General features: G+C 41.8%; 101 protein-coding genes, 2 tRNA genes, 3 rRNA genes and 1 pseudogene (2 of these 107 cut by a window edge). 67 read left to right on the plus strand and 40 right to left on the minus strand.

The genetic code is table 11. The features are described from left to right. From K8B83_RS10775 to suhB, 6 genes are all read right to left on the minus strand, one after another. Positions 1–786, minus strand: the start of a protein-coding gene (locus K8B83_RS10775) for a sensor histidine kinase (protein WP_188737553.1). 891 nt of this gene lie to the left of the window's left edge; only the first 786 of its 1,677 coding nucleotides appear in the window; it begins with the start codon at positions 784–786; its stop codon lies off the left edge, out of view. Positions 787–888: 102 nt separating this feature from the next. Further along, entirely contained in the window at positions 889–1,233 is a 345-nt protein-coding gene (locus tag K8B83_RS10780; RefSeq protein WP_188737555.1) for an SPFH domain-containing protein, read from the minus strand. After that, positions 1,220–1,888, minus strand: a complete 669-nt coding sequence (locus tag K8B83_RS10785; protein ID WP_188737557.1) for an AAA family ATPase — start codon at positions 1,886–1,888, stop codon at positions 1,220–1,222. The genes K8B83_RS10780 and K8B83_RS10785 overlap by 14 nt, the downstream gene beginning before the upstream one ends. A 104-nt stretch (positions 1,889–1,992) precedes the next feature. Further along, positions 1,993–2,295 carry a PilZ domain-containing protein gene (locus K8B83_RS10790; protein ID WP_188737560.1) on the minus strand — a complete coding sequence of 101 codons (303 nt, stop codon included), beginning with the start codon at positions 2,293–2,295 and terminating at the stop codon, positions 1,993–1,995. A gap of 237 nt (positions 2,296–2,532) precedes the next feature. Further along, positions 2,533–2,943, minus strand: a complete 411-nt coding sequence (locus K8B83_RS10795; protein WP_188737563.1) for a phosphate-starvation-inducible protein PsiE — start codon at positions 2,941–2,943, stop codon at positions 2,533–2,535. Between the two features lie 159 nt (positions 2,944–3,102). Beyond that, positions 3,103–3,906, minus strand: a complete 804-nt coding sequence (suhB, locus tag K8B83_RS10800) for an inositol-1-monophosphatase (RefSeq protein WP_188737565.1) — start codon at positions 3,904–3,906, stop codon at positions 3,103–3,105. 150 nt (positions 3,907–4,056) lie between these two features. On the opposite strand from suhB, the gene trmJ reads away from it, so the two are divergent. From trmJ to K8B83_RS10860, 12 genes are all read left to right on the plus strand, one after another. Further along, positions 4,057–4,779, plus strand: a complete 723-nt coding sequence (gene trmJ, locus K8B83_RS10805; RefSeq protein WP_188737567.1) for a tRNA (cytosine(32)/uridine(32)-2'-O)-methyltransferase TrmJ — start codon at positions 4,057–4,059, stop codon at positions 4,777–4,779. A gap of 17 nt (positions 4,780–4,796) precedes the next feature. Continuing rightward, entirely contained in the window at positions 4,797–5,618 is an 822-nt protein-coding gene (gene cysE / locus K8B83_RS10810; RefSeq protein ID WP_188737569.1) for a serine O-acetyltransferase, read from the plus strand. Between the two features lie 230 nt (positions 5,619–5,848). Next, positions 5,849–6,310: a Fe-S cluster assembly transcriptional regulator IscR gene (gene iscR / locus K8B83_RS10815; RefSeq protein WP_160054303.1), complete on the plus strand. Its 462-nt coding sequence runs from the start codon at positions 5,849–5,851 to the stop codon at positions 6,308–6,310. Between the two features lie 82 nt (positions 6,311–6,392). Further along, the gene (locus K8B83_RS10820; RefSeq protein WP_188737571.1) at positions 6,393–7,607 is read left to right on the plus strand and encodes an IscS subfamily cysteine desulfurase; all 1,215 of its coding nucleotides are present in this window, start codon (positions 6,393–6,395) and stop codon (positions 7,605–7,607) included. A gap of 32 nt (positions 7,608–7,639) precedes the next feature. Next, a complete protein-coding gene (gene iscU / locus K8B83_RS10825) occupies positions 7,640–8,023 on the plus strand; it encodes a Fe-S cluster assembly scaffold IscU (RefSeq protein ID WP_188737573.1) in 384 nt (127 codons plus the stop codon). Positions 8,024–8,037: 14 nt separating this feature from the next. Next, the gene (gene iscA / locus K8B83_RS10830; RefSeq protein WP_188737575.1) at positions 8,038–8,361 is read left to right on the plus strand and encodes an iron-sulfur cluster assembly protein IscA; all 324 of its coding nucleotides are present in this window, start codon (positions 8,038–8,040) and stop codon (positions 8,359–8,361) included. 48 nt (positions 8,362–8,409) lie between these two features. After that, positions 8,410–8,934: a co-chaperone HscB gene (gene hscB, locus K8B83_RS10835; RefSeq protein WP_188737578.1), complete on the plus strand. Its 525-nt coding sequence runs from the start codon at positions 8,410–8,412 to the stop codon at positions 8,932–8,934. Between the two features lie 68 nt (positions 8,935–9,002). Further along, complete coding sequence (gene hscA, locus K8B83_RS10840; protein WP_188737580.1) at positions 9,003–10,862, plus strand: Fe-S protein assembly chaperone HscA; 1,860 nt, start codon at positions 9,003–9,005, stop codon at positions 10,860–10,862. Between the two features lie 8 nt (positions 10,863–10,870). Beyond that, the gene (gene fdx, locus K8B83_RS10845) at positions 10,871–11,206 is read left to right on the plus strand and encodes an ISC system 2Fe-2S type ferredoxin (RefSeq protein WP_188737582.1); all 336 of its coding nucleotides are present in this window, start codon (positions 10,871–10,873) and stop codon (positions 11,204–11,206) included. A gap of 146 nt (positions 11,207–11,352) precedes the next feature. Beyond that, a complete protein-coding gene (gene rimK / locus K8B83_RS10850) occupies positions 11,353–12,264 on the plus strand; it encodes a 30S ribosomal protein S6--L-glutamate ligase (RefSeq protein WP_188737584.1) in 912 nt (303 codons plus the stop codon). Between the two features lie 123 nt (positions 12,265–12,387). Beyond that, complete coding sequence (ndk, locus tag K8B83_RS10855; protein WP_188737586.1) at positions 12,388–12,819, plus strand: nucleoside-diphosphate kinase; 432 nt, start codon at positions 12,388–12,390, stop codon at positions 12,817–12,819. A gap of 1,198 nt (positions 12,820–14,017) precedes the next feature. After that, a complete protein-coding gene (locus K8B83_RS10860) occupies positions 14,018–16,537 on the plus strand; it encodes a TonB-dependent receptor plug domain-containing protein (protein ID WP_188737589.1) in 2,520 nt (839 codons plus the stop codon). Positions 16,538–16,653: 116 nt separating this feature from the next. On the opposite strand, the gene K8B83_RS10865 is transcribed toward K8B83_RS10860, so the two are convergent. After that, positions 16,654–17,019 (minus strand): TraR/DksA C4-type zinc finger protein, encoded by a 366-nt coding sequence (locus K8B83_RS10865; protein WP_223417168.1) that lies wholly within the window; start codon positions 17,017–17,019, stop codon positions 16,654–16,656. A 153-nt stretch (positions 17,020–17,172) separates the two neighbouring features. Beyond that, entirely contained in the window at positions 17,173–18,117 is a 945-nt protein-coding gene (dusC, locus tag K8B83_RS10870) for a tRNA dihydrouridine(16) synthase DusC (RefSeq protein WP_188737591.1), read from the minus strand. Positions 18,118–18,467: 350 nt separating this feature from the next. On the opposite strand from dusC, the gene K8B83_RS10875 reads away from it, so the two are divergent. The 7 genes from K8B83_RS10875 (at position 18,468) to K8B83_RS10905 (ending at position 25,441) form a co-directional block, all read left to right on the plus strand. After that, positions 18,468–18,896 (plus strand): HvfA family oxazolone/thioamide-modified RiPP metallophore, encoded by a 429-nt coding sequence (locus K8B83_RS10875; RefSeq protein ID WP_188737594.1) that lies wholly within the window; start codon positions 18,468–18,470, stop codon positions 18,894–18,896. 93 nt (positions 18,897–18,989) lie between these two features. Continuing rightward, positions 18,990–19,853: an HvfB family MNIO-type RiPP peptide maturase gene (locus K8B83_RS10880; protein WP_188737596.1), complete on the plus strand. Its 864-nt coding sequence runs from the start codon at positions 18,990–18,992 to the stop codon at positions 19,851–19,853. After that, positions 19,853–20,614, plus strand: coding sequence for an HvfC family RiPP maturation protein (locus tag K8B83_RS10885; RefSeq protein ID WP_188737657.1), 762 nt, complete (start codon positions 19,853–19,855; stop codon positions 20,612–20,614). Before K8B83_RS10880 ends, K8B83_RS10885 begins: the two co-directional genes overlap by 1 nt. A 376-nt stretch (positions 20,615–20,990) precedes the next feature. Continuing rightward, entirely contained in the window at positions 20,991–21,356 is a 366-nt protein-coding gene (locus tag K8B83_RS10890) for a YbaN family protein (RefSeq protein WP_188737598.1), read from the plus strand. A 131-nt stretch (positions 21,357–21,487) separates the two neighbouring features. Beyond that, positions 21,488–22,039 carry an adenine phosphoribosyltransferase gene (gene apt, locus K8B83_RS10895; protein ID WP_188737660.1) on the plus strand — a complete coding sequence of 184 codons (552 nt, stop codon included), beginning with the start codon at positions 21,488–21,490 and terminating at the stop codon, positions 22,037–22,039. Positions 22,040–22,185: 146 nt separating this feature from the next. Continuing rightward, the gene (gene dnaX / locus K8B83_RS10900) at positions 22,186–24,966 is read left to right on the plus strand and encodes a DNA polymerase III subunit gamma/tau (protein ID WP_188737600.1); all 2,781 of its coding nucleotides are present in this window, start codon (positions 22,186–22,188) and stop codon (positions 24,964–24,966) included. 142 nt (positions 24,967–25,108) lie between these two features. Then, complete coding sequence (locus K8B83_RS10905) at positions 25,109–25,441, plus strand: YbaB/EbfC family nucleoid-associated protein (RefSeq protein ID WP_188737603.1); 333 nt, start codon at positions 25,109–25,111, stop codon at positions 25,439–25,441. A gap of 56 nt (positions 25,442–25,497) precedes the next feature. Here K8B83_RS10905 and K8B83_RS10910 read toward each other — a convergent pair whose 3' ends face one another. Beyond that, positions 25,498–25,668 carry a hypothetical protein gene (locus tag K8B83_RS10910; RefSeq protein WP_188737606.1) on the minus strand — a complete coding sequence of 57 codons (171 nt, stop codon included), beginning with the start codon at positions 25,666–25,668 and terminating at the stop codon, positions 25,498–25,500. A 474-nt stretch (positions 25,669–26,142) separates the two neighbouring features. Here K8B83_RS10910 and K8B83_RS10915 point away from each other — a divergent pair, with 474 nt between their 5' ends. The 8 genes from K8B83_RS10915 (at position 26,143) to nadE (ending at position 34,031) form a co-directional block, all read left to right on the plus strand. Beyond that, positions 26,143–26,640: a hypothetical protein gene (locus K8B83_RS10915; RefSeq protein WP_188737608.1), complete on the plus strand. Its 498-nt coding sequence runs from the start codon at positions 26,143–26,145 to the stop codon at positions 26,638–26,640. Further along, on the plus strand, positions 26,633–26,866 hold the full coding sequence (locus tag K8B83_RS10920) for a helix-turn-helix transcriptional regulator (protein ID WP_188737610.1): 234 nt from the start codon (positions 26,633–26,635) through the stop codon (positions 26,864–26,866). The genes K8B83_RS10915 and K8B83_RS10920 overlap by 8 nt, the downstream gene beginning before the upstream one ends. 174 nt (positions 26,867–27,040) lie before the next feature. Further along, positions 27,041–27,640: a recombination mediator RecR gene (gene recR, locus K8B83_RS10925; protein ID WP_188737612.1), complete on the plus strand. Its 600-nt coding sequence runs from the start codon at positions 27,041–27,043 to the stop codon at positions 27,638–27,640. A 270-nt stretch (positions 27,641–27,910) separates the two neighbouring features. Then, positions 27,911–29,824, plus strand: coding sequence for a molecular chaperone HtpG (gene htpG / locus K8B83_RS10930; RefSeq protein WP_188737614.1), 1,914 nt, complete (start codon positions 27,911–27,913; stop codon positions 29,822–29,824). A gap of 67 nt (positions 29,825–29,891) precedes the next feature. After that, positions 29,892–30,755, plus strand: coding sequence for a co-chaperone YbbN (locus tag K8B83_RS10935; RefSeq protein WP_188737616.1), 864 nt, complete (start codon positions 29,892–29,894; stop codon positions 30,753–30,755). A 135-nt stretch (positions 30,756–30,890) separates the two neighbouring features. Continuing rightward, complete coding sequence (gene adk / locus K8B83_RS10940) at positions 30,891–31,535, plus strand: adenylate kinase (RefSeq protein ID WP_188737618.1); 645 nt, start codon at positions 30,891–30,893, stop codon at positions 31,533–31,535. Between the two features lie 216 nt (positions 31,536–31,751). Beyond that, positions 31,752–33,056, plus strand: a complete 1,305-nt coding sequence (locus K8B83_RS10945) for an inosine/guanosine kinase (RefSeq protein WP_188737620.1) — start codon at positions 31,752–31,754, stop codon at positions 33,054–33,056. A 144-nt stretch (positions 33,057–33,200) separates the two neighbouring features. Then, complete coding sequence (nadE, locus tag K8B83_RS10950; protein ID WP_188737622.1) at positions 33,201–34,031, plus strand: ammonia-dependent NAD(+) synthetase; 831 nt, start codon at positions 33,201–33,203, stop codon at positions 34,029–34,031. Here nadE and K8B83_RS10955 read toward each other — a convergent pair. Further along, positions 34,028–34,573 carry a DUF6942 family protein gene (locus K8B83_RS10955; protein WP_188737624.1) on the minus strand — a complete coding sequence of 182 codons (546 nt, stop codon included), beginning with the start codon at positions 34,571–34,573 and terminating at the stop codon, positions 34,028–34,030. The genes nadE and K8B83_RS10955 overlap by 4 nt on opposite strands. A gap of 105 nt (positions 34,574–34,678) precedes the next feature. On the opposite strand from K8B83_RS10955, the gene K8B83_RS10960 reads away from it, so the two are divergent. Next, positions 34,679–36,142 (plus strand): alpha/beta hydrolase, encoded by a 1,464-nt coding sequence (locus K8B83_RS10960; RefSeq protein WP_223417169.1) that lies wholly within the window; start codon positions 34,679–34,681, stop codon positions 36,140–36,142. A 5-nt stretch (positions 36,143–36,147) separates the two neighbouring features. Here K8B83_RS10960 and K8B83_RS10965 read toward each other — a convergent pair whose 3' ends face one another. Then, positions 36,148–38,313, minus strand: a complete 2,166-nt coding sequence (locus K8B83_RS10965; protein WP_223417170.1) for a diguanylate cyclase — start codon at positions 38,311–38,313, stop codon at positions 36,148–36,150. 350 nt (positions 38,314–38,663) lie between these two features. Here K8B83_RS10965 and K8B83_RS10970 point away from each other — a divergent pair, with 350 nt between their 5' ends. The 4 genes from K8B83_RS10970 (at position 38,664) to K8B83_RS10985 (ending at position 43,323) form a co-directional block, all read left to right on the plus strand. Beyond that, complete coding sequence (locus tag K8B83_RS10970; protein ID WP_188737629.1) at positions 38,664–38,930, plus strand: DUF4212 domain-containing protein; 267 nt, start codon at positions 38,664–38,666, stop codon at positions 38,928–38,930. Positions 38,931–38,941: 11 nt separating this feature from the next. After that, positions 38,942–40,660 carry a sodium:solute symporter family protein gene (locus K8B83_RS10975; RefSeq protein WP_223417171.1) on the plus strand — a complete coding sequence of 573 codons (1,719 nt, stop codon included), beginning with the start codon at positions 38,942–38,944 and terminating at the stop codon, positions 40,658–40,660. A gap of 129 nt (positions 40,661–40,789) precedes the next feature. Beyond that, positions 40,790–42,637 carry a DUF294 nucleotidyltransferase-like domain-containing protein gene (locus tag K8B83_RS10980; RefSeq protein ID WP_223417172.1) on the plus strand — a complete coding sequence of 616 codons (1,848 nt, stop codon included), beginning with the start codon at positions 40,790–40,792 and terminating at the stop codon, positions 42,635–42,637. A gap of 8 nt (positions 42,638–42,645) precedes the next feature. Beyond that, positions 42,646–43,323, plus strand: coding sequence for a 3'-5' exonuclease (locus tag K8B83_RS10985; RefSeq protein WP_283104481.1), 678 nt, complete (start codon positions 42,646–42,648; stop codon positions 43,321–43,323). Between the two features lie 52 nt (positions 43,324–43,375). Here K8B83_RS10985 and K8B83_RS10990 read toward each other — a convergent pair whose 3' ends face one another. Together K8B83_RS10990 and K8B83_RS10995 are read right to left on the minus strand one after the other, a co-directional pair. Next, positions 43,376–44,461 carry a ketoacyl-ACP synthase III gene (locus K8B83_RS10990; RefSeq protein WP_188737636.1) on the minus strand — a complete coding sequence of 362 codons (1,086 nt, stop codon included), beginning with the start codon at positions 44,459–44,461 and terminating at the stop codon, positions 43,376–43,378. A gap of 93 nt (positions 44,462–44,554) precedes the next feature. Further along, positions 44,555–45,229: a GntR family transcriptional regulator gene (locus tag K8B83_RS10995; RefSeq protein WP_188737667.1), complete on the minus strand. Its 675-nt coding sequence runs from the start codon at positions 45,227–45,229 to the stop codon at positions 44,555–44,557. A 404-nt stretch (positions 45,230–45,633) separates the two neighbouring features. Between K8B83_RS10995 and gmhB the strand changes: the two genes are divergently transcribed. From gmhB to rrf, 6 genes are all read left to right on the plus strand, one after another. After that, the gene (gene gmhB / locus K8B83_RS11000) at positions 45,634–46,182 is read left to right on the plus strand and encodes a D-glycero-beta-D-manno-heptose 1,7-bisphosphate 7-phosphatase (protein WP_223417174.1); all 549 of its coding nucleotides are present in this window, start codon (positions 45,634–45,636) and stop codon (positions 46,180–46,182) included. A 602-nt stretch (positions 46,183–46,784) separates the two neighbouring features. Then, positions 46,785–48,327, plus strand: a 16S ribosomal RNA gene (locus K8B83_RS11005). 216 nt (positions 48,328–48,543) lie between these two features. Then, positions 48,544–48,620: transfer RNA gene (locus K8B83_RS11010), tRNA-Ile, on the plus strand. 137 nt (positions 48,621–48,757) lie between these two features. Then, positions 48,758–48,833, plus strand: a tRNA-Ala gene (locus tag K8B83_RS11015). A 331-nt stretch (positions 48,834–49,164) separates the two neighbouring features. Next, positions 49,165–52,070 (plus strand): 23S ribosomal RNA (locus K8B83_RS11020). Positions 52,071–52,199: 129 nt separating this feature from the next. After that, positions 52,200–52,315, plus strand: a 5S ribosomal RNA gene (gene rrf, locus K8B83_RS11025). The 16S, 23S and 5S rRNA genes sit together here with 2 tRNA genes alongside, the layout of an rRNA operon. 190 nt (positions 52,316–52,505) lie before the next feature. Here the strand turns inward: rrf and istB are convergent. Both istB and istA read right to left on the minus strand, forming a co-directional pair. Beyond that, positions 52,506–53,264: an IS21-like element ISShfr5 family helper ATPase IstB gene (gene istB / locus K8B83_RS11030; RefSeq protein ID WP_011637026.1), complete on the minus strand. Its 759-nt coding sequence runs from the start codon at positions 53,262–53,264 to the stop codon at positions 52,506–52,508. 28 nt (positions 53,265–53,292) lie between these two features. Further along, complete coding sequence (gene istA / locus K8B83_RS11035) at positions 53,293–54,837, minus strand: IS21-like element ISShfr5 family transposase (protein WP_160056813.1); 1,545 nt, start codon at positions 54,835–54,837, stop codon at positions 53,293–53,295. 251 nt (positions 54,838–55,088) lie between these two features. Between istA and K8B83_RS11040 the strand changes: the two genes are divergently transcribed. Beyond that, positions 55,089–56,127, plus strand: a protein-coding gene (locus tag K8B83_RS11040) for an IS630 family transposase (protein WP_223417175.1) whose coding sequence is annotated in 2 segments (ribosomal slippage) — positions 55,089–55,555 and positions 55,554–56,127 — 1,041 coding nt in all. Because the reading frame shifts where the segments join, the coding sequence is not laid out codon by codon here. Positions 56,128–56,228: 101 nt separating this feature from the next. On the opposite strand, the gene K8B83_RS11045 is transcribed toward K8B83_RS11040, so the two are convergent. Further along, positions 56,229–56,459 (minus strand): hypothetical protein, encoded by a 231-nt coding sequence (locus tag K8B83_RS11045; protein WP_223417176.1) that lies wholly within the window; start codon positions 56,457–56,459, stop codon positions 56,229–56,231. Positions 56,460–56,837: 378 nt separating this feature from the next. Between K8B83_RS11045 and K8B83_RS11050 the strand changes: the two genes are divergently transcribed. Beyond that, positions 56,838–57,284, plus strand: a complete 447-nt coding sequence (locus K8B83_RS11050) for an Hsp20 family protein (protein WP_188740785.1) — start codon at positions 56,838–56,840, stop codon at positions 57,282–57,284. 134 nt (positions 57,285–57,418) lie between these two features. Here the strand turns inward: K8B83_RS11050 and soxR are convergent, their stop codons facing one another. Beyond that, positions 57,419–57,865 (minus strand): redox-sensitive transcriptional activator SoxR, encoded by a 447-nt coding sequence (gene soxR / locus K8B83_RS11055; RefSeq protein ID WP_223417177.1) that lies wholly within the window; start codon positions 57,863–57,865, stop codon positions 57,419–57,421. Positions 57,866–57,964: 99 nt separating this feature from the next. Here soxR and K8B83_RS11060 point away from each other — a divergent pair, with 99 nt between their 5' ends. Beyond that, positions 57,965–58,384, plus strand: a complete 420-nt coding sequence (locus K8B83_RS11060; RefSeq protein ID WP_223417178.1) for a VOC family protein — start codon at positions 57,965–57,967, stop codon at positions 58,382–58,384. 61 nt (positions 58,385–58,445) lie between these two features. Here K8B83_RS11060 and pepE read toward each other — a convergent pair whose 3' ends face one another. Then, positions 58,446–59,156: a dipeptidase PepE gene (pepE, locus tag K8B83_RS11065; RefSeq protein ID WP_223417179.1), complete on the minus strand. Its 711-nt coding sequence runs from the start codon at positions 59,154–59,156 to the stop codon at positions 58,446–58,448. A gap of 263 nt (positions 59,157–59,419) precedes the next feature. On the opposite strand from pepE, the gene htpX reads away from it, so the two are divergent. Next, positions 59,420–60,283: a protease HtpX gene (gene htpX, locus K8B83_RS11070; protein ID WP_188740789.1), complete on the plus strand. Its 864-nt coding sequence runs from the start codon at positions 59,420–59,422 to the stop codon at positions 60,281–60,283. Between the two features lie 533 nt (positions 60,284–60,816). Further along, positions 60,817–63,318 carry a sensor domain-containing protein gene (locus K8B83_RS11075; RefSeq protein WP_223417180.1) on the plus strand — a complete coding sequence of 834 codons (2,502 nt, stop codon included), beginning with the start codon at positions 60,817–60,819 and terminating at the stop codon, positions 63,316–63,318. A gap of 127 nt (positions 63,319–63,445) precedes the next feature. On the opposite strand, the gene K8B83_RS11080 is transcribed toward K8B83_RS11075, so the two are convergent. The 3 genes and pseudogenes from K8B83_RS11080 to K8B83_RS11090 form a co-directional block, all read right to left on the minus strand. Continuing rightward, entirely contained in the window at positions 63,446–63,808 is a 363-nt protein-coding gene (locus tag K8B83_RS11080) for a hypothetical protein (protein ID WP_223417181.1), read from the minus strand. A gap of 20 nt (positions 63,809–63,828) precedes the next feature. Next, positions 63,829–64,038, minus strand: a pseudogene (locus K8B83_RS21735) (hypothetical protein). 81 nt (positions 64,039–64,119) lie between these two features. After that, positions 64,120–64,383 (minus strand): hypothetical protein, encoded by a 264-nt coding sequence (locus tag K8B83_RS11090; RefSeq protein WP_188740792.1) that lies wholly within the window; start codon positions 64,381–64,383, stop codon positions 64,120–64,122. A 135-nt stretch (positions 64,384–64,518) separates the two neighbouring features. Here K8B83_RS11090 and K8B83_RS11095 point away from each other — a divergent pair, with 135 nt between their 5' ends. The 5 genes from K8B83_RS11095 (at position 64,519) to K8B83_RS11115 (ending at position 69,786) form a co-directional block, all read left to right on the plus strand. Beyond that, positions 64,519–66,036: an ATP-binding protein gene (locus tag K8B83_RS11095; RefSeq protein WP_223417182.1), complete on the plus strand. Its 1,518-nt coding sequence runs from the start codon at positions 64,519–64,521 to the stop codon at positions 66,034–66,036. Then, complete coding sequence (locus K8B83_RS11100) at positions 66,033–66,737, plus strand: response regulator (RefSeq protein WP_188740794.1); 705 nt, start codon at positions 66,033–66,035, stop codon at positions 66,735–66,737. Before K8B83_RS11095 ends, K8B83_RS11100 begins: the two co-directional genes overlap by 4 nt. A 729-nt stretch (positions 66,738–67,466) precedes the next feature. Beyond that, a complete protein-coding gene (locus tag K8B83_RS11105; RefSeq protein WP_188740795.1) occupies positions 67,467–68,339 on the plus strand; it encodes a 6-carboxytetrahydropterin synthase in 873 nt (290 codons plus the stop codon). A 118-nt stretch (positions 68,340–68,457) separates the two neighbouring features. Then, a complete protein-coding gene (locus K8B83_RS11110) occupies positions 68,458–69,273 on the plus strand; it encodes a M23 family metallopeptidase (RefSeq protein WP_223420053.1) in 816 nt (271 codons plus the stop codon). 54 nt (positions 69,274–69,327) lie between these two features. Continuing rightward, the gene (locus K8B83_RS11115; protein ID WP_223417183.1) at positions 69,328–69,786 is read left to right on the plus strand and encodes a GNAT family N-acetyltransferase; all 459 of its coding nucleotides are present in this window, start codon (positions 69,328–69,330) and stop codon (positions 69,784–69,786) included. Between the two features lie 45 nt (positions 69,787–69,831). Here K8B83_RS11115 and K8B83_RS11120 read toward each other — a convergent pair whose 3' ends face one another. Next, on the minus strand, positions 69,832–70,401 hold the full coding sequence (locus K8B83_RS11120; RefSeq protein ID WP_188740797.1) for a VOC family protein: 570 nt from the start codon (positions 70,399–70,401) through the stop codon (positions 69,832–69,834). A gap of 44 nt (positions 70,402–70,445) precedes the next feature. Next, a complete protein-coding gene (locus K8B83_RS11125; RefSeq protein WP_373284947.1) occupies positions 70,446–70,928 on the minus strand; it encodes a L,D-transpeptidase family protein in 483 nt (160 codons plus the stop codon). Positions 70,929–71,128: 200 nt separating this feature from the next. On the opposite strand from K8B83_RS11125, the gene K8B83_RS11130 reads away from it, so the two are divergent. Next, the gene (locus K8B83_RS11130) at positions 71,129–71,959 is read left to right on the plus strand and encodes an ion transporter (RefSeq protein ID WP_188740799.1); all 831 of its coding nucleotides are present in this window, start codon (positions 71,129–71,131) and stop codon (positions 71,957–71,959) included. Between the two features lie 96 nt (positions 71,960–72,055). Further along, the gene (locus K8B83_RS11135; protein WP_223417184.1) at positions 72,056–73,570 is read left to right on the plus strand and encodes an MATE family efflux transporter; all 1,515 of its coding nucleotides are present in this window, start codon (positions 72,056–72,058) and stop codon (positions 73,568–73,570) included. A 157-nt stretch (positions 73,571–73,727) separates the two neighbouring features. Here K8B83_RS11135 and K8B83_RS11140 read toward each other — a convergent pair whose 3' ends face one another. The 4 genes from K8B83_RS11140 to K8B83_RS11155 form a co-directional block, all read right to left on the minus strand. Continuing rightward, a complete protein-coding gene (locus tag K8B83_RS11140) occupies positions 73,728–73,955 on the minus strand; it encodes a DUF2986 domain-containing protein (protein ID WP_188740801.1) in 228 nt (75 codons plus the stop codon). Between the two features lie 216 nt (positions 73,956–74,171). Next, positions 74,172–74,621 (minus strand): hypothetical protein, encoded by a 450-nt coding sequence (locus K8B83_RS11145; protein WP_223417185.1) that lies wholly within the window; start codon positions 74,619–74,621, stop codon positions 74,172–74,174. Positions 74,622–74,773: 152 nt separating this feature from the next. Continuing rightward, positions 74,774–75,130 (minus strand): glutaredoxin family protein, encoded by a 357-nt coding sequence (locus tag K8B83_RS11150; RefSeq protein ID WP_188740803.1) that lies wholly within the window; start codon positions 75,128–75,130, stop codon positions 74,774–74,776. Between the two features lie 106 nt (positions 75,131–75,236). After that, positions 75,237–78,374 carry a DUF748 domain-containing protein gene (locus K8B83_RS11155; RefSeq protein WP_223417186.1) on the minus strand — a complete coding sequence of 1,046 codons (3,138 nt, stop codon included), beginning with the start codon at positions 78,372–78,374 and terminating at the stop codon, positions 75,237–75,239. Between the two features lie 285 nt (positions 78,375–78,659). On the opposite strand from K8B83_RS11155, the gene K8B83_RS11160 reads away from it, so the two are divergent. The 4 genes from K8B83_RS11160 to K8B83_RS11175 all read left to right on the plus strand — a co-directional run bounded on the left by K8B83_RS11160 (position 78,660) and on the right by K8B83_RS11175 (position 80,482). Next, on the plus strand, positions 78,660–79,058 hold the full coding sequence (locus K8B83_RS11160) for a GNAT family N-acetyltransferase (RefSeq protein WP_188740805.1): 399 nt from the start codon (positions 78,660–78,662) through the stop codon (positions 79,056–79,058). A gap of 115 nt (positions 79,059–79,173) precedes the next feature. Further along, positions 79,174–79,872, plus strand: a complete 699-nt coding sequence (locus K8B83_RS11165) for a DUF445 domain-containing protein (RefSeq protein ID WP_188740806.1) — start codon at positions 79,174–79,176, stop codon at positions 79,870–79,872. An 81-nt stretch (positions 79,873–79,953) separates the two neighbouring features. After that, complete coding sequence (locus K8B83_RS11170; protein WP_223417187.1) at positions 79,954–80,304, plus strand: VOC family protein; 351 nt, start codon at positions 79,954–79,956, stop codon at positions 80,302–80,304. Beyond that, positions 80,285–80,482, plus strand: a complete 198-nt coding sequence (locus tag K8B83_RS11175) for a DUF1289 domain-containing protein (protein ID WP_188740808.1) — start codon at positions 80,285–80,287, stop codon at positions 80,480–80,482. Before K8B83_RS11170 ends, K8B83_RS11175 begins: the two co-directional genes overlap by 20 nt. A gap of 14 nt (positions 80,483–80,496) precedes the next feature. On the opposite strand, the gene K8B83_RS11180 is transcribed toward K8B83_RS11175, so the two are convergent. Then, positions 80,497–81,009, minus strand: coding sequence for a GNAT family N-acetyltransferase (locus K8B83_RS11180; protein WP_188740809.1), 513 nt, complete (start codon positions 81,007–81,009; stop codon positions 80,497–80,499). A 224-nt stretch (positions 81,010–81,233) separates the two neighbouring features. Here K8B83_RS11180 and K8B83_RS11185 point away from each other — a divergent pair, with 224 nt between their 5' ends. After that, positions 81,234–81,992: a TerC family protein gene (locus tag K8B83_RS11185; protein ID WP_188740810.1), complete on the plus strand. Its 759-nt coding sequence runs from the start codon at positions 81,234–81,236 to the stop codon at positions 81,990–81,992. 155 nt (positions 81,993–82,147) lie between these two features. Here K8B83_RS11185 and asnB read toward each other — a convergent pair whose 3' ends face one another. The 3 genes from asnB to K8B83_RS11200 all read right to left on the minus strand — a co-directional run bounded on the left by asnB (position 82,148) and on the right by K8B83_RS11200 (position 87,037). Continuing rightward, positions 82,148–83,812, minus strand: coding sequence for an asparagine synthase B (gene asnB, locus K8B83_RS11190; RefSeq protein ID WP_188740811.1), 1,665 nt, complete (start codon positions 83,810–83,812; stop codon positions 82,148–82,150). A 705-nt stretch (positions 83,813–84,517) separates the two neighbouring features. Further along, positions 84,518–86,167, minus strand: coding sequence for a M28 family metallopeptidase (locus K8B83_RS11195; protein ID WP_223417188.1), 1,650 nt, complete (start codon positions 86,165–86,167; stop codon positions 84,518–84,520). Between the two features lie 123 nt (positions 86,168–86,290). Beyond that, positions 86,291–87,037, minus strand: a complete 747-nt coding sequence (locus tag K8B83_RS11200) for an HAD-IIA family hydrolase (RefSeq protein ID WP_188740813.1) — start codon at positions 87,035–87,037, stop codon at positions 86,291–86,293. Positions 87,038–87,745: 708 nt separating this feature from the next. Between K8B83_RS11200 and K8B83_RS11205 the strand changes: the two genes are divergently transcribed. Both K8B83_RS11205 and K8B83_RS11210 read left to right on the plus strand, forming a co-directional pair. Beyond that, complete coding sequence (locus K8B83_RS11205) at positions 87,746–88,867, plus strand: ISAs1 family transposase (protein WP_223417189.1); 1,122 nt, start codon at positions 87,746–87,748, stop codon at positions 88,865–88,867. Between the two features lie 430 nt (positions 88,868–89,297). Next, the gene (locus K8B83_RS11210) at positions 89,298–90,887 is read left to right on the plus strand and encodes a methyl-accepting chemotaxis protein (RefSeq protein ID WP_223417190.1); all 1,590 of its coding nucleotides are present in this window, start codon (positions 89,298–89,300) and stop codon (positions 90,885–90,887) included. Between the two features lie 75 nt (positions 90,888–90,962). On the opposite strand, the gene K8B83_RS11215 is transcribed toward K8B83_RS11210, so the two are convergent. Then, a complete protein-coding gene (locus K8B83_RS11215) occupies positions 90,963–92,339 on the minus strand; it encodes an L-serine ammonia-lyase (RefSeq protein WP_223417191.1) in 1,377 nt (458 codons plus the stop codon). Positions 92,340–92,560: 221 nt separating this feature from the next. Here K8B83_RS11215 and nagZ point away from each other — a divergent pair, with 221 nt between their 5' ends. Further along, complete coding sequence (gene nagZ, locus K8B83_RS11220; protein ID WP_223417192.1) at positions 92,561–93,571, plus strand: beta-N-acetylhexosaminidase; 1,011 nt, start codon at positions 92,561–92,563, stop codon at positions 93,569–93,571. 168 nt (positions 93,572–93,739) lie between these two features. Here nagZ and K8B83_RS11225 read toward each other — a convergent pair whose 3' ends face one another. From K8B83_RS11225 to K8B83_RS11235, 3 genes are read right to left on the minus strand one after another with little or no spacing between them, the layout of a single operon-like run. Further along, positions 93,740–94,732, minus strand: coding sequence for a peptidoglycan binding protein CsiV (locus tag K8B83_RS11225; protein WP_223417193.1), 993 nt, complete (start codon positions 94,730–94,732; stop codon positions 93,740–93,742). Next, positions 94,732–98,256: a transcription-repair coupling factor gene (gene mfd / locus K8B83_RS11230; protein WP_223417194.1), complete on the minus strand. Its 3,525-nt coding sequence runs from the start codon at positions 98,254–98,256 to the stop codon at positions 94,732–94,734. Before mfd ends, K8B83_RS11225 begins: the two co-directional genes overlap by 1 nt. Before the next feature lie 52 nt (positions 98,257–98,308). Continuing rightward, entirely contained in the window at positions 98,309–98,905 is a 597-nt protein-coding gene (locus K8B83_RS11235) for a hypothetical protein (RefSeq protein ID WP_188739267.1), read from the minus strand. Between the two features lie 157 nt (positions 98,906–99,062). Here K8B83_RS11235 and K8B83_RS11240 point away from each other — a divergent pair, with 157 nt between their 5' ends. Genes K8B83_RS11240 through K8B83_RS11255 form a run of 4 tightly spaced genes read left to right on the plus strand, consistent with a single transcriptional unit; the run spans position 99,063 to position 102,525 of the window. After that, positions 99,063–100,307: a lipoprotein-releasing ABC transporter permease subunit gene (locus K8B83_RS11240; RefSeq protein WP_188739266.1), complete on the plus strand. Its 1,245-nt coding sequence runs from the start codon at positions 99,063–99,065 to the stop codon at positions 100,305–100,307. Next, positions 100,307–101,023, plus strand: coding sequence for a lipoprotein-releasing ABC transporter ATP-binding protein LolD (gene lolD, locus K8B83_RS11245; RefSeq protein WP_188739280.1), 717 nt, complete (start codon positions 100,307–100,309; stop codon positions 101,021–101,023). The genes K8B83_RS11240 and lolD overlap by 1 nt, the downstream gene beginning before the upstream one ends. Continuing rightward, on the plus strand, positions 101,016–102,257 hold the full coding sequence (gene lolE, locus K8B83_RS11250; RefSeq protein ID WP_188739265.1) for a lipoprotein-releasing ABC transporter permease subunit LolE: 1,242 nt from the start codon (positions 101,016–101,018) through the stop codon (positions 102,255–102,257). The genes lolD and lolE overlap by 8 nt, the downstream gene beginning before the upstream one ends. 16 nt (positions 102,258–102,273) lie before the next feature. After that, the gene (locus K8B83_RS11255; RefSeq protein ID WP_188739264.1) at positions 102,274–102,525 is read left to right on the plus strand and encodes a DUF3624 domain-containing protein; all 252 of its coding nucleotides are present in this window, start codon (positions 102,274–102,276) and stop codon (positions 102,523–102,525) included. Here K8B83_RS11255 and K8B83_RS11260 read toward each other — a convergent pair. After that, entirely contained in the window at positions 102,520–103,314 is a 795-nt protein-coding gene (locus K8B83_RS11260) for a siderophore-interacting protein (protein ID WP_188739263.1), read from the minus strand. The two genes, K8B83_RS11255 and K8B83_RS11260, sit on opposite strands and share 6 nt — an antisense overlap. Positions 103,315–103,450: 136 nt before the next feature. Between K8B83_RS11260 and K8B83_RS11265 the strand changes: the two genes are divergently transcribed. After that, the gene (locus K8B83_RS11265; protein WP_188739262.1) at positions 103,451–103,885 is read left to right on the plus strand and encodes a MarR family winged helix-turn-helix transcriptional regulator; all 435 of its coding nucleotides are present in this window, start codon (positions 103,451–103,453) and stop codon (positions 103,883–103,885) included. Positions 103,886–103,953: 68 nt separating this feature from the next. Here the strand turns inward: K8B83_RS11265 and K8B83_RS11270 are convergent, their stop codons facing one another. Beyond that, positions 103,954–104,463: a DUF2062 domain-containing protein gene (locus K8B83_RS11270; RefSeq protein WP_188739261.1), complete on the minus strand. Its 510-nt coding sequence runs from the start codon at positions 104,461–104,463 to the stop codon at positions 103,954–103,956. Positions 104,464–104,494: 31 nt separating this feature from the next. Between K8B83_RS11270 and K8B83_RS11275 the strand changes: the two genes are divergently transcribed. From K8B83_RS11275 to K8B83_RS11290, 4 genes are read left to right on the plus strand one after another with little or no spacing between them, the layout of a single operon-like run. After that, the gene (locus K8B83_RS11275) at positions 104,495–106,954 is read left to right on the plus strand and encodes a DNA internalization-related competence protein ComEC/Rec2 (protein WP_223417195.1); all 2,460 of its coding nucleotides are present in this window, start codon (positions 104,495–104,497) and stop codon (positions 106,952–106,954) included. A 37-nt stretch (positions 106,955–106,991) separates the two neighbouring features. Further along, positions 106,992–108,803, plus strand: a complete 1,812-nt coding sequence (msbA, locus tag K8B83_RS11280; RefSeq protein ID WP_188739259.1) for a lipid A export permease/ATP-binding protein MsbA — start codon at positions 106,992–106,994, stop codon at positions 108,801–108,803. Positions 108,804–108,813: 10 nt separating this feature from the next. Further along, the gene (lpxK, locus tag K8B83_RS11285) at positions 108,814–109,821 is read left to right on the plus strand and encodes a tetraacyldisaccharide 4'-kinase (protein WP_188739258.1); all 1,008 of its coding nucleotides are present in this window, start codon (positions 108,814–108,816) and stop codon (positions 109,819–109,821) included. After that, positions 109,811–109,987: a Trm112 family protein gene (locus K8B83_RS11290; protein ID WP_188739257.1), complete on the plus strand. Its 177-nt coding sequence runs from the start codon at positions 109,811–109,813 to the stop codon at positions 109,985–109,987. The genes lpxK and K8B83_RS11290 overlap by 11 nt, the downstream gene beginning before the upstream one ends. Positions 109,988–110,225: 238 nt before the next feature. Here K8B83_RS11290 and K8B83_RS11295 read toward each other — a convergent pair whose 3' ends face one another. The 3 genes from K8B83_RS11295 to K8B83_RS11305 form a co-directional block, all read right to left on the minus strand. After that, the gene (locus K8B83_RS11295) at positions 110,226–111,098 is read right to left on the minus strand and encodes an MBL fold metallo-hydrolase (RefSeq protein ID WP_188739256.1); all 873 of its coding nucleotides are present in this window, start codon (positions 111,096–111,098) and stop codon (positions 110,226–110,228) included. A 109-nt stretch (positions 111,099–111,207) separates the two neighbouring features. Next, on the minus strand, positions 111,208–114,270 hold the full coding sequence (locus tag K8B83_RS11300) for an efflux RND transporter permease subunit (protein ID WP_188739255.1): 3,063 nt from the start codon (positions 114,268–114,270) through the stop codon (positions 111,208–111,210). After that, positions 114,267–115,343, minus strand: partial view of an efflux RND transporter permease subunit gene (locus K8B83_RS11305; protein WP_223417196.1) — the 3' portion only. The gene runs 2,172 nt beyond the window's last position; 1,077 of the gene's 3,249 nt are visible here — the last part of the coding sequence; its start codon lies off the right edge, out of view — the gene reads right to left on this strand; it ends in the stop codon at positions 114,267–114,269. The genes K8B83_RS11300 and K8B83_RS11305 overlap by 4 nt, the downstream gene beginning before the upstream one ends.

Raw genomic sequence — 115,343 nt, forward strand, 5'->3', positions numbered from 1 at the left:
GTCTGCGCCAGTACCGATAAAGGCTAATAGTTTGTGTCGGTCTGTAATCGCGACAGCGCCTACGCGGGTTTCTTCTATGATTATTTTTGCCACTTTTTGGCTCGATTCTTCATTAAACCCTTTCGATAAAATGCCAACACTGCGCTCGGCAATTTTTAAGGCATTGGTTGAAAAGCTCGAGGACAGCTTATCGAACATGGTTTTTTGATCGCGCACTATGCTCATAAACATGGCCGCGCCTAATGAGTTAATTAACAGCATGGGAGGGGCAATAACATAAACCAATGCCCATGCTTGCTCAAATGGCTTTGCAATCAATAAAATAAGGCTCATTTGCAGCAGTTCGGCCACAAATGTCACCATAAAAACCCAGGCAGGGTTGTATAAGGACTCTTCTTTTCCTGCCTTTTTTAAATAATAACTGTATAACCCGGCTAGCAGCCCTTCTAAGGTGGTTGAAATAGCACACGCGATATCGGTAAATCCGCCCATAGAATAACGGTGCAACCCACCGGTGAGGCCGACAAAAAAACCTGTCACTGGGCCACCAAGTAGCCCGCCTAGTACCGCACCCATTGCCCGTGTGTTGGCGATAGCGCCAGTGGTTTGTTCGCCAAAATAGGTGGCCATAATACAAAAAAGTGAAAACACCACGTAAATAAAAAATTTGTGGGGTAAGCGTTTTGAACTTTCAGCAAATAGCTTAAAGAGCGGTGTTTTACTGACTAAATAAACAATAACCAAATACACGCACATTTGTTGCGTGAGTAATAAAATCAACGACATGAGTTCTCTCAAGGTAGCCATATCGGTTAGGTATCCTAACCGTGGTTTTGTAATGCTGCTAATTTAGCAGGCGTGAATAATATTAAGGGATATGGCGTGTGGTTAACGTGACGACTTACTCAATATGGTTAATTGGGCTGTGTCTTGTTGCTGATAAAATTCATCTATCAGTAATCGGAGGATTTTTGATTTGGCAACTTTAGTGGTTTTTGCGATTTCGTCGAGTTGAGCAATGCTTTTTTCGGTGAGTGTAAATGTGGCATGGCGATAAATTTTGGTGCTCTTTTTATCGAGCCCCTTTAGAAATTGTGCTGTAGTTTGGCTGGGCGCAGTTTGTCCAGATGATTTACCTAATGCATAGTTGTTAGCATCTTCAATAAAATCATCTACAGACACCTTTTTACGAGGGTCATTTGGTTTTTTGCGTTTAAGATCAGTTAAACTCATAGCGATTTTCTGGTGGTATAGCAAAAAGCTCATCAGCAATTGAGCGGATTTCCTCAGCGGCTTTGCCATCGGGTTCGATTTCAAGCACTGATGAACCGCTTTCTTCACTGTCATCATAAATATTACGGCTAAAGGTGACTGAATCTAGTGCTCGCAAACCAAATGATTGCACGACTTCTTTGGCTTCTAAAATACGTTTAACTTGTGAGGGCAGTGCAGGGCATTGAGTGATGACAATTGTGGCCACCATCTTGGGGTTAACCATTTTACAGGTGCTGAGCATGTCTTCCATGTGTGGTAAGGTTTTTAAATCTCGACGTTTTGGCCTTAATGGAATCACAACATACGTTGCAACAGACATTGCTGCCCGCATCGCTAGGTTGTCTTGGCCACCACAATCAACAATGACATAGTCGAAACGCTCGTCAAGACTTAATAAATCATTACGAATTTTACCGTACAGTTGAATGCAGTTAATGGCTTTGAGGCTAGGGTCATTGTTGCGAGCTTGGATCCAGTCAGAGGTTGTACGCTGTGGATCACAATCTACCATGAGTACATTAGCATCAAACTTTTGAGTGATATAAACCGCAAGATTTTGGGCTAAACAGCTTTTACCACTGCCGCCTTTTTCTCCACCAACAAGCAATATCATGTCTGGGTCCTCTCAGGTTTAAGCTTAAGTAACATAGCCAATCAGTGATGTACTTTTTATGAGTATAGAGCAGCCCCGTAAGACTGCATAACATATTCAATAAATTAAATTAATTGAAGTGCTACATGGTAACTATGGGGCGAGCATTCTGTACACCGACATACTTGCCCTTTAATAGTGTTTTGCTTTGGTGTGTTTTCGTTGAAGGTAATTGCGATTAAGTCACCTACTTTAAAGGCAGATTTATAATCCAATAAAACCCCTTTTCGGGCTAAGTCGATACAAATACCATAATCCTGGCAAGACTCACCTTGAGCGCTTATCCAATCTAAACGTATGCGCTCAGCTTCCATATCGACTCGAAGTGAACCACGTTTTTCGTCAAATCCTGTTGGCTCTTGGCCCATGTTGTCGCTCCTTGAAAATCAAAACACTAATAATGGCTATTTTTGCAGCTTGCTACTACTCATTCTATTGTTTGCTTCAGTCTATTACTTGCTACTGTTGCTACTAATTGCTTGCTACTGTTGCTACTAAGAGTCTATTGCTTGCTACTATTAATCTTATTGTTAGCACAATTACTTGGTTAAGCAAGGGCTAAGGTGAAGTTAATATGGTTTCGACTCGGTGGTAATCACGTGATGTTAATTGTCGTAATCTTGATTTTTCGGGTAAGGCATTTTTAACTGACCCCATCGAATCACAATAACGGTACACGCTAATAAGATAGTAGATAACGATATGGCCAAAATACGCCAATCTTCCATGCCTTTCATGTCTAAAATTAGGTATCGCGCTAATGCCACAATGGCAATGTACAGTGGCATGCGGATTGGCAGTTTGCCTGACTCAATGTAGTTAACTACCATGGCGAGCACTTCAAGATAAATAAACAGCAAGAGTAAGTCGGCTAATTCAACGGTGCGAATATGGATCATATGAAGGATTTCTTCGCCGATGGCAAATAAGGTAGCTAGAGCAATAATAAAGAGGACTAAATGTTCAATGCTCTTTAAGGATTTAATGCTTAAGTCTTTAGCTTTATATAATGGCATAGTTGATATCTGTCAGTTGATGAAGCAACATTATCGGTGACTTAAGCTCATTTGCACAGTGATCAAGTTCAACTTTAGTTTATTTCAGAGATAAAAAAAACGCGAAGGGCATAAAGCCATTCGCGGTTTTTAATTCTGTTTTGTCCAGGAGATATAAGCTTAGCGCTTTAACCCTTCGTTTAGTAACGGACGCATGGTTTTAACAAGCTGCGTGGTCACTTTTGGACTACCTGCAACAATATTACCCGATGCCATGTAGTTATGTGCACCCATAAAATCGGTTACAGTACCGCCAGCTTCACGACAAATTAAGTCGCCTGCTGCGATGTCCCATGGCTTAAGGCCAATTTCAAAGAAGCCATCTAAACGGCCAGCAGCAACGTAAGCAAGGTCTAACGCGGCAGAACCTGTACGACGTAAATCTGAACACATTGGGAAAACTTCAGCCAAAATAGCCATGTAGCTTTCGGTATGTTGACGCGCCTTGAAAGGGAATCCAGTACCAATAATGGTATTGCTAAGGTCGTTAACGTTAGTCACACGGATCCGGAAGTCATTGAGTTTTGCGCCTTTACCGCGCACAGCAGAAAACAACTCTTCACGAACCGGGTCGTAAACTACAGCAACTTCAATTTTGCCTTTATATTGAACTGCGATAGAAACCGCAAAGTGAGGGATACCACGAACGAAGTTGTTGGTGCCATCCAAAGGATCTACTATCCAAATGTAATCTTTATTGTCGCCACGGTTTTCACCGCTTTCTTCGCCCACAATCGTATGATCGGGGTAAGATTTACGAATTTGATAAGTAATAGTTGCTTCTGCTTCCTTGTCTACACTAGTCACAAAATCATTAATACCTTTACTACTAACCTCAACACGGTCAAGTTCAGTATAGGCGCGCATAATAGTTTGGCCCGCAGCGCGTGCAGCGCGCGTGGCAATAGTCAGCATCGGATGCATTGCAATCCCCTGGATGTTAAAGAACGAGTAAAATAGCGCCAGCATTATACTTAATTTAACGATTATATCAAATGCAGATTTTCATATAACGTAATAAACAACGACTGTGTTAAGATACGAGCAATATTTTTTGTTAAAAGAAAGTCGTAAATGCTCAGTAATATTCGTGTTGTTTTAGTTGGAACATCTCATCCTGGTAATATTGGCTCTACTGCCAGAGCAATGAAAACCATGGGCTTATCAAATTTATACCTTGCGGAGCCGCGCGTTGAGCCTGATGGTCAATCAATTGCGCTTGCTGCAGGTGCCTCAGAGATATTAAAAAACCTTACCACAGTTGACTCATTGCAAGATGCTATCGCAGATTGCAGCTTAGTGATTGCCACTAGTGCACGTAGCCGTACTTTAGATTGGCCAATGCTTGACCCAAGAGAGGCTGGTCAAAAGCTCACTCAAGAGTGTTTAAATGGTCCTGTTGCCATTGTGTTTGGTCGTGAGAATCATGGTTTAAGCAATGAAGAGCTACAGCAGTGTACTTATCATGTCGCGATACCTGCTAATCCAGAATACAGCTCGTTAAACCTAGCGCAAGCAGTACAGATTATTTGTTATGAAACCCGTGTGGCGCATTTAGCTCAAACTGAAGCGCCAGTCGTGACCGAGGAATACCCGTTAACCGTTGAACTCGAACGATTTTTTGTGCATCTAGAGTCAACCTTGTCTAAAACCGGGTTTGTGATAAAAAATCATCCAGGTCAAGTGATGACCAAGCTTCGCCGTTTATTTACTCGTGCGCGTATTGAATCGCAAGAAATGAATATATTGCGAGGCATTTTGAGTTCTGTTGATAAAAAAATGGACCAACAAGATTAATCCCTAAGGAATACACCATGGGCGTTATTGCTAGAATTAAAGAAGATATCGAATCGATTTATCATCGCGATCCTGCTGCAAACAGTACCCTTGAGATTTTATTTAACTACCCGGGTATGCATGCCATTTGGATCCATCGTGTGAGTCATAAATTGTGGTTGGCTAAATGGCATTTTACTGCACGTTGTTTATCGACGTTTTCGCGTTGGTTAACCGGTGTTGAAATTCATCCTGGAGCCACGATAGGACGACGCTTTTTTATTGACCATGGTATGGGGGTCGTTATTGGTGAAACCGCCGAAATTGGCGATGATTGCACGCTGTATCACAGTGTGACTTTAGGTGGTACCACCTGGCAAGCGGGTAAACGCCATCCAACATTGGGCAATAATGTGGTGATTGGTGCTGGCGCTAAAGTATTGGGCCCTATAACAATGCATGATGGTGCGCGAGTAGGTTCGAACTCAGTGGTAGTAAAAGATGTGGCAAGCGATCACACTGTAGTGGGGATCCCCGGTAGAGTGGTTGCATCACCCACTAACCAGTCAAAAGAAAAAAACGAGCGCCGCACCGAAATGGCCAAAAAGTATGGCTTTGATGCTTATGCTGTGTCGCCTGATAACCCAGACCCTGTAGCAAATGCCATTGGCCAAATGCTTGATCACATGCATTTAATGGACTCTAAAGTTCAGGAGTTATGCCAGGCGATTCAGCAAATGGGCGGTGATGTGTGTACTAAAAAGTTGCCAGAATTGAATGTAGATGCCTTTGATGAAGCTGAACGAAATGCTGCAAGTCATCGTAAACAAGAGATAGACCAATTTGACCCGAGCATTTGACGATTTCTAAGTCATTGTAGATTCAGGTCAAAAAAATGGCCGATATTGCGATTAATTACCTTATCGGCATTGAATCTTAGCGGATAAAAAGGTTAAATACCCCCGCGAAAAATGAAACCTTTTGTTATAAGAAATACCATAATACCTGAGTATTTTAGTAGGACTTATACTTGACTAATTTAGTCGGGTATGGTCAAATTACTGCATACTTTTTGGGAGCAGTACAAGTTATGAAACTTACATCAAAAGGTCGCTATGCAGTGACAGCTATGTTAGATGTTGCTATTCACTCAGCTGCAGGCCCAGTGCCGTTAGCCGATATTTCTGAAAGACAGGGTATTTCTTTGTCTTATCTTGAACAACTCTTCGCAAAGTTGCGTAAACATGGCCTAGTGTCGAGTGTTCGCGGACCGGGTGGTGGTTATCGTTTAGGCTTAGAAGCCGTCGATATTTCAGTGGGTATGGTCGTGCATGCCGTTGATGAATCTGTAGACGCCACTCGCTGTCAAGGACAAGGTAACTGCCAAAGTGGTACACGTTGCCTGACCCATTCTTTATGGGGCGACTTAAGTAAACAAATTTCTGAGTTTTTAGATGGTATTTCGCTTGCTGGCTTAATGCAAAAACGAGATGTTCAATTTATCTCGCTTAAGCAAGACGAAATGCAAAAGGAACATAGAGTGAGTTTGTAACTCTACTGTGTTGATTGATAAATAATTATTATTTGTACGTTGTATGTAGCCTCATCTGAGACTGCTAAGTACGGAGTGTGTTATGAAGCTTCCTATCTATTTAGATTATGCCGCAACAACCCCTGTAGATCCGCGTGTCGCAGAAAAAATGGTGCAACACATGACAATGGACGGTGTGTTTGGTAATCCAGCATCTCGTTCACATCGTTATGGTTGGCAAGCTGAAGAGGCGGTTGATGTTGCGCGTAATCAAGTTGCCGATTTAATTAATGCAGATCATCGTGAAATTGTATTTACCTCTGGCGCGACTGAATCAAGTAACCTTGCGATTAAAGGCATTGCTCATTTTTATCATAAAAAGGGCAAGCACATCATCACTAGCAAAACTGAGCATAAAGCGACATTAGATACTTGTCGTCAGTTAGAGCGTGAAGGTTATGAAGTCACCTACCTTGAGCCAGAAGCTAACGGCATTATTCCGATGGAACGTTTAGAAGCGGCCATGCGTGATGACACCATTTTAGTTAGCATTATGCATGTTAACAATGAAATTGGTGTGGTTCATGACATTAATGCCATCGGTGAGTTATGCCGTTCAAAAGGCATTTTCTTTCACATGGATGCTGCGCAAAGTGCCGGTAAATTACCTATCGATGTGCAAACCACAAAGGTTGATTTAATTTCGATTTCTGGCCATAAAATGTATGGTCCTAAAGGTATCGGTGCACTTTATGTTCGTCGTAAGCCTCGTATTCGTCTTGAATCGCAAATGCACGGTGGTGGACACGAGCGTGGTATGCGCAGTGGTACTTTAGCAACGCATCAAATTGTTGGTTTAGGTGAGGCTGCGGCTATCGCTAAACAAGACATGGCTGAAGACAGCGCACGTATCACCCGTTTACGCGACAAGTTATGGAACGGCATCAAGCACATTGAAGAAACCTATATCAATGGTGATATGGACCAACGCTACAGCGGTATCTTTAACGTAAGCTTCAACTTTGTTGAAGGTGAATCACTAATGATGGCGTTAAAAGACCTGGCCGTTTCTTCAGGTTCAGCTTGTACTTCAGCCAGTTTAGAACCGAGCTACGTTTTACGTGCTTTAGGGTTAAATGATGAAATGGCACACAGCTCAATTCGTTTCTCAATTGGTCGTTTTACTACCGATGAAGAAATTGAACATGCTATCAAAACGATAACTGAATCAATCGATAAGTTACGTGAAATGTCTCCTCTTTGGGAGATGTTCAAAGATGGTATTGATTTGAACCAAGTTCAATGGGCACATCATTAATCGTTTAACGACAAAGATTTAGGAGCAATATCATGGCTTATAGCGAAAAAGTAATCGATCATTATGAAAACCCACGTAACGTTGGTTCATTTGACAAAAACGATCCATCTGTAGTGACCGGCATGGTGGGAGCACCTGCGTGTGGCGATGTAATGAAACTGCAATTGAAAATCAGTGCAGATGGCATTATTGAAGATGCAAAATTTAAAACCTACGGTTGTGGTAGTGCGATTGCATCAAGTTCACTGGTAACCGAGTGGGTTAAAGGCAAAAGCGTTGACGAAGCAGCAACCATCAAAAATGCTGATATTGCTGAAGAGTTAGCATTGCCACCGGTTAAAATTCATTGTTCAATTTTGGCAGAAGATGCCATTAAAGCGGCAATTGAAGAGTATAAAACCAAACAAGCTAAGTAATGCCTGGAGTATAGATGGCTATTTCAATGACACCTGCGGCGGCAGACCGAGTAAAATCGTTTCTTGCTAACCGTGGAAAAGGCTTAGGTTTACGCCTTGGATTGAGAACATCGGGTTGTTCAGGTATGGCATATGTCATTGAGTTTGTTGATGAACTCAATGACGATGATGAAGTTTATACTATCGATGGTGTCAATATCATCATCGATGCTAAAAGCTTTATTTATCTGCAAGGTATTGAACTGGATTTTGTTAAAGAAGGCCTAAATGAAGGTTTCCAGTTCAATAACCCGAATGCAAAAGGTGAATGTGGTTGCGGTGAGAGTTTTACCGTTTAACCCTTAACTTTTGCCGTTTTATCGAAACAGTAAGCATGATATCTGCCAATGAATTATTTCGATCTGTTCAATTTAGAACCTGCCTTTGATATCGACACCGCCTTACTTGCAGAGCGTTACCGCGAACTGCAAAGGGCGGTTCATCCTGATAAGTTTGCTAATGATTCTGAGCAACAGAAATTGTTGTCGGTTCAGCGGACCTCGCAAGTCAATGACGGTTATCAAACCTTAAAAAATCCTTTGCGCCGTGCAGAGCACATGTTGAGCTTACGGGGCATAGAATTAAGCCATGAAACCACAACACTTAAAGATGGTGCATTTTTAATGCAGCAAATGGAGTGGCGTGAAGCATTAGAAGATATTCAACATAGCCAAGAGCCCCAAGAGCTAGTTGATGAATTATATGACTCTTTTGCTGAATTCGAAGCGACGTTATCCAAAAAATTAACTTCATTGCTCGCATCAAGCGATGAGGCTGATGCATTATTAGCTGCAGATCAAATTCGAAAGTTAAAGTTTATGGCAAAATTGCAAGACGAGTTAGCCCGTATTGAAGATGACTTACTGGACTAGTTCGTTAGACTTACATTCAAATTTAATGATTAGCGCTGCTAGTCAATAACACAACAAGTTGGAACACTATGGCACTGTTGCAAATTGCAGAACCTGGCCAAAGCGCCGCACCACACCAGCATCGTTTGGCTGTGGGGATCGATCTTGGCACCACTAATTCATTAGTGGCAACAGTCAGAAGCGGACTGGCATCAACCTTAGCTGATGATAGCGGTCGTCACTCATTACCGTCAGTTGTGCATTACTCAGATGAGTTAGTTCAAGTTGGCTACGATGCTCAAGCTAAATCAGCGTTAGATCCGCAAAATACCATCGTTTCAGTGAAGCGTTTTATGGGTCGCAGCCTTGCTGATGTGCAATCAGGCGTGCATAAACTGCCTTACGATCTCCAGGCGAGTGAGAACGGTTTGCCTGTATTTAATACTCCAATGGGCCAAGTTAACCCTGTACAAGTGTCGGCAGAAATTTTAAAGCCATTAATCGCACGTGCAGAGTCAACCTTAGGCGGTGAGCTTCAAGGGATTGTGATTACCGTGCCGGCCTATTTTGATGACGCTCAACGTCAAGGCACAAAAGATGCCGCTGAATTACTTGGCGTTAAGGTGCTGCGCTTACTCAATGAGCCAACTGCCGCAGCGATTGCTTATGGATTAGATTCTAAGCAAGAGGGCGTGATTGCGATTTATGATCTCGGTGGTGGCACGTTTGATATTTCTGTACTTCGTTTAAATCGTGGCGTTTTTGAAGTGCTTGCAACCGGTGGTGATTCTGCGCTTGGCGGTGATGATTTTGACCATCTGTTGGTGAGTCATTTACAACAAGCATGGAATATTACCGAGCCTAATAATCAGTTAGCGCGTCAGTTACTCATCGAAGCACGCAGAGTAAAAGAAGCATTAACAGAAAATGACGTCGTTGATGCAAGTGTTGTGATGGATAATCAAACATTAACGACCTCAGTTGATAAGTCATTATTTAACGAACTGATTGGCGCGTTAGTGAAAAAGACCATTAGCAGTTGCCGCCGTACTTTGCGTGATGCTGGTGTGAGTGTTGACGAAGTGATTGAAACCGTCATGGTAGGCGGTTCAACTCGTGTGCCATTAGTACGCGAGCAAGTAGAAGCCTTCTTCAAAAAAGCACCACTGACCTCAATTGACCCAGATCGTGTTGTGGCCATTGGCGCGGCAATTCAAGCTGATATTTTGGTGGGTAACAAACCAGAATCTGACTTGTTATTGTTAGATGTTATTCCATTATCGCTTGGTATTGAAACCATGGGCGGATTGGTTGAAAAAGTCGTGACCCGTAATACCACAATCCCGGTTGCCCGTGCGCAAGAGTTTACCACGTTTAAAGACGGCCAAACGGCAATGGCATTTCATGTGGTACAGGGTGAGCGAGAGTTGGTTGAAGATTGCCGTTCACTCGCGCGGTTTACCCTACATGGTATTCCTGCGATGGCTGCTGGCGCTGCACATATTCGTGTAACCTTCCAGGTAGACGCCGATGGATTGCTCAGTGTCACAGCGATGGAAAAATCAACCGAAGTAAAAACCACTATTCAGGTTAAACCTTCTTTTGGTTTGTCTGACACTGAAATTGCCACCATGCTAAAAGATTCGATGAAGCATGCTAAAGATGACATTACTCGACGAATGCTTGCAGAGCAAAAAGTTGAAGCGGCGCGTGTGATTGAGTCATTAAATGCCGCATTAGGTAAAGATGGTGATTTACTTGATGAACAAGAGCGTAAACAGTTAACTGATGCGATTGCGTTACTTGACGCTACCGCACAACAAGACGATGTTGATGCCATTGAGAAAGCAATTGCTAGTCTTGATGAACAAACTCAAGATTTTGCGTCACGACGCATGGATAATTCTATTAGAGCGGCGCTAAAAGGGCAGTCGGTCGATAACATATAGGTGAAATAATGCCACAGTTAGTATTTTTACCCCATCAAGAGCTTTGTCCAGATGGCGCAGTACTTGAAGCAGAAGTTGGTGAGACCATTTTAAACGTTGCACTACGTAACGGTATTCACATAGAACACGCTTGTGAAAAGTCATGCGCTTGTACCACATGCCATGTAATTGTACGTGAAGGCTTTGACCAACTAGAAGAAAGCGATGAGCTTGAAGATGACATGCTAGATAAAGCATGGGGTTTAGAGCCTGAAAGCCGCTTGTCTTGCCAAGCTAAAGTGGTTGATTGTGACATGGTGATAGATATTCCTAAATACACCATTAACATGGTGAGCGAAGGCTAAACCATCGCCAGTTATTGTACAGTTTTAGTATAAAAATGAGAGTCAATCATCAAGATTGACTCTTTTTTTATTTCTGGTCATTCCTGTCATTGATTTTAAATAAACTCAGCGTATGATGCGCGAAAATTCCTTTTCTGGAGCACTCTGTGCGCATCGCAATACTGTCTCAAGGCCCGCAATTATATTCAACCCGTCGCTTAGTCGAGGCAGCTGTCGCCCGCGGACATGAAGTTAAAGTAATTAACCCATTAAAGTGTTACATGAACATCAACATGACTAAGCCTAGCATTCATATGGCGGGTAAAGATCTTGGCCATTTTGATGCCGTGATCCCACGTATTGGTGCATCTGTCACTTTTTATGGCTCTGCTGTGCTGCGTCAATTAGAGATGATGGGCGTTTATGCGGTAAATAGCTCAATTGGCATTGCGCGATCGCGTGATAAATTACGTTCTATGCAATTATTGTCTCGCAGAGGCATTGGTCTGCCTATTACTGGTTTTGCTAATAAACCAAGTGACATTCCTGATTTAATTGACATGGTTGGTGGTGCGCCGTTAGTGGTTAAATTACTTGAAGGCACACAGGGTATTGGCGTAGTGCTAGCTGAAACACGTAAAGCCGCAGAAAGCGTACTAGAAGCCTTTATGGGCCTTAAAGCTAACATTATGGTGCAAGAATATATTGCAGAAGCTCAAGGCGCGGATATTCGCTGTTTTGTATTAGGCGATAAGGTCATAGCCGCAATGAAACGTCAGGCTAAACCGGGGGAATTTCGCTCTAATTTACACCGTGGAGGTAGTGCGACCTTAGTTAAATTATCGCCTCAGGAGCGCTCAGTTGCATTACGTGCGGCTCGTACAATGGGCTTAAATGTTGCTGGCGTTGATTTATTACGCTCTAACCACGGGCCTGTCGTGATGGAAGTGAATTCATCGCCAGGGCTTGAGGGTATTGAAGCTGCGACACAAAAAGATGTTGCAGACGCCATTATTTGTTTTATTGAAAAAAATGCAGTTAAAACCAACAAACAAACTAACGAAATGGCAGTTTGTTAATATAAATGACCTAAATAAATGCTGAAATGTTATTGCCTATGCTGATAAGGCTAGGCATTTTCAGTTTAATTACGTATAATCCGCGCGAATTTTTTAAACTTGCTCACATTAAGGAAGCTAGTTATGGCGATCGAACGCACATTCTCAATTATTAAGCCAGATGCAGTTGCTAAAAACCACATCGGTGCAATCTACAACCGTTTTGAATCAGCTGGTCTAAAGATCATTGCTTCTAAAATGGTTCACCTTTCTAAAGAACAAGCTGAAGGTTTCTACGCTGAACACAGCGCACGTCCTTTCTTTGGTGCTTTAGTGTCTTTTATGACTTCTGGTCCAGTAATGGTTCAAGTGTTAGAAGGCGAAAATGCAGTACTAGCTAACCGCGAAATCATGGGTGCAACTAACCCAGCTGAAGCTGCTCGTGGTACTTTACGTGCTGACTACGCAGCAAGCATCGACGAAAACGCAGTTCACGGTTCTGATGCTGTTGAATCAGCAGCTCGTGAAATTGCTTACTTCTTCAGCGCTGAAGAAGTGTGCCCACGCACTCGTTAATCTTTGCTAGCAAGAACATCGAAAAGGAGCCCTAGGCTCCTTTTTTGTTTTTAATCTCTGCTCAGGTTTATCTACAGCGGTATAGGCACAAAATGCCTTCATTAGAACTGTTTAGGCTTCTGTTACACAAACTGAATTACAGTCTCCCAGTCAGTAACATCCTGCAAGCACTATGTAAATGCAATATTCAAATCTAATATCAACATGTTTATTCATGCTTATCTTTCAATATCTAATATCTAATATCTAGCCTTGAGCATCTAACATTCCACATCTAGTATTCTATAGCCAGTAGCATCTAACACTGAGCATTTGATACATTTTAGCCAGCATTCAATCGTCACCCCTAATACCAGTATCTCGATTTTCTTGGCAACGACGTTGTTTTTTCCATTTATAATTGTGTTACTCACTCATAAGGCTATTGGACAGGTTAACTGACTAGTTTGCTTTATTGAGGGCTTTAGCAACTGCAACGTTCGATCGTTCAATTAACCACTTTACTTCCCCGGAGTTATTGAGCCTAGAAGAGATGTTTTCTACCCGCAAAAATGTTATCAACTTGTTTTTTTACTTGTCATTTTTGAGTGATAAATGAACTCTTAGCCGCATAGTGTGTGAAAATTGATGTATTAATACACGTTTTTTTGGCGTTGATTACCTCTTAAGTAAACTGTTTTCAGTATTTATTGACATGTTTTGAATAAAAATAAGCGTATAGAATACGTTATAGTCTATTTGTGAATAAATAATCATTCACTATTTATGTTAAATTTTCTGCTATTTTAGTTCAAAACAAAATATTTAACTTAATTTACAAAAATAATGATAGATACAGGTTATGAACTTTTGTTTTTATATTGTTAACTATGTTTTCTCTTTGTTTCTTTGCTGGTTTTTTATTGTGCTTTATTGGTTTTTTATTTGCGTTTGTTTTTTGATTTTAATATTACACAAAAATAACATAATGCGCCAAGCTCTTTATAAGTTGCTGTTTATGTTCATTTTCTTTAATTCGTTTTTAAAGTCAAATTAAAAGTTTGATTTACACAACTTTGCAAAGTTGCTTGTATCCCTCCCTTGTTGACGAAAGGTTTTTTATTTCTTAATAATGTTTTTAGTAATTGGCAAGGCCGATTGCTGCTCATTAAAAATATAACAATTTGATTTATTTATTTTAAGAATAGGGAGTTTTTTCATGAGTTCAGTCACATTAACTGCTAAAGCTATTCGTCGCAGTTTATTAAATGTAGCAGCAACAAGTGTCGCGACCACTGGGTTATTTTCTTCAGCGGTCATGGCGGCCGATAAGCAAAAAGTGGAGCGTATAGAAGTCACGGGTTCACGTATTCAACGTCAAGATATGGAAACAGCTTCTCCAGTAACCGTTATTTCTGCTGAAGCGATCCGTGCTGAAGGTTTCACTTCTGTTGATGAATTGCTTCAAGCTCAAACATCTATGGCTGGTGCAGCTTTAGGTTCAAGCTCAAATAATGGTTCAGATGGTGTCGCACAAGTTGATTTACGCGGCATGGGTTCGCAACGTACGTTAGTGTTATTAAACGGCCGTCGTATGGTTAACTCTGGTTCTGGTGCTGATAGTTCTGTGGATTTAAACTCTATTCCTGTGGCAATGATTGCACGCGTTGAGATTTTAAAAGATGGTGCTTCAGCGGTATATGGCTCAGATGCGATTGCAGGTGTAGTTAATATTATCACCAAAAAAGATTTCGATGGTTTCCAATTAGATTTTAACGGTAGTACCTCAAGCGAAAGTGATGGTGAAACTGGAGAATTGAGCGGTTTATATGGTTTTAACACCGATGGCGGCAACTATACCTTTGGCGTGGCCTATTCAAAGCGTGAAAGCGTGATCCAATCAGACCGTGATTGGACTGAACCAGGTTACAGTTCATATATTCCGACAGGTTCGCTTGATGGTATGGTGCAAAATGAAGCGGGTGAATGGGAAGCTCGTTCAACAGGTTATGACTATACAACGAGCAGTTATTATCAAACACCAAATGAGCGATACAGTTTATTCGCCAACATGGTACAAGAGCTAGATAACAACATGGTATTAACTGCTGATGCGCTTTATACCAAGCGTAAATCTAATCAGCAAATGGCGCCGCAACCGGCTTCTGTCATGCTAGATGTGTGTGAAACAGATTCTGACAGCTCATGTGTCACGTTAACCGATGCAATGACTGATGCGGGTATTGCTGCTGATGATACTGGCCGTGTTGAATATCGTCGTCGTATTGCTGATGCCGGCCCACGTATTTACGAGCAAGATACGGATACTTTCCGTATTTCAGCAGGGCTTGCAGGTGAGTTGGATATCAATAACGGTATGAATTGGGATCTCGCTTATACCTATGGTAAAAATAAAGCGGATTCAACCGTTAAAAACTCCATCAATGCCACCAATCTTTCTGAATCAATTTATGCAAACCAAGATGCATGGTTTAGTGGTGATGCATTAACAGACAGTATTGTTGATGACATAAGTTATACAGATAATGCCGATGGCGGTAACGAACAAAATGTCTTTTCTGCTGGTTTAAATGGCGATTTATTTGACGTAAGTGCGGGTGCCGTTGCCTTTGCAATAGGTGCTGAATACCGTTACGAAAGCGGATATTACAATCCAGATTCTGTTACAGTAGCCGGTGAAGGTACTGCGGCTCAACAAGATCCAACAAGTGGTAATTACAATGTTTTCTCTGTTTTTGAAGAGGTAAGTGTTCCTTTTACAGATAAATTAACCGGTGAGTTTGCTCTTCGTTATGACGATTACTCAACATTCGGTAAAGCGTCAACATGGAAAGTTGGCTTAACCTATGAAGCAACAGATGATTTAATGCTTCGTGGTGTAGCGGCCACAGGGTTCCGTGCTCCTAGTATTAGTGAGCTTTACGGTGGTGATACAGGATCTTACGATTACCTAGAAGATCCATGGGGTAATGAGCAAGACTCGCAAATATTAGTTCGTTATACATCAGACGACGACTTAGAGGCTGAAGAGTCGGACTCTTACACCGCCGGTGTTGTTTACTCGCCAAGTTATGTCGAGGGTTTGTCGTTAACGGTTGATTACTGGCGCTTTAAGGTAAAAAATGCAATTACTCGCTTGGATGTTCAAGCCGGTCTAGATGCTTGTTATGCTGACGCCGCATCAGATTCTTGTGAAATATTTAACATAGGAACTAACGGTGACTTAACAAACTTGACTAGCTCTCTAACCAACGTAGGTAGTCAAGACACCAGCGGTATAGACTTGAATCTTGCATACAGTTTCAGTGCGTTATCGTTGGATTGGAAAATCAATAATGATACCACCTACTTACTGAATTTTGAGCAAGAAGGTATAGACTACACCAATATCATTGATGGTAACTTTGGTGCATATGCTGAAGTGCGTAACAACTTTAATATTCAAGCGGGTATTGATGATTGGAGTGTTATTTACTCGAACCGCTACATTGGTGAAATGGAAGACTTAGGCACGGGTGATGATGTAGATGCAGTGCTTTATCACAATATTGCGGGAACTTATCATGTCTCTGACATGGTAACGCTTAGCGCTGGAATTAAAAACATCACAGATGAAGAACCATCAGACGTATCAAATGGTAGCGATGGTGGTACGGTGCCTGAAGTGTACGACACCATTGGTCGCCAATACTACGGCGGTGTGAGCGTTAAGTTTTAATAGTTGCAACAATAATCAATGCTAATAGGTACTATTGGCATATTAAAAAGCCTACTGAAATGTAGGCTTTTTTGTATCTGTATTAAGTCGAACGATAGATTTTTAATGATAGATTTTTAATGATTCAACCTAAGTTCTAACCTATGTTCATTTAAATATTTTTGCTGGCAGGAACTGCATCGTTGTTCGGTTGGATCGGTATTTAACCTAGTTGATTCAATATCCATTTCGCAATCAGAACATAGTCCATATAGGCCTAAATCGAGTTGGCATAATGCGGCATCTAGCTTCATCAGTTGTGTAAATAAATCGGTATCGGCTAATTTCACTTGTGATAAAAAATCGATAACATCCCCCAATGACGCGTTATTTGCCAGCTGGCTCGCATCGGGAGATATATCTTTAATAATCAGAAATAACTCGTGCCTCAACTTGAGTTCAAGTTGCTGTAATTTTTGCTGTATGTCCTGATAATTGTGCAACTGGATTAACCTTAACTGATAATGCCACTAGAAATTCTATTCTAAGCACAAAAAAAGAGTAGGTTATGACGAAGATCAATTCTGAGGTAGATTTTTGTACTCAGGCCCAAATGATTCAGCCTGAGTCAATGTTGTGATTATCGCAATGGCTTGCTAGCTTAACGATTGATGTGTTTGCTGCAGCACTTTGACTATCTCTTCAGTGGTTTTATAGATCCTTAACTCTCGGAACAATGCATCCGCTTCGGGATATTGACGATTTAGGTAACTAAACCACTGTTTTATCCGTGAAGGATAATAATCGGATTTACGGCCATTGAGCTCTTTTTCTGTGTACGCCATTAATAATGTGAGTGTTTGCAGCCAGGTATAAGGTGCAGCCCCCGTTTTTATTGTGTCACCTAGATTAGGTAATGATATGGCGCCGCGGCCAATCATCACACTGTCGCATCCCGTGACATCCATACATCGTTTTGCATCCGCGGCATTCCAGATTTCACCATTTGCGATAACAGGTATAGGCAAGCGCTTACGTACTTCAGTGATGTATTCCCAGTATGCTGGCGGTTTATAGCCGTCGGTTTTACTGCGGGCATGAATGGCGAGCTCAGATGCGCCGGCTTCATAAACCGCCAGAGCATTTTCCATGAACAATGATTTGTCTTCGTAGCCTAGTCGGATTTTGGCTGTAACAGGTTGATGGCTGGGCACCGCCTCACGCATGGCTTTGACAATGTTGTAAATATTGTCGGGGTATTGAAGTAAAACCGCACCGCCTTTACTTTTATTAACCGTTTTAGCAGGGCAGCCAAAATTAGCATCTACACCATTTGAGCCTAATTCAATCGCCCGGATTGCATTTTGTGCCATCCACTCAGGTTCTTGGCCAAGTAATTGGACACGCACAGGCGTACCGGAAGGGGTTAATCCATTATTGAGCAGTTCTGGACACAATTTGTAAAAGACTTTTTCCGGTAATAACTGGTTTACGACTCGTACAAATTCAGTAACAACTAAATCAAACGGATTGATGGCTGATAAAATATCACGCATATGGTCATCAACCACACCTTCCATTGGAGCTAAAATAACGCGCACGGTACACCTTACTGAAGAAAAAAGTGCGTCATTTTACCGTGTTTATTGGTTGATAACAGCATTAACCTTAATTATCTCAATGTGTATGCGGAACTTAATAGTTAACTTTATATTAATCATAGGCATAAAAAATATCTATTCGTTTAGTCCTATTATTATCCCGCTTCAAGTGGTGTAACCTTTGTGCTATTTTGTGTGTTCCTAGCAAGTTTATTTATTACCAAAAGTGAGTTTTTTCACAAATTGTCAATTTTTTTGCAATAAAGTTCATCTACTACAGGTCTCTTTAAGCAAGCCGGCAATGATGTTGGTCAACAATACATAATCAAAACACGAGGAAGACAATAATTATGAACTCTATCAAACAAACTACTGTAGCTGTTGCGTTAGGTGCTGTTGTAATGACTGCTGGTTTTACTGCTGATGTACAAGCTAACCCATTTGGATTCGAACAATTAACCGCTGGCTATCAATTAGAGGGTGGTGAAGGTAAATGCGGTGAAGGTAAATGTGGCGGCGACATGAAAAAGTCTGCTGAAAAAGCTGCTGAAGGTAAATGCGGTGAAGGCAAATGTGGCGGCGACATGAAAAAGTCTGCTGAGAAAGCCGCTGAAGGTAAATGCGGTGAAGGCAAATGCGGCGGCGACATGATGAAGTCTGCTGAGAAAGCCGCTGAAGGTAAATGCGGTGAAGGCAAATGCGGCGGCGACATGAAAAAGTCAGCTGAAAAAGCCAAAGAAGGTAAATGTGGTGAAGGTAAGTGTGGCGGTCAGAAGTAATAAGCATTGGATAATGTTCATGCTTTTTTGACACAATTAAGGCCTGGGTTTCAGGCCTTATTTTTACCTTGTTTTTATGGTTAAGGATGCACTATGTCTAGTTTTCAATATTCTCCATCAACTCAAGCGAGTGTAGGCTTAGGTTTACGTCGCGAAATGCTGGATGAATTTTGCCAACAGGTGCCATCTGCCATCGATTTTTTTGAAGTGGCACCAGAAAACTGGATGACCTTAGGCGGTAAATTTGCGCGTCAATTTTCGCAGCTAACCCAAGAGCACCGGTTTTTTTGTCATGGATTATCTTTATCCATAGGCAGTCCTGAAGCATTAGATACTCAGTTTGTCAAAAATATTAAAGGGTTTCTTGATGCGCATAAGATTGATATTTATTCAGAGCATCTAAGCTACTGTTCCGGTAAAGGGCATATGTACGATTTAATGCCAATCCCCTTTACCGACGATGCGGTGATCCACACTGCAAAACGCATTAAGCAAGTTGAAGACATACTTGAACGCCCATTTATTTTAGAGAATGTGTCCTTTTATGCGGCGCCCGGTGCACAAATGAGCGAGCAAGAGTTTGTTAATGCTGTGCTGCAAGAGGCTGATTGCAAATTGCTGCTCGATGTGAATAACATCTACGTTAATGCTATTAACCATCAGTATGATGCAAATGATTTTTTAGCAGCCATGCCAACCGATCGCATTGCTTATTTACATATTGCAGGGCATTACCAAGAAGATGTCGATTTGATGGTTGATACCCACGGTGCAGATGTTATTGACCCTGTATGGTCTTTATTACAGCAATGTTATCAATTGCATGGGGTTCACCCAACGTTACTTGAGCGTGATTTTAATATTCCTAAAACAGAAGTTCTCCTAAATGAAATCAATCAAATTCATCAATATCAACAACTTGCCTTAGAGCATTCGTCTGCATTGAGAAAAACATGATGAACTTTATTAAGTTGCAACAACAATTTATGGATTATATTCGCGATCCCAGTTTACCCCTTCCTGAAGGGATTGAACCGAGGCGGATGAAGGTGTATCGGGAGTTATTTTTTAATAATATTTCAGGGTTTGTATCCAGTGCATTTCCGGTTTTAAAAACCCTATATAGTGAAGAACAATGGCAAGCATTGATCCAGCAGTTTTTTGTTACCCATGACTGCAAAACGCCCATTTTTGTTGAAATTGCTGGGGAATTCTTGGCTTTTTTACAACATGAGTACACTCAATCAGAGCATGATCCTGTTTTTATGCTGCAATTGGCTCATTATGAGTGGTTAGAACTGTGCGCTGCTGTGGCACCAGATACACCAAAATCTCGACTTATTACCACTGATGAATTCAGTGACGTTCGTTTGGGTTTGGCTACTCATGCAAAAATTGCTCAATACTCGTTTGATGTTCAACATATCAGTGTTGACTACCAACCCATAGAACCGACCCAAGAAGCCCATTTCTTTTGCGTGTACCGCAACGTTGACGACGAAGTTGCATTTTTAAAGCTCACGCCATTAAGTGCCCAAGTACTTGCTTATATTGAGCAAATGGCTCATTTGAAACAAGGTGTGTTGCTCGAAGATATTATCGTCTGGTTAGGTGAGCTTTATCCGCAAATGGCTGCACAAACATTACAGTCTGGCTGTGTTCCATTAATACAACAGCTCAGCCAAAAGGGGATTATCATTTCATTGGCAGACAAATAATAGTCTTAATAAAATTAAGGTTTTTATTTTAGTAATATATGTCTAGAATGAGCCACTTTTTGTGATCTGCTTCACGCAAAATGACCGTATTAATGACCAGTGTTAAGCTGATTATCACATGTAAATTTTGTTAGCAGTGACACCCACGACAAATTTCAATCTAGGAAATATCATGAGTCAGCCGTTTAAAGACCCGTTTAACATTGTTTATTTTATTGGTTTTATTTTGGTTTTATTAATTCCTACATTACCCGCAAGCCTTTCGTGGTTAAAAGTGACTGGATTAATTTAACGATTAATTCAGATTAATTTGTCAAAATATTGCCTTACTAAACCACTCTGATAGAGTGGTTTTTTGTTTTCGGCAAGGGTGGTTATGGCGTTAAAACGTGGTTTTTTCCTTATTATTGGCTTGTGCAGTTTGGTATTAGGTTTAATTGGCATAGCCTTGCCATTATTGCCTACCGTGCCATTTATCTTACTGTCTGCTTTTTGCTTTGCTCGTTCAAATGACCGCTTGCACAATTGGTTGGTCACACACCCCTGGTTTGCAGAGGGGATTGACCAGTGGCAATCTAAACGCGCATTAAGCCGACCTTTAAAACGAAAAGCCATGATAATGAGCACGTTGAGTTTTGGCATTAGCATTATTATAGTGCCGCTGATGTGGGTTAAGATCATGTTGATATGCATGATGTTAGTTTTGCTCTTTTTTCTGTGGCGGATCCCAGAGTTAGAATAATAAATCGCCATTTTATGTATGACGGTTGCAACTGAACCTAAACGGGCATAAGATCGCAGCAGAATTTTTATTAGAGTCCACCAATGACGTGGACTTTTTTATTGCGTAATCACTTTAAACAGAGTTAATTCATTATGATGAACCAAGACAGTTTAGCGCTTATCAAAAACAGCATTAAAACCATTCCTGATTATCCAAAGCCAGGCATTATGTTTCGTGATGTCACGAGTTTGTTGGAAAGTGCTGAAGCCTATAAAGCGACAATCGCAATTTTAGTCGCCCATTACCAATCAAAAGGGTTTACTAAAGTGGTTGGTACTGAAGCCCGTGGCTTTTTATTTGGTGCACCATTAGCACTTGAACTTGGTGTGGGATTTGTTCCTGTGCGTAAGCCTGGCAAATTACCGCGTGAAACCATTAGCCAAACCTATGAGTTGGAATACGGTAAAGATACGCTAGAAATACATACAGATGCCATTAACGCGAACGATAAAGTGTTGGTTATTGATGATCTGCTTGCCACTGGTGGCACCATTGAAGCAACCGTTAAGCTGATCCGCCAATTAGGTGGTGAAGTAGCACATGCCGCATTTGTGATTTCATTACCTGAAATTGGTGGTGAAAAGCGTTTACAAGATTTAGGCATTGAAGTATTAAGTTTGTGTGAGTTTGAAGGCGAATAGCTTTTTTAATAACTGCTAATTAATTAGGCAGTTAACTCAATGCACATACATCAAAAGCCAGTGCAACAATAGCATGCCAGCCTCTGGCATGTTATTGTTATCCCTCAAATGGGATTGACTCCCGATAGCTCTGTGTGGGGAATTTCATGTCTTATCAAGTGCTCGCCCGCAAATGGCGACCTGCAAAATTTGAACAAATGGTTGGTCAGTCCCATGTATTAATGGCACTGACAAATGCATTAAGCCAACAACGTCTTCATCATGCGTATTTATTTACCGGCACCCGTGGGGTAGGCAAAACCAGTTTGGCGCGGCTATTTGCCAAAGGCCTTAACTGCGAGACGGGCGTTACTGCCAATCCCTGTGGTGAATGTTCAAGTTGTGTTGAGATTGCCCAAGGGCGTTTTGTCGATTTAATCGAAGTTGATGCAGCGTCGCGTACCAAAGTTGACGATACCCGTGAGTTACTTGATAACGTGCAATATCGTCCTTCTCGTGGTCGTTTTAAGGTATACCTCATTGACGAAGTTCACATGCTGTCACGCAGCAGTTTTAATGCATTATTAAAAACCTTAGAAGAGCCTCCTGAGCACGTAAAGTTTTTATTGGCGACAACAGACCCACATAAGCTACCGGTAACGGTATTGTCTCGCTGTTTGCAATTTAATTTAAAAAGTTTAACGCAACAACAAATTAGCCAGCAACTTGAGTATGTTATTACTCAGGAGCAATTGCCATTTGAGCCGCAAGCGTTAAATGTGTTGGCTAAAGCTGCTAATGGCAGTATGCGTGATGCGTTAAGTTTAACCGATCAAGCTATTGCTTTTGGTAGTGGTCAGGTAATGCTTGAACAAGTGCAAACCATGCTCGGTAGCATAGATGAGCAGCACGTTATCGCGTTATTAAAAACACTTTGTGATGCAGATGTGGGCCCCTTAATGCAAATGGTGGCAAAAGTACTCGCTTTTGGTGCTGATGCTGAAGAAGTGCTTCGCAGTTTATTAGAATTATTACATCAAATTACCCTAACTCAATTTGCGCCTGCCGCTGCTCAACAGTCTCTGTTTAGCGAGCAAATTACAGCCTTTGCACAGCAATTATCTCCCGAGCAAGTGCAGCTGTATTATCAAATGTTATTAAATGGCCGTAAAGATTTAGCCTATGCACCAGATCCTAAATCAGGGCTTGAGATGGCATTATTGCGCGCAGTGGCCTTTACTCCTGAAAAACAAGTAAAAAGATGGGTCAGTAATACAGCCGCAACTATAGACTTAACGCCATCAAAAGAGGTCACAGATACAAGCCCAAAGCCTAATACTGCAGAGCCTGCAACTGATGAGCCCTCACAGACAGACTCTACAGTGTTAACGGTTAATCCTACAGATAAAACCTCTGACGCTCTCAGCGATACCAGCAAAGATGACGCTGATGTGAACAATGATAGCTCCCATGGGCTCAGTTCATTACCAGATCCCAGCCCCATAGTTGCTGACTCAGTGGATGATGAGCTTGATGATTGTGATGAGGCATTGGTCGCTGAGCAGCAGGTGGTATTGAGCCAAGCGGCGAGCTTTGGTTTTAATCGTTTTGCGCAGGGGCAAGCACAACAACATAAAACTGATACGCCAACAGTCGTTGTAAATCATGATAGCAGTGAAGCTAACCCCACTGACTCACCAATGAGTGCGAGTAGCGACACTGATTATCAACAAGATGGTTTTTCAGCTGATGTGGATGGCTACTCTTTCAGTGATTATCAACAAGATGATGATTATCAACCTTCTGATCATGATGACTACGTGGCATTCTCAGCTCAGCATGAGTCTTATCAGGCGGACTCACCGGTAGATTATTCAACAAGCCATTCACAAAATCAGGCGTTATTAGACACACAGCCTCATACTGAGTCAAAGGCTGCACAAGCCAAAATGACATCAGAGTCAGGGGATGCGTTAGACTTTTTAAATGTGGTTTTAGCCACACGCGATTCATTAATTAAAGATCTTGGCGCGCTACAGCAAAAAGAGGCAGAGGCTGCAAAAGCGCCTGTTACAATAAAATCAACGAAAATACCTAATGCAGCTAAACCAACTGCAACAGTAGATACGCCTAACATGGGTAACTCAAGTGCAAAAGCGCCTGATGCAGTTGTTGATGAATGTGAGACATTGCAAGATACAAACTCACATCGCCCCGAGTTAGCCGACACATTGGCCGATGACGACGCAGAAGTTAGTCATAGCCTTGGCAGTGATCATTACGACAGGCCGCCTTGGGTTAAGCCTGGGGCAGGTGAGCAAGTCACGCCTTTTACAGATGCCGTTTTGCCTGCTGAGATCCTATCTCAGGAGCTAAACTCAACATCAAATACCACTATCACCTCTCAGATCATCGATGTAGACAGTGCAAAAGCCGCTGAATTACCGAGTAATCAAAAGGCAGTTGTTACATCAGCAACGCCTTCGGTTTTTAAGCCTCATCGTATCGAAGGTCATGAACTGGATTTACATTGGTATAAAGTGATGACGAATGTATCAGTTGGTGGGCGTGTCAGGCAGTTAGGGGTGAACGCAGTGTGTCAGGGGCAAAGTAATTCCTTAATACTCGTGTTAAAGCCTGATCAAAAACATCTATCTGCGCCACAGGCAATTGATCAATTACAAGTAGCCTTGACCGATTACCTACAGCAACCCATTGAAGTTAAGATTGAAATTGGCGTTGTTGCTCAGCGTGAAACCCCTTTAGAATTGCGCAAAAGGTTTCATCGTGAATTGATCGCTCAAGCTGAGCAATCCATTTTACAAGATGATAATACTCAGTGGATGATCCAACGATTATCTGCACAGTTAGACAGTGATAGTATTGAATATCCCCCAGAGCAATTGGCACAAATTGCCGAGGATATTGCTCAAATCAGTGTTCAATAGTTATTTGAATCGGTAATTTAGCTTGAAATGAACATATCTTCATCTCAAAAATGCATAGCTTAGATTGCCAATCGATTTTATTTCAGTAAGATTAGCGCCACTATGGCGACTTGCTAGCAACCTTAATTAGAGAGAGACGACTATGTTTGGTGGAAAAGGCGGTATGGGCAATTTAATGAAACAAGCCCAAATGATGCAAGACAAAATGGCAAAAATGCAAGAAGAGATTGCACGCACAGAAATGACGGGTGAAGCGGGTGCTGGCTTGGTTAAAGTAACCATGACAGGTAACCACAGTGTGCGTAAAGTTGAAATCGATCCAAGCTTAATGGATGACGACAAAGAAATGCTAGAAGATTTAATTGCAGCAGCATGTAATGATGCTGCCCGTCGTTTAGAAGAAAATCAAAAAGCGAAAATGGCTGAAGTGACTGGCGGTATGCAATTACCACCAGGAATGAAAATGCCGTTTTAATCGTTGTTTTGAACAATACCTAAAAAAGCTCAAGCATAAATGCTTGAGCTTTTTTGTTATGCGTCTGAGTCAGCCGTGTCCAATAGGGCATAACCTTGGGCTTGGTAATCATTAATGCATTGTTGAAATTTGTTTTCGAGTTTGATTTCATCAAAAAAGCCTAAGGCATACGAGTCGCATTTCACTTTCATTTTTTGATCGTTTATCAAAATGGCTTCTTTTTTCAATTCTGCAAATCCATTGCATAAGCTATGTCCACAAACTTGAGGTTAATAAAATAACCCAGCGCCACAGCGACAATGATAATAATCAGTTTTTTCATAATTCGTCCTTAATATTGTTAATGATCCTATTAGTCATTCAGTGAGCGCTTACTGTTCAATGTAGTATGTTGCACTATCACTGGATATAAAATGAGCAAGCCCTGTTCCAAATATAAAACCACATTAAATCATTAGTTTAATGGTGTTTGTTACAACGTCGGTGGTTTAGTTAAGCGAGTATATGGTTAATCTGACCAATTATTATGCTAAATGTGTCACATGTCTTAGCCTTTGTTGCCGCTATTTGTGATCAAGCTTCACTAGTCAATTTAAAGTATCTAATCCTTAACTATAAGTTAAAAATATTTGACATCTCGTGATGATGACTTATGATAAGAAAAGTTAAAAATTTTATACATAAAGTAATCTGAGGTTAACATGAGTAATAAACAGAAATGGATCCAATGGTTACAGGAAACCAGCTTTAGAGAATTGACGTTATCGGTCGATTTTTTAGTGACAGGCTACATTGGTTACTTGTATGTAAACGCATTGGTCAATGCTAGCCCTGAGCAATTAGCTTCTATAGAGTGGCTTTCAAGCTTATTGCTGCAAATTGTTATCTATTCCATCGTGTTGATGGTCATCAGTTACATTGTACTGGCATTTATTAGCGACGATGAGCTATCTCGACCGATGGACGTGCGAGAAAAGCAAATTAATTTGGTCGGTTATAAATACAGTGCCATCATTTTACAAGTTGGGGTGATTTTAGCGTTAGTTCAATATAATATCGCCGCCCAAGGTGTTGAGTTTATGCAATCGAATGTGCCGCATTTACCACTACATATTTTAGTGGGTGCATTCTTATTGGCCGAGTTGGCGCATTACGGTGTGCAGTTGTATAAGGGGCGAACAGGAGACATTTATGGGTGATCTTGCTGACGATAAACTGGGAATTTCAAACTCCATCCGTACCTTACGTTTTTTACATAATGAAATGACCCAAAAGCAATTGGCCGACAAAATCGGAGTGACTAGGCAAACTGTGATGGCGATTGAGTCGAACAAATATTCTCCCACACTTGAGGTGGCATTTAAAATTGCTGAAGTGTTTGATTTACCACTCGATCAAGTCTTTACATATCGTTCTGGTAAATAAGGTTACACGGTAAAGTGTGTCATAATAATCTCTTTGGTGTTTTTAGTCTTTGCATTAGCGTGCGGTAGAGACAATAATCGCACCTATTTAGATAGGTTAATGAATGTAAGCAATGTTTGTAGTTCAGCAACGATCTGCAAAATGAGTGAGTTATTATAAGGTGTTCGTGATTTTATGAAATTTAGTCCTTTGGTCGATGAGTTAATTCAGTCTTTGCGTGGTTTACCTGGTGTCGGTCCAAAATCTGCACAGCGCATGGCGTTCCAATTGCTTGAACGAGAGCGAAAAGTGGGATTAAAATTGGCCGATTCATTACAAAAAGCCATGTCTGAAGTGGGTCATTGTCAAAGTTGTCGTACGTTTACTGAACAAGAGCTTTGCCCGATCTGCAGTAGTCATCGACGAGTTAATGCCGGTATTATTTGTGTTGTTGAAACCCCAGCAGATGTGCTCGCCATTGAGGCTGGTGGACATTTTAATGGTCGGTATTTTGTGCTGCTAGGGCATTTATCGCCACTTGATGGTGTAGGACCTGAAGAGTTAGGGCTTGCACTATTAGAGCGCCATTTAGCATCTGATGAGGTCAGCGAGCTTATTTTGGCCACAAATCCAACCGTTGAAGGCGACGCCACTGCACACTTTATTGCTGACATGGCAAGACGTCATAAGGTGGTTATTAGCCGTATAGCACATGGCGTACCGGTTGGCGGAGAGCTTGAATACGTTGATAGCACCACATTGGCGCTATCATTTAACGGACGAATTCCCCTTTAACCTCCCATCATCATGAGCACGACCTGCCAATATGGTATTGGCAGGCCAGTGTATATTGTCGATATAGATACACTATTTTTAAGAATTTTCGGGCTTAATTGATCGTTTGTATCGAAAAACGTACTCTTGTTGGTGATTTATTCGACATTAAAATGATTCTCCCCTTGAAAACAATTTAAAGCCCCCCATTTCTTGGTTAACGAAGTTTTTTATACGGGTCGATAGTATTCAATCCGTGTTGTATTAACGTAACACCAAGGGAAATTATTCATGTCTCAACAAGAAACTCATGGTTTTCAAACCGAAGTAAAACAACTATTGCATTTGATGATCCACTCTTTATATTCAAATAAAGAGATTTTCTTACGTGAATTAGTCTCAAATGCGGCCGACGCTGCTGATAAATTGCGTTACCTTGCGCTAACCGATGACGCGTTATATGAAGGTGATGGTGAGCTTAGAGTACGTGTTAGTGCCGATAAAGAAAAAGGCACAGTAACAATTTCTGATAATGGTATCGGGATGACCCGTGATGGTGTTATTGAACACTTAGGCACGATTGCCAAGTCAGGCACTAAAGAGTTTTTTAATAACTTATCTGGCGAAGCTTCAAAAGACTCGCAACTTATTGGCCAGTTTGGTGTGGGTTTCTACTCAGCTTTTATCGTGGCTAAAAAAGTAGTTGTACGCACGCGAGCTGCCGGCCATGCTGTCAATGAAGCGGTATTGTGGGAGTCAGAAGGTGAAGGCTCATTTAATGTTGAGACCATTACTAAAAACACTCGTGGTACTGAAATTACACTGCATCTTCGTGATGAAGAAACAGAGTTTGCCGATGAATGGCGTCTACGTTCAATTATTTCAAAATATTCAGATCATATCTCCATTCCAGTAGAGATGTTTGAACCCGGCCAACCCGAATCAGAAGGTGAAGACGGCGAAAAGATTGCCGCGACTGAAGGTACTTGGAAGCCAATGAACAAGGCGACAGCGCTTTGGACACGCAATAAATCTGATATTACTGATGAAGAATACCAAGAGTTTTATAAGCACATTTCTCACGATTATACCGACGCATTAAAGTGGTCGCATAACCGCGTAGAAGGCAAGCAAGAATACACGAGCTTGTTGTATATTCCAGCTAAAGCGCCTTGGGATTTATTTAACCGTGAACATAAACACGGCTTAAAACTGTTTGTGCAGCGTGTGTTTGTTATGGACGATGCAGAGCAATTTATGCCGACATATTTGCGTTTTGTTAAAGGCTTAATTGACTCTAAAGATTTACCATTAAACGTATCGCGTGAAATTTTACAAGATAACCAAATTACCAAAAACCTACGTCAAGCGCTTACTAAGCGCGTGTTAGGTATGCTAGAGAAACTGGCTGAAAATGATGCTGAAAAGTATCAATCATTTTGGGCTGAATTTGGCCAAGTGTTAAAAGAAGGCCCAGCGGAAGACTTTGCCAATAAAGAACGCATTGCAGGTTTATTGCGCTTTGCCTCAACAAACGACAATTCAGCGGCAACCACTGTGTCGCTTGACGCCTACATTGAGCGCATGAAAGAAGGCCAAGATAAGATTTACTATATCGTGGCAGACAGCCATGACGCTGCCGTAAATAGCCCTCACTTAGAATTACTTCGTAAAAAAGGCATTGAGGTTCTCTTAATGTCGGAGCGTATCGACGAGTGGCTAATTAATCACTTAACTGAATTTAAAGGCAAAAAACTTCACTCTGTCACAAAAGGTGATCTTGAATTAGGTTCACTTGAAGATGAAGCAGATAAAGAAGCGCAAGAAAAAGTGGCTGAAGAAGCTAAACCTTTAGTTGAGCGTATTAAATCGGCATTAGGTAACAAGGTGTCGGATGTTAAAGTAACCAGCCGTTTAACTGATACGCCTGCCTGTGTGGTTACTGGTGAGGGGGAAATGTCGACTCAAATGATCAAGTTGATGCAAGCTGCAGGTCAACCTGTACCTGAATCAAAACCGACATTTGAAATTAACCCGACTCACCCATTAGTTGAGCGTTTAAATAACGAAGCAGACGAGCAACTATTTGCAGATTGGTCTAACTTGTTGTTACAGCAAGCCTTGCTTTCAGAGAAGGGCAGCTTAACGGATCCTTCGGCATTTATTAAGCTCACCAACCAAATGTTAATGGCCAGCTTTAAATAAGCTAACCTAATATAAGTAAAAGCGGACAGTCAGTCCGCTTTTGTTTTTGCAAGATAGCGGGGGCACTATGGACTATCTGATTAATTTAACCAAAGAAAACATTCAGCAAGTTGTCGATAGCTCAATGCAAAAAATGGTGGTGTTGGCATTTTGGGCACAGCAACAACCACAAAGCGTGCAAATGCTGCAAACACTAGAGCAATTGGCTCAAGCTCAAGCGGGTCGATTTATTTTGGCAAAAGTCGATTGTGAAACCGAAATTGAAATTGCCAATTATTTTCAAATTCAAAATTTACCCACCACATTAGTGCTAGATAAAGGCCGTCCTATTGACGGTTTTGCCGGGCTGCAAACCAAAGAGCAAGTCGAGACGTTACTTAACAAACATTTACCGCCGATGTGGATGCAAGAGTTTGAGGCAATTAAACAATTGTTAGCAGAGGGCGCATTAACTGACGATGAGTTAGTGCAATTATCTGTGCAGCTCAAAACGGTCTACACCGACTCACAGCAGTCTGCAGAGGTTGCGTTAGTCATGGTTGACGTGGCTTTACAACAAGGTTTATTAGCCGATGCCAAAAGCCTGCTTTTAACTATTGGCCTTGCGGATCAAGACAGCTACTATCACAATTTGATGGCAAAATTGGCACTCGCAGAAGATGCAGCCGATACTCCTGAGATCCGTCAATTACAACAAAGTCTTGCTGAGCAACCCGATAATCTGGATGTGGCAGTGTCGTTAGCTAAAGCGCTCAATATCTCGCATCGTAATGAAGAAGCGCTCGAGTTATTGTTTGCTATTTTGCAAAAAGACTTAGGCGCATTAGATGGCAAGGTTAAACAAGTCTTTATGGAAATACTAACGGCTATAGGGCAGGGCAACACGTTAGCCAATCAATATCGCCGTAAATTGTATACCTTGCTGTATTAAACAAACTGACGCCTTTTTGTTACAAACCTTATTAGATATAGGTCTAATCTCATAACAAAAGCGCTATTAAAAGTGCGGCATATGTGCGAAAATCGCCGCCCTAAAAAGAACATAAACTTAAAGAGGACTTTTGAGATGCGCATTATTTTATTGGGTGCCCCAGGTGCCGGTAAAGGTACCCAAGCTCAGTTCATTATGGAACAGTATGGTATCCCACAAATCTCAACCGGTGACATGTTGCGTGCAGCCGTTAAAGCGGGTACTCCATTGGGCTTAGAAGCCAAGAAAGTAATGGATGCAGGTCAATTAGTGTCTGACGACCTTATTATTGGTTTAGTGAAAGAGCGTATTGCGCAAGATGATTGTGTAAAAGGTTTCCTACTTGACGGTTTCCCTCGCACAATTCCTCAAGCTGATGCAATGGCTGACAATGGTATTGAAATTGATCACGTGATCGAAATTGATGTACCAGATGAAGAAATCGTTAAGCGCATGAGCGGTCGCCGTGTGCATCCTGGCTCAGGTCGTGTTTATCATGTTGTGTTTAATCCTCCTAAAGTGGAAGGTAAAGATGATGTGACTGGCGAAGAGTTAGCAATTCGTCCAGACGACGAAGAAACCACAGTGCGTAAACGTTTAGGCATTTACCACGAGCAAACTAAGCCATTAGTTGATTACTATGGCAAAGTGGCTGAGCAGGGACGTACTCAATACAATAAATTTGATGGTACTCAATCTGTTGCTAAAGTCAGTGAGCAATTAGCAAGCGTATTAAAATAATCGCGGTCTAATACTGAATAAAAACCTGCTTCGGCAGGTTTTTTTATCGTATTTTTTTGAGTATCTAATCCTTTATACAGAAAAACAAAAATAACTATGATAAAATCTGCCGCCATTTTCGCAGAGGGTGACTTTTCAACGTTGAATGTCGCCAAAGGCAATTAATTTCACACTTAATTTCACACTGGCAAGGATGCTAAGCTATGAGAGCCCAATATGAAGTTTCCTGGTCAACGTAAGTCAAAGCACTATTTTCCTGTAAACAGTCGTGATCCATTATTGGCTCAACTTACTCAGCAGCCGCAACCATTTTCGACCTACATTTGTGGAATCGATCAAACGCTTGTTGATATCGAAGCAAAGGTAGAAGACGAATTACTCGAACGTTATGGTTTGCCTAAAGGTAATTCAACACTCATTAACGATGAACAAGCTCATAACCTTTATCATGAATTGAAATCAAATGAGATGATTAGTGATGAGTTTGCTGGTGGTACTATTGGCAATACGGTTCATAACTATTCCATTTTAGCTGACGATCGCTCAGTATTATTTGGTGTAATGAGCCAAAACATTATGGTTGGTAGCTACGCGTACCGCTATTTATGTAACACTTCATCGAAAGTCGATTTAAACTACTTACAACCTGTAGATGGCCCAATTGGACGCTGTTTTACGCTGATCTCAGACTGCGGTGAGCGCACTTTTGCTATCAGCAAGGGCGCTATGGATAAGTTAACGCCAGAGTTTATTAACAAAGAAGTGGTTCAAGGAAGTTCAGCTTTAGTGTTAACAGCATATTTAATGCGTGCTAGTGAAGGTGATGGTATTACCGATGCCGCCATGACGGCGATTGAATACGCTAAACAAGCCGATGTGCCTGTCGTGTTAACATTGGGGACGCGTTTTTTAATTCAAGAAGATCCCACCTGGTGGCAAAACTTTATTCGCGATCATGTGACCATTTTGGCCATGAATGAAGATGAAGGCGAAGCCTTAACAGGCTTTAAAGATCCTTTGTTGGCCAGTGAAGCCGCGCTCGAGTGGTGTGATATGGTATTGACGACGGCAGGCCCAATCGGTCTTTATACCGCAGGTTATGCAGAAGACAGCGCTAAGCGAGAAACCAGCCATTTATTATTACCAGGGGCGATTCCTGAGTTTAATCGTTATGAGTTTTCGCGTCCTATGTTAAAAGCTGATTGCGAAACGCCGATTAAAGTGTACGCGCATATTTCGCCTTATATGGGTGGACCAGAGCTTATTCGTAATACTAATGGGGCTGGAGATGGTGCATTATCAGCATTGCTTCATGATTTATCTGCTAACACGTTCCATAAAGCAAATGTGCCTGGTTCGAGCAAGCATAAGCGCGATGGTTTATGTTACTCTTCATTTTCGCAAGTGTGTAAATACGCTAACCGTGTCGCTTATGAAGTATTAGCTCAACACAGCCCTCGTTTATCTCGTGGTTTGCCAGAGCGTGAAGACAGTTTAGAAGAATCATACTGGGAGCGTTAATTTCGCTTGAGTTAAAAAAACGATAATGACGATTCATTATCGTTTTTTTTTGCTAGGAGTTTATTAAAATAGTCTTTGCTCAGGTACAATTAACGCGTATCACAATATTCATAAGCTTTTAAAATCAGCCATCAGGAGCGTCACGTGAAAGGACAAATCTTAAGAGAGATGCATGTACTTAAGGCTATTGAGCCTGAGTTTGAAATTCAGCGCCGAGTTGCATTTATCAAAGCTAAATTAAAAGAAGCACATACCCACAGTTTGGTGTTAGGGATTAGTGGTGGTGTCGATTCTTCATTAGCAGGTCGTTTATGTCAGTTAGCGGTTGATAGCTTGAACCAGGAACAGAGCGACATTGTGTATCAGTTTATTGCTGTGCGTCTGCCATATCAAATTCAAAAAGATGAAGATGAAGCGCAATTAGCCTGTCAATTTATTCAACCGTCTAAACAAGTGACAGTGAACATTGCAGAAGGCGTGCTTGGTGTACATCATGCTACTTTGGCAGGTTTAAAAGAAGCCAATATTGCATTACCAGATGAAAACAAAGTCGATTTTGTTAAAGGTAACGTTAAAGCCAGAATGCGCATGGTGGCTCAGTATAATATTGCAGGTATGGTTAACGGCTTAGTGGTTGGCACCGATCATAGCGCTGAAAATATCACCGGCTTTTACACTAAATTTGGCGATGGCGCTTGTGATTTGGCGCCTTTGTTTGGCCTAAATAAACGTCAAGTGCGTAAGTTAGCAGCCTTTTTAGGCGCACCAGAATTACTGGTAAAAAAAGCACCAACGGCAGATTTAGAAGACAACCAACCCCAACTAGAAGATGAAGTTGCCCTCGGGTTGACCTATGATCAAATCGATGATTTTTTAGAAGGTAAAGAAGTGCCTAAGTCTGTTGAAGACAAGTTAATCGGAATTTATAAACGCACTCAACATAAGCGTCAGCCAATACCGACTATTTACGATTAATCGTGGGATATACCGGCATTGGCAATAATCTGTCTCGTTGTTTCAATCAGCGCATTAGAATATTGTCGGTAATCTAAGTAAGGCGTCAGTAAACAAGTTTGCTGGCGCCTTATTTTGTTAGTTTGAGCAACAGCATGTCCTGCTTGAGTATCTATTCCTAAACGTTGTTGGGTTTCTTTACCGCACACGATATGCCATTGCTGTGTACAAAGATGCAATGGGGCTGTGTTGGGCTCCACAATCTGTATTTGGCAGCTAAGTCGCCTACCTAGGGATGGCTGAGTTAAGAGAGTATTGGCTTGTGTGCTATCACAAAACAGGTTTGCCCTTATGGCTTTCCAGGCGGCGCCGTTATTCAGTGTAATGTCGGGCTCTACGCTGCAAATTTTGGCCATAATAGTGAAGATTTTACGCCAGTGATTACCATTTAAGGCCATTAATTGTGCCACAGCATCGGGATGTGTAGCCTGCCAATTCGTTGGCGTTATAGGTGGTGTGGGCAGGTAAAAAATAACGTCTGCCGTTTGTGGTCCTAACATCATAATGTGTTGCCTGTTTCTCACGCAGTTATCAGGTTTAATGGACTCGTTTAATGGTAAAATTATGCCATAGGATTGGGTATAGAGTTAGATTATTTAAGGAAGGCTATGCGCACCATTGTGATTGGCTCAACAAAACATCTGTTATTTGCCGCTCTTTATGGGGCGGTTGGTATTGCTGTTGCCATTATTTTTACTGCGGTGTGGTTTCTTAACAATCGTCCTGATTTATCTTTATGGCATACCACTCACTTAACCCATGAATATCATCAACAATCTGGTTTAACTAGCTTTAAACAATACCTGAGTTTAGAAGATAAATTATTTGCAGAAGTCGATCGTAAAATTTATCGAAAGTATCAACCAAAAGTGGCCTCTGCGCTCAATCGCTATGAACGCCATAGCTTGTCTGATCCGGCCTTATGGCAACAAAACTGGAATCGTTCATTTGAGTGGGAAAACCCTCAAGCTGAGTTTGGGATCTTGCTACTGCATGGTATGTCAGATTCGCCATATGTAATGAAGCACATCGCGGAGCATTATCAGTATCAAGCTCACATAGTTGGATTAAGATTGCCCGGCCATGGCACTGTGCCTTCAGGGCTTACTGACATTACTTGGCCAGATTTGGCGGGTGCAGTTTCGTTGGCAACAACGCATTTGGCAGCAGAACTGCCTGGTAAACCCATCTATGTTATTGGTTTTTCAACTGGTGCAGCATTAGCATTAAACCATGAACTTGAAAATATCAGTCTTAATAAGCCGACAAGTTTTGCGGGAATGGTATTTTTATCCCCTGTTATAGGGTTGGCACCTATTGCTGCCGGTGCATATTGGCAAGCCAAATTGGGGCGTTTATTAGGCCAGGATAAACTGTATTGGAACAGCATTCAAACTGAATACGATCCATTTAGATATCAATCGTTTGCAGTTAATGCAGGTGATGTAGTGTACCGGTTAACATTACGCAATCAAACATTACTAACAGGGCTTGACGACAAACAATTTAACGCCATCCCAGCCATATTAACGTTTCAATCTGTGGTGGATGATACTGTGTCGTCGATTTCTGTCGTTGACAAGCTGTATCAATACTTGCCTGAAAGGCGCGGGCATGAATTGGTGCTGTTTGATGTCAATCGAAATCATAACCATAATCAATTATTGATGCAGGATCCGCTCATTCCGTTTGCCCCTTTTTGGGTGACATCTCCCTTACCATACCGGTTAAGTTTGCTGGAGAATAACTCTCATGCCAATAATCAGGTGCAGGTGAGAGAACTGACACATGTATCAAAGGGTGCTGAGATCCTTGAACTTGATTTAACCTGGCCAAATGAGGTTTATTCTTTATCACATGTTGCGCTAACTTTTCCGATTGAAGATAGCTTATATGGCCCCTTAGTGACTGATGAGTCGGATAAAATACAAATAGGTAGAGGGATCTATCAAGGAGAAAGAGGGATATTAAGTGTGAGTGCAGCAGACATGTTACGCCAAAAATGGAATCCATTTTATCCATACATGATGGGGCGAATGGACGAGTTTACTCAACAACGCCCATTATTCTAGGCCGTTTACTCTGTCATTATATTAATCACTGTTTTATTGCGGCCGTCTTGTTTAGCTTGATAAAGATTATCATCTGCCACTTTAATCCATTTGTCTAAGTCTATGGAGTAATCCGCATTCGCGGTAATGGCGCCGATACTGACAGTAACGTTAAATGACCGTTTATCCTCAGGGGATACCATGCTAAGTTGTGCTAACGCTTCTCTAAAACTGTTTAGATGATGCTCAATATGTAATGCATTGGTCAGGGGGAGCATTAATAAAAACTCTTCGCCGCCGTATCGAGAGACGATATCGATGTCGCGTTTAAAGTATTTTTGCAGTAATTGGGCGAATATACGTAAACATTCATCGCCAGCTAAATGACCATAGTTGTCATTAATGTCTTTAAAAAAATCCAAGTCTAATACTGCTACGGTAATCGCTTGATCGCTGCGTAAGCAAAAATCCAACAGCTCATTAAATTTTCGTTCAGCATAGCGTCGGTTATACAGGCCAGTTAGCGGATCTCTGTCAACGAGTTCTTTTAGCTTTTTATTTGCCGTTTCTAATTCTTCAGTTCGTCTTGCTACTGTTTCTTCTAACTCTACTTGATGGTCTATTAATTGTTGCTTACTTGCCAGCAAACGTTGATACAGGCTAAACACTTCTTTTGGTGAGTTTTCATCAATACTTGGCAGTTTATGTTGCCCCGATGCTGATGGGCTAAATTGACTTGCAACAGCTTCTAACGGCACGGTGAGCAGTGCGCTGAGTTTTTTTGATATATAAAATGTACACATCAGCGCTATCAGTAACATTAAAAAGCTATTAAACATTTGCTCTTCTGCGAGCTTAAGCAGGGGAGAAAACTCTTTTAAAATATACACAGTCCAGCCATTGTCTAATGACTGATGTGCATAAATATATTCAGGCACAATTGATTCAGGTCGCTCAATGTTGATCAGTTCAAGATTGGTGCGATATACGCCGTTATTGACAACAAATTTAAACTGCGACAATGAGCTTAAGCCCAATTTTTCTGAGGCATATATGATTTGGTTTTGTTCATCGACCATGACAACAGATTCATCAATGGCATATTCATTATTTTGATCAACGTGTGCAAAGTGATTTAAATCAAGTGAACCCTCTACTATCCCGGCAGTTGTCGTGTGATGTTCATCGGTATAAAAAGGGGCGCTCATGGCGATAATTGCGTCATTGCCAAAGCCTCTACCTTGAAAGACTGATGATACAAATAAACGATGATTGTAAAATGATTCGATAAAGTAATCGCGATCATTAATATTAATATTGCGTGTTTGATTGTTAGAAAGCAGTCGAGATACTGGGCTTGCAGCAATAATCTGAGCTTGAGGGTTAGCTATCAGCATACTGATAAACCCGGGATAGCTTTCATGTAAATTAGACAACATGGGTTGCCATTCCAATGGGTCGTCAGCCACGATAGTCAATTGGTTTGCGGCGTTGGCTATGACCGTCTTGTGGCCGTTGATGTAGTTTTGAGCAGATGTTGCTAAGTGTGAGACCGCATCATTAATGTTTTGTTTTAACATTGCTTGTTGGCGTTCTAAAAAATAATAATTAAAAATCAACGCTGAAAACAACAGGGTAAGCGTTACCATTAAGGTAAAAAAGTACGTTAATTGTGAACTTAACATTCTGCGTTGGCGATCTTTAACTTTGTCTTTAAAAAACCATAATTTAGGTATTGCCAAAATTAATAGTGACGCCAAACTGGTATAAACTAGCCCATTGACGGCTTGTTTTGATGTAATAAACCCAAGGTGTGATGACGGGATGTCCATGATGAATGTGACATACAAGTACACTAGAGGAATGCCTATGACTAACCAATAGATCGCATCTGCATATAAAGCATAAATATCGCGACGTCTGGCGTAACCTAAAAAGAGTGCTTCGAGGCCAAAAAATAAGTAAACATGCGGACTGTCCCAATTAATCATTAAGCCAGTAGAAGCCAGCATTGCGGTTAAAAACGCATACCATGGCCCCATTAATACCGCTGCAATGACAGTGACTGTATTACCTAATACAAACTGCACATTGGCAAAAAACTGAATGGGATAACAGTTTATTAGCAAACCAGCTATGCCTAGAATGATTGAAAACAACAAGTGTTGTTTGTTAATGCTGGGAAGCTTCAAAAAATATCCTTATTGATTTTATTAATAAAACCATTGTTCGACTTAACATTTATCTCAAGAAAATCATCACAATTCAATGTAAACCCTAGATTAAATTGAAGGGTTTAACCTAAAAAGCATTAAATAATGATGTTCTGCAATCAACATTTTGTTCGACCTTGGTCTAATCCAGTTTAATAGTTCTGTTATGGAAACGCTATATTAAATGAGTTAAGTGGCTGAATTTTTTTAACTTTAACTCATTGTTTAGCACCTGCTAAAAATGAATACGACTAAGGTCTTGATTGTGGTGTGGTTCTGAGTTGCTAGATTAACTAAGACTTTACAAAAACTAGCACAGGGGAGTCGCAATGAGTTTTGAAAATAACGAAAAGGCAGCGGGATACTGGCGTGAAAATTTACGTTTAGTGCTTAGCTTGCTTGCAATTTGGGCTGCAGTGTCATTTGGCTGCGGTATTTTATTAGTTGATGTATTAAACGAATTCAGCTTTATGGGTTTTAAGCTGGGGTTTTGGTTTGCGCAGCAGGGTGCAATGTATGTATTCGTAGCGCTGATTTTTGTTTATGTGGCGAAAGCTAATGCATTAGACAAAAAATACAACGTTCAGGAAGACTAAGGGGCACTACGATGGATGTTCAAACACTCACTTATTTAATTGTCGGCGCCACGTTTGCGTTGTACATCGGGATCGCCATTTGGTCTCGAGCGGGTTCGACGAAAGAGTTTTATGTTGCAGGTGGTGGTGTTCACCCTGTGATGAACGGCATGGCAACAGCGGCAGACTGGATGTCTGCGGCATCGTTTATTTCACTGGCAGGTATTGTGTCGTTTGTGGGATATGACGGTTCTGTTTACTTAATGGGCTGGACCGGCGGTTATGTATTACTGGCTTTATGTATGGCGCCTTATCTACGTAAGTTTGGTAAGTTTACCGTGCCAGATTTTATCGGTGACCGCTATTACTCGCAAACGGCCCGTACCGTAGCGGTAATTTGCGCCATCTTTATCTGTTTTACCTACATCGCAGGCCAAATGCGCGGTGTGGGTGTGGTGTTCTCCCGTTTCTTAGAAGTCGAAGTTGAAACGGGTGTATACATAGGGATGGCCGTGGTGTTCTTTTATGCGGTATTAGGTGGCATGAAAGGCATTACCTACACTCAGGTTGCGCAATATTGTGTGTTAATTTTTGCCTTTATGGTGCCAGCAATCTTTATTTCGGTAATGATGACAGGTCATATTTTCCCACAAATTGGTTTTGGTGCAGAGTTAATTGATGCCGCGGGTAATGGCACTGGCGTGTATTTACTCGATAAACTTGACGGGTTATCAGCCGAGCTTGGGTTTTCTCAATATACTGAAGGTTCTAAAGACATGATTGATGTGTTCTTTATTACCGGTGCGTTGATGTTTGGTACCGCAGGCCTACCACACGTAATCGTGCGTTTCTTTACTGTTCCTAAAGTGAAAGATGCACGTGTATCTGCGGGTTGGGCGCTAGTGTTTATTGCAATTATGTATACCACTGTGCCTGCTTTATCAGCATTCTCTAGAGTGAATATGATTGAGACCATTAATGGTCCTGATTCAACTGGTGTGCCTTATGAAACGGCGCCTTCTTGGATTAAAAACTGGGAAAAAACTGGCTTAATTACGTGGGAAGATAAAAACAACGATGGCAACATTTTTTACACCAGTGGTGATAAAAATGAAATGAACATCGACCGCGATATTATCGTACTGGCTACACCAGAGATTGCTGATTTACCTGCGTGGGTTATTGCATTGGTGGCTGCTGGTGGTTTAGCAGCGGCATTATCAACCTCAGCGGGTTTGCTATTGGTTATCTCAACGTCAGTATCTCATGACCTACTTAAGAAAAACTTTATGCCCGATATTTCTGACCAAAAAGAACTCATGTATGCCCGCATCGCTGCTGCATTAGGAGTTGTAATGGCCGGTTACTTTGGTATTAATCCACCAGGCTTTGTGGCTGCGGTAGTTGCAATTGCGTTTGGTTTGGCTGCAGCATCATTGTTCCCTGCAATTATCATGGGTATTTTCTCTAGAACCATGAATAGAGAAGGCGCGATTGCCGGTATGGTGATTGGTTTACTTTCTACTGCGGCTTACATCGCTTACTTTAAGTTTATCAATCCTGCAGCTAATACATCTGACAATTGGTTCTTAGGTATTTCACCTGAAGGTTTTGGCATGGTGGGGATGTTTATTAACTTTGGTGTGGCATTTGCGGTAAGCAAAGTGACGACAAAAATCCCTGATGAGATTGTTGAAATGGTTGAGTCTATCCGTTTCCCTAAAGGAGCCGGTGGCGCTCAAGATCACTAATCATCGATGTTGATTTTACCTTAATTTAAAGAGCGCTTCGGCGCTCTTTTTGTTGGGCTTAAGTCCTATAGCAGCCATATCTAAGCCTTTGCTATAGTGTTTATATGATGTATTCAATATGGAGATAATATGGATGCAAGTGAACTACAACCCGTTGAACAGTTTTTAGCTGCGCACCCCCCATTTGATTCATTACCCGCTCAGGTGATTAGTTATTGCGCTAAAAACATCATTGTAGGCTATTACAGTAAAGCGTCGGCTTTTGTTACATTTGATAAAGACAACCCTAAATTATATATCGTTCGCAGTGGGGCTTTTGAAGTAAGAGATCCTGAAGGGGTATTAGTTGATCGGGTGGCTGAAGGTGAATGCTTTGGTTTTTCCACTTTGTTGTCGGGTGAGAAAGTTGTTAATAAGGTGGCCATTTTAGAAGACGGCTTAGTTTATCATTTACCCCAAGTCATTTTTGAACAGTTGCGTGCAGAGCAGCGTAGTTTCGATCAGTTTTTTACTCGAGCTTTTGCAAAGCGCTTACGTAATGAAGGGAGATTTAAAGCAAAAGATCTCACTACGACCAGTAGAATCACATCAATCATGTGCGCCAATCCTATCATTGTGCAAGCGCAGGCCAGTGTAATCGATGCCGCTAAAATAATGCGAGAGCATCGAGTGTCGTCAGTGTTGGTGATTGATAATCATAAATTGGTGGGAATTTTAACCGATAGGGATTTACGCAACCGAGTGATTGCTGAAGGGCTAGATACAAGTACTCTTGTGAGTCAGGCTATGACGATTAATCCCATCGTGACACATGCAAATGCATTGGTATTTGAAACCATGTTAACCATGAGTGAGCATAACATTCATCACTTGCCCGTAGTAGAAGGTAGTCAGGCCATTGGCATGATAACGAGTACCGATATTCTTCGTGCTCAGCGGTCACAACCATTGTTATTGATAGGTGAAATTGGTCGGCAAGCCAACATCGACAGTTTAATCCAGGTCAGTAAACAAATTCCATTATTGCTACAAAACTTAATCAGTGCCGATGCCAGAGCGGAAGAAATAGGCCGAGTGCTTACTTCTGTTACTGATGCATTAACACGTCGTTTAATCGAATTAAACCAACAGATATTAGGCAAAGCTCCTATGGCTTTTTGCTGGTTAGCATTTGGATCGCAAGGGCGGCAAGATCAAGTGGCATGTTCTGATCAAGATAATGGATTGTTACTTGCTCATGAACCAGACGAGTTTGCAGCATCTTATTTTGATGCATTAACAAAAGCGGTGTGTAAGGGGCTTGACCAATGCGGTTATGTATATTGCCCTGGTGATATTATGGCGCAAAATCCTAAATGGCGTTTGCCGCTTAATCAATGGAAAGCATTATTTAAGCATTGGGTGCTGACACCCGAACCTAAAGCATTAATGCATGCAAGCATCTTTTTCGACATGCGGCCAGTATTTGGTCCTATGAGTTTATTTAACGAATTACAAGATGAAGTGCTTGCATCGACTAAAGATAACGACATATTTCTGGCTGGAATGGCAGGGAATTCGTTAACAGAATCACCGCCGTTGGGATTTTTCAGGAAATTTGTGCTTGAAAGAGATGGCAGTGAAGTTAAAGGCATGGATTTAAAACATAAGGGCAGTGCTCTGATTAATGATATCGCCAGGGTTTACGCATTAAGCGCGGGTATCAAAGAGGTGAATACGGCCAAAAGGATAAGAGCTTTAATGGATGCCAATATCATTAACCGTAAAGATGCACTCAATCTTGCCGATGCGCATGAGTTTATCGCTCATATGCGCTTGGCTAATCAAGGTTATCAGGCAACCCATAATTTACCTGTGAATAATTTTTTAAAGCCACAGCATTTATCATCATTATTGCGACATCAACTGCGCGATGCATTTAAGGTGGTGCACGACGCACAAGCGGGTATCAAGCTGAAGTTTTTGAGGAGCTTTTAGTGGCTAACCTGTGGTGGATAAAAGCGTTACTGTGGCGAAGTAAAACAAAATCATTACCTTTGACCTTAAAAAATTACTTAGCGGCGATCACACCCGTAATAAATCAGCGTTTTATTGATGCACCTTTAATGGCGATAGATCTTGAAATGACAGGATTAGATCCACTTAACGATCAAGTGATCAGTATTGGTATCGTGCCTATTGTACAAGGCGTTATTCCTTTAGATAAAGCGCAGCATGTAATGATTGCGATTAGTGGCAGTGTTGGTCAAAGTGCCACGGTGCATGGCATTGTTGATAATCAATTACATAAAGCACTGTCAATTGAACAAGCCATGCAATGGTTTTTAGCACAAACGCAAGGTCACATTTTAGTCGCCCACCATGCGCCGCTAGATATTCAGTTTATTCAGCAACAATTGCAGCGTTGTTTTGGACAATCAATACCTTTGGTGTTTATTGATACCCTGGCGATAGAAAAAAAACGCTGTTTAAGACAACAAGATGTACTAAGGCAAGGAACGTTACGGTTAGGGGCGAGTAGAGAGCGTTATCACTTACCAGTCTATTCAGCGCATAATGCCTTAGTTGATGCCTTATCTTGTGGCGAATTGTTATTGGCGCAAGTGGCAGCGATGGGGAATATTAACAACTTGAAGCTGAAAGATTTGATAGAAATAGCGTAAAAAGCCAGTCATAACGACTGGCTTTTTGTTTTTGGCAACAAACTAACCCAAATTATGTTTCGCTGCTGTCTACTTTACTAAAAAAATAATCGACTGCGGGTTTGATTAACTCAAGTGCCGTTTTATCGCAGGGAGGTAATGTTGCATCAGAGGTATTGATTGGGGTGGTACGTTCGCCCCATTGTAATAACATTGCTGCTGAGGTTAACCCTGCGCCAAACGCACATGATAAAATGGTTTGTCCTGGCACAATTCTACCTTGTGATAACGCATCACAAATCGCGATAGGAATGGTTGCGGCAGAGGTGTTGCCATAGTCTGCGATATTGACAAAGGCCTTTTCTTTGGGAATTTTCATTCGGCTGACAAGAGTATCAATAATCCGCTCATTGGCTTGATGCGGAATAACAAAATCAACTTCATCAATACTGGTATTGCATTTTTCGAGGACTTTAGCGCTTAAGTTACCCATGCCATGAATCGCACGTTTAAACACTTCTTGACCGTTGATGTGGATATAAAAATCCAGCGAGTCTGTATCAAATCGGTCCATTTGGGTGCCAAAGTTAGACTGTAAAATATGACGACCTTCAGGATCATTATTTAACTCATAACCTAATATGCCGCCTGGTTTATCGCTTGCTTCAAGCACAATCGCTCCAGCGCCGTCACCAAACAGTACCGCTGTTTCACGACGAGACCAATCAAGGTAAAACGACAAACGTTCAGCCCCAATGATAAGAATCTTTTTGTTTTGGCCGCTTTTAATCATTGAGCTGGCCAAGCCTACACCGTACAAAAAGCCGCTACATGCTGCATTGATATCAAATGCGCCACAAGTGGCCCCGATATTAGCCTGTACTGTAGAGGCTATATTCGGGATCAAGGTATCGGGGCTTGCTGTGGCTAAAATAATTAAGTCAAGCTCGCTGCCGTCAATGCCAGCAGCAGCTAGCGCATGTTTGGCCGCCACTGAAGCCATTTCAGAGGTATTGACATGGCTTATGTTACGCTTACTAATACCAGTACGTGTTTTAATCCATTCATCGGATGTTTCCATGAATGTGGCTAAATCGTCATTGGTCAGCGTGGCGGTAGGAACTGATTTTCCCCAACCGGTAATGTGTGCGTACTGCATAGCAATTCTCTCAATGTGGTAACAATTAATTATTTAATTAGCGCCCAAGAATGGTTGATGGCGCTATAGGCTTAAACAAGAATAATCATTGTTTTATGACTTAATTTTTTGTTCTACTAATTTGGTTATCGAAGCGGCAGCACTCAATATATGCTCATGTAACAATGCTGTTGCTTTTTCGACATCGCCGGCTTTACACAGTTCAAGTAAAATCCGGTGTTCGCGCTCAGCGGTGGGTATTCCGCCAGTAAATAGCAATTGCAAACGAATATAACGATCACAATTGGTGTTCAAACCATGAATGACCTCGAGCGTATGGGGTCTATTAGCCGCTTCGTATAAACGGGTATGGAAGCGAGTATTGAGTTCACTCCAGCTGGCTACAGACTCTTTAAGCTTAAATGCCAACTCAAGTTGAACTAACACAGCTTCTGCTTCTTTAATGTCATTGTCGGTCAAGTTTGGAATTGCTTTAGCCAATAAGTCAGACTCGATCATGGCTCGAAGTTCAAATAATTCGGTTACTTGCTCAACAGATAATTTTGTAGCAGTGGCACCTTTATGTGGCTCAAAATTTACTAACCCCTCAGCTTCTAATTGAACTAAGGCTTCACGAACCGGAATTCGACTCACATTTAACTGCTCTGCAATAGCCGACTGTCTAAGTGGTTCGCCTCCCTCGATATCACCAGAAAGGATCTGTTCTCTGAGTGCTTCCACAACAAGTTGCGTGCGGGTTTTATGAATAATAGGAGGTATATTGCTCATGTATTTTGTTTTCATCACTAATTTCTTCGAGCAAGGGTAACGCTTAGACGCTGCTTTATAAAGTGAAACATATATATAAATGCAGATAAATATCATAAAAATGGATTAAATAACCTGAACTCAGGATAACAACTAGCTTTATAGAGGCAATTTTTACTAACAATTAGGTTAATTTTGTTTGCAATAGGGCAGCTATTGACGAACTAATTTGCCTTGTTTTAAGCAAAAACATCTCTCTAGAATACATAGATTAGATATATGTTATTTAATTTCATATATTTAGCTAAACTCTTATCCAGAGTCCAGGTTAAATAGTTAAATGGGTAAAATTGATTAGTTTGACTGGCACCAAATTGATGTCGGTGGGATAATTAAATCAACAATTAGCTTGTGGGGTATATAGGTTGAAAAAGGCTGTATTTTTAGACCGTGATGGTGTGATTAATAAAGACACTGGCTACGTACATAATGTAGATGACTTTGAATATATCGAAGGCGTCTTTGAAGCATGTTTAGCATTAAAGAAAATGGGTTATCTACTGGTCGTTGTCACAAATCAGTCAGGTATTGCTCGTGGGATGTACAGCGAAGATGATTTTCATCACTTGACCGAGTGGATGGATTGGAACTTTGCAGATAAAGGTGTAGAACTTGATGGTATTTATTATTGCCCACATCATCTTGAAAAAGGGATAGGTGAATACAAACAAGATTGTGATTGCCGCAAACCTAAACCTGGCATGCTGACTTCAGCAGCTCAGTTTCTCAAAATTGATTTAAGCCAATCTGTGATGGTCGGCGATAAAGCCGATGATATTCGTGCTGCACATGCCGCAGGAATAAAAACGGCAATATTGGTTCGTTCAGGCAAAGAGGTCGACGAGGCCGGTGTTTCGCTTGCCACGACAGTGCTAGATAGCATTGCAGATGTACCACAATTTTTGAGTAAGTGATCATCGGTAAGTCACCCAAGCAAAGCATGCGCTTTACAAGCACTTTGTTTTAATGAGTTAACATTGTATTAACCTGGTTTGAACCTCATTTAATGTCGAATTATATAAATTGGACACTTTATATAGAAGTAAATGGCTAATACGGGCTATTAGAGTGATATTTAAGGCAGTTTAAAAAGGTATCAACAGGCCGATTTTGTTCATAAAGTCAGCATAAATAGTTTAAAACAGGGCTTTGAGTTTAAAAACTGTCCAGTTAAGCGTTAAACTTAAGAAAAAAACGCAAAAGGCCTTGCACATTAAAATGAGTTCCCTATAATGCGCACCACTGACACGGAACACGGCGTATAACGCAGCGTTACCAAGTCCGCTCTTTAACAATTTATCAAGTAATCTGTGTGGACATTCACAGGTATTGAGTTATTCGAAATTGTCTTCTTGTTCTTCGGAATGTAGGCAATCAAAAAATTTAACTCAATGATGAGAATGTTCATAGAAATATGACACTGCAGAAATGCAGTGAGTAATTCGTCAGCTCTTATGAGCGAAGCGAATTATGACAGTAGAATTCATTGAGTCGAGACTTTGTCTCAAAAAAACTTTAATTGAAGAGTTTGATCATGGCTCAGATTGAACGCTGGCGGCAGGCCTAACACATGCAAGTCGAGCGGCAGCACAAGGGAGCTTGCTCCTGAGGTGGCGAGCGGCGGACGGGTGAGTAATGCCTAGGGATCTGCCCAGTCGAGGGGGATAACAGTTGGAAACGACTGCTAATACCGCATACGCCCTACGGGGGAAAGGAGGGGACCTTCGGGCCTTTCGCGATTGGATGAACCTAGGTGGGATTAGCTAGTTGGTGAGGTAATGGCTCACCAAGGCGACGATCCCTAGCTGTTCTGAGAGGATGATCAGCCACACTGGGACTGAGACACGGCCCAGACTCCTACGGGAGGCAGCAGTGGGGAATATTGCACAATGGGGGAAACCCTGATGCAGCCATGCCGCGTGTGTGAAGAAGGCCTTCGGGTTGTAAAGCACTTTCAGTAAGGAGGAAAGGTTAACGATTAATACTCGTTAGCTGTGACGTTACTTACAGAAGAAGGACCGGCTAACTCCGTGCCAGCAGCCGCGGTAATACGGAGGGTCCGAGCGTTAATCGGAATTACTGGGCGTAAAGCGTGCGCAGGCGGTTTGTTAAGCCAGATGTGAAATCCCCGGGCTCAACCTGGGAATTGCATTTGGAACTGGCGAACTAGAGTCTTGTAGAGGGGGGTAGAATTCCAGGTGTAGCGGTGAAATGCGTAGAGATCTGGAGGAATACCGGTGGCGAAGGCGGCCCCCTGGACAAAGACTGACGCTCATGCACGAAAGCGTGGGGAGCAAACAGGATTAGATACCCTGGTAGTCCACGCCGTAAACGATGTCTACTCGGAGTTTGGTGTCTTGAACACTGGGCTCTCAAGCTAACGCATTAAGTAGACCGCCTGGGGAGTACGGCCGCAAGGTTAAAACTCAAATGAATTGACGGGGGCCCGCACAAGCGGTGGAGCATGTGGTTTAATTCGATGCAACGCGAAGAACCTTACCTACTCTTGACATCTAGAGAAGATTGCAGAGATGCGATTGTGCCTTCGGGAACTCTAAGACAGGTGCTGCATGGCTGTCGTCAGCTCGTGTTGTGAAATGTTGGGTTAAGTCCCGCAACGAGCGCAACCCCTATCCTTATTTGCCAGCACGTAATGGTGGGAACTCTAGGGAGACTGCCGGTGATAAACCGGAGGAAGGTGGGGACGACGTCAAGTCATCATGGCCCTTACGAGTAGGGCTACACACGTGCTACAATGGCGAGTACAGAGGGTTGCAAAGCCGCGAGGTGGAGCTAATCTCACAAAGCTCGTCGTAGTCCGGATTGGAGTCTGCAACTCGACTCCATGAAGTCGGAATCGCTAGTAATCGTAGATCAGAATGCTACGGTGAATACGTTCCCGGGCCTTGTACACACCGCCCGTCACACCATGGGAGTGGGCTGCAAAAGAAGTGGGTAGTTTAACCTTCGGGAGAACGCTCACCACTTTGTGGTTCATGACTGGGGTGAAGTCGTAACAAGGTAGCCCTAGGGGAACCTGGGGCTGGATCACCTCCTTACCTATACGACTAGCTCAATACCTAAAGTGCAGAGATGCATGTGAGTGTTCACACAGATTACTTGATAGAAAGAAAGAGAAAGATATCGAAAGGTATTTTTGAGGATTTTGATTGTTAATCAAGGCGCTTGAGGAGTGAGGAAGGATGTGTAGTACACTACATGACGACCGAACGACGAAAGCAACGCTGAGTAACAGTTAAAAGACCAAAAAGAATGGGTCTGTAGCTCAGCTGGTTAGAGCGCACCCCTGATAAGGGTGAGGTCGGTGGTTCAAGTCCACTCTGACCCACCAAATCTTCATTTTATCTGCGTTAAATAAATACTCGTTTAGTAAACTAAACGTCGCATTGAATTAACTTGTTAAAATTCGATTTGGCTTCGCCAATCTTCTGATTGGATACTGGATATTAATCTCAACTGCATGTAAATGGGGCTATAGCTCAGCTGGGAGAGCGCCTGCCTTGCACGCAGGAGGTCTGCGGTTCGATCCCGCATAGCTCCACCATTTACACTTATCATGATGATAAGCATATGCACTGGTAAAGAGATGCCAAAGATAAACGAAATTTTATCTTTGGCTTTTTTAAGCCCGCTCTTTAACAATTTGGAAAGCTGATAGTAGTTAATTGCATGAGTCTGTCATGTGATTAATTGCAAATCGTTTGATGCATGACTTTGTATAAGGTGGTGTATTAAACATTGAGTTCTCAAAACACTGTTTAAGTGTCTTGAATATTCTAAAACTAAGGCGATTTCGTGTGCGAAAGTGCATGAATTATCAAAGTAAAAACCAGCTAGTTGCAATATAGCTCAAGTGAAACTCATTTGGGTTGTATGGTTAAGTGACTAAGCGTATACGGTGGATGCCTTGGCAGTCAGAGGCGATGAAGGACGTAGTAACTTGCGAAAAGCGTTGGCGAGCTAGTAACAAGCATTTGAGCTAACGATGTCCGAATGGGGGAACCCACTCACATAAGTGAGTATCTTAACGTGAATACATAGCGTTAAGAGGCAAACCTGGGGAACTGAAACATCTAAGTACCCAGAGGAAAAGAAATCAACCGAGATTCCCCTAGTAGCGGCGAGCGAACGGGGATTAGCCCTTAAGTCTATGGGGTGTTAGTGGAATGTGTTGGAAAGCACAGCGGCACAGGGTGATAGCCCCGTACATGAAAACTAACCATAGATGAAAACGAGTAAGGCGGGACACGTGACATCCTGTTTGAATATGGGGGGACCATCCTCCAAGGCTAAATACTCCTGACTGACCGATAGTGAACCAGTACCGTGAGGGAAAGGCGAAAAGAACCCCTGTGAGGGGAGTGAAATAGAACCTGAAACCGTATACGTACAAGCAGTGGGAGCGGTACTTGAGACCGTGACTGCGTACCTTTTGTATAATGGGTCAGCGACTTACGTTTTGTAGCGAGGTTAAGCGAATAGCGGAGCCGTAGGGAAACCGAGTGTTAACTGCGCGTTTAGTTGCAAGGCGTAGACCCGAAACCCGGTGATCTAGCCATGGGCAGGTTGAAGGTTGAGTAACATCAACTGGAGGACCGAACCGACTTATGTTGAAAAATGAGCGGATGACTTGTGGCTGGGGGTGAAAGGCCAATCAAACCGGGAGATATCTGGTTCTCCTCGAAAGCTATTTAGGTAGCGCCTCGAGCGAATACCATTGGGGGTAGAGCACTGTTAAGGCTAGGGGGTCATCCCGACTTACCAACCCTTTGCAAACTCCGAATACCAATGAGTACTACTCGGGAGACAGACGGCGGGTGCTAACGTCCGTCGTCAAAAGGGAAACAACCCAGACCGTCAGCTAAGGTCCCAAAGTGTATGTTAAGTGGGAAACGATGTGGGAAGGCTTAGACAGCTAGGATGTTGGCTTAGAAGCAGCCATCATTTAAAGAAAGCGTAATAGCTCACTAGTCGAGTCGGCCTGCGCGGAAGATTTAACGGGGCTAAACATACCACCGAAGCTACGGGTGCATTTCATTAGAAGTGCGCGGTAGAGGAGCGTTCTGTAAGCGGTTGAAGGTGAAGGGGTAACCCACACTGGACGTATCAGAAGTGCGAATGCTGACATGAGTAACGATAAAGGGAGTGAAAAACTCCCTCGCCGAAAGACCAAGGGTTCCTGTCCAACGTTAATCGGGGCAGGGTGAGTCGACCCCTAAGGTGAGGCCGAAAGGCGTAATCGATGGGAAACAGATTAATATTTCTGTACTTCTGCTAACTGCGATGGAGAGACGGAGAAGGCTAGGCTAGCGCGGCGTTGGTAGTCCGCGTTTAAGGTGGTAGGTAGATTTCTTAGGCAAATCCGGGAAATCACTCTTTAATGAGTAATGCCGAGAGCTGATGACGAAGTCCTAAGGGACTGAAGTAGTTGATGCCATGCTTCCAGGAAAATCTTCTAAGCTTCAGGTTAGTAGGAATCGTACCCCAAACCGACACAGGTGGTCGGGTAGAGAATACCAAGGCGCTTGAGAGAACTCGGCTGAAGGAACTAGGCAAAATGGTACCGTAACTTCGGGAGAAGGTACGCTCCTGGCGGTGATGAGACTTGCTCTCTAAGCTGCTGGGAGTCGCAGATACCAGGTGGCTGCAACTGTTTATCAAAAACACAGCACTGTGCAAAATCGCAAGATGACGTATACGGTGTGACGCCTGCCCGGTGCCGGAAGGTTAATTGATTGGGTTATCGCAAGAGAAGCTCATGATCGAAGCCCCGGTAAACGGCGGCCGTAACTATAACGGTCCTAAGGTAGCGAAATTCCTTGTCGGGTAAGTTCCGACCTGCACGAATGGCGTAATGATGGCCACGCTGTCTCCAGCCGAGACTCAGTGAAGTTGAAATTGCGGTGAAGATGCCGTATACCCGCGGCTAGACGGAAAGACCCCGTGAACCTTTACTATAGCTTGGCACTGAACATTGAACCTACATGTGTAGGATAGGTGGGAGACTTTGAAGCTTGGACGCTAGTCTGAGTGGAGTCGTCCTTGAAATACCACCCTTGTAGTTTTGATGTTCTAACCTGGACCCCTTATCGGGGTTAGGGACAGTGCCTGGTGGGTAGTTTGACTGGGGCGGTCTCCTCCCAAAGAGTAACGGAGGAGCACGAAGGTTGGCTAAGTACGGTCGGACATCGTACGGTTAGTGCAATGGCATAAGCCAGCTTAACTGCGAGACATACACGTCGAGCAGGTACGAAAGTAGGTCATAGTGATCCGGTGGTTCTGAATGGAAGGGCCATCGCTCAACGGATAAAAGGTACTCCGGGGATAACAGGCTGATACCGCCCAAGAGTTCATATCGACGGCGGTGTTTGGCACCTCGATGTCGGCTCATCACATCCTGGGGCTGAAGTCGGTCCCAAGGGTATGGCTGTTCGCCATTTAAAGTGGTACGCGAGCTGGGTTCAGAACGTCGTGAGACAGTTCGGTCCCTATCTGCCGTGGGCGTTGGATGATTGAAGGGAGCTGCTCCTAGTACGAGAGGACCGGAATGGACGAACCGCTGGTGTTCGGGTTGTTATGCCAATAGCATTGCCCGGTAGCTACGTTCGGAATCGATAACCGCTGAAAGCATCTAAGCGGGAAGCGAGCCCTAAGATGAGTCATCCCTAGAGCTTTAAGCTCTCTAAAGGGCCGTAGGAGACTACTACGTTGATAGGCAAGGTGTGTAAGCGTTGTGAGGCGTTGAGCTAACTTGTACTAATGACCCGTGAGGCTTAACCATACAACCCAGATGGGTTTTACTGATACGCACTTAGTATTAGAATAGAGCACTTAAATGGTGTGAGAATACTCAAGCAATCAGCTTTTCGAATTATTATTTAATGCCAAGGCGTTAAATAAACAAAATTTGTCTGGAAACCATAGAGCTGTGGTCCCACCTGAATCCATTCCGAACTCAGAAGTGAAACACAGTATCGCCGATGGTAGTGTGGGGTCTCCCCATGTGAGAGTAGGTCATTTCCAGACACCTAATAAGTACGAAAGCCCGTTGTTAATGCAACGGGCTTTTTTTGCGTCTTTTTTTTCGTTTATTTGCCTGTAATACCAATTATGATTGAAATGTGATCTAATTGCGTAATACCATGATGCCGATCGGTCAATACCATTCAAGCCGATCACTTTTTTGTTCGCCAGTAGACCTCCGTAAAATCTAGCTTCAGTGATCGGCTTCAGTCAAGGTATTTAGTTTTTTTCGCATCGATTCGCCTTTTAATTCCAACTTTATTGCTCCGTGAACAAGTCGATCTAGAATCGCATCAGCATGTGTCGATTCTCCTATCATTTCATACCAATTTTCTATCGGTAATTGACTGGCAATTAATGTCGATTTTGTATCATATCTTGCATCAATTAATTCCAATAAATCACTACGTTGTTGAGCCGTTAATGGCTCTAATCCCCAATCATCTAAGATCAGTAAATTAGCAGAGCTAAGCTTGTTGATCAGTTTTCGATAACTACCATCGGCTTGCGCTAAGAACATCTTTTCTAATAGCTCCTTGAGCCTAAAATAATAAACGCTACTCCCTTGTTGGCAGTGGTTTTGACCAAGAGCGCAAGCGAGGTAAGTTTTGCCACACCCCGTTGCTCCCGTAATCAAAATATTTTGGTGAAGGCGAAGCCATTCACCTTGTGCTAATGAACGGATCTGAGTTTTATCGAGTTGTCGTGCTGCGCCATAGTTGAGTTGAGCAAGCGTGCCACCAACTCTGAACTTTGCTTGTCGAGTTAGGCGGTCAATTTTACGCTGGTCACGCTGCGTTATTTCATGCTCAAGCAATAAACTTAGCCGCTCTTCGAAGCTTTGTTCTACGTATAGATTAGGTTGTTCAAGTTGCTGTAATAGCGCATCACGTATGCCGCTTAGCTTTAAGTTACTTAACTGGTTATTGACTTGTTGATTGATATTTTTCATAAGATTTCCTTTGATTGGTTAGTTTTTATTAATGGTAATAGTTATTGCCGCGGATATTTTTATGATCAATATCTTGTAGCGAATCACCCTGAGCTTGTGGCAAGGGTTGCTTATCCAAGCCTTTTTCTAAGATGGTTTTCACTTGTTTTACGCGAGTAACACCTGTGGCTAATGCGCGATGACAGGCGGCTTCAAGACGTTGGTCTGTAAACTTCTTGCCTAGGCTTAATAACCCCATACAAGCACGGTAGCTTTGCTCTGGATGCTTTTTAGCTTGCATCAATTGCATAACAAACTGCTCGGTTGATTTACCAAACTGACTTGCCCAGCGCTCAAATCGCTGCGGTGTCCATTGCTGTTGTTTTTGGTGAGCGATAGGCATATGTAGCTCAAGTGTTGTATGCGCACCTTCTCGGTATGATCTGGGGTGAACAGCGACTCGTATGCCTTGATGGTAGAGTGTCACCAATTTTCCTGAGGCATGTGCTTCAAGTTTTTGCTTGATCAAGGTATGTGGCACTGAGTAATAGTGCTTTTCAATCTCAATATGATAATCAATATGTACGCTCACTTGTTTCACTAAGGTGTAGCTGTAAGGCAGCATGGGCAATGGTTTTAACGCTGGTTTATCAATGGCTTCAAATTGACTTAATCGTGAGCCAGGATGTTTTTTCATTTGTCGCTGATTTAAATCGATGAGTAATTCTTGAATCTTTAGATTTAATTGACGCAAGCTAAAGAAGGTTTCATTACGAAGACGTGCCATGATCCAACGTTCAACAATTTGTACACCCACTTCAGCCTTGGCTTTATCCTTTGGTTTATAGGGTCTTGCAGGCACAATGACGGTATCGTAATGCGTCGCTAGTTGTTGGTAGGTTGGGTTTAAGTCAGGCTCATATCGGCAGGGTTTGGTGACGGCACTTTTAAGGTTGTCAGGAATGATCTGCTCAGGAACACCACCAAGAAACTCAAAACAACGGGCATGACTCATCACCCAATCTTCAAGTTTCTGGCTGTAAGTCGCTTCGGCATAGGTATAATTTGATGCCCCCATGACCGCGACGAACACTTGTGCAGTACGGCATTCGCCTGTACTTCTATCAACAATACTCATGGTTGGGCCACAGTAATCCACAAACAGTTTTTCACCAGCTTTATGGTTTTGTCGCATCGAGGGTTTTTGGCATTTAAGCCATGCCTTGTACTGACGGCAGAAGTGAGTGTAACTGTAAAAACCTTCCGCGTGCCGCTCTTTGTATTCTTCCCAAAGCAGCAACAACGTCATGGTTTTAGGCCGAAGCTCTTGTTGAACTAACGACCAGTCAGGAATGGTAAAGCCTTTTAAACGAGGCTTTGTTTTGAAAAACGCTTGTTGTAGAGAGTTATCATCCCACTTCTCATCAAGCGGCCAACAAGTAATGTCTAGCTCTGCTGATTTACAGGCATATTTAGACACGATTGAGGGTGAAACAGATAAGCTTTTTGCTATCTGACGATGACTGAGTTTACAGCCGTATTTTAGTCTTAAAATTTCTTTGAGTTTACGCATTGAAATAGGTGCCGTTGGCATGGTTATTCTCATCATCAAAAATGAAAAGAATAACGGTTAAAAACACCTACTGGCAGACAAAAAAGTACAAAAAACGAACGGTACTATTCAAGCCGATCACTCAATACTATTTTGACCGAAAAGTGATCGGCATCGATGGTATTGAGTGATCGCGATGAATGGTATTAGGTGATCGGCTTAGATGGTATTAGGTGATCGCGATGCATGAGAATATGCACTAATAACAGCACAACATTCAACCCCGTTTATGCATGAAAACGTTAACCTACCAAGAAATACTCAATTACGCTAAACAAGAGAAAAAAGCTAATAAGAGGATCCGCTTATTAGCCGTTGCGATGTTTATGCAAATTAATAATCGCTCAGAAGTCGCCAGGCGCTTAAATGTCAGCCGTCGAAGTGTGAATGATTGGGTATCAAGCTTCTTGAACCAAGGTTTAGCTGGTCTAGATGACAAGCCTCGCATAGGTAAAAAGAGTCGATTGACCACTAAGCAGAAAGAGCAAGTGTACCTGTTTGTTAAGGATGCGGCACATTCCACCAAAGGTGGCCGCTTAACCGCACGGGATATTCAGGAATTTATCACCTCACAATACGATGTCTCGTATAGCCATTCACATGTTTATTGGTTATTGCATAAGCTGGGGTTTAGTTGGATAACCAGTCGTTCTAAGCATCCCAAGCAATCTGATGAGGCTCAAGAAACCTTTAAAAAAACTGCAAAATAAAGCGATCGATATACTCCCAGTCCATGTTCCTTTTGATCGCGTTGATATTTGGTTTCAAGACGAAGCACGATTTGGCCAACAAAATACAACAACCAGACTTTGGGCTCCAAAAGGCTCTCGACCAAGATCGGTGAGGCAACAACAATTTGAGTACGCTTATCTTTTTGGCGCAATTTGCCCCGCAACCGGTGCAACAGAAGCCCTAGTTACGCCTTTTGTTAATCAAGATGCAATGAGGCAGCACTTGAAACAAATATCAGAAGCCACTGCAAATGACCGTTATGCGCTAGTGATCCTTGATGGTGCGGGTTGGCATACGCAAGACGTTGCCGCTGAGTTTGATAATCTCTGGATACTGAAATTGCCACCCTATTCTCCAGAGCTAAATCCCATTGAACAGGTTTGGCAATGGCTACGCCAGCATTGTCTCGCTAATCGTAGTTTTAAAGATTTTAATGATATTGTTGAGGAATGCTGTCGTGCATGGAATACATTCATTGAGTGCAAGGACAGGGTAAAAAGATTGTGTCACAGAGATTGGGCTAAACTGGGAAGTCTTTAATCGTAATTGGTATAAATGACCACTCGAAAGTGAGCGTCCGGGCAAGTACGTCGTCAACTGCTTTCATTGAGCCTTTATCGTAAGTGTCCGGCAACGTCTTGCTACGCATTATTAATTTTTTGTTTTAAATCATATGAATCATCAGTGACAACGCGTTCTAGTACTTCGATTCGTTGACGTAGTGCGTTTATTTCATCATGCAGCGACTTATTATTATTTGCCTGCTCGTTTAATGCCACTGCTTGACGCTCTTTTAACTTCATAATGCTGACGATGAAGCTGCCAATTATCGCGATTATTGGGATAAGTAACGCCATTGTTGCTGTGCTCATAATCTGTCCTTGATGATTATCTGTTGTTTTTTAATATTGATTATTGTGCCAAATTAAAATTTAATTACCAGTGACAAAAGTCATGTTGTAATTACATGAGATATTAGTAACAAGTCAGCTGTCCAGGTAAGATTAAAAATAACATAAAAACAATGGCTTAAATTTTTAATTCGTCATGTACTTATTATTTTTATTGTTTGCTATTGAAAAATTATCGCTCGTCCATATATCTATTTTGTAGCAGGAATGATGAACAAAATGCCCGAATGGGATTTTGTAAACCTGCTTAAACAGTGCCGTAAGGGCTGTTAACCACATGACTACTTTTATGAAAAAGTGGTCATTATTTTACATATTGCTTTAGACAAGGATATGAACATGCGAAACTTTAATCTTACTCCCGATTTAGCCCCTCTTTACCGTAGCGCAATTGGTTTTGATCGTTTAGCTCAATTAGCTGAACATGCAGCTGCCAATAATGCTAACAGTGGTTACCCACCTTATAATATTGAATTACTTGGCGAAAATCGTTATCGGATCACTATGGCGGTTGCAGGCTTTGCAATGTCTGAGCTAGACATTATGAGCGAAGGTGAAAAACTGTTAGTAAAAGGCAATAAAACAACTAAGAATGATGATCGTAAGTATTTACACCAAGGCATAGCTGAACGAGGCTTTGAGCGTACTTTCCAATTAGCAGATTATGTTCGAGTTGTGGGCGCTGAATTAGAAAACGGCTTATTAAATATTGATTTAGTCCGTGAAATTCCTGAAGCGATGAAACCACGAAAAATTGATATTGTGAGTACAAACACACTAGGTTAATTTTGTGTGGCCCATTATATGGGCAGATAAAGTGATGGCTAAAACATACGGTTACCACTTTATTGTTTATCTGTTCTCTATTGTTTATCACTCCCCAATTTTGCTTATTGCTTATGCCTAGTATCTTTTTGATACTAGGTTTTTTTGTTTAACAGCACAGGCCCAGGGCCCTGTGCTGCGAGTACGTCTTCTGGGTTATACAAGGGGCAATGGTTCATCGATAAACAGCCACAGCCGATGCAGCCTTCAAGCGAATCTTTCAACTTTTGTAATTGATTAATACGTTGCGTCAGAGTGTCTTTCCACATCAGTGATAAGCTAGCCCAATCTTGTTTTGTGGCTGTTCGTCCATTGGGCAGAGACGCAAATGCACTGCCAATCTCATCTAATGATATGCCTAATTGTTGTGCTGCTTTGATAAGTGAAATCCGCCTTATCACATCCCGTGAATAACGGCGCTGATTACCTTGATTACGCATACTACTGATCAGGCCCTTTTGTTCATAGAAATGGATTGCTGAGATGTTTATGCCGCATCGTTTAGCAACTTGACCAACACTGAGTTCTGTATCAATTGTCATCGTGTTTCCTTTTTTTTGATTTTTACAAATATAACACTTTACCTCAAGTTAACTTGAGGTATTAAGCTGTGCAATGTCAAATTATGAAGGAGTAACAAGATGAGGCTAGAACATTTAAATTTAGTCGTGAACGATTTAGAAGAAACATTAATCTTCTATCGTGCTGCGTTTCCCCATTGGCGCGTTCGTGGTGGCGGTAAGTCGACATGGCATGGTACACCACGTAAATGGCTTCACTTTGGCGATGACTATCAGTATTTGTCGCTCAATGACTCTGGGACCGGAGCTGCGCGTGATCTTAAAAGTAATGCTATTGGTTTGGCTCATTTTGCTTATGTTGTCGATAATGTGGATGCGTTAGTTGTAAGGCTGGCAAACGTAGGTTATCAAATTGCGATTATGGGCGCCGTTAACGAGGCTTATAAAAGTCGTTATTTTATTGACCCAAATGGTTTTGAGGTTGAATTTGTTGAGTATTTGACTGATATTCCCAGTGAGCGCAATCAGTATGATTGTTGATGTAACACAGGGCTTATTACTGTCGTTATAAGCCCTGTTGTGATTATTCTATTAAATGGTGTTATTTAAGGTAGTCTGATAAGTCGCTGTTGGCGGCAATCTCGACTTCTTGTTGTTTACCATGAAATAAATAAGCAGTTTGATCGCCAATTAAGGTGAGTGTTTCCCCTTGTCGCCATAGCGCACTGCCTTCTTGAATGCCAATAACCGGGGTTAATGGATCGACAATGGTGAACTCTAATAAGCGTTGAGCGCGAGTTTCGCCGTTATGACCTGGTAATTGGTAATTGGTGTAATGTGGATTCAATTGAAAAGGTAAAATACCTAACGCGGTAAAAGAGGGCGGTTCAACGATTGGCATGTCGTTTGTGGTTCGAATGCTGGTACCTGTAATGTTTGAACCCGCACTCCAGCCTACGTATGGCATACCATTTTGTACTTTTTCGCGAATTAGATGCACTAAATCGTAACGATACAACTCGTTTAGTAATTGAAAGGTGTTACCACCGCCAACCAAAACACCATCAGCGTTTTCAATTGCCTGTTTTGGATCTGCAAATTGGTGAATACTGCTGATACTTATAGGTAATGGTGCGAGTGCGGTTTTGACTTTGGTTAAATACTCATCATAACTTACGCTGACGCCAGCATAAGGAATAAATACCCAGTGTTGTCCAGGTTTTGTCAGTGGGCGAATGAGTTCAACTGTGTGAGTTAAATAAGCCGAATCACCAACGCGAGAGGCACTTAACATTAATGCGTTAATCGTCATGAAAATCCTTTTTGGTTATATTTTTAGCTAGTTTATCAAAGATTAATCCGTGCAAACATGGAGTTTATCATGGTTTGGTATTTTTCAGTTTCAATTAAGAATCCCTGCATAAACTCTGCTCGCTAGATTTTTGAGTCTGTTTTATTTGCCTAAAAAAAGTCATAAATCTTTTTTAATATTTATAAGCTTGAATTCTAAAATTATGGACATATTATGTCTATAGTAACAATCGTTAATCGGCATTTTGCCATACAGGAGCTTAAATGAAGCGTATATTTTTGTTGATTGCAACCAACTTAGCCATTTTACTGGTTGCCTCAATTGTCATGTCTATTCTAGGGGTTAATACCCAAACTATGGGTGGACTGTTAGTATTTGCTGCCATTTTTGGTTTTGGTGGCGCATTTATCAGTTTAGCCATTTCAAAATGGATGGCCAAAAAGACCATGGGTTGTGAAGTCATTACCCAGCCTCGTGACAATACAGAGCGTTGGTTAGTTGAAACGGTTGCTCGCCAGGCTAAACAAGCCGGCATTAACATGCCAGAAGTGGCCATATATCAGTCGCCTGAAATGAATGCGTTTGCGACAGGGCCAAGTAAAAACAATTCGCTTGTTGCAGTAAGTTCTGGCTTGCTTTACGGCATGACACAAGATGAAATCGAAGGGGTGCTTGCTCATGAGGTCAGTCACGTAGCCAATGGTGATATGGTGACACTAACCCTTATTCAAGGTGTGGTGAATACCTTCGTTATTTTTGCTGCACGTGTTGTTGCTGGGATCATTGATAACTTTGTATCAAGTAATGACGAAGAAGGCGAAGGCCTAGGCATGTTTGCCTATATGGCGGTTGTTTTTGTACTTGATATGTTATTTGGTATTTTGGCATCAATAATCGTGGCTTACTTTTCACGCATTCGTGAATTTAAAGCTGATGAAGGTGCTGCGCGCTTAGCCGGTAAAAGTAAAATGATTGCTGCATTAGAGCGTTTACGTCAAGGCCCTGAGTCTGGAGCTATGCCTGCTCAAATGTCGGCATTTGGTATTAATGGCAAGCGCTCAATGGCTGAACTGATGATGAGCCACCCACCATTGGAAAAACGTATAGCAGCATTAAAAAATAGCTAATATATACAGTTGTTTGTTCTGTATATTACAATAAGGAGCCTAGTGCTCCTTATTTGTTTTATAGCCCTTTTCTATGCTTAAATACGTAAAGTAAAGATAGCGTGATTTTGTATTTATGATTTATAGTTAAATTGCTCTGTGTAGTTTGCTGTTCATCCATCACCTTGGCCAAATGTTCTTTCAAGGTTTTTTCCGCATAGTGACGTAAGCCAGAGACTTTTATATGTAGTTATTTAACAAAAAGTCGATAACGACGTAAAAAGTTATTTAATGCAAACCGACACTATCTGCTAAGCACGTTTTACTTTTTTGTAGAATACACCTTTGCGAATAAACCGCTTAGGTGACTTGGGCAAAGCCCATTTGACTCGATTAACATTCTGTTTGCTCTAACGAAATTAAACTAGCTCAGAACAATCGGCCCTAATAGATGAACTGTTACTAGGCCAAATGAGTTGCGGTTAATGACCGTTAGCGATAATGCCGGTGATGGGGTTAGTCACCAATATTGATATGTTTTTTAGGAAGGTGATATGTTAAAGACAGCTATTTCTCAGTCTCAACTTAGGGAGTGGCAGCAGGAGATTAATGATATCTCTGCCGAATTTCGTCTTACTGTTACATTCAATCAGCTCAATACAAGGGATCATCGTTTTGAGGCGCTTTGTATCAGTCAATCAACTCCCGAGCGTGTCTGCCAACAGCATAAAATTAGTTTGTTGCAATACATTAATGCGGATCTTGAAAAACACACCCAGGACAGTACTACTCCTGAAGTAGATATACATCATCAGTTAATTCGCAGTAAAGAAGGACACATTATTGCGGCGCTGAGTTTTAGTGCTGTGAATCACGATTTAGATAAACTCGGCCTATTCCAACCGTTAAGTGCAATTCAAGTTCGTATCGCTGATATGTTGAGTAATGCTATTTGTGTGTATGTAAACAGTAGTGATTTGGACATTAAGAGCGACACGGGCATTTCTCATGCTGTTGATGTTCAGGCTTTTATCAACGCATTTGATGAACATATTTGGATTAAAGACCTTCATGGCATTTATATCGGCTGCAATAAAAGTGTTGAGCGTGCCTGGCGTAAAACAACAGATCAAATTGTGGGTAAATCTGACTTTGACTTGTTTGATAAGCGCACCGCTGATTCGTTTGTTGAAGGCGATAAATTAGCTATCGAGACTGGTACAACTGTGGTGGTATCAGAGTGCGAGGAAGTCGATTTACATTTTAATAAAGTCTGGCTTGAAACAATTAAAGCCCCCATTCACGATGATCAAGGTCAGCCAATCGGGGTGATTGGTATGACGCGAAATATCGCTAAACATAAAGAGGCGCAAGAGCAATTGGTGTTAGCGGCAAATGTATTTCAAAATGCCGTAGAAGGGGTCGTGATTACAGATAGTGATGGTAATATCACAGAAATTAATCAAGCATTTACAGACATTACTGGCTATAGCCGAGAAGAGGTGATGGGTAAAAATCCCAGCATATTAAGCTCTGGCCGCCATCCTAAAAGTTTCTTTGAGCGTTTATGGAATACCCTGCTAGTACAAGGTAAATGGCATGGAGAAATTTGGAATCGTCGTAAGCACGGAGCTATTTTTCCGCAAGCAATCACCATTAGTGCTGTTTTTGATAAGCAAAATATTATTCAATATTATGTGGCGGTATTTGCTGATATTTCTGTCCAAAAACAAAATGAAGAAAAGCTCAAAAATCTAGCTTACTTTGACCCCTTGACACAATTGCCTAACCGTATGCAATTTATGTCGTTAGTTGAACAAGAGTTAAGTCATTCTAATCGTGCGAAAAAGCAATTAGCGATTATATTTTTAGATATCGATTTTTTTAAACACATCAATGACAGTTTAGGCCATGTGATTGGTGATGAAATTCTCGTTGAATTAGCTAAACGTTTGTCTTATGCATTATCGGACTATGATGTACTTGCACGTTTAAGCGGTGATGAATTTGTTGTAATGCTGCCCAGTATTTCGGGAACGGATTCGGTCACCTCATCGGTAGATAGGCTTCGCAGCGTTTTTGAGCGCCCGTTTATTCTCGATAATGCTCAGTCAGTCAGATTGACTGCAAGCATGGGCGTGGCAATTTACCCAAGTGATGGTGATGACCATGACAGTTTATTGCGCAATGCTGATGCAGCAATGCACCGGGCAAAACTTGATGGACGCAACAACTACGCGTTTTATACTGAGTCAATGACAAAGCAAGCTGTGGCTCAACTAAAACTGCAAACCGCATTGCATCAGGCAATGGCTCATGACGATTTTTACCTTGTATATCAGCCCAAATTAACACTCAAAGACAACACAACTTGTGGTTTTGAAGCCCTAATTCGCTGGCATGATCCTGTTTTAGGTGACATTTCCCCAGGTGAATTTATTCCGCTGGCTGAAAAGATTGGCTTAATTTGGGGAATAGGCTTATGGGTGTTAAAAACAGCCTGTTTACAGGGCGTTGAATGGCTAACGCAAGGAAAATCTTTTGAGCGTATTTCGGTAAACGTTGCGAGTTTACAACTTAATCGATCTGATTTTGTTGATCAGGTTAGGTTGATTTTACTGGAAACCGGTTTGCCTGCAAAACACCTAGAACTTGAAGTGACAGAGTCTTGTATGATGCACGACCCTGATGCCATTATTCGTGATTTAAAGTTACTCGGTGCAATGGGAATTGCATTGAGTATTGATGATTTTGGTACAGGATATTCATCTCTTAATTATTTAAAGAAATTGCCCATTGATAAGCTTAAAATTGATCAATCCTTTGTGCGTGATATTCCTCATGATTCTAACAATACCGCTATTGCGAAAGCCGTTATTGCATTAGGGCATGCGCTGAATTTACAAATTATTGCCGAAGGGGTAGAAACCCAAGCCCAGGCAGATTTTCTGCGTGAAAACGGATGTGATTTAGCTCAAGGGTATTTATACAGTAAACCTCTATTACCCAGTGCATTAGAGGCTTTTTTACCATTGGTGAGTGAGCATAAAGCTTAAAAATTGCACTATTATAACCAACCAACCTGAAGATACGCGAGCATCTTTAGGTTGATTGGGGATATATTAAAAGCCAAGCAATAAGCTGGCTTTTAATTGTTTTTGCTGTGAGATTAGTACACTAGCACTATGCGTATACGTCTACATTAACCGTTGATGATGTACTGCTGGCAGTTTCTGTTTCACCATTGTTGTAAATATTGCTCAAAGCTTCATAAAAAATACTGCCGATATCTTCATCTGACAGACCTTCAGTCATAGGCTTTAACTCATCTAAAACCGATTTTAACTCGACCTGCTGTTCTTGAGTTAATGAGGCTAACATTTCAGAAGTTGATTGTTGCTCCTCTTCGGTTAATGAAGATACCGCGTTTTCTAACCCAGGTGGTACACCGTCTTTTGGCGGCGGCGGACCATCTGGTCTTGGTGGACGTTGTGTATTTTCTGTCGAAGACATTTGAAACGATGTACTGCTGCTAGTCACTTGCATATTAACTCCTCATCAACGATCTAAAATGAATGTTTAGGGTCTGTTGATCTTTCAAGGTTGTTTTTGCAGCGAATTGTTGGTCTTTTATACAAGGCAGAGACTTTGATGTGTAGTTATTCTACATAAAAAGTCGATAACGCAGTAAAAATGGCCAACAAACACTGCCTGAAAGGTTCGGCTAAAAACGTTTTACTCTTTGTTGAATGGATTTTGCTTAGATGACTAGGCATCAATCCATTCGCCTCGATTAAAACGTTTTTAACTCGAACAAAATTTAACCAGCAAAGGTCAACAGACCCTAGCTAAAAGTGTTAGTTGCGTTTCTTTTGGCCTTGTTGCATATCTTCTGGTGGGTTATCCGGTACGGCAACAAGCTCACCATTGATCAATTGACAGGTTGCTTCAATGCTATCACCACGAGGGGTTTCAAAGCTAACCTGAGTATTTTCAGCACTATTTGCACATGCCTCTATTGCTTCTTGTGGTGGCTTGCCTCCTGGTGGATTAGCCAACACACTTGCAGATACAAGTAAACTCAGTGTAACAAAACCAATACTGATTGGGTTAAGGGTCATGGTGACGCTCCTTGGTTAGGTATTACGAGTAATATATCTGATGATTGTGAAGAAAGTGTGCAGAAATCAAGGAGATTATAATCAGAAATTACAACTGACTAGTTTGCGGCTATATTGCTGGTTATACTGTAATTTATGCAAATCTCTCAAAAATTATTTTTAGCCTTTGTTGGCTTAACCAGTATTGTACTTATCGCCACGTTATCGTTAGCGAGGTGGAGTTTCGATCAAGGTTTTTTAGACTATATAAACAGTTTAGAACAAGAACGTTTGGCCAGTTTATCAGAAGATTTACTCACACTTTATGCGGCAAGTTCTCCTCAACCCATCGAGGAAGGTGAATCATTAATTACTTGGCACTCCGTGAGTCAAAACACCTTGAATCAGGCGATTTTAGCCCATTCTCCACAGCCTAGGATCCCGCGGGATACCAATGCTGAGGGTGTTAATATGCCACCACGATCAGCAAATAGGGCTCCTGATCGTTTACCAGAACAGGCCAGACAAGGTCCTCGTTCGCCTCCACCACATTTAAGACCGCCGGTAGCGAACAAGCATCGTGGTGGGCCACCAACCGGGTTGTATTCAGCTGAAGAGCAATATATAGCGGGAACGGTCATCGATAAAAAAGCCAACAGTATTAGCTATCCATTAGTGTATAACCAGCAAGTTGTTGGTTATATATTGAGTAACCCAATACGAGAAATAGAGTCATCTTCTGCTACAGCTTTTGCAAAACAGCAACGCTGGACTAGCTTGGCGATAGGCCTTGTTTGTTTATTGCTTGCCAGTGCATTAGCCTGGTGGTTGGCTCGCTTTTTGTTGGTGCCAGTAAATCAGGTGATGTTGGGCGTATCGTATTTGTCTAAGGGTGATTATGACCAACGTTTAGCAGATAATAAACGAGCTGATGAACTAGGAATGTTAATGACAAACATTGATCATCTAGCAATGACATTAGCTAAAAATCGTAGCGCCAAAAACCGTTGGTTAGCCGATATATCGCATGAATTGAGAACCCCTTTAAGTATTTTATGTGGTGAAATAGATTCGATTAAAGCGGGCATAAGGCCATTTGATCATGTGCAGTTAACCTCTATTGAACAAGAGGTGTTAAGAATGAAGCACCTGGTTGATGATTTGTATGAGTTGTCTTTGTCTGACGTTGGTGGCCTTAGATACCATTTAAAAAGTGTTAATATTAGCGAGTCATTAGAAACGACACTGACGAGCATTACCGCAACCATTCAAGACAAAGGCTTAACGTTAACCAAACAGATTACTCCCATGCTGTTTGTGTCGGCTGATGTGAGAAGGTTAGAACAATTATTCATCAATTTATTGATGAATGCGATGGCCTATACTGATAGCCCTGGTGAAATCAATGTTCAGTTAATTCAAAAAGCCAATATGATCTATTTGATTATTAATGACACCAAGCCCAGTGCATCCGAAGCAGAATGTGAATGCCTTTTTGAACCTCTTTATCGTCAAGACAGTGCAAGGACACGCAGAGGTAGTGGTGCGGGTTTAGGATTGACTATTTGTAAAAACATTGTTGAAGCACATAATGGCTCTATTAGTGCCGCGCCATCAAATATGGGCGGATTATGTATTAAAGTTCAATTACCTTTGTTGAGGAACTCATTATGAGTGGATTTGCTCATCAGCAACCGATGACAGTCTTAGTGGTAGAAGATGAACCTAAAATAGCGCAAATTTTAGTGGATTTCTTGCAGTTAGAAGGATTTAACACGCTGGTTCAATATGATGGTCGTGATGTAATTGAGACCATTAAAACCAAGGCAATTGACTTTGTGATTTTAGATTTAATGCTGCCTTACAAAGATGGCTTAACGATTTGTAGAGAAATTCGCCAGTTTTCTATGTTACCAGTATTAATGCTCACCGCCAGAGTCGATGAAATTGACCGTTTAATGGGGCTTGAGCTAGGTGCTGATGATTATGTGTGTAAGCCGTTTTCGGCCCGTGAAGTGGTCGCTAGAGTTAAAACCATTTTAAGACGGGTAGAAAACACCCAAGGTAGCCAGAATGAGCAAATTATTCGCTATAAGCATATCGATTTAAATATTGAACGCTTTAAGTGTCACGTTGATCAACAAGAGGTTGAGCTTACACCGGTAGAGTTTAGGTTGTTACAAACCTTGCTTAAACGCCCTGGGGTTGTCCATTCTCGCGACAGTTTAATGCAAGTGTGCTACGTCGATGATCGTATTGTCAGCTCACGTACAATTGATAGCCATGTTAAAAACTTACGCCACAAACTGGCTCAAGTTACAAAACAAAAAGAAGTATTGCATTCTATTTATGGGGTTGGCTATAAAGTAGAGTGATAAGCCCGCGTTAAGCTTAAATATGGCCATTTAAGGCATCAATTTACTCTTTATCCTCAATATCTGCACCCTGTCTGCACATTTGCTGAGTAATATACCTGTAAAAGGACTTTCAGGTTTATATTTATGTTTTCATTGATGATTTATTTACTGTTGTGTTGTCAATCATTTATGGTTATTAGCCTATTGATTGTATTTTTGACTCATGACGATTCGACTAAATTAACAGAGCAATCTTACTGATTTGCTACAGCATTTGTTATTCACAGTTCAGGTGAGTTGTAATTTTTGAATAACATTGATTAACGTCACTCTGCTTTTTTACAAAGCATAATATTCATTTTGGTTTATTTTGCTGATCAAAAAATCACTATCTCTTAGGTCGCTAACGCCAAAATTTTATCAATCATTGCAATAATTGGATCTCATTGACCGTTTACAATCTTTATTTTTTTCTTAGGCTCTGTGGTTCTATCAGGCATCTTTTTGCATTAAAGTTCGATAAATCGGTATCTTCATGGTTTTTTTTCGTTAAATACTTTTGTTTACTCGCCCAGTGGCTGGCTTTTGTTTAGAATGTGGCTGTTATTGGTGTTGTTTTGTAGAGTGTACTTTGCTAACTGTGTAAGCAATGGCCTATAACAAGTTCATAAGATACTTTTCCACTGGCACTGGCCATTCGGAATACATTTATACTGAGGTGGACTGTTTTTCTGCCTAGGAGCATTAATGCAACTGTTTGTAAAAGATTTAACCGTTATTGATTTTTCTTACCTGTGCCCAATTAGAGGCATGGTGGGTGAAAGCTGGATTGTTGATGTTCTGCTTGATGGCGGCTTAGATGATCAAAATATGGTGTTAGATTTCGCTAAGGTAAAACGCACCATTAAAAATACCATCGACGATGTCGCTGATCATCGCTTGCTCATTCCTACAGCTTGCAGTGAAGTGCGCTGGCAACAAAAGGGTGACAGAGTATGGATGGACTTTTCGAGTCAAAAAGGGGATATCCACCTTGCATGCCCATCACAAGCATTTGCTTTGATCCCAACTGACATTATTGATTATGAAAGTGTTAACGATTTTTTAAAAAAAGCCCTTCGCGAAGTATTACCTGAAAATGTGCAAGGGATCAGCTTAACTCTGCGCAGTGAAGTGTTAAATACGCCGTATTATCATTACAGTCATGGTTTACGTAAACACGACGGTAATTGCCAACGTATTGCTCACGGACACCGCAGTCCTGTTACCGTATTTGAAAACGGCATTGCCGAACCTAAATGGGACCAATATTGGGCAGATCGTTGGCAAGATGTGTACTTAGGTACTGAAGAAGATCTTGTGTCAGTCAATACGCTAGAGCTGTCAAAGCAAACTAATATCAATGACGAAACCCATTTTGGTTTTCACTACATGGCGCCACAAGGTGATTTTCAGTTGGCCATGCCAAAACAATGTTGTGATTTAATTCCTCACGATACCACTGTTGAGTTGTTAGCAGACTATATGGCCAGTACCTTGGCAAGCAAGGTGCCTGAAAGTCATTTTAAAGTCATCGCATATGAGGGTATTGGTAAAGGGGCTATTGCGGTTAAAGGTTAATATATTCAAATTTGGGCTGCCAGAAGGTGGCCCTTTTTTTATCTTTTTGTGTTTAATACAAGGAATTCAACGTGATGTTTTTTTGCAATCACCATTAAAGACACTAACCACTGCCGCGATGTTTTGTGCTTGTGTGTGCAGTACAGCTGCAATGGCCGTGACTTTTCAAGGTACATTTGAACAAGGCGCATTAGTTCGCGGTACTGTGCCGCCAGGCAGTAAAATTTTACTGAATGGTGAACCTGTAAAAGTAACGCCAAATGGGCAGTTTGCTATTGGTTTTGATCGCGATGCCAAATCAGATCAGATGTTGAAAGTGACTTATCCTGATGGTTTGACAGAAATTAAGCCGCTAAAAATCGCCGCCAAACAATATAAAATTGACCGAGTAAGCGGCATTAGTCAAACCATTATGAAGCCTGACCCTGTTGCGCAGGCAAGAGCGGTTAAAGATGCTGAACAAACCCGAGCCGCACGAAACATATTCACAGAACAGCAAGCCTTTATGCAGTCGTTTATTTGGCCTGTTACAGGCCGAATATCAGGCGTTTATGGTAGTCAGCGAGTGTATAACGATGTTCCTGGAAATCCTCATTTTGGTGTTGATGTTGCGCGCCCAACTGGAACCGTAGTTGTTGCGCCTGCTGATGGCGTCATTACGTTAGCAGAACCTGATATGTTTTATTCAGGTGGTACTGTAATTATTGACCACGGCTATGGCGTGAGTTCTAGTTTTTTACACCTCAGTAAATTGTATTTAAACGTTGGCGACAAAGTAGCGCAGGGCGATAAAGTGGCAGAAATTGGCGCAACAGGCCGAGTAACTGGTCCGCATTTAGATTGGCGCTTAAACTGGTTTCAAATGCGTTTAGACCCTGTATCAATTGTACCGCCAATGGAAAAAGTATTAGCTGCCCAGCAGTCGGCAAACTGATTTATTAAAAAGTGAACTCGCGCCTGGTGTTGGCCAAGCTAATAAGGTGGTTAGATGCACATACAGCTAGATGATTTGCAAAGCACAGGTGTAATTGAGTTATTACAAGCACATTTAGCGGACATGTATGCCACCTCGCCACCCGAAAGCGTGCATGCATTAGATATAGATGCATTAAAACATCCAAGTATTACCTTTTGGTGTGCAAAGCAACATAATGTCGTTCTTGGTTGTGTGGCAATAAAAGAGCTTAATAAAGCCCATGGTGAAATTAAGTCAATGCGTACAGCTGCAGCCGCGAGAAACCAGGGCGTGGCGACAGCGTTGTTGTTGCATTTGCTCAGTGAGGCGAAACGTCGTGGTTATCAGCAGTTGAGTTTAGAAACTGGCTCAATGGATTTTTTTGCCCCCGCAAGACGTTTGTATCAACGCCATGGCTTTGAATACTGCGGCCCATTTGCAGACTATCAAGCTGATCCTAATAGTCTGTTTATGACCAAAGTCATTGATTAAGAGAGTTAAGAACAGCGTTGATTATGCCCGAGTCGTGTAACGATTTTACTGTTCGCTGGCGATAATGGTTTGAATATCATGAGGATGCACTTTTACACAAATCCCCTTAGTTTTAAAAGCGATAGTTGGGTTGGCTAAACGCTCGTTATCGCCTTTAGGTGAACTGAGTTTTATGTTAATTTCACCGATACCAGCATGAGCATTATCAATAATACTTGCCAATTGTGGGACTTGCTCAATCAGTTCTGCCACGAGTGCTTCACAGGTTTGCGCTTGCGACGGAAACACTAATTCAATATGTTCCCAACCTTCAACTGGGTAGGTTTTATCTGACGGAAAGGGCAACTCAACACAGTCAATTTGCATTTTGCCCATGATTAACGGCTTGGTTAACTTGATGATTAAAATGGGTCTGCCGTTGATCATATTGTTGGAGATAATGTCACCATGTTGACTAAACTCATCTGCTAAAAGCTGCGCTGTTTGATGGTGGTTTACACGTAAGGCGGCGTGATCTGCCTGCAAACATAAATGATCTAGGCCTAATTGCTCAATAAAGGCATTTATTTGCAGGCTAAAGTCAGCCCAGGTGTGTTGTAACTGTTGGTAATTCATTTGCTTACTCAAATTTAACAAAAAGCGGTATTCATGGCTGTGGTTTATGGCCAGATTTCAATCGGCGTGCCCGCATCAATCATTTGCCAAAGCTCGTCCATTTCTTTGTTGGTCACGGCGATACAACCGTTGGTCCAGTTGTATTTTTGTGCTTCTTCTGGCGGTAATGGAGAGCGAGGATTCTCACCGTGGATCATGATCATCCCGCCAGCACTTATTCCTAAGGCATCAGCACGTAATTTATCTTCTTCGTTAGGGTATGAAATATGAATCGATTTATAGAAGGCGCTGTCGGATTTTTTATAATCTAATGTGTAGCGGCCTTGAGGGGTACGTTGATCACCTTCTTTTAATTTATGGCCTTGTGGCATATCACCCATGGCAATAAGGTAACTTTTGACTATTTTGCCGTCGCGCATAACTGATAAACGAGATTCAGACTTGTTTACAACAACAAGATCGACTTTTGCGTGTAATGCCTGTGATGATGAAGCATTTACCAACAGAGGGCTTAAAGATACCAACATGAATAATATGGACAGCGCGCGCATGAAATCTCCGTAAATCAATGACCATTTTAATTTTTATTGTAAAATGACTTATTCCGAATGTTAACACCCGGCAGTCAATGTTAGATTTTAACGATAACAAAGGTTAATTGATACTGAGTTAACTGGGTTTATTTGCACGTTGGCCTAAAAGATTGCCTAATATAGTGAAATCTGAAATGAATACTGAAGAAAAAGTGGACAACCCACTTAAACAACAATTACGAAGTGTCATTTTTGGTACTGAAACAGCACAAGGTAAACGTTTCGATATTATTTTGATGATATGCATTGTGTTGAGCGTGCTGTTGATTTTTATTGACACGATTGAGCATATTAATGAGCAATATGGACAGTTAATTAGTATCGCTGAATGGAGCTTTACGGTATTGTTTACCGTTGAGTACATATTACGATTATATTGCTCACTTAATCGGTTACATTATGCCCGCAGTTTTTTTGGGATTGTCGATTTAGTGTCAATTTTACCCAGCTACCTAGGCTTGATCTTTCCTGGGGCTAACGTGGCTTTAGCGCTTCGCGTGTTGCGCTTGTTTCGTGTGTTTAGGGTGTTAAAGCTGTTGCGATACCTTAGCGATGGCCATTTGTTATTAAAAGCCATGGTGCAGTCTAGCCGTAAAGTGTTTATGTTTTTCTTTTCGGTCAGCTTAATCATTATGGTGTTAAGTGTGATTATGTATGTGATAGAAGGGCCTAATAACGGTTTTACCTCAATCCCTAAATCCATGTATTGGACTGTGGTTACCATTACTACTGTTGGTTATGGTGATATTACTCCACAAACGCCGTTAGGTCAGGGCATTGCGGCATTAACCATGTTGATTGGTTATTCAATTATTGCTATTCCAACAGGGATTTTAACTGCTGAGATTTCACATGAAATGGTGCGAACACGCGATTTACGTAAATGCAGTAATTGTGGCAAAAAAGGCCATGATAACGATGCTGATTATTGTAACCATTGCGGCAGTGAGTTAGAAAAACTCTGACCTATTTTACTACCTAATTGTATATCAGCCCGCTGTTCATCACCCAGCGTTATATCAACCAGATTGGTTTTGCTGGGTGTTTTTTAAAGGATAAGCATGACCACTGCCAAATTTGTTGAAGGGCCTATTTTACGTCACATATTGGTGATGAGTTCGACCGCAGCTGTCGGCATTTCGGCGTTATTTGTTGTTGATTTACTCGATATTTTCTTTTTAAGTTTATTGGGTGAAGTTGAATTGGCTGCGGCTGCGGGATATGCCAGTACTATCTCATTTTTTACTACCTCTATTGGGATTGGGCTGTCGATTGCATTAGGGGCTTTAGTGTCTAAGGCGGTAGGCGCAAAAAATATCAAACTTGCTAAACGATTGTTTTTAAATAGTGCAATAGTGACTTTGTTAACGAGCGTGCTGGTGGCCATTGTGGTGTTTAGTTTTATTCCTGAGTTACTGGCGTTGGTAGGTGCGACAGGGCGCACAGCCGAGCTAGCACAAAGTTATTTAACCATATTGATCCCGTCTTTACCCTTTATATGTTTAGCAATGGCATTAGGCGGAGCTCTTCGTGCTGTTGGCGATGCAAAATTATCTATGATGTCGACACTGGCTGGTGGCGGCGTCAATGCGGTATTAGATCCTATTTTTATTTTTTCATTGTCTATGGGAATAGAAGGTGCCGCTGCGGCATCGGTATTGGCCCGTATTGCCGTGTTTGTTATTTCGGCCCGTGGTGTGGTGGTTAAGCATAAGTTGATGGGCCGATTTTCTTATGTGGAATTTAAACAAGATTTAGGGGTGATTTTTTCAATTGCAGCGCCAGCGATGTTAACTAACGTGGCAACACCGATTGGTAATGCTGTAGTCACCCGCGCCATTGCAGACTTTGGTGACAGTTATGTGGCTGGTTGGGCTGTGTTAGGTCGACTGATCCCGGTTTCTTTTGGGATGATTTTTGCCCTCTCGGGTGCGATAGGCCCAATTGTTGGGCAAAACTTTGGCGCAAATGAGTTTGAGCGTGTGCGCTTAAGTTTAACCAAAGCGGTTCAATTTTGTGTGGTGTATGTCTTAGCCATGTCGTTGATCCTGTTTTTGCTGCGGGATGTGATTGTAAGTAGTTTTGATATGAAAGGTGATGCAGCAGAGTTAATCGTGTTTTTCTGTCAGTATATTGCGGTGTTCTTTATTTTTTCAGGGATTTTATTTATTGCTAATGCCTCATTTAATAATTTAGGTAAAGCCAAGTATTCAACCTTGTTTAACGTGGGTAAAGCCACCATTGGCACTATACCATTTGTGTATTTTGGTGCCCAATGGGGCGGTGTTTACGGAGTGCTTATAGGTCAGGTTATTGGCGCGATTATTTTTGGTGTTGTCGGCATACTGTTTGCCTATCGACTCGTTGATAGCATCAGTCAACAAAGTGGTGTGTCGGCAGATGCTAACAAACAGCTGTTAGCCGAAGATGCGATAAATATTGATATGGTCGCAGCGCCTTTACCCACTTCAGGGCGAACCCAAATGGGTCAGCTAGATGAAGCACCATTGTGTGAGCAAATAGGACAACAGGGTGACGCTCAAGATAAAAAACCTTACACCAATCATGATAAATAACAGATCACAGATTGCGTTGGCAAAATCGCTTAGAATAAGGCAGAAATCGCAGCGAGCCCTTTGTTCAAGCTAGTAAGAATGGTCACATTCTTGCCAAGCATTAAAAAGCCCCTATGACGATTGTCATAGGGGCTTTTTAGTGCGTGTAATAAACGGCTTATTCTTTGTTTGTTTCGGGCGTATCAACAACGGTTTCAGCCGGTACGTCGGCTTCGTTATTGGCAGCGGCTTGTTCTGCTGCTGCAGCCAACGCGATTTTTTCACGCTCGGCCTTTGAAATATAACGCTCAACAGGTTTAGTACTTGGGTTTGATGGCACAACTTTATTTTTACGCGCTTTAGCACGTTTGGCCATCTTTTTGATCATCTCTTGCTTTCTATTCATCAGATTTCTTACTGTGTAAACGACAAACTATTCATATCATTGCAGAAGATAAATGGCTTATCAAAACGTGAAGCCGCTGGTCTAACGGCCATCGGCGACTTCACGAGAAAAGTGGAGGGCAATTTTAGCCTAATTGCTACGGAGTATACAGCAGTTTATCAAAAAGAGTTTGGTTGACACTTTAGTGCTAAGCAATGGTGATAACACGTTGTGATGTTATAGACCGAACTTTTTAATGTCTTCTTCAGTGGCGCCGTCGTTACATTCACCTATTACTTCAGCTCGATCCATTTCCACATAACGATTCAGTTCTATAAAGCCGGCTTTACAATAGCCGCTCATTTCAATGGTTTTTTGTAAGCCTAAATCCACTTGTTGATGCCAAAGTTCTAACCGTTCTTCAGCATTGCGTTGTTCTATTAAGTAACTTTGTAAGTCTTGCTTGCGGCGATTGACTCTTTGGTCATGAGGTTGATCGTTTGGTAAGGGACGATCTGTAGCCGTGGCCAATTTTGCTTTATAAGTAAATAACTTTATGCCGTCGCCTTTAATTTGTGTACTGAAGGTATCACGAAACTGTCCGGCAAATTCCATAGGATCGGGTGGGCTTGAACTGCATGCACTCAACAACACCACGCTACATATCAGCAAACTATTTTTAAACACAGATAAACCCCTAAAGCAAAATAATGGTGTAAATCATAACCTAAGCGGTTAGAAGGATGATAGCCCACAGCAAGGTAAATTAACTTAAAGATGTTTTTGAGTACAATTAATAAGCCGCAACAAGTGCGGCTTATTATCAATGCGTAATGGAACTAAGCAAAGCGTTCATTTAGGTAGTTGTTAATGGCTTTTGATTCGTATAACCATTGTGTCTGACCGTCTTGTTCTATGCGTAAACAAGGGACTTGTAATTTACCACCTTCAGTGGTTAATAAGGCTTTATTTTGTGCTTGTTTGGCATCAATAAGTTGGATGTTTAAATTTTGACGACGCATTTCACGACGTACTTTTACACAAAAAGGACAAGCAGCATATTGGTATAGGGCTAGTGATTGCGTTTGTTGATCTATCACAGCTTGCTGCTCTTGTGGGCGTTGACGTTTTTTAGGTGCAAATACAACATTTAATAACAAAATAATTCGGCCTAAAATCCAGCGAACAATAAACATACTTATCCTCAATAAAATGATGGTTAACCCGTTACATTTTAGATAACGGGCCAATAAAAAATTAGCCGCAGTCTACTCGAAGTTAGCTCTGGATAATAGGGCCTAACTACTTTGCTTGTAACTCTAACATGGCAACCGATGCATTTTGATGAGTGTTTATTCGGCTTTCTAGCACAAATACTTTACTAGCATCAACTTGGCCTTGTTCGACTAAATAAGCCTTAACTGCACTGGCACGAGCCTGTGCAAGCAAACCGAGATCATCGGCGCTAACGGGCTGATTATTTTTTAACAGATTGTACAAGCTGATATGTAAGCGGGTTGTGAGTTCTTCTTGGTTGAGTTCTGGCGATTCTGTTAGTAATTGCTGCTTTATATCACTGGGTAATTGCCCTAACTCTTGTTCGGCCAATAGATAAAGCGCATTGGTTAATGGCCCTGTTGTAGGGAATTGGCTGGCGGACAAATGTGTGGGCAAAGCGCGCAGCTTTATTGCGGCTGCTTTTGCCAGTTTTTTATGAAATTTTCGCTCTGCTAGTGCAGGTTTATCATTGGCGACATCAACGCTGCCTTTGATATTGAGTGTTAACAATGGTCGTTCAATTAAAGCACTGGCGAGTGTGTCTAAGGTTAACTGTTGTTGATGTTCAATAAGACTGGCGCCATCTGTAAAGCTGACTTTATCGATAACGTCTTCACTGCCCACAAGACCTGCAATAAATGAAAAGGGCGACGTCACCACTTTTGTGATGACATTGCCTAAGGCATTAATGATGACACTGCCAAAACTAAAGCTGGGTGAGTTAATGTCGCCAGCCACATCAACGCCTAAGTCGATTACACCATGGCGGTCTTGCAGTAATGCCACGGCAAGGCTTATTGGTAAGCTGGTGGCTTCTTCGCTATTGCTGCGTTTTCCTAGCTTGAGCTGGTCAATCACGAGGTGATTAGTTCCGACTAACACGCTGTCTTTTAATTTGTAGTTTAAATCTAATGACAGTTGACCTTTGTCGATGTAATAACCCGCATAGGTGCCTGAATAAGGATTGACTGACGTGAGTTCGACTTTTTTAAAGTTGAGATTTAAGTCCAAGTAGGGTTGTTCTAACAGAGGATTTACATCGCCTTTTAATGTAACGGGTGCATATTTATCAATTTTACCTGCTAAATCCACTGATGCCGTGGTTTGTGGGTTAGAAGATAAATTGATGATGTCGCCATTGAGTAACTCAATGCCTGATGCAAAGTTTGGTGTGAGTGAGTTATCTGCAAAAAAGGCTGAACTGTCTTTAAAACCAATGCGATTAATGTTGAGCTGCATTTCAGGGGATTCATCTTGCGATTTTGCCGTCTCTTGTGTTGCTGCACTGGCTAATTGTGGCTCGGTTTTTTGGGCATTTAGTGTTTCTGGGGCTGGGTTATTGTCATGTATTAACTGGCTGATATTGGTGCTTCGATCTGCTGCGATAATCAAACGGCTAAATAGGCTGTCGAAATTTATCTCATCAATATCAATTTTTGCTTGCTTACGGTCATATGAAAGTTGGTTTATGTCCATGGTTTCCCAATTCAATAAAGGCTGTTTTAAGACATTATCTTTAATATCAAGTTGCGATATTTGGGCTTTGCCTTGATAAACTAACCTGTCGTTAGCATCAGCACTTAGGCTACCTTGGGTTGAAAATATGCCATCTTCAATGGTGACATTAATGTAAGGGTCAATGTAAGGCTGCAAGCGAGTTAACGACATATTATTAAAGTCGATTTCGGCGTTAATGCTTTGAGCTTGTACGTCAACCTGTCCACTTGAACTTAATTGGCTTTGTTCATTAATCACAGTAGATAATTGATATTCAATAGGGCTTGAAAAATCAGACACCAATTTACCCGTGCTGAGATTGATGGGGCCGAGTTGCCAAATGATAATGTTGTCGCTGGCAATGCCTTCGCCCAATGTGACTTGGTACTGGCCTAGAGTGAGTTTATTTAAGGTAACTAGCCATGGCTGGTTTTGTTCACCAGATTGTGTTGCTTGTGTTGCTTGTGTTGCTTGTTCAGTCTGTTCAACGTCAGCGATTTTTTCATCGGCTTTGGCGGTGTTTTCTTGCGCTAAGCTTTGGTCATCACTGCTCACTAACTCGGTGTTTTTAGGAAGCAATAAGGCGGCTAAATCAGCACCTGTAGGCGTAATGTTAAGGTTTATTTTACCTTTTTTTGTGTACAGTTCATCAATGGTAACGTGTTGGTTTAGCACGTTGATATTGATGTTGTTTAATGCGAGTTCGTCAATGGCTATCTTTTCATCTTGTTGATGTAGCGCTTTTATATTGTCAATAATAATGCGACCCCGGCTAATTGAAATCTCACTGATTGGCGCAAGGTCTTTATTTTGCAGTGCAATACTGTAGTGGCCATTAATGCTTAGTTTCCCTTGGGCTAAATTAATGGCAAACAATTGGTCTATAAATGACCAGTAACGAGATAAGTCAATGTTAGCAACATTAATGTCGCCTTTTAGCATTAAAGGTGACAATTGCAATTGACCTTGCACCGTTAAGCCGCCTTTGTATTGGTCTTCAATGCCGATCTTAAACTGATTGACTGAGTTTTGCTGGTTGTCTATTGCGGCAAGGATGCTGTCGAATTGGCTCAGTGTAAAGTGAATACTAGGGTAGCTTATAAGGGTGTCTGTCACTTTATCATCTAGGGTAAATGTTCCTTGTCTTATCTCAATGTTTGCCATACGCATGGATAGCATGTCTGTGGTTTGCGCCTGCGGCTCATCTTGTTGTGGACTACTTTTGCTGGCAATTCTTGCGATGATGTCACTAAAATTAAAGACATCATGCTGCTTAACTTGACTACGGGTTATACGTATTTGGGGCTGGTCTAGTACCGCATCTTCTAACACAAGGCCGAATAGGCTAAGTGATTGCCACACTTGTAAATTAGCGTATAAACGCTCAAAGCTAACAAACGCCGTGTCGTCATTGGCTTCGTTGATGGTAAAACCGCTCAGCGTGATCTCTGTGGTGAAAGGATTAATCCGGATGTCTTGTACTGTGACGTGACGACCAAGCATTTCACTTAATTGTTGCGGCAATTGTTGTTTTGCTATCGCAGGAATGATGCCACCTAAAACGATGCACCACAGTAGATAGGCACTGACGAGCCAAAATAGCCATTTTTGATAGGATGGACGACGTTTAAAGGCAGTGATTGTTTGGCTAAAAATGCTTGTCATAGGAGATTTTCTTGATTAATGCAGGGTCACAGCTAGACATAGTAACAAATAAATCTTTATACGAGGGATAATTTTGTTGCAGAAACAGAATAATTTACTTTGATCTTTTTTGATGCTAGATTGTTAATTATAAAAAATAAGTTTATGTAATTAATAGGTTTTATTTATGCGTGTTGGCAGGTGTTCTACATTCGATGAGTGTATACACTGAGTCAAAGCAACGCTGGTGAATTTGATCGTTAGTTATATCAACACAATAATAACCGCTAAATTCAAGGATGATAAATGCAAATTCGTCTCGCATCCAGTATAGACCTCGAACCGCTGAGTAATCTGTTTGATTTATATCGTCAGCAACTTAATCAAGCGCCTGATTTTTCTGCTTGTCGAGCTTTTTTAAATCATCGCTTAGCTGAAAACGACACCATGATATTTGTGTGTATCAAAGATGATAAAATGCTCGGTTTTACTCAATTATACCCTTCATTTTCTTCATTACTATTGGCCCCTGTTTGGTACTTAGAGGATGTTTTTGTGTTACCTGACTATCAATATGAAGACGTGGCCAATCAAATGTATCAAAAAGCTGAGTTGTTGGCACAAAGTACAGGCGTACTGTTAATTAATCGTGTTGAACAGCAAGAGGAGTCTGAACTGGTTGCTAGAGCGCAAGATCTTGCTTAATCATTAGTGCCAAACAAGCTATAAACCTCAGCTTATTTTCGATAAAATAACTGAGGTTTTTTTGTGTCCTCTGGCGAGCCGCTAAAAGAGGCAAAATAATGTTAAGGAACAGAGATTGAACAAGAGTGTTGCAACAAATTTAATCGCCGCCATATTTGTTTTGGTGGGTTATGGCCTAGAACAGCAAATAGTATTAACCATAGGATTATTTGCATTATCTGGCGCAATCACAAACTGGTTAGCGATTCATATGCTGTTTGAAAAAGTCCCTGGGTTATATGGTTCAGGTGTCGTACCATCGCGTTTTGAGGAGTTTAAAGCCGGTATTCATCATTTAATGATGCAACAGTTCTTTACCCAAGAAAACATTGATCGCTTTTTAACAAGTAGCAGTGCCAGTCATATCGATTTAACGCCTGTGATTGAGAAAATTGATTTAGCACCTTCTTTTGATGCATTGGTATTAACTATCGAAAAGTCTTCTTTTGGTGGCATGCTGGCGATGTTTGGTGGTACAGAAGCCTTGATCCCTCTAAAAGAGCCTTTTATTGAAAAAATGAAACAATCTTTAGTTGAATTAGCGCAAAGCGATCAATTTAACGCTATTTTAGTTAATGAGCTTGAACAACCCAACGTGATTGCCGATATGCAAGCAAAGGTGGCTAATATTGTTGAGCAGCGCTTAAATGAGTTAACACCAGAGTTAGTTAAGCAGATTGTTCAAGATATGATTAAGACACACTTAGGGTGGTTAGTTGTGTGGGGTGGGGTATTTGGTGGATTGATCGGTGCCGTTGCTGCGCTAGTGCAGTAAGTCGACGATACATATTACTATAGCGATGAGTTTGCCAACTGGTTATTACCCTAGGATTAACGCAGATTAATAGAGGAAGTGATGGCACAGCACAACAGTATTAATTATCTCGAAATTCCAGTAAATAATGTGCTGGCCACTAAAGCGTTTTTTAAGCAAGTTTTTGGGTGGGATTTTCAAGATTATGGCCCTGATTACACTTGCTTTTTGAATGTAGGCATCGATGGTGGTTTTTACCAATCACCTCTCTCATTTACGCTGGCCAATGGCTGCCCGTTGATTGTGTTGTATAGCCAGGACTTAGAGGCCACTCAAGCAGCGGTTATTGATGCGGGTGGTTTAATTAGTCGTGATACTTTTCGTTTTCCTGGCGGCAGGCGTTTTCATTTCACAGATATTAATGGTAACGAATATGCGGTCTGGTCACAGTAATCGTTCACTGGTTGAAACCCCTTGTGTTAGGCAATGCTGCCTAGACAGTAATGATGTGTGTTTAGGCTGTCATCGCTCATTAGATGAGATTTTGGCGTGGCATTCGATGAACGATCAACAAAAAGTCGCGTTGATAGAAATACTACAACAACGCGCAATAGCCTGTAAAAATCGTTAATCTCACCGTGTGACTTACTTTGCCGATGCTGTTTGAGGCTCTATATCGGTTTTAAATAAGCTAAACCCGCGGGCTTGATAGTTTTGCAATGCACTTGGGTGATCTAAAGAACAGGTATGCACCCAAACACGACGTGTGTGAGGTAACGCCCATGCGTGTTCGATAGCCTGTGTGAGTAAATAGCCGCCAAAGCCTTGACCAATAAAGCGCTCGCCAAGACCAAAATACATTATCTCAACGTTGCCGCCTTCTTGTTGTTGTAATTCAAAATAGCCAGCTGGAGCCCCCTCTAAATAAGCCACATACAAATGTAAATTGTCTGCTTCACTGTAGGCTTGCCATTGGCTGTCTGACCAGCTCAATTTGTCTGTCCATTGCCATGCAGCGCCCACAAACTGGTATAGAAAACGGTTAAATTGGAATTGTTTAATATTAACCTTGACCAGTGACAAGCCTTGATGTGTATTTTTAGGCATTAACTGTGTTGGTGACGTCATTTCTAAATTAAATATGCTTATGTTTTTCATTGAGTTTTATAGCCATTGAGTGTTAATGAATAATAGTGATTATTACGTTATATTTTTGATTGGTGCTACAGGTGTCTTTAACTATTTTGGTAAATATTAATCTAATCAACAACGCAAGTATTCGTTTTAGACTGAAAAATAAATCAATCTTGCTCTATTGTGAGATTTCATGGGTTAGGATAAAGTCTTCGCGTCTTTAACTGGCCATTTTTATTGAGGTTTATATGTTCGAATGGATTGCAGATCCACAAGCATGGGTTGCGTTAATCACCCTCATAGGATTAGAGATTGTATTAGGTATCGATAACATTATTTTTATCTCGATAGTGGTTTCAAAATTACCAGTTTCTGAAAGAGATAAAGCGAGAAAAATTGGTATAGGCTTAGCCATGTTTGCAAGATTGGCATTGCTATTGAGCTTATACTGGATAATGGGGTTGGTTGAACCTATTTTTACAATTTTAGAGCAAGCAATTTCTGGAAGAGATTTGATTTTGATTTTTGGCGGTCTATTTTTGCTGGCTAAGTCAACTCATGAAATCCACAGTAGTTTTGAAGTTCCTGAAGATAGCCAGCGAGATATTGTCTCTGTTGGGTTTTACTCTGTGCTGATCCAAATTGCTGTACTCGATATTGTGTTTTCTTTGGACTCTGTGATTACTGCGGTAGGGTTAGTGAGTAATATTTCTATCATGATTATCGCAATCATTATTTCGGTGATTGTGATGTTATTTGCATCTAAACCTATCAGTGATTTTGTTGACAGTAATCCAACCATCAAAATGCTTGCCTTATCTTTTTTATTGATGATTGGTTTTACACTGGTTGCAGAGGGCTTAGATTTTCATGTGCCTAAAGGGTACATTTATTTTGCTATGGCCTTTTCACTCGTTGTTGAGCTTATTAATATCAAACTTAAAAAGAGTAAAGATTCAGGCACTATCATATTGAATAAAAAGATGAACGATAAAGAGGTTGATTGATTTTAGTTATTTTCTTTGTTGAAGTGTTTGTTTAGAGCGTATTTATCTTTGTCGATTATTTGATCACGAACGATAAACACGCATAGAGTTAAAAACTGCTACAGATTATCTTGATGATGATTGTAGCAGTTTTTGTTATTTCAAATCAGTAGCAATTAATACGCGCTGGCATGTACGTTTTTAACGGCACGGCCAGATGGGTCGTTAATACCTTGTAAGCTTGCATCCCACAATAGTGCTTCTGGAGTTGAGCAGGCCACTGTTTTGCCACCGGGTACGGTTTCAGCCGCACTGGCGAGTGGGAAGAACTCTTCAAAGAAGCTGCGGTAGAAGTAGGCTTCTTTTGACTCTGGTGTGTTATATGGGAAACGGAATTTTGCGTTAGCAAATTGCACGTCATCTACGTTGGCTGCTGCGTGAGCTTTTAAGCCATCAATCCATGAGTAACCCACACCATCACTGAATTGCTCTTTTTGACGCCATACCACTTCTTTCGGTAATTTATGTTCAAACGCTTGGCGTAAAATGTGTTTTTCGATACGCCCATCTTTTGACATCTTAGCTTCTGGGTTTACACGCATTGCAACGTCAATAAACTCTTTATCTAAGAAAGGTACACGTGCTTCAAGTCCCCATGCGGCCATGGCTTTGTTAGCACGTAAGCAGTCAAATAAATGCAGTTTGTCTAATTTACGTACCAGTTCTTCGTGGAATGCTTGAGCGTTTGGAGCCTTATGGAAGTACAAGTAACCACCAAATAATTCATCAGCACCTTCACCTGATAACACCATTTTTATGCCCATGGCTTTAATTTTACGCGCCATTAAGTACATAGGCGTAGCGGCACGGATTGTTGTGACATCGTAAGTTTCGAGGTGATAAATCACTTCTTTAATGGCATCTAGACCTTCTTGGAAGGTATACACAATCGGGTGATGAATGGTGCCAATGGCATCAGCTACTTTTTGTGCGGCAACTAAATCTGGTGATTCAGCTAAACCCACTGCAAATGAGTGAAGTTGTGGCCACCATGCGCCCGTTTCGCCATCGTTTTCGATGCGGTGTTTAGCAAATGTTTGGGTAATAGCTGACACCACAGATGAGTCTAATCCGCCAGACAATAATACGCCGTAAGGTACATCTGACATTAGCTGACGTTTAACTGCGGCTTCAAGTGCATCACGTAATTCTTCTACACTGGCTGGGTTGTCTTTAACTGCGTCAAAGTCTTTCCAATCGCGCTGGTAGTAGTGAGTTGGTTTACCATCTGCTGAGTAGAGGTACTGACCAGGTAAAAACTCTGCTACGGTTTTACACACTGGCATCAGTGCTTTCATTTCTGAGGCAACATAAAAGTTACCTGATGAGTCAAAGCCTGTGTATAGCGGGATAATACCAATATGATCACGGCCAATTAGGTAAGTGCCTTTAGCTTTGTCGTATAACACAAAGGCAAAGATGCCGTTGAGTTTGTCTAAAAAGTCACAGCCGTACTCTTGATAAAGCGATAAAATCACTTCGCAATCTGAGTTAGTTTGATATTGGTATTTGTCACCTAACTGTGCTTTAAGCTGCTTATGGTTGTAGATTTCTCCGTTAACCGCTAATACAAGGTTGCCGTCGAGGCTGATGAGTGGCTGTGCGCCGTGGTCTACGTCAACAATGGCAAGACGTTCATGGGCTAAAATTGCTTTGTCGTCAGCATAAATACCAGACCAGTCTGGACCGCGATGACGCAGTAATTTTGACATTTCTAAAGCAACTTGACGTAGTTGGCTTGCATCAGTTTTGATATCTAAAATTGAAAATATTGAACACATAATACGGCTCCAGCAGCGTTGGCTAATCTTTATCTGTTTGCTACTTTGCCAGCATTTTTGTTAATAGCCAAGTAAGTTTTTTGAGATAACATCATAAATATGGCTATTTTAATGATTTAATCTCTTTTTGTTTTGGCTTTGATTGTTAAATGTATTGTAAAACGTCATTATTGTTGTTGGATCGATAATTTTATTGAAAAAATTGCCAGTATATTCAGGATTTATCAATTGCATCTTAAAAAATGCTCAATTGCACAGAACAAGTGCGTTTGCGGATTTTTTAAGCAACTTGATGGTTATAAAAGATTTAATAACCTTAAATAACCTCAGCTCTGGATAACAAACGCCTTTCAAGCAGTCCTTTGCCTTCCTCACTGCGTTGAATTAACTTGCAATAGGCTAGCTATTGACGCGTTAATTCGCCTTGTTAGCAAAACAAATCACAAGCTTGACAGTGGATTTTAGTCAATCTATTGATTTATATCGTTATCAATACATCTCTTATCCAGAGTTGAGGTTAAATAGGCAAATAATTTGTTAATAATTTGTTAATGATTTGTTGGTGCACATATTTTGTGCATTCATTTGGGCTGTAATGGGTCACAACCTGGTCTCTTTAAAACCCATATTGAGCGATAAAAAAAAGCCCATCACATGATGATGGGCAAATCCTTGGGTGGGAAGGAATAATAAACAGCAATAGGGTTAATCAGCGGGCCTTAGCGGATAAAACTCTGATCCAGCATAATAGCCTGGCCAATCTTGGTTATTACCTAATGCATGAGCCGCTTGGTAATACACGCCTAAATCTTGCAGTGCACCAGATAAGTCCCAATCTTCACGATAGTGATCGCACACATTGTGGTAACAGCCTTTCATTTGTTCAGTCATTGCCGCTTTGTATTGTGCTGTCTTTTCGTCAAGAGGTTGGGCGCCGCCACCTGCAAATACCGCAGGCACGCCAAGCTTTGCAAAGCTGAAATGATCTGAGCGAAAAAAGCCGCCAGATGCAGGGTTGCTTTCGCCTGTTGTCACACGGTTTTGTGTGGCTGCAGCTTGTTCTAAATAAACTTCTAGTTCCGACTGGCCTTTGCCAACTATGGTGTAATCTTTGGTTTTTCCATACACATTGGTACTGTCTAGATTAAACACTGCAACGGTTTTGTTGATGGGATAAATAGGATTAGCAGCATAATAGCGCGAGCCTAATAAGCCTTGTTCTTCGCCTGTTGTGGCGATAAACGTCAGCGAACGTTTTAAACCATGTTCTGCTTTGGCTTGTTTAGCAAATTGACGAGCGATTTCTAATATTCCGGCGGTTCCTGAAGCATTGTCTAAGGCGCCATTGTAAATGTTGTCGCCTTCTTTGCTGTCATCAACGCCGATATGGTCCCAGTGTGCAGTAAATACAATATGCTCATCAGCCTGGCTGCTACCTGGCAACGTCGCCACGACATTGTAACTGTCGACATAGTCAGCTTTGTTGGTAAATGCTATTGAAGCGGTTTGGGCTAAATCGACATTTAATGCACTGTCGGCAGCGCGATCCATTAATCCGCTCAGTGATAAGCCGGCTTTGTCAAATAAACGTTTGGCGCTGTCTAAGGTTATCCAACCTTCGACTTGTACCCGAGCATCTTGTTCAGCCTTGGCGAGCACTAAATCTTGTTGAGGGCCGGTCCAGCTGTTTTCAACCACTGACCATGGGTAAGAGGCGGGTTTGGTGTCGTGGATTATAATGGCGCCAAGGGCTCCTTGACGGCTTGCCTCTTCAAATTTGTAACTCCAGCGACCGTAATAAGTCATGGCGTTGCCATTAAATTTTTTATCATTGGGGTGCGCAAAACCGGGGTCGTTAACCAATATGACGGCTATTTTGCCTTTTATATCGACACCTTGATAATCGTTCCATTGGTATTCTGGTGCGTTGATACCGTAGCCGACAAACACCAAGGGAGCCTCTTTAATACTCACTTGTTGATTATCGTGACGACTGCTGAGCACAATATCCTGTCGATATTGCATATCAATACCCGCTAAATTAACACTTTGTTGCTCACTTGCGGTATAGCTCACCATAGGCACAGCTTGCAAGTAACTGCCATTGACAGCGCCAATTAGGCCCATTTCGTTAAAGGCTGCTGACAGGTAATCGAGTGTGAGTTTTTCACCTTGAGTGGTGGGTGCTCGGCCTTCAAATTTGTCTGAAGACAAGGTGGTAATGTCGGCTCTAAAGCGTTGCTCATCAAAGCTGACTTGAGCGCTTTTATCTGGTGTTTGTGGTGCTGTTGTTGTCTCACCTACATTGCATGCACTGAGCAGCGCTACGGCGCAAAAAGGAAACAGTTGTTTCATGCTCTATCCTGAATATTATTTTTATTTTTCGGACCAGCATAATGGATCAAGCCAGCGCGCTATGACAAGGGCTCTGGCTTGATAATGTGTTACCTAATGTAAATGTAATGGCAAATGAGGTGTTTACACTACGTCAATGTCGCCAGCACAGGCAAACACATGGTTAGGTCTAAATGGCTCTTTTTCGATGTCGCTCATTTGGCTCACGCCACTGGTGACTAAGATGGTTTCAAGACCAGCTTGGAAACCAGCCAAAATATCGGTACGCATATTGTCGCCAATAATCACGGTGTTTTCAGAGTGGCCTTGAATGTGGTTTAACGCCGAGCGAATAATCCATGAGCTTGGCTTACCTACGTAAAATGGCATTTTACCTGTTATGCGCTCAATGGATGCACATAATGCGCCACAGGCAGGGCTAAATGCCGGGCCGTGGGTATCTGGGTTGGTGGCAATAAAGCGCGCGCCGCCCGCAACAAAACGTGATGCCTTGTGGATCATGTCCCAATTGTATGAGCGAGTTTCGCCTACAATGACAAAATCTGGGTTAATGTCAGTGATGGTGAAGCCTGCGTTGTATAATTCGTGGGTGAGGGCGCCTTCACCAATCACAAAGGCTTTGGTGCCGGTTTGGTGTTTAAGAAAATCTGCTGTGGCCATGGCCGAAGTGTAAAAGCAGGTTTCGGGTACATTGATGCCCGCTGCGCCCAAACGGTTTTGTAAGTCTTTACCGGTTTGCACAGGATAATTGGTGAGGATAACCAGCGGATTGCCTTGTTCTAGTACGCGATGAATAAACTTGTCGCTTCCTGGAATGAGTTTGTTGTCGTGCAGCAGTACACCATCAATATCACATATAATATTTTTCATTGTGTCATTTCTTCCTTCAAATACAACCTGCCTACATCTAAAGCTAATTTAGGCCAGAAAACAACGATTAAATACTGAAATTATAAAGATAATCAGGCTTGTTTTACCTGTTGATTAAGTATTAATTAAAATTTCCATATAGCATATTGAAATAATTATAAAATTACTAACAAGTAAGTGGATGAGGGCAGAGTGAAATGGCTGTGGTTAAAAACCAAATCGGCACATTGCATTCACATATCGACGACATTAAAGCTACTCAAAAAGAGATGAATGGTAAGCTTGATGAGCTTTTACAGCGTAAATAAAAAAGGCCAGTAACTTTAACCAAAATCTTTTAGCTTTTCTTTGATTTCAGTTTCTAAATCCTTAAAGAAATCCACTTCCATGTCGTGCTCCGATTACTGTGTAAAATACTATTAGAAGCATTCTATCGCGTTAGCACTTTTTGGCAAGAAGTAGGGGAGGTAACTAGCTGTTTTAAAATGAGGTTTGTGATGTAGTGCGAGAGGTATTACTATAAGTGCAGATTGTATTAGACCGCTGTAATTGTAAACCCTGCCTTGTATAGCTCGTGGGTGAGAATAACCAGCAGATTACCCAGGGTGAGATCGCGAACGTTTTTTAAACAAAATACGCTATCGATTAAATCTTATTTGACCTAATACAGCGTTCGTGATCTTATACTCTCTTTTCAGGAGTATAAGCATGTATATCGAAGCCTTCACAAGCCACTTTAGTAACATCATCGACCAGCGCCAAACGGCCAAGGTGACATATCCTTTAGAGGATATCTTATTTGTGAGCTTATGTGCCGTCATCGCAGGCGCTGAGGGTTGGGCAGATATACATTGTTATGCTGATGGTCATCTAGCGTGGTTTCAAAAGCACGGTTACTTAAAGGAAGGTGTACCTGCTGATGATACGATTGCTCGAATTATTTCTCGTATTGACCCAGATGAGTTTAGTGCATGTTTCATGCAATGGATGCAAGCCGTCCATAGTGCAAGTGATGGCCAACTTATTGCGATAGATGGAAAAACGTTAAAGCGTTCTTATCATCGTAATGACCGTTTATCAACGATACACATGGTCAACGCATTTGCTTGCGAAAATAAGTTAGTGCTGGGTCAGTTAAAGACCAGTGACAAATCTAACGAAATCACCGCCATTCCTGATTTGCTGCAACTCTTAGATATAAGAGAAAAACTTGTTTCCATCGATGCAATGGGATGTCAGAAGTCAATCGCCGCACAAATAGTTAAGCAAGATGGTGATTATCTACTTGCTGTAAAATCGAATCAAAAATCATTGCATGACGCGATAATGTCGGCTTTTTCCTCAGTCCGCCAAGCCCCTTTATCACCGCTAGCTATCGAGAACAAACACGGTAGAGTTGAAGCGCGAGCTTATCATGTACTTAGTGCAAATGAGCTTGAAGGTGACTTTAGTGAATGGCAGGGTTTACGTTCAATTGGCATGGCGATGAGCTATAGACATTGCAATGGTAAGGGGGCATTAACCTATCGATATTATATAAGTTCGGCAGAATTACCAGAGCAGAAATTTGCAGATGCAGTGCGCTTTCACTGGTTTATCGAAAACAGTTTACACTGGGTTTTGGATGCTTCAATGGGTGAAGACCATTGCCAGATTTATCAAAATCATGCAGCAGAGAATTGGTCATTATTACGCAAACTATCGTTAAATATGCTCCGCTCAGAATCATCTAAGGGAAGTATCCCGATGAAACAAAAACGAGCATGGATGAAACCTGAGTATTTAGAAGAAGTGTTAAGGGCAGGATTTACCAGTTTGCTTGAAATTTAATCACTCATGCGGTCGCCCTGGCAGATTACCTTGCTCTAAGATGCGGTGAATAAATTTATAACTACCTCAAAACAACTTGTTGTCGTGCAGTAATGTACCATCGATATTGTATATAATATTTCATCAGAGTTAGCCTCCTTAATCGTATTCACGAAAAATTCAAAGAGTATTTCAATCTAAAATAACACAAATTACTCAAATCCCATTTATATGTTGATCAGGCTAAAGTATGATGATGTTATAAATTTGTGAGGGATTATAAGTTTTAAGGATTTTTGACTGTCTTTTTCGATTCATTATTTTTGCAAATAAGATATAGCGCATATAAATGGATCGTGCTCAATGACAGCCAAGATACCGAGCGTTATTCTATAAAAAGAATCTTACTTATAATGGTGCCTCAACGATGTTTGATTTATCGATAAAAAAAATGCTCCAAATTACAATTACTCTGTCCTTATTGGCTTTAGTGATTTTGATTTCGGTCAGTAATATTCAACAATCCCATATTTATGAAGGCGTAAAGAACGAAGAAGCACAGGTTAATGCTATTTTCGCACTTAAAGACACGCGTTATTTTGTAGTGCAAATTCAACAGTTTTTAACCGATGTTGGCGCTACCAAAAGCGACGAAGCCAAAGCTGAAGCATTAGACAGCCTAAATAGTGCGCTAGAAAACCTTGATTTATTGATTGCTGTTGCGCCAGATGTCAGTCAAAGAGCGCAAGAGATTAAACGCAAAGTAAATGATTTGCATGCCTCTGGCGTTAACATGGCTGATGCTTATTTGACTCAAGGTACTGAGGCCGGTAATCACCTTATGAAAGGTGCGGGTGGTTTTGATGAAGTGTCATCTAACCTTGCTGATGATTTAGATTTACTGGCAGCTGAAATTGATGGCAAGTTTGATGCCGCAGTTGAAGAGACCTTGTTAGCAACAGAATCTGCCGCGAGCGTACAATTGTGGGGAAATATCGGCCTGGGTGTGTTTCTGACCATTATTTTATTGATGCTCTACCGCAAGATTGTTAATCCATTGAGAATATTAGATGATTCGATGCGTAATATCGCCTCGGGTGCGAAAGATTTAACGGTCAAACTTGATGATTTTGGTAATACTGAAATTGCTAAAGTCGCGCGTAGCTTTAACTTGTTTGTACGCCAAATACGCGAGTTAATTATTGATTTTAATGATAACAGCCAGCAATTAGGCGCTGCGAGTGTGCAATTAACCTCGTCAAGCAATGAAACCTTAGGCGGAATGCAGCGTCTACAAAGTGAAACAGAACAAGTGGCTACAGCAATGAATCAAATGCAAGCCACAGTGATTGAAGTGGCTAACAATGCTGAATTAGCAGCGCAAGCGGCTAAAGACTCAGATACTCAAGCGGTGCAGGGCGATAAAGTGGTCCAGCTTACCATTACCTCAATTGAGGAGTTAGCCAATGGTGTTGAGCACGCTGCAACGGCATTGCATCAGCTTGAAAAAGATACCGATAATATTGGCAGTATATTAGAGGTAATCCGCAGTATTTCTGACCAAACAAATTTATTAGCTCTAAACGCAGCAATAGAAGCTGCCCGCGCTGGTGAACATGGTCGCGGCTTTGCGGTTGTGGCGGATGAGGTTCGAACGTTATCCAAGCGTACTCAAGATTCGACTAATCAAATTCAACAAATGATTGGCCAATTACAAAATGGTGTTAAAGATGCTGTGACGGTTATGGACGCAAGTCGCCAGCAAGCATTTAAAAGCACAGAACAAGCTGCACAAGCGGGTGAGGCGCTCAGTAAAATCACTCAATCGGTTGCCACAATATCGAATATGGCAACTCAAATTGCAACCGCTGCAGAAGAACAAACCGCTGTGACCGATGAGATTAATCGTAATATTGTCAATATCAGTGACGAAGCTGGATTAACGGCATCGAACGCGCAGCAATCTTACAGTGCCAGCATACAAGTTGATGGATTGTCACAGCAATTACGGGGACAAATTGCTCAATTTAAAACGGATTAATTTGCATACCTAAAACAAAAATGCCTGTTATCACTAACAGGCATTTTTTATTGGATTAATATCGATGACTTGGTATTAACATTCAACGATATTAACGGCCAAACCACCTTTGGCGGTTTCCTTGTATTTGCTGCGCATGTCTTTGCCTGTGTCCATCATGGTTTTGATGACTTTGTCTAACGACACTTTGTGGTTACCGTCGCCGCGCAGTGCCATGCGTGAGGCATTAATGGCTTTTACCGCGCCCATTGCATTGCGTTCAATGCAAGGAACTTGTACAAGGCCGCCAACAGGATCGCAGGTTAACCCCAGATTATGTTCCATTCCAATTTCTGCAGCGTTTTCAACGTGCTCAACTGTGCCGCCCATAATTTCAGTTAAGGCACCTGCAGCCATTGAGCATGCAACACCAACTTCGCCCTGACAACCGACTTCGGCGCCAGAAATAGAGGCATTTTTCTTATATAAAATACCAATAGCAGCTGCGGTAAGCAGATAACGGCTACAAACATCAATATCGACTTCTTGGACAAACATGTCGTAATAGCACAATACCGCAGGAATAATGCCCGCTGCGCCGTTTGTTGGTGCGGTAACAACCCGATCGCCAGCGGCATTTTGCTCGTTAACCGATAATGCAAATAAATCGACCCAATCCATTGCGGTTAATGGGTCAGTGTTATTACGTCCTTCGGCTTTTAAGCGACGATAAAGTGCAGGGGCTCGACGACGTAATTTTAACCCACCAGGTAAAATGCCTTCTTTTTGATAACCCCGTTCAACGCAGTTTTTCATGGTTTGCCAAATTTTCCATAAACCTTGTTTGATTTCATCTTCACTGGCAATACTGAGTTCATTTGACATCATCAACGATGAAATGCTTAAGCCGTTATCGCAGCACAATTGTAGTAATTGTGATGCGCTGTTGAAATCATAGGGCGCTTGCTCTATTGGGGTTGCGGGTGATGCATTACGTTGGGTGATTTCGTCTTCATCTAAAATAAAACCACCACCTACTGAATAATAGGTGCGCTGATAAATGCATTCGCCATTAGATAAGGCGTACAGTGTCATGGCGTTTGCATGTGCAGGCAAGGTTTTACGGCGGTGATAAGTAATGCCTTCTTCACGGGTAAATTTGACTAAACGCCCGTCTGCTAGGGTTAATTGTTGGGTTTTAGAAACAGTGTCTAAAATCTCATCAATACTGTCGGTGTCGACAGACTCAGGATCTTCACCCATTAACCCCAAAATAACGGCTTTACCTGTGCCGTGGCCTTTGCCTGTTTGGCCTAAAGATCCAAATAATTCGGCTTGTAATTCATCGGTTTTATCCAATAAATTATTGTCTGCAACATGTTGAATAAAAATTTTGCCGGCCTTCATTGGGCCCACTGTATGTGAGCTTGAAGGACCAATACCAATTTTGAACATGTCAAATACGCTAATCATTTTGTGTAACCCTTGCTGAGTCGTTTATTGTTTTCGTTATTAGTGAGTATAATCGTCCTGTATGATCTTGGCCGTTTATCTCTATTGTTGGCAGAGTATCCCACAGTTTGATGCAGCATAGTTCATTAGATTTTTTTATGCATAATTTTCACATTAGCTTGTCTTATCTTGCTCAATATTTAAAAGTTTTTATGGGCAACAAAGTGTATTAGGGGAACAGTTTGAGCTATTTAATGATGGATTTAGCCGGATTAACAGTATCTGAGCTAGAAGCCGAGCAGCTACGCCACCCTAAAGTGGGTGGTATTATTTTATTTAGTCGCAATTTTGAAAATAAAAATCAGTTAATTGAATTGGTTAAGCAGATCCGCAGCATTCGGTCTGAATTATTAGTTGCCGTTGACCACGAAGGTGGTCGAGTGCAGCGGTTTCGTGATGGCTTTAGTGCCATTCCGGCCATGGGCGATATTTTACCTGCGGCAAACATGGATTTAACATTAGCAAAACAATGGGCGAAAGAGTGTGGCTTTTTAATGGCAATAGAGCTTTTGGCTTGCGACATTGATTTAAGTTTTGCACCTGTTTTAGACGTAAATGGCATAAGTGAAGTGATTGGCACTCGCAGTTTTAGCCCTGAGCCTGAGGTTGTCAGTGTATTAGCTGAACAGTTTATTGTTGGAATGAATGACGCAGGTATGGCTGCTGTGGGTAAGCACTTTCCTGGTCATGGTAGTGTTGCTGCCGACTCACACATTGCGATGCCTGTGGATCCTCGGCCAAAAGAAGTGGTAGAGGCCTTTGATATGCTGCCTTTTAAGCAATTAATTGCTCAACATCAATTGCAAGGTGTGATGCCTGCTCATGTGGTTTATTCTGCTATTGATCCTAACCCTGCTGGTTTTTCACCGTATTGGCTGCAAACGGTATTGCGTAACCAGTTAGCATTTAATGGGGTTATTTTTTCTGACGATTTAGGCATGAAAGGCGCAAGTTTTGCTGGTGATTATCTTGGTCGGGCTAAAGCGGCACTTGATGCCGGGTGTGACATGATTTTAGTGTGTAATGATCCGGTAGGGGTAAGCACGTTATTGACTGATTTTGTTTGGCCAGCTGATGAGCCATTACATACGGCATTAGCACTTAAAGGTAAGCCTGAGCAGGTGCACCGTGCCTTAGCACAGCAGGAGCGAATTCTCGCCGCTCAGCAGTTAGTTAACCTCTGCTCTAGATAATAAACGCCTTTCAAACAGCTCTTTAGCCTGCTAATAAATGACAAACTTGAAAGTGGTGATAGGTAAGGTGTTGATTTTAAATAGCATAAATCAACGCCGATCCCGAGCTTAGGTGATGTAAACAAAAAAACCGGATGATGGCATCCGGTTTTTTGTATTTACAGTGCATTAACCTGCGTATGGTTGAGGCTGATTTTGAGGTTCATGACCCGTTAAATCAATGGGTTTAACGCTAGTAGGTTGTGCCATTTTACGAATTTGCATCACAATCCCCATTTGCGGGTGATCAAAATAATGCAATTCGCCACTGCGTACGCGACGATTTTGAATTAATGGAATACTTTGCAGATAAGGGGCTAATTGTTTTGTGCCTTCAATATCCAGCGCTGAGTATTCATTAAAGGCTGCTGGCGCTGTCTCAATCATTTTTTGGGTGGGTTTACGCAAAGCCAAATTATTTTCAACATACAAATAATGGCTTAAGTAAATATTGATTGACCCATCAAGCTCCCATACAGGATTGATTTTAGGGGCATCATATAACCCACCTAACGAGCTATAATCACCCGTTGGCATGGTATTCGTTTCGGCTTGCTTTTTAACGCCTAAACCATGGTAATTAAAGGTATTTGAAAAATCTTTACCGCCAAAAATGCGTACTGGTTTGGCCGCACGACGTGATTGCATATTTTGCTGCCAGGTTAAATGGACCAGGCCTTTAACATAGGGCTCACGGCTTAAAGTGCGAATGATATCTTTAAATTGGCTTTGACTTTGTGCAAGCAAAACCGGACCTTGACCAAGATAGGCGGATTGTGGGTTGGCTGCACCAACATGCAGTGGCACTTCACTTGGGTGCGTTGCCATGTTGTTGCTGACTTTAGGGTCGTTACACTGAGTGGTGTCGCTGGCCCAATCGGTAGACGAGCAACCATTAAGCCCAACAACAACACCTGTAATGTCGGTGCTGATCACAGGGGTAATAATGTCGACTGTGTTGTTGGCCAATTTTGGCGGCGAAGCGTCAAGCCATTTTTCAACCGAGGCGGTTTGGCGTTCAAATATAAATACTTCCACTTCAAACCATGATTCACCATGGGCTGAAATGCTGTGGGATAGCGCTGTGATAGCGGCGATAGATATCGCAATTTTACGAAGCACTATTTGTCTCCAGTTTGATGTTTAGCGAACTGTTCAAGCAAGGTGTTGACTAATTCAAGTCGTTCTTTGCTTGTTTCAGCAGGAATGGTGAACTTTAACTTATTTGGCCCGTCCATTCGATAGATTTGTGGTTGGTTTTGCAACAAACCAATAATAAACATAGGATCGACGCAGTTTTCTTGGCCAAATTCGACACTGCCACCTTTGGCATGCATTTCAATTTTAGTGATACCCAGTGCGGTTGCTTGATGTTTAAACAGGGTAATGGCCATTAAATTGCGGGTTGGGTCAGGTAACATGCCAAAGCGGTCGATAAATTCAACCTTGAGCTCGTCGAGCATGTTATCGTTTTCGCAGTTGGCTATGCGCTTATAAAGTGATAAACGCATATTCACATCACTGACATAGTCTTCTGGCAGTAGGGCTGGAATGCGTAAGTCAATTTCTGCTTTGGCACTCATCATGTAGGCGAGCGACGGCTCTTTGCCTTCTTTTAAGGCTTTTACCGCAGATTCGAGCATTTCCATGTATAAGCTAAAACCAATTTTTGAAATGTGGCCGCTTTGCTCATCACCGAGTAATTCGCCTGCGCCGCGAATTTCTAAATCTTGGGTGGCAAGCATAAAGCCGGCGCCAAGATCTTCTAATGCGTCGATGGCTTCTAGGCGTTTGCGGGCGTCTGTTGTCATGCGTTTAGGGTGCGGAGTCATCATGTAGGCATAGGCTTGGTGGTGTGAACGCCCAACACGGCCACGTAATTGGTGTAGCTGGGCTAAACCAAACATGTCTGCACGATCGATAATAATGGTGTTGGCGCTTGGTACGTCAATGCCGGTTTCTATGATGGTGGTACACACCAATACATTGAAGCGCTGGTGGTAAAAGTCTGACATGACTTTTTCGAGATCGCGCTCGCGCATTTGTCCGTGAGCGGTGACGACACGGGCTTCAGGGAGTAAATCACGAATGTTTTGTGCTGTTTTTTCGATAGTGTCGACATTGTTGTGTAAGTAATACACCTGACCACCACGCAGAATTTCACGCAGTATGGCCTCACGAACCGTAGCTTGGTCGTATTCGCGAACAAAGGTTTTTACGGCTAAGCGTTTAGCGGGTGGTGTAGCGATAATCGATAAATCGCGCATGCCCGACATGGCCATGTTTAGGGTTCGCGGAATAGGCGTGGCGGTTAGCGTTAAAATGTCTACGTTAGCCCGTAATGCTTTAATTTTCTCTTTTTGACGTACACCAAAGCGGTGCTCTTCGTCGATAATCAGTAAGCCTAGGTTGTCAAAGTTTGCCTCGGCTGACAACAATTTATGGGTGCCGATTAAGATGTCGACTTTACCTGCTGATAATTGCTCAACAATACTGTTTTGCTCTTTAGTTGTTCTAAAGCGCGACATGACGTCGACGACGATTGGCCAGTCGGCAAAACGGTCTTTAAAGTTTTCAAAATGTTGTTGGGCAAGCAGGGTGGTTGGCACTAGCACTACCACTTGTTTGCCGGCATTTACGGCGACAAAAGCGGCGCGCATGGCGACTTCTGTTTTACCAAAACCTACATCACCACACACTAGGCGGTCCATGGCCAGTGGCGCTTGTAAGTCTGCTAATACTGCGTGAATAGCCGATTCTTGGTCGACGGTTTCTTCAAATGGGAAACCTTGACTAAACTGGGCGTACTCTTGCTCATCGATTGTCATTGCTTCACCGGGGCGAGCCTGACGCCTTGCATATACATCCAGTAATTCTGCTGCGACATCGCGAATACGCTCGATGGCTTTTTTCTTGGCTTTGGCCCAGGTTTCGTTGCCTAATTTATTGAGGTGAGCTTCACCTTCGCCACTGGCGTTAAAACGGCTGATTAGGTGTAGTGACGACACGGGTACATAGAGTTTATCGCCGCCTGAATATTCAAGTTTTAAGTATTCGGCAACCAGTCCACCTGTATCAAGGGTTTCTAAACCTTGATACAAGGCAACGCCATGCTCTAAATGCACTATGGGCTGGCCAACTTTGAGTTCAGCTAAGTTTTTAACTAATACATCCGAGCTGACTTGTTTTTGCTTTTCGCGTCGGCGTTGTTGTGAGATCCGTTGGCCGAACAACTCGGTTTCGCAAATAACACTGACAGGCCCTTTGGGAACATCCGTTAACACGCACCCACGACTCAGCGGCGAAACGATTAAGCCTATGCTGTCTTTGGCGTCAAGGTACTCATTTAAATGAGCAAACAGTTTAGGCTTAATGCCAATTTTGGCAAACAGCTCAAGCAATGCTTCGCGACGACCTTCTGACTCGGCACTGAACAGTAACTGTGCTTGGCCTGCACTGTATTCTTGTAATGCATGCAATGGCTGTTTGAGTTTGTGATTGGCATTGATGTCTGGCAGTTTTTCAACATTGGCGACCAGAGCATGTGCTGGCAAATCGATAGCGGCTAATGGCTGCCCTGTGTTATCTGTGTCATTTGTATGAGGCTGCTGAATAATTTGCGTACGAGTTAAGGGTTTAAATGCGGCAAATAATTCATCTTGCAGCAGGTAAAGCTCTTTGGGCGTTAAGAGTGGCCTGAGTGGGTCGATGCGTCGATCTTCATAGCGTACGCTAACTTCATGTAAATGCTGTTGACTGGCTTTTTCGATATCACCGAGTGTGATGAGTTGGCTGTTTTGTGGCAAATAGTCAAATAAGGTTGCCGTGTCATCAAAAAACAAAGGTAAGTAATTTTCAATACCTGCGGGCATTAAATTACGGCTCACTAATTGATAAACGGATTCAGCTTCTTTAGAAATAACCTCAAAACGGCGGCGATAGCGTTGCCTAAAGCCTTCGATGGCATTGCTGTCTGTTGGAAATTCTTTTGCGGGTAGCATGCGAATGGCATCGCGAGCCATGCCTGAGCGTTGAGTGTCTACATCAAAAAAACGGATTGATTCGACTTCATCATCAAATAGTTCAATGCGCAGCGGTTGGCGTGAACCTGTGGGGAAAATATCAATGATAGAACCGCGAATAGCAAACTCGCCGTGTTCGTATACTTGTTCAACGAGATGATAGCCTGTGTCGGTTAGGTGTTGCCGCGCTTGTTGTAAGCTGTAGGTGTCGCCTTTATTTAGTACCATCACATTGGCGGTCATAAACGATTTGGGCGGCAGGCGAACCATTAGGGTGTTTACCGGCACAATCACCACATTATGCTGGCTTTGGCCAATGTTGGCTAAGGTTTCTAAACGTTGTGATATTAAGTCTTGATGCGGTGAAAAGTTGTCGTAAGGTAAGGTTTCTCTGTCTGGAAACAAGCACACATTAATATTGCTGTTTTGTAACAAATAGCTTAATTCGACTTCTAGTGATAGGGCACTCGGCGTGTCATGGGTGACTATGATGCTGGTGCCCGAATGTTGTTGAATTAATTTGGCTAAGGTGATGGCTTGAGAAACCCCACCTAATGTTGCCAAAGTTTGCATTTGTTGGCCTTTTTTTACACTCGGTGGCGTGAGTACACTATATTGTTTCATTAAAATCTTTTTCAGTTCCGTTTGCAGTCAATTTGTATTGAAACGCATGAGGTTAACGTCGTTGCTTATCAATATGTTGTTTACGCTTTTTAAGCATTTTTTGTTGTACGGCTAAGCTGGCTTTGACGAGCTGTTCTATATCGTCTTCAAGAATTTGGCTAAATTCAAGTTCACATTGCCATTGTGGCGCACTGTCATCATCCTGGGGAATTTGATGGCACTGCATGACTTGGCAAATGCATAATAAGGCGACGACTTCTGCGTGCAAATAAATATGGGTTTTGTAGTATTGCCCTGGGGTGAGTTCAAATGAGCTGGTGATGTTGATACCACTGCCACCAAATTGGTTGCCTTTAACGTGTTTGCCTTCTTGTACTTCTTTTTCGAGTACATGTTGTAGTACTAAGTCGACTTTGCGTGATTGCAGTTTTAAAAAATCAACTACCGCTTTGGCGTCATTATCTAAATTACGTAATTGCAGTAAGCAGCTGGCTTCGAGACTTTTGACCTCAGTTAACAATTTTAAGCCAACAGATTGCATGTCTTTGAGCTCATCTTCGCTCGGCAAACCTTTACTTGCATCCCATAATGATAAGTAAGCATTAAAGCTATGAGGCACACTAAAATAAGAATTGCTGTCAGGTATCAAGGTTTGCCTCTTTATTTATCACTCTAATAACCCTATTATCGTGCCCAACTTAATGATTTAGCAAGTCATACGCATAGGCTTGTTGGTTTCATGCCCACAATTTGCTTGTTTGTCAGACTAATACGCTGTGATTAGCGCATAGGATTAGTATTTTTTTATGAATTTCGGATTTTCGTTTTTTATCGGTTATCGTTACTGGCGTGCTCGAAAGGCTAATGCTTTTGCGTCTTTTATTACCTTTTTTGCGGTTTCAGGTATTTTTTTAGGCGTTGCAGCATTAATTGTGGTGAGCTCGGTGATGAATGGCTTAGAAGGCCAATTAAAAAACCGCATTTTAGGTGCTGTGCCTCAGCTTACATTAATTAACGAGACTGGTTTTAATGATTGGCAATCACTTAGCGAACGGGTATTGGCCGATGGTCACTTAAAGCAAAATGTTCGTGGTGTGGTGCCAAGTACCACGACACAGGCGATGATCCAGTCAAGTAAAAATATCAGTGCGGTACAAGTCTATGGGGTTTACCCTGAGCTTGAGCAGGCGCTATCAAGTATTGCCTCTCATACATACTCTAATGCGTTTGAGCAGTTAACTGCAGGTGACTATTTTATTGTGCTTGGGAGTGAACTGGCGCGTAAACTTGATGTGAACACCGGTGATAGAATACGTTTACTCAGTGGTGACGGGGTTGTGTATTCCCCTATGGGACCTGTGCCTAGTCAGCGTAAATTTACCGTTGCAGGTGTGTTTGAAATGGGTTCACAGGTTGATGCGAGTGTGGCGTATGTCCATTACCAAGATGCCCGAAAACTGATGCGTAAAAACAGCCAAAGCATCGATGAACTAAGAGTGTATTTGAACGATCCTTTTACGGCGCCACAGATTGCGCCATTGATGGTGGCCTATTTTGCTCAACAAGGCGTTGAGATTAAAACCAGTGATTGGCGTCAAGACTATGGTCATTTGTTTTCTGCCGTGAACATGGAAAAAAACATGATGTCTTTAATGCTGAGCTTAATTGTGGCTGTCGCCGCTTTTAACATGGTTTCAGCCTTAGTGATGATGGTAATTGATAAAACCACCGATGTCGCAGTATTAAAAACCCAAGGTGTGTCGACGTCGTCGGTTATGACCATTTTTATTGTGCAAGGGCTGCTAAATGCGTTACTAGGATTAATATTAGGAACCATTGTGGGTATTGGGCTAACCCTTAATTTAAACACGATATTGTCTGGGCTGGGTATTTCTATTTTAGGCGCAGGGCAATCCTTGCCTGTTGCCTTATCTATGACCCAATTGAGTGTAATTATTGTTGGCTCGTTATTAATTACCTTACTTGCCACTCTTTACCCTGCGCTTTCTGCTGCTAGGGTTCAACCCGCTACTGCTTTGAGATACGAATGATGAGTCAAACACAAACCCCGTTATTACAAGTTAATCATGTCAGTAAACAATATCATGACGGTGAAGTGACCACACAAGTGTTGTCTGGTGTTGATATTACGGTTTATAAAGGTGAGCAATTAGCCATTGTGGGAAGTTCTGGCTCAGGTAAAAGTACCTTACTACACATTATGGGCACCTTAGATACACCCAGTTCTGGCACTGTGTTACTTGATGGTGAGGATTTGTATCAACTCTCTGCCGCTCGCCAGGCCCAGGTGCGCAATCAAGATTTAGGGTTTATTTATCAATTCCATCATTTATTGCCAGAATTTACCGCGCTAGAAAATGTCGCCATGCCGGCATTTATTCAAGGCAAAGATAAAAAGCAAACTTTAGCCGATGCACATAAGCTACTTGAACGCGTAGGGTTAGGGCACCGAGTTAATCATATTCCTGCTCAATTGTCTGGCGGTGAGCGTCAACGTGTGGCGATAGCAAGAGCCTTAATCAATAAGCCTAAATTGGTGCTTGCCGACGAGCCAACGGGGAACTTAGATGCCAGCAGCGCTGCTAATGTTTATGCGATGATCCGCGAACTGGCACATCAGTTCGACACGGCATTTGTTGTGGTAACCCATGACCACAGTTTAGCCGCAAAAATGGATCGTCAATTGACCATGAAAGATGGTTTGTTACAAACGGTTAAACAGGCCACAGGACAAATCAATGAGTAAGTGGTTGCCGTTAACAATAGGCTGGCGATTTTTTAGAGCTAAGCAGTCAAACAGTTTTATTGGGTTTATTTCATTTGCATCTACTGCAGGTATTGCCTTGGGTGTCAGTGTATTGATTGTATTGTTGTCGACCATGAATGGCTTTGAAAGGGAGTTGCAGCAGCGTTTGTTGGGTGTCGCCTCTCATGGTGAGCTGGTGGGCGTGAATGAGCCTATTGCAGATTGGCATGTTATTGCTAATAGTGCGCAAAATTTGCCACAAATTACTGGTGTCGCTCCTTTTATTCGTTTGCAGGGCTTGGTGCAAAAACCAGGCGGTTTTCAGGGCATAGTGGTGAGCGGGATTGATATTAATTACGAAGCTGATGTGTCGAGCATTCAACAGTATATGCCTGCAAAGGCCTGGCAGTCTTTGCAAGGCAAACAAAACAATGTGGTATTAGGGCGAAGCTTGTTGAATAAGCTTGAGCTTAAAGTGGGCGATACGCTAGCCATGTACACACCTGATGCCAATAACAGTCAACTGACGTCGGCTAAAAGTCATCGTTTTGTGGTGTCTGGTGTTTATGATGTTGGTGGCGAAATTGAGTCAACACAGGCTTATGTTCCTATTGAATACCTAGCTGATATTTTAGGCTTGGGCACAGGTGTCAGTGGCGTGCGTATCGAAGTCGCCGATGTGCTAAATGCCGCGGCCGTAGTGCGTGATTTAGGGTTTGCTCAAGAGCAATATTTGTACATTAATGATTGGACTCGCTCGCAAGGGCATGTATATCAAGACATTCAGTTAGTGCGGTTGGTGATGTACCTGGTATTAGCGCTGGTGATCGGCGTTGCTTGCTTTAATATTGTGTCCACATTAGTGATGGCGGTACGTGATAAAGCGTCAGAAATCGCCATTTTGATGACCATGGGATTAGGCCGTGCTGCTGTAATGACCATTTTTATTTTACAAGGGGCATTAAACGGGATCATGGGGTGCACTATTGGCGGTGTGTTGGGGGTTGTTTTGGCTTATAACCTCAGTGCTATTGCTAAGGGGATTGAGCAACTTTTTGGTTTTCAGTTGTTGGCGTCTGATATTTATTTTATTGACTTTTTACCCTCTGAATTACATAGCCAAGATGTGATAGTGGTGCTGATCATGGGATTAGTGATGAGCTTACTCGCCACGATTTATCCCGCGTGGAAAGCGACTAAAATTGCCCCAGCTACGGCGTTAGCGGGCCGATAAGGAATGCAAATAGGCTATGGCATGTGAGCAATGTAATGAGTCGGTTTTTAGGCAAAAAATTGGCCGTTGTAAACGCTGTATGGTGCAGTTAACTGTACTGAGTTTACTAACATGGCCAATTTGGTGGTTTGGGTTTGCCGACCAGCCTAAAACGGTTAATTCAATTGCACTGTTGTTTTTTGCAATCAGTTTTACACTCTTACTTGCTCTGCATTTATTCGTTTGGAGTTATCGAACGCTTTATCTGAACATCAGCCAACGATTATAACGGTTCAAGCTTTTTTTGCTGGCCAAAAGTGTCGGCGTCTGTTCCCCGTTTCCAATATCCTGTTGCACTGATTGCCCGTAGAGGCAATTGACGCTGGTCGAGAAAATGCTGTTTAATCAAGCGAACTTGTGAGGCTTCTAAGCCGATAAATACCTGCGTGTCTGAGGAAATATTGTCTAGTTGGCTAACCTTTTCTTGTAACCATTGATCTTGCTGTGTCTCAGTGATTGAAGGGGTTAATATTAGCCAATCAACGTTAAGGTGAGCAGGTATTGTGAGAAGGGCTTTTTCATGCTCACTGTGAATTATCATGATCACATTGCCACTTGCAGTTGCTGGTATGCGATCAATTACTGCATTAACAGCATTGATTGACGTTGAGTCACCAAGTAATACATAGTGGCTAGCATCAAACTGAGTCATTTTTAAAGGTCCTGGCCCGGCAATGGCAACCATGTCACCAATTTGTGCGCTGCTAACCCAATCAGTGGCAGGGCCGCGATGTTTGTTTATTACAAAATCAAGACTCAGTAGGCCTTGCTCTGCGTCAAAATCTCTAATGGTATATGAACGTTTAATCGCGGCATTAGGGCCACTTATTTGAGTATTAAGTTCAATGTCGCCAGCATTAGGGATTAACACTTTGACATAAGCACCTTGTTGATTGTCGGGGAAGTCAACCAATTGCTCACCACCTAATACAACACGACGTAAATATGGGCTGATATCAATAATATCACTAATGTGAGTCACTCTTACGGACGGTTTATTTGTTTTAAGGGAATGCATAAAGATTGCCTATATTGAAGTTGCATGAAGAAGTAATTTAGATGATAATATCTACTATATTTGAGTTTGTTGATTAAGTCAACTATATTGTGTGTTCAGCTGTTTTTGCTCGCTGAGATTGCACTAAGGAAGTTTTGTGTCAGAAAATATAAAAGAGCCGCTGTTTAATTTATTACACAGTATAAAGCGTTCATTACGCCAGGCCATTGACAGTAATGATTTGCAGCTAACGCCGTTGCATATGCGGGTTCTTAAAATGATTTCATTTAACAATAATCACGTTACCGCAAATGATATTGTGCAAAAAACCTTAATAGATAAGGCACAGTTAGCAAGATTGATTAAAGAACTCATTGGCCTTGGGTATGTAACTAAACTCGACAATCCAACAGATAAACGCAGTTATTACTTGGGTATTAGCTCAGAGGGGATTGATGTGGTTAAGCAATTAAGCGTTGCAGAGCAGCGCGTTAATGAAATCATGAAAAGCGGATTAACAGAGCAAGATATTGCAGACTTTACCCGGTTAGCAAAACATATGGCGCAAAATTTAAATCAACAAAATGACTAACGATGTACTGACAACAAAAAGGCCACAGAGAGTGGCCTTTTTGTTGCTTTTTCAACACGCTGCGAGAATTATTCGCCTTTACGTTTTTGCCATTTAAACAAAATCGAATAGCGCCACATACTTTTGATCACTAAATAGCCTATTAATGCCGACACGATGCTAAGCACTAAACTACCAACAAGAAATGGTGGGCCAATTGTTGACAGTGAGGCTTCAATCCATGCCCAAGTTGCTTCAAATTGAAATGCTTGTGGCTTTTGTCCAAGAATTTTTGCACCAATTAAATAGGCGCCGTAAAAGATAATGGGCATGGTAAACGGGTTTGTTATCCAAACCAGCGCAACTGCCACAGGAATATTAACATTAAATAAAATAGCAAACCCTGCTGCCACAACCATTTGAAATGGGATTGGGATAAATGCCACAAATAAGCCAACTGCGAATGCACCGGGAGCCGATTTTCGGTTAAGTGCCCATAAATTTGGTTTGTGTAATAAGGTACCAAATATCCGTAAGTATTTATGTTCACGGAGTATTTCTGGCTTGGGCATAAACTTTTTGATTATTTTTTTTGGCATATTTGTTAATTAATGTCTTAACTCATTCACTATGAATCAATTTATCTATGGCTTTTGTGCCTGCTCACTGTCAGCGATGTTATGGCCATCGCTTGTTCCTATTGGGTATCTGCCTATTTTATGTTTTTTGGCGTTGTTGTGTCTTAAAAAAGGCCCGTTTATAGCGGGTTGCCTGTTGGCTATTGTGTGGCTAAGTGCGTTTGTTCAATGTTTATTTTTGCACCAAAATGCTGAAAAGCCACAACAAATTCAATTCACGGCGCAGATAGTAGCACTTGTGAGCCAAAACAGCGACTGGATAAGTTTTGATGTGAGGGTTATACCACAAACACAAAATCGAACTTTTTTTGAAGCCGCTGCGTTAGCCAACGTGCAGCGATATTACCGATTAACTTGGCAAAAGCCAGCGAAAATTGAACCAGGGCAAATTTGGCAATTTACTGCACGGATGAAAGGCATTAGCAGCATTCAAAATCAAGGCGGATTTAATCAACAAAAGCACTATATTAGTCAGCATATTATTGCTAAAGGTCGAGTTAAACGGGCTGAAATACTGAATGAAGGGACTTCAATAAGACAAAAAATAATGGAGGTGACGTTACCGATTTTGCAACGCTTATCTCATGGTGACATTTTACAGGCGTTAATATTTGGCGATAAAAGCGCACTCGATGACGCGCGATGGCAGCAACTACGTCAAACAGGCTCAGGTCATCTTGTGGCGATTTCAGGTTTGCATTTGTCGGTGGTGTTTGGCCTTTTTTATGGTTTGTTAATGTTAGGCACCCGTGCGCTTGCACCAAAGCAACACCGGTTGAGAGTGCAGGTTATTATGCTCGTCGCTGCGCTTATCACTCTAGGTTATGGCTATTTGTCGGGTTTTGCCATTGCGACGCAACGGGCGTTGTTGATGATGTTATTGCTGGTTATTTTTAGCCTGGTTAAACAATTTAGTCATAGTTGGGATAGGTTACTCTATGCGTTATTTTTTGTGTTATTGATTGACCCTGTCGCCACGTTAGGTGCAGGTCTGTGGTTGTCTTTTCTTGCCTTGGCAATCATTCTCCTTGCTGTAACGCCGCAGCCAATATCGAATAAACCAGCAACTCCATTAGCTGCACATTCTACAAATGGTGTTTGGCAAAAATGTATGACAACAGGGCGTGCTATGCGTTTGGCTTTGTGGCAAGGCATTAAAATTTTGTGGTCAATTCAATGGCGTTTGGCGATTGGTTTAGGTGGCTTGCAAGCGGTGTTATTTGGCATGGTGACACCACACAGTATTTGGCTGAACTTATTGTTTGTGCCCTGGTTTAGCCTTGTCGCCATCCCTTTAACTATGCTGTGTTTTTGTTTGTGGCTGCTTTGTTTTACAGTGTTCGCTTTTTTAGGCACGGATCTGCATGTAGTTACATCGGTTGGCGCAACGCTATTTACCTTGGCTAATTTCAGCCTCATCCCTTTTGATAAGCTATTGCACTTAAGTGATCACCTGCCTTGGGCCTTGTTGCCTATATCTGAGCAGGCGTTGGCAGCACTGTTGTTTATGCTGATAGCCATATTAGCCATACATTTACGATTACACAGTGTTGTAGATAAACGGATTATTCGTTTTTGCTTAATGATTTTATGTTTACCTGTTGGTTTTCAAGCTATTGCAGCGTGGCAGCAACGTGGCTTGTTAAATCAAGAGTATGCAGGATTGTGGCAAATGCATGTGTTAGATGTTGCTCAAGGAACAGCAATTGTTATGCAGCAAGGACGGCATGGTTTTATTTATGACACGGGTGCTGCATATGGTGAATTTAGTTATGCTAAGAGGGCCATTGTGCCATTTTTAACAGCAAGAGGGATTTCTCAAATAGATTATATTGTGGTAAGTCATGATGATAACGACCATGTGGGTGGCTTATCTGTGCTATTACAGGCATTTAAATCTAGTCAGTTAATTGCTGATTTTAGTGATACACCCCATTCTCAAAATGCCATGTTGCAGCCCTGCAGTGGTAATATGCGCTGGTTAAATGTTGACATTCAATTGATGGCTAACCCTTTGAACAAGGCAAATGATAATAATAACTCATGTGTTATGAGCGTCACAGACGGACTCACTCGGGTGTTATTAACCGGCGATATTGAAGCGCCACGTGAGCTATCTCTACTGCAATCTGACAACAATATTACTGCGGATATATTGCTGGTGCCACACCATGGGAGTCGAACCTCTTCAACAGAGGCATTTATTGAGGCGGTTAACCCGAGTTTGGCCATTGTGAATGCAGGGTTTGCAAATCAATATGGTTTTCCTAAAGCGGATGTAATGGCCCGTTATCATCAGCGCAATGTACTAACGTTGCAAACGGGCTATGTAGGGCAAATAAGTCTTACATTTACAGAAAGAGGCTACAAAATAGCCACTTACAGACAAGATTTGGCGCCATTTTGGTACAATCAATTGTTTAAATTTGGTGAGACAACTAAAGCAGAGTAGAATACGGCTTATGTTTGCTAGTTAAGTATTGGATTCAATGTCAGCATCAACTTCGAATGAAAAAAATGAAATGTGGGTCGTTTTTAAACGTCTTATGACCTATGTTGCCCCGATGAAAACCATGTTTGTTATGGCTGTACTTGCGTTACTGACTTATGGTGCCGTAGATGCCGCGTTTATTGCGTTTATAAAACCGTTTATTGATGAAGGTTTTAGTCAGACGCCAGCGGTTGTATCTGGGGTAGATGTGCCCACTCATGGTGGATTTAATGCAGACAATGACATTATGTTCATGGCGCCGATAGTGGTTGTATTAATGTTTACCTTGCGTGGATTTGCTAACTTTGTGTCGACTTATTGTGTGTCTTATATTAGTGCGCAGCTGATTATGGTTATGCGCCAGCAAGTGTTTGAACATTATTTACGATTACCTGTGAGTTATATCGATAGAGAAAACAGCGGTAATTTGATTTCACGGGTAACGTTTGACACAGAACAAATTGCACGTGCGTCGGGCAGTGCGCTGATTTCAATCGTTCGCGATAGTATGACTGCGGTAGGCATGTTAGCCATTATGTTTTATTACTCATGGAAACTGTCGCTGTGCATTTTAGTGATTGGGCCAATTATTGGTGTCGTGATCAGTGTGGTTTCCCGCCGTTTTCGTAAGGTGTCTAAGCAGATCCAGGCTGCAATGGGCGGCGTGACAGCAACCACTGAGCAAATGATTAAAGGCCATAAAAATGTGTTGGTATTTGGAGGCCAAAAAACCGAAGTTGATCGCTTTTTTAAAGTCAATGATCGTAACCGATATCAAAACATGAAATTAGCTGTCGCTCAGTCGGTTAGCCAACCATTAATCATGGTGATTGGTTCGTTTGCGTTGGCATTTGTATTGTATGCTGCCACCTGGGACAGCATGAAAACTGATTTAACAGCAGGGACTTTTGCCGCCATTTTGGGGGCGATGCTTGCCACCTTGCAACCGATTAAAAACTTAACTCGAGTAAACGCTGAGTTTCAGCGTGGTATTGCAGCCTGTACTACTGTTTTTGAATTGTTAGATACCGCGCCAGAACCGGATAATGGTGCTTTTTCAGTTGATCGTGTTCAAGGGAAATTACGTTTTGATAACGTGACGTTTGCCTACCCAGAACAAGATAAACTTGCATTAAATGGGATTAACTTTGAAGTTCAGCCTGGTAAAACGGTTGCGTTAGTTGGCCGTTCTGGTTCGGGTAAGTCAACAATTGCGAGCCTTATTACTCGCTTTTATGGTGGCTTAAGTCACGGTGATATCACCCTCGATGACACCAGTATTTACGACTACCAGTTAAAATCATTACGTAATCAAGTTGCGCTCGTATCGCAACAAGTGACCTTATTTAATGACACCATCGCTAACAACATTGCTTATGCTTATCCTGGTGAAGTCACTCGCGAGCAAATTGTGAAAGCCGCCGAACTTGCCTATGCCATGGAGTTTATTAACACTTTGCCCGAAGGATTAGAAACACAAGTCGGTGAAAACGGAGTGTTATTGTCTGGTGGTCAGCGTCAGCGGATTGCCATTGCCAGAGCCATGCTGCGAGATGCGCCAGTACTTATTTTAGATGAGGCAACCTCAGCATTAGATACTGAGTCTGAAAAAGCCATTCAAAAAGGCTTAGATAATTTACGTCACAACCGTACCTCGATTGTTATTGCTCACCGTTTATCAACCATTGAAAGCGCTGATGAAATTTTGGTTATTGACCAAGGTCAAATTGTTGAGCGCGGTAATCACAGTGACTTGATTGAGCAAAAAGGCATTTACGCCAATTTGTATAAGATGCAGTTTAGCCAGTAAGGTCAGGGTGATGCAGCAACTTATCCATCGAATTTGGTATAAAAACCATTGGGCTAAATGGCTTTTATTGCCTTTTTCTTGGTTATTTAGTGGGATTTCTATGTTTAGGCGGACCTTGTTTCGTCTTGGTATTCAATCTGCTGAAGTATTACCCGTACCCGTGATTGTTGTAGGTAATATAACCGCTGGTGGCAGTGGTAAAACGCCTACAGTGATTTATTTAATTGAGCTTTTACGCCGTCAAGGCTATAACCCTGGCGTGATCAGCCGAGGCTATGGTGTTGATATCAAGGGCTGTGTTTTGGTTAGCTCTGGGGCTAAAGCCTGTGATGTAGGTGATGAACCGGCAATGATTATGGCGAGAACGCAGGTCCCTATGGTTGTTGGACCAAGGCGAGTCGACGCTGCAAACATGTTATTGGCGCAATCTAATGTTGATGTGATTATTAGTGATGATGGCCTACAGCATTATGCATTAGCACGAGATATTGAAATCGCATTGCTCGATGGGCAGCGCCGATACGGTAATCAGTGCTTGCTTCCAGCAGGGCCATTACGTGAAGGGCTTTGGCGTTTAGACAGTGTCGATTTTGTGATAAATAATGGCGGCCCAGCCTACCCAAATGAAATTTTAATGAGCTTAATACCTGCTCTTTTAGTGAATCTAAATAATCCATTAAGCGAGATGTTTAACATAGATAATCCCATAGTTGCGATGGCGGCTATCGGTAATCCACAACGTTTTTTTAATACTCTTTCTCAATTAGGCTATCAATTAGCTAATACTGTTGAATTTACAGACCACCAAGCTTTTTCAGCGTCAGAACTCAATAGTTTGTCTAAGGTACACCCATTAGTGATGACAGAAAAAGATGCGGTTAAATGTCGCGATTTCGCTCAAAGTCACTGGTGGTATTTACCGGTTAATGCGAAGCTTACCCCAGAATTTGATCAAGCATTGTTGAGCCGATTACAACAAGTGGCTCAAACTAAAAAAGGACTGTCTTATGGCATTTGATAAAAAATTACTCGAAATTGTAGCTTGCCCTGTGTGTAAAGGTAAGCTGGAATATGACAAAGCGCAACAACAACTAATTTGTAAATTTGATAAATTAGCCTACCCAATTACAGAAGGTATTCCGGTATTGCTAGAAAATCGTGCAACACCTTGGGTTGCTGAATAATACTGAGAATTGCTTTATTTAAAAACGTCCTTTGAGGCGTTTTTTTATGTCTGCGATATAGAGTCAGTAGGGCGATTGCCGCGTTTTGTATGCTAGCTGTTTTCACATAGCAGGTGGCGTCGCTATGGCCTATAACGATATCGCTAAGAGTTAAGGTACTTAATTGGTTTTTAATGCGCTTTTGTGTAATGCCTAGCTTAAATAAAAAAGCTTGCTGATGAGCAAGCTATTTTTTGTTTTACGTTTTTGTGCTTAAGTCTTGATAAAGCGTTTCTATCCATTTATCAGCAGAGATAAAGTTCCATTCCCAGTCTTTATATTCTTTGGGCACGCCCATTTGCTTGATTGCTGCAAGGTCATTCCCTTTTTCGATTTCGCCTCGCATCCAATTAATGCTGTCATCGAGCATATGTTTAAATTTTAATAACTCGTTACGAGTGGCAAGCTCGCCATGGCCAGGAATAACTTTGGTCTTGTTGTCTAGTTTATCTAAAATCGCACTGACATTATCGCGATACCCCATTACTGAACCACCGCCATTGAGATCTATGTATGGAAATCGGTCTTTAAAATACAAATCTCCCATATGAACAATATTGGCTTTTTTCCATATTACCACACTGTCGCCATCGGTATGCCCAGGGCCAAGGTGTACAACTTCAAGTGTGTCGTGATTAAAATGAATAGAGATGTGTTCTGCATAGGTGATAACCGGTAAGGCAGATTTTGGGGTTTTGGTGTCTTCTTTTAAGCGTTTTAATACATTGTGATGAGCTAAAATGGTGCCAGTGGCGCCAAAATGCGCATTACCGCCAGTGTGATCACCATGATAATGGGTATTAACGATGTATTTCGGGGTGCCAGCTTGTATATCGTTTAACGCAGCTAAAATTTTATCAGCCAGTGGCGCAAATTGGTCATCAATAATTAATATGCCATCACTGCCTGCCGATACACCAATATTGCCGCCTGCGCCCATAAACATGTAAGTATTGTCAGCAAGCTTTTTTGAGGTGATGTTAACATCGCTCATGCTGTTATCTGCCATAAGATTGCTACTCAGAGCCAATATGCTTAACCCAATCAATGGAGTGTAAAATCTCTGTTTCATGTGTGTCCCTTTATTTGCGCAGTAATATCTGCGATACACTACCTGTTAATACTGATATTTAGGTTTGTATGATCACTTTTAGGTTGCAAACTTGTTGTTATTTTCATTGTTAGGTCCAAGGTAACAGTTTTTGGGCAAAATTGTTGGCTAATCCTAATCGAATAGCCGCACGATGACGGATTAAATATAATGCTTGGTAACATAAAGGCACTAAATACAAGCTGGTTACCGTTGAAAAGGTCAACCCGCCAATAATAGCGATTGCCATTGGGGAGTATGGTGGACCACCTCCACCAATTTGAGTGTCTCCCATCGCCAATGGCACTAAGCCCAACACCGTGGTTGCAACCGTCATCAATACGGGGCGCAAGCGAGTGATACACACACTAATAATCGTGTCGCTTAGTTTGTCTAATTCCGGTGTCATTTGGTTTATTTGATCAACCAAAACAATGCCGTTATTCACCACTATGCCCATTAAAATCAAGATGCCAATCATCGCCATCACCGACATTGGGGTGCCAGTCAGCCACAACGCCCAAAATACTCCAGTGATTGAAAACATTATTGATGTAATGATTGCTGTGGGCAGAAGTAGTGATTCAAATAACGCAGCCATGACGATGTAAATCATTGCGATGGCTAAAATCATATTCACTGCCATTATTGATTGGTCTTCATCTTGACGTTCAAAACCGCCACGAAGCGAATAGCCGTAACCGTAAGGGAAATTCACAGAGTCCATTACCTGGGTAATTTTTTCTTGTGCTTCTTCGGTGGTAAAGTCGTCTAAATTAGCGCCAATCGATAGCGCTGTCTGGCGATTAAAATGTCTTATTGTGTCAAAACGAGGCACCACAGAGACCTGGGCTAAACTGTCGAGAGTAAACACTCTGTCACCTTGACGAATAATCGGCAGCTGTTTGAGTTTTTCCAGTGACTGTTGCCAGTGCTTGTCATAGGCTAATTCAATGCGCAGTTCACCGCTGGGATCATGTCTAAATGAGCGCAATGGTGACCCGCGAAGTGCGATGGCAATGTTGGTGGCAATATCATTTAGGGTAAGATCTAAACGTGCAGCTATTTCTCGGTCTATCACTATGATGACTTCTTGCTGTGCGCCGTTAACCTCAGAGCGTACATCAACTAGGCCTTTAATGTTGTTCAGTAGTGGAACCACTTGCTCACTGATCCGAATAAGCTCAGTGGTTGAGCGCCCAGTGAGTGTGACTCGTATTCCACTGCTTTCATTACCCCAGCCAAATTGTGGTGTGGCAATTGAAAACTTAGGAAATCCTTCACGGATCATTTTTTTCAACTCACTCATTTCGATAGGAATATCTTTTTTTAATAGAATGGTTGATTGTGCATCGTGTGGCGCGTAATAACTGTAAACAGCATCAATGTAAAACGTGTCTTTATTAGCGTATAAATAGTCTTCCATGCTGTTAATCATGGCTTCAGTTACGGCTAAATTATGGCGGCCTTCAAGTTGATAATTAATGTAGAGCCTATCGTTACCTTCGCCGTCACCTTGATCTTGTTTAACTAAACTCAATGGTAACGCTGTAGACACTAATAAGGCGATCGCGATTACACCCGAACGTTTAGGACGGGTTAATACCCAGGTTAAGCTACGTTGATAAAATAGCCCAAGACGGGTGTTGTGATTGGCTGGTTCAACCTCAAAATGAAAATGATTAAGCATGAGTGGAATAAGTGTTTTGGCAACTAATAAAGAGGCCGCTAACGAAATACAAATAGCCACAGCAACATGCTCTAAAAAGATAGTGAGCTGCACTTTTACCCCAAATATATTAGGTAAAAACACAATGGCCGTTGTTAGTGTTCCAGCCAATACCGCTAAAGACACTTTTTCAACACCGCTTAACACGGCTTGTTGATTTGCCTTTATTTGGCAGGTGTCGTCAATATTGGCCGCTTGTTTTTCTTGCAATACGCTTTCAGTGACTACTACGGCATTATCAATTAGCATTCCAACAGCCAGTAGTAGCCCCATCATAGATAAAATATTGAGGCTATAGCCTAATATGTACATGCCTGCAAAGGTCATACACAGCGAAATGGGCACAGACGACACCACGACTAAAGTCATTTTTAGGTTTCGTAAAAACAGAAACAAAACCCCAAACGATAACAATGCGCCGATTAACCCAGACAATAAGAGATCTTTTAGTGAGGATTTAACGCCAAAGGCTTGGTCCTCCATAATAAATAACTTTATCCCTTGAAATTGCTGATCTTGTTTAACGAGCTCGATAACGTTAAGCACTCGGTCTGAGACTTCAACTAGGTTGGCGCCAGACTCTTTAAACACATCAATACCGACTGCGTATTTTTGATCTAAATGTCTGCCTTCTATTTTTTCAGGTAACGCATAACTGACCGTTGCGATGTCTTGCAAATGAATACCAGGAACTATCACTAAGGTGTTTATGTCGTCGAGACTGGTAAATTCTCCTTTTGGGGTTACTTGGTAAACTTGGGCATTTGTGCGAATGGTGCCCGCACTGATGACAAAATTTTCAGCTAACAACCGACTACGAAGTGCCTGGCTGTTTATACCTGACGCGGCTAATTTATCGGCATTTAGCCGTATTTCAATTTGTTTTTGTTCAACGCCATAGAGGGTAACTTTAGATACACCATCGACCCGTTCAAGCGGTTTACGTAGCTGTTTATCAAGTAAATCAAATGCGTTAGACAGCTCTCTCTCGCTCGATATACGAATGGTTAGCACCGGCATATCAGCAGTAGAAAACTGTTGAATAAACACTCGCTCAACATCTTTAGGCAGCATATGCCTTACAGAATCTATTTTTTCACGGGCTTCTAGGCTTTTGGTTGCGACATCTTCACCCCATTTCATATTCAGTTGTATAAAGGCGCCGTCTTGGGTTGAGTCTGAGCGTACTTCTTCTATGCCGCTCATTGTGGCCAATGACTCCTCAAGAACTTTGGTAATATCGCGTTCGACCTCTGCAGGGCTTGAGCCTTTATAAGGCACATTGACAACGATTTGTGGAATATCAATGCCCGGAAACATCTCTAGTGGCAACATTCGGCTTGCCGCCATACCAAATAACAAAATGGCGATAAAAAACATGCTCGTGGTGACTGGGCGTTTTATTGCCAGTTGGGTGATATTCATATTGTTGACTCCATATTGTCGAACTCAACTGGCGCATTGTATTGTTTACGGTCAAATAATGCGTAAAGCGCAGGGATCACAACAAGAGTTAACATGGTTGAAATACTTAAGCCGAAAATAACGGTGATAGCCATCGGCGCGCGCACTTCACTGCCATCACCCATGCCAATCGCCATGGGTAATAACCCCAATGTTGTTGTTAAGGTTGTCATCAAAATGGGGCGTAACCGAGATTGGGCAGCATCATTAATGGCTGTCAATTTATCTACGCCTTCACGGCGAAGTTGATTGATGCGATCAACTAATACAATGGCATTGTTGACAACAATACCGGCGAGCATGATAAGTCCAATAAACACCACCACACTTAAGTGAGTGCCAGTGATAAATAAACCAACAATACTACCTGCAACCGCCATGGGTACTGCTATGAGTATTAACAGCGGATGTAATAAGGATTCAAACTGACTGGCCATCACCAAGTAAACTAAAAAGATAGCCAGCACTAAAGCGATTTTTAATGAATCAAAAGAGTGTTCCATTTCTTCATTTTGACCGCCAAAACGAGCTTGAATTGAGCCAGGTAGTTGCTGTTTAGCGAGGATGTTATTGGCCTCAAGTACTGCCTCAGCAATATCGCCATAAGCTAAATTAGATGACACAATCGCCACGCGTTGTTGGCTAATTCGGTTAATGGCTGAAGGCCCGATTTGTAAATTTACTTTTGCAATGGCATTAAGGGGGATAGGTTGGCTGCTGTCAGGATTAATAATCAAGGACTCTATGTCACTAATTTGATCCCGCTCAGCGAGTTCACTTCGTACTAAAATATCGACTTTACGGTCTCGCACCGTGAACTGACTTGCAACGGTACCGCCAACACGTTGAGCGATACGATTTGCAACCGTTGGTGCATCCATGCCAAGAGCGGCTAAACGCTCATGATCAAAATGAATACTGATTTCGGGTTGACCATCGCGCAGTGAAGTATTGATATCGCTAAAGCGGTCATTTTCTGCCAATGCTTTAACCAGTTGATCAGCACTTAGTTTAAGTAACGTTAAGTCATAACC

Source organism: Shewanella inventionis (assembly GCF_019931735.1).
Classification (GTDB): domain Bacteria; phylum Pseudomonadota; class Gammaproteobacteria; order Enterobacterales; family Shewanellaceae; genus Shewanella; species Shewanella inventionis.

Coding starts and splice junctions, on each gene's coding strand:
- K8B83_RS10780 (WP_188737555.1), bottom strand. CDS start 1,233: ATGAGTTTAACTGATCTTAAACGCAAAAAACCAAATGACCCTCGTAAA.
- K8B83_RS10785 (WP_188737557.1), bottom strand. CDS start 1,888: ATGATATTGCTTGTTGGTGGAGAAAAAGGCGGCAGTGGTAAAAGCTGT.
- K8B83_RS10790 (WP_188737560.1), bottom strand. CDS start 2,295: ATGGGCCAAGAGCCAACAGGATTTGACGAAAAACGTGGTTCACTTCGA.
- K8B83_RS10795 (WP_188737563.1), bottom strand. CDS start 2,943: ATGCCATTATATAAAGCTAAAGACTTAAGCATTAAATCCTTAAAGAGC.
- suhB (WP_188737565.1), bottom strand. CDS start 3,906: ATGCATCCGATGCTGACTATTGCCACGCGCGCTGCACGCGCTGCGGGC.
- trmJ (WP_188737567.1), top strand. CDS start 4,057: ATGCTCAGTAATATTCGTGTTGTTTTAGTTGGAACATCTCATCCTGGT.
- cysE (WP_188737569.1), top strand. CDS start 4,797: ATGGGCGTTATTGCTAGAATTAAAGAAGATATCGAATCGATTTATCAT.
- iscR (WP_160054303.1), top strand. CDS start 5,849: ATGAAACTTACATCAAAAGGTCGCTATGCAGTGACAGCTATGTTAGAT.
- K8B83_RS10820 (WP_188737571.1), top strand. CDS start 6,393: ATGAAGCTTCCTATCTATTTAGATTATGCCGCAACAACCCCTGTAGAT.
- iscU (WP_188737573.1), top strand. CDS start 7,640: ATGGCTTATAGCGAAAAAGTAATCGATCATTATGAAAACCCACGTAAC.
- iscA (WP_188737575.1), top strand. CDS start 8,038: ATGGCTATTTCAATGACACCTGCGGCGGCAGACCGAGTAAAATCGTTT.
- hscB (WP_188737578.1), top strand. CDS start 8,410: ATGAATTATTTCGATCTGTTCAATTTAGAACCTGCCTTTGATATCGAC.
- hscA (WP_188737580.1), top strand. CDS start 9,003: ATGGCACTGTTGCAAATTGCAGAACCTGGCCAAAGCGCCGCACCACAC.
- fdx (WP_188737582.1), top strand. CDS start 10,871: ATGCCACAGTTAGTATTTTTACCCCATCAAGAGCTTTGTCCAGATGGC.
- ndk (WP_188737586.1), top strand. CDS start 12,388: ATGGCGATCGAACGCACATTCTCAATTATTAAGCCAGATGCAGTTGCT.
- K8B83_RS10860 (WP_188737589.1), top strand. CDS start 14,018: ATGAGTTCAGTCACATTAACTGCTAAAGCTATTCGTCGCAGTTTATTA.
- K8B83_RS10875 (WP_188737594.1), top strand. CDS start 18,468: ATGAACTCTATCAAACAAACTACTGTAGCTGTTGCGTTAGGTGCTGTT.
- K8B83_RS10880 (WP_188737596.1), top strand. CDS start 18,990: ATGTCTAGTTTTCAATATTCTCCATCAACTCAAGCGAGTGTAGGCTTA.
- K8B83_RS10885 (WP_188737657.1), top strand. CDS start 19,853: ATGAACTTTATTAAGTTGCAACAACAATTTATGGATTATATTCGCGAT.
- K8B83_RS10890 (WP_188737598.1), top strand. CDS start 20,991: ATGGCGTTAAAACGTGGTTTTTTCCTTATTATTGGCTTGTGCAGTTTG.
- dnaX (WP_188737600.1), top strand. CDS start 22,186: ATGTCTTATCAAGTGCTCGCCCGCAAATGGCGACCTGCAAAATTTGAA.
- K8B83_RS10905 (WP_188737603.1), top strand. CDS start 25,109: ATGTTTGGTGGAAAAGGCGGTATGGGCAATTTAATGAAACAAGCCCAA.
- K8B83_RS10915 (WP_188737608.1), top strand. CDS start 26,143: ATGAGTAATAAACAGAAATGGATCCAATGGTTACAGGAAACCAGCTTT.
- K8B83_RS10920 (WP_188737610.1), top strand. CDS start 26,633: ATGGGTGATCTTGCTGACGATAAACTGGGAATTTCAAACTCCATCCGT.
- recR (WP_188737612.1), top strand. CDS start 27,041: ATGAAATTTAGTCCTTTGGTCGATGAGTTAATTCAGTCTTTGCGTGGT.
- htpG (WP_188737614.1), top strand. CDS start 27,911: ATGTCTCAACAAGAAACTCATGGTTTTCAAACCGAAGTAAAACAACTA.
- K8B83_RS10935 (WP_188737616.1), top strand. CDS start 29,892: ATGGACTATCTGATTAATTTAACCAAAGAAAACATTCAGCAAGTTGTC.
- adk (WP_188737618.1), top strand. CDS start 30,891: ATGCGCATTATTTTATTGGGTGCCCCAGGTGCCGGTAAAGGTACCCAA.
- K8B83_RS10945 (WP_188737620.1), top strand. CDS start 31,752: ATGAAGTTTCCTGGTCAACGTAAGTCAAAGCACTATTTTCCTGTAAAC.
- K8B83_RS10955 (WP_188737624.1), bottom strand. CDS start 34,573: ATGATGTTAGGACCACAAACGGCAGACGTTATTTTTTACCTGCCCACA.
- K8B83_RS10960 (WP_223417169.1), top strand. CDS start 34,679: ATGCGCACCATTGTGATTGGCTCAACAAAACATCTGTTATTTGCCGCT.
- K8B83_RS10970 (WP_188737629.1), top strand. CDS start 38,664: ATGAGTTTTGAAAATAACGAAAAGGCAGCGGGATACTGGCGTGAAAAT.
- K8B83_RS10975 (WP_223417171.1), top strand. CDS start 38,942: ATGGATGTTCAAACACTCACTTATTTAATTGTCGGCGCCACGTTTGCG.
- K8B83_RS10980 (WP_223417172.1), top strand. CDS start 40,790: ATGGATGCAAGTGAACTACAACCCGTTGAACAGTTTTTAGCTGCGCAC.
- K8B83_RS10990 (WP_188737636.1), bottom strand. CDS start 44,461: ATGCAGTACGCACACATTACCGGTTGGGGAAAATCAGTTCCTACCGCC.
- K8B83_RS10995 (WP_188737667.1), bottom strand. CDS start 45,229: ATGAGCAATATACCTCCTATTATTCATAAAACCCGCACGCAACTTGTT.
- istB (WP_011637026.1), bottom strand. CDS start 53,264: ATGAAAAATATCAATCAACAAGTCAATAACCAGTTAAGTAACTTAAAG.
- istA (WP_160056813.1), bottom strand. CDS start 54,837: ATGCCAACGGCACCTATTTCAATGCGTAAACTCAAAGAAATTTTAAGA.
- K8B83_RS11045 (WP_223417176.1), bottom strand. CDS start 56,459: ATGAGCACAGCAACAATGGCGTTACTTATCCCAATAATCGCGATAATT.
- K8B83_RS11050 (WP_188740785.1), top strand. CDS start 56,838: ATGCGAAACTTTAATCTTACTCCCGATTTAGCCCCTCTTTACCGTAGC.
- soxR (WP_223417177.1), bottom strand. CDS start 57,865: ATGACAATTGATACAGAACTCAGTGTTGGTCAAGTTGCTAAACGATGC.
- K8B83_RS11060 (WP_223417178.1), top strand. CDS start 57,965: ATGAGGCTAGAACATTTAAATTTAGTCGTGAACGATTTAGAAGAAACA.
- pepE (WP_223417179.1), bottom strand. CDS start 59,156: ATGACGATTAACGCATTAATGTTAAGTGCCTCTCGCGTTGGTGATTCG.
- htpX (WP_188740789.1), top strand. CDS start 59,420: ATGAAGCGTATATTTTTGTTGATTGCAACCAACTTAGCCATTTTACTG.
- K8B83_RS11075 (WP_223417180.1), top strand. CDS start 60,817: ATGTTAAAGACAGCTATTTCTCAGTCTCAACTTAGGGAGTGGCAGCAG.
- K8B83_RS11080 (WP_223417181.1), bottom strand. CDS start 63,808: ATGCAAGTGACTAGCAGCAGTACATCGTTTCAAATGTCTTCGACAGAA.
- K8B83_RS11090 (WP_188740792.1), bottom strand. CDS start 64,383: ATGACCCTTAACCCAATCAGTATTGGTTTTGTTACACTGAGTTTACTT.
- K8B83_RS11095 (WP_223417182.1), top strand. CDS start 64,519: ATGCAAATCTCTCAAAAATTATTTTTAGCCTTTGTTGGCTTAACCAGT.
- K8B83_RS11100 (WP_188740794.1), top strand. CDS start 66,033: ATGAGTGGATTTGCTCATCAGCAACCGATGACAGTCTTAGTGGTAGAA.
- K8B83_RS11105 (WP_188740795.1), top strand. CDS start 67,467: ATGCAACTGTTTGTAAAAGATTTAACCGTTATTGATTTTTCTTACCTG.
- K8B83_RS11110 (WP_223420053.1), top strand. CDS start 68,458: ATGTTTTGTGCTTGTGTGTGCAGTACAGCTGCAATGGCCGTGACTTTT.
- K8B83_RS11115 (WP_223417183.1), top strand. CDS start 69,328: ATGCACATACAGCTAGATGATTTGCAAAGCACAGGTGTAATTGAGTTA.
- K8B83_RS11120 (WP_188740797.1), bottom strand. CDS start 70,401: ATGAATTACCAACAGTTACAACACACCTGGGCTGACTTTAGCCTGCAA.
- K8B83_RS11125 (WP_373284947.1), bottom strand. CDS start 70,928: ATGTTGGTATCTTTAAGCCCTCTGTTGGTAAATGCTTCATCATCACAG.
- K8B83_RS11130 (WP_188740799.1), top strand. CDS start 71,129: ATGAATACTGAAGAAAAAGTGGACAACCCACTTAAACAACAATTACGA.
- K8B83_RS11135 (WP_223417184.1), top strand. CDS start 72,056: ATGACCACTGCCAAATTTGTTGAAGGGCCTATTTTACGTCACATATTG.
- K8B83_RS11140 (WP_188740801.1), bottom strand. CDS start 73,955: ATGAATAGAAAGCAAGAGATGATCAAAAAGATGGCCAAACGTGCTAAA.
- K8B83_RS11150 (WP_188740803.1), bottom strand. CDS start 75,130: ATGTTTATTGTTCGCTGGATTTTAGGCCGAATTATTTTGTTATTAAAT.
- K8B83_RS11155 (WP_223417186.1), bottom strand. CDS start 78,374: ATGACAAGCATTTTTAGCCAAACAATCACTGCCTTTAAACGTCGTCCA.
- K8B83_RS11160 (WP_188740805.1), top strand. CDS start 78,660: ATGCAAATTCGTCTCGCATCCAGTATAGACCTCGAACCGCTGAGTAAT.
- K8B83_RS11170 (WP_223417187.1), top strand. CDS start 79,954: ATGGCACAGCACAACAGTATTAATTATCTCGAAATTCCAGTAAATAAT.
- K8B83_RS11175 (WP_188740808.1), top strand. CDS start 80,285: ATGCGGTCTGGTCACAGTAATCGTTCACTGGTTGAAACCCCTTGTGTT.
- K8B83_RS11180 (WP_188740809.1), bottom strand. CDS start 81,009: ATGAAAAACATAAGCATATTTAATTTAGAAATGACGTCACCAACACAG.
- K8B83_RS11185 (WP_188740810.1), top strand. CDS start 81,234: ATGTTCGAATGGATTGCAGATCCACAAGCATGGGTTGCGTTAATCACC.
- asnB (WP_188740811.1), bottom strand. CDS start 83,812: ATGTGTTCAATATTTTCAATTTTAGATATCAAAACTGATGCAAGCCAA.
- K8B83_RS11195 (WP_223417188.1), bottom strand. CDS start 86,167: ATGAAACAACTGTTTCCTTTTTGCGCCGTAGCGCTGCTCAGTGCATGC.
- K8B83_RS11200 (WP_188740813.1), bottom strand. CDS start 87,037: ATGAAAAATATTATATGTGATATTGATGGTGTACTGCTGCACGACAAC.
- K8B83_RS11205 (WP_223417189.1), top strand. CDS start 87,746: ATGTATATCGAAGCCTTCACAAGCCACTTTAGTAACATCATCGACCAG.
- K8B83_RS11210 (WP_223417190.1), top strand. CDS start 89,298: ATGCTCCAAATTACAATTACTCTGTCCTTATTGGCTTTAGTGATTTTG.
- K8B83_RS11215 (WP_223417191.1), bottom strand. CDS start 92,339: ATGATTAGCGTATTTGACATGTTCAAAATTGGTATTGGTCCTTCAAGC.
- mfd (WP_223417194.1), bottom strand. CDS start 98,256: ATGAAACAATATAGTGTACTCACGCCACCGAGTGTAAAAAAAGGCCAA.
- K8B83_RS11240 (WP_188739266.1), top strand. CDS start 99,063: ATGAATTTCGGATTTTCGTTTTTTATCGGTTATCGTTACTGGCGTGCT.
- lolD (WP_188739280.1), top strand. CDS start 100,307: ATGAGTCAAACACAAACCCCGTTATTACAAGTTAATCATGTCAGTAAA.
- lolE (WP_188739265.1), top strand. CDS start 101,016: ATGAGTAAGTGGTTGCCGTTAACAATAGGCTGGCGATTTTTTAGAGCT.
- K8B83_RS11255 (WP_188739264.1), top strand. CDS start 102,274: ATGGCATGTGAGCAATGTAATGAGTCGGTTTTTAGGCAAAAAATTGGC.
- K8B83_RS11260 (WP_188739263.1), bottom strand. CDS start 103,314: ATGCATTCCCTTAAAACAAATAAACCGTCCGTAAGAGTGACTCACATT.
- K8B83_RS11270 (WP_188739261.1), bottom strand. CDS start 104,463: ATGCCAAAAAAAATAATCAAAAAGTTTATGCCCAAGCCAGAAATACTC.
- K8B83_RS11275 (WP_223417195.1), top strand. CDS start 104,495: ATGAATCAATTTATCTATGGCTTTTGTGCCTGCTCACTGTCAGCGATG.
- msbA (WP_188739259.1), top strand. CDS start 106,992: ATGTCAGCATCAACTTCGAATGAAAAAAATGAAATGTGGGTCGTTTTT.
- lpxK (WP_188739258.1), top strand. CDS start 108,814: ATGCAGCAACTTATCCATCGAATTTGGTATAAAAACCATTGGGCTAAA.
- K8B83_RS11290 (WP_188739257.1), top strand. CDS start 109,811: ATGGCATTTGATAAAAAATTACTCGAAATTGTAGCTTGCCCTGTGTGT.
- K8B83_RS11295 (WP_188739256.1), bottom strand. CDS start 111,098: ATGAAACAGAGATTTTACACTCCATTGATTGGGTTAAGCATATTGGCT.
- K8B83_RS11300 (WP_188739255.1), bottom strand. CDS start 114,270: ATGAATATCACCCAACTGGCAATAAAACGCCCAGTCACCACGAGCATG.